The organism is Bacteroides sp. AN502(2024), assembly GCF_041227145.1.
Taxonomy (GTDB): Bacteria; Bacteroidota; Bacteroidia; order Bacteroidales; family Bacteroidaceae; genus Bacteroides.
Genome location: NZ_JBGFSP010000004.1, coordinates 1 through 115,343, shown reverse-complemented (window position 1 = coordinate 115,343; position 115,343 = coordinate 1). Strand labels below are relative to the sequence as shown.

Here is a 115,343-nt window from a genome sequence, read left to right as displayed (position 1 = left end):
TGATATGCTGGCGTTCTACATCCGTCTTTCCCATGTAAACGATACATTCCATATTCATCAATGCACACACGGTGGCTGTTGCCACTCCATGTTGTCCGGCTCCGGTTTCAGCGATGATACGTTTCTTTCCCATGCGGCGTGCCAGCAAGATTTGTCCGATGGTGTTGTTGATTTTATGTGCACCGGTATGATTCAGGTCTTCCCGTTTCAGATACAACTTGCAACCATATTTTTCGGAAAGGCGTTTTGCCGGATAGAGCGGGGAAGGGCGTCCTACGTAGTCGTGTAACAACTGCTCGAATTCCTTTTTAAAATCATCGCTTTCAATGACTTCGAGGTACTTGTTCGTCAATTCCTCGACACATTTGTGGAGGATTTCCGGTACATAAGCACCGCCGAATTCTCCGTAATAACCATCCTGGTCAACTAAAAAAACTTTCATAATCCTATTTGTATTTTTATGTTATTATTTAATCTGTTCGAAAGCGAGGCAAAAAAGAAAGGACCCTGCCGCAAGTTGCGACAGGGCCCTTTCAAATCTGCTATATCTTTAATGAAGTATATACATACGAGCGCTGCTCCCTTACGACTGTCTGAGTTGTAACGGGCGCCACCACCAATATGTATTTACTAACATAGTTTTCATTGTCTTTTGTAATTTTATGGCGGCAAATATAGACACTTCGTTTGAAATAACAAACAAAAAATGACTTTTTTTCTTCATTTTCTAATATGGCATAATTTTTAGCTTGAATAGTTCTTATAAATATTGAATATTTAAACAGAATTCTACAATTGCATTTAGTGAGGGGATTTCGTGGCTCATATTAGCGAGATAGGCGGATTTCAGCCGGGTATTTTTATATTTCAGTAGAAATACTTATATTCGCAAAAGTATTGGAACAGATCCGGTTAAAAAATATAGAATTTATGAAAACAATGAATTATTCCCTTATTCGCATTCTCTTTGCACTTGTAATAGGACTGGTGCTTGTGATTTGGCCAAATGCGGCTGCCGGTTATATTGTTATTACGGTCGGTGTTGCCTTTTTGATTCCCGGTGTTATCAGTCTCTTGAGCTATTTCGGCCGGAAAAGATCGGAAGGTGAAGCCGCTCCCCGTTTTCCGATAGAAGGAATCGGTAGTTTATTATTCGGACTTTGGCTGATTGTGATGCCTGATTTTTTTGCAGATGTCCTGATGTTTTTATTGGGATTTATCCTGATTATGGGAGGAGTGCAACAGATTGCTTCTTTGTCGATGGCCCGTCGGTGGATGCCGGTTCCGGGAGCCTTTTATCTGGTTCCTTCGTTGATTCTTATGGCGGGTATCGTCGCGTTGTTCAATCCGACAGGAGTGCGTAATACTGCATTTATAATTATTGGCGTTAGCAGTCTGGTTCTATTCTCTTTCCGAGTTGATCAATTGGTTCAAGTTTGCCCGTCGTCGTCCGACGGATCCGATTATACATGACGATGCTGACATTGAGGACGCAAAAATCATCGAATAAAGAAAGAAGAGGAGTGCTTCACAGCACTCCTCCCTGCAAACTTAAAACAACCAACAAAAGAAATAGATAATTTTAATAACAGTGAACAGTTAACGGTGAATATACTGCAATGGTCATGCAGTTTGTTCGCCATTTACTGTTGTTCACTATTCTCTTTTTCTATCTCACAAATAACAATTCTCTGTATTTCGGAAGCGTCCACATCTGATTGTCAACAATCAGCTCCAACTTATCGATGTGGTAGCGTATTTCTTCCAGTGCCGGGACGATTGTGTCGTGATAGGCAATGGCTTTTTCCCGTTCATTCTCTATCTTGTTTGCAACCTTACGAGCCTCAATCATTGCATCTACATGCTCCTTGATGAACGCTGTGCGGTCGGCAATCTCTTCAATAAGCTCCAGGTTTTTAGCAGACAATTTCGCGGCCTTTTCTGCAGGGAAAAGAGATTGCATCTTATAGACATTATTAATTAAATCCGTTTGATATCGAGTGGCAACCGGAATGATGTGATTCATTGCCAAGTCGCCTAATACACGTGCCTCGATCTGAATCTTCTTCGTATAAGTTTCCCATTTCACTTCGTTGCGGGCTTCCAGTTCTTTCTTTGTCATTACACCGGTAGCTTCGAACATGGTAATAGTTTCCGGCTTCAGGTAATTGTCGAAGATAACAGGAACACTGGTTTCGCAATCCAGTCCACGACGGGCAGCTTCTTTTTTCCATTCGTCGCTGTAACCGTTGCCGTCGAAATGAATGGCTTTACATTCTTTGATATATCCGCGGATGATTTCAAGAATGGCGGAAACTTTAGGTTCTCCCTTTTCAATCAATGCATCCACGTCTTTCTTGAACTTCACCAATTGATCTGCTACGGCCGAGTTCAATGCAATCATGGCAGAAGCACAGTTTGCTTCGGACCCTACGGCACGGAATTCAAAGCGATTGCCGGTGAAAGCAAATGGAGAAGTACGGTTACGGTCGGTATTGTCGATCAGTAATTCAGGAATCTGCGGAATATCCAACTTCATCCCTTGTTTACCGCTAAGGCTGATCAAATCATCTTTCGTACTGTTCTCGATATGATCCAATACCTGCGACAACTGTTTCCCGAGAAAAGAGGAGATAATTGCAGGAGGTGCCTCATTCGCTCCCAGACGGTGGGCGTTGGTAGCACTGGAGATAGAAGCTTTCAGCAATCCGTTATGATGATAAACAGCCATCAATGTATTGACAACAAAGGTTACAAAACGCAGATTGTCTTCCGGAGTCTTACCCGGTCCCATCAATAAGATACCTGTATCAGTGCCCAAAGACCAGTTGTTGTGTTTCCCCGAACCGTTGACACCTTTGAATGGCTTTTCATGGAGCAGTACGCGGAAACCGTGGCGGCGGCTCACCTTACGCATCAGTGACATAATCAGCAAGTTATGGTCGTTGGCCAAGTTACATTCTTCAAAGATAGGAGCCAGCTCAAACTGGTTTGGAGCAACCTCATTGTGACGAGTCTTGACAGGAATACCCAGTTTCAGAGCTTCAATTTCAAGGTCTTTCATGAAGGCTGCCACGCGGGTGGGAATAGCACCGAAGTAGTGATCTTCCAACTGTTGGTTCTTGGCACTGTCATGTCCCATCAAAGTACGTCCGGTCAGCAATAAGTCCGGACGTGCGGCATATAAACCTTCATCCACCAGAAAATATTCCTGTTCCCAGCCTAGATAAGCAACCACTTTCTTAACTTCCGGATTGAAGTAATGGCATACATCTACGGCAGCTTTATCTACGGCACGTAGTGCTTTCAATAAGGGAGCTTTATAGTCGAGAGCCTCACCGGTATATGCGATAAAGACAGTCGGGACGCAAAGCGTATCATCTACGATGAAAGCAGGTGATGAGGGATCCCAAGCACTGTAACCACGCGCTTCGAATGTATTGCGGATGCCGCCATTCGGGAAAGAAGAAGCATCCGGTTCTTGTTGCACAAGCAGTTTGCCTGTAAATTCTTCCATCATGCCACCTTTGCCGTCATGTTCGACGAAAGCATCGTGCTTTTCTGCCGTACCTTCGGTGAGCGGTGCAAACCAGTGTGTGTAGTGAGTGGCCCCCATTTCGATGGCCCATTTCTTCATGCCGGCAGCTACTTCGTCAGCAATACTGCGATCTAGCGGAGCACCATTATCAATTGCGTCAATCAGCGCATTGTATACCTTGCTGGGAAGATATTTGAACATCTTTTCCTTGTTGAATACATATTTGCCGAAGTATTCCGAAGGACGTTCGGCAGGTGTCGCTACTTCAACTGCTTTCTTCTTGAAAGCTGTCTCTACTACTCTGAATCTAAGTTTTGACATAATACCTGATTTGATTTGTTGTTAAATATGTTAGAGTTGATAATCTGTTTCATTTACTTGTAAGCGTACAGGGGGGCAGCCATAGCAGGTTACCATACAACAAACCGATAAAATCTAAACTCTAACTACCTTACCCCCTATACGCTCTTTGATATTCTAAATTCTCTTTTAAAAACTTAATCCGAATGTGAAGTAAGCTCCTTCTGTTCGTGGATTCGCTGTAATTTTCGCAAATGCCGGGAGTGAGAAGGAATCTGTTATTTTGATTTCTTTGGAAGCTCCGATACTTATGTCTGATACGCAAAATCCACTTGTATAGTCATTGTAAAAAGTAGTCTCCCAGGGAACTATACCTACATCTACTGTCCAGTCGAGGCCACCCCATTTGAATGGTGCACTAAGTGCAAGATAAGAAGAATAGGCTCTTTTGCCGTTTCCTTTCACACCATCAGCACCTGCAAAGTTGGTATACCAGTTGACTGCCAGTGGTCCGAAGTCATATCCGACTTGTGCTTCAAATACATGAGCCGTTGAATGAGCTCCGTATTGAAAATACTTGTTAGTTGCTGCTTGGGTATTAAACCAATAATCCGTCACTGAAACGCTAAAACCACCCGTCGAATAACCGAGAGTTAAATCGAGCTCTTTCGCGTCTGTCGATTCGAATCCTACCGATCCCCATGCTTCAAGTGAGAAACCCTTGTAAGTGATTCCCAATGAAGGCTGAACGCTAACTCCACCTAAATCCTGGCCGCGCCAGATATAACCACTTACCAGCTCTGCTCCAACGGAAGCTTCCACTTTATCTTGTGCCATCATTGTAGACGGGACAAGTCCTGACAGTAATAATGCTGCTGTTATTACTCCCCATTTTTTGTTAATCGCTGTTTTCATCGTCTTTTTACCTTTACTAGTTAGAAAAATGTGGATGTACGGTCCATGTGTTATATAGTAGCGCGCAAAAATACTATAGCCAGTTTTTTATTCTTCTCATCGCTTCGATACAGTCGTTGCGTTCACCGAACGCAGTCAGGCGGATATATCCTTCACCGCTTGGTCCGAAGCCTACACCGGGAGTACCGACCACATTGGCTTCATATAACATCTGTTCAAAGAATCGCCATGAAGAAAGTCCATTGGGGGTCTTCACCCATAAGTAGGGGGCGTTGACTCCTCCATATACTTTCAGCCCTGTGGCTTCCAGTCCCTCCTTCATGATCTTTGCATTCGTCATATAATAGTCGATTGTTTTTTTGATTTGTACTTTGCCTTCTGCACTGTAAACAGCTTCTGCCGCCCGTTGGGTAATGTAAGAAGTGCCGTTGAACTTGGTGCATTGGCGACGGTTCCACAATCTGTTGAGTGGTATGCGATCGCCTTCTAAAGTGGCGGCAGTGAGCTCTTTCGGAACCACGGTATATCCGCAACGTACTCCGGTAAATCCGGCCGTTTTTGAAAAACTCCGGAATTCAATCGCACATTTTTTAGCCCCCTTAATTTCATAGATAGAGTGGGGGATATTCTCTTCTTGGATGTATGCTTCGTAAGCGGCATCGAACAAAATCAGTGTATCGTTTGCCAAGGCATAGTCCACCCACTTTTTTAGCTCCGGTTTGGTTAAGGTTGTCCCCGTTGGGTTGTTCGGATAACAGAGATAGACGATGTCTATCCGTTTGTTCGGGATTTCCGGAATAAAATTATTCTCACTTGTGCAAGGCATATAAGTAACGTTGCTCCATTTGCCGGTTTTTTCTTCCAGTACTCCGGCGCGTCCGCACATAACGTTACTGTCTATGTAAACCGGATAGATCGGGTCTGTAACACCTATACTATTGTCATGGCGCAAAATATCGCCTATGTTTCCTGTGTCGCTTTTTGCCCCGTCACTGACAAATATCTCGGATGCCGAGAAATGAATCCCGTGTGAAGCAAAGTCGTTCTTTATGATTGCTTCAATCAAAAAATCATATCCCTGTTCAGGACCATATCCGCGGAATGTATCCTTGTTGGCCAGTTCTTCTACTGCTTTGTGCATGGCTTCTATACAGGCTGGAGGAAGTGGCTGCGTAACGTCCCCGATACCTAGCCGGATGATGTCCTGTTTGGGATGTGTTATCCTGAAAGTATTTACCTTTTTCGCTATATCCGAGAATAAATAGCTTCCCGGTAATTTCAAAAAATGTTCGTTTACTAATGCCATTTTGTTATTGTTTTAAGTTCTGCAAAATCTAATGCTCAAAATCTACTATCTATCCTCAATTTCCCCATCGAAAACCTTGGTTGCCGGCCCGGTCATTAAGATATGTCCGGAGATTTCATCCCATTCAATGGTGACTGTTCCTCCATCCATAATCACATCGCTTTTTCTTCCTGTGAGTCCGTTGATAAAGGCTGCTACTGCTGTGGCACAAGCACCTGTTCCGCAAGCTTGAGTGATTCCCGATCCTCTTTCCCATACCCTCATCCGTATAGTGTCTTTGCCTACAATCTGTGCAAATTCCACATTGGTTCTGTCGGGAAAAAGAGGATGATTCTCCAGTTCGGGACCGATTTCCGGCAAATCAATTTGTGTGATGTCATCAACAAATGTGACGAGATGAGGATTACCCATTGATACTTTCATTGACCGGAAAGGATACTTCTTTTCCCACTGAATAGCTGCTGTTTCCAATGGACTACCCATATCTACGGTGACTGCATCGACCGTTTTCCCCTCTACATGGAGTTTCAGAATCTTAATCCCTGATAGCGTATCCAACGTAATTTCTGTTTTGTCGGTCAAACCGTATTCATATACATATTTACCTACACAGCGGCTCCCGTTACCACACATCATAGCCTCCGAACCATCTGCATTGAAAATACGCATACTGAAATCCGCTTTATCAGAGGCACCAATCAATATAAGTCCATCACTTCCGATTCCTGTATGAAACTTGCTCCATTCGGTTGCTTTCTTTTCAGGGTCGGCTATCGGGTATCGGGTTGTATCTACATATATGTAGTCATTTCCTGCTCCATGCATTTTTGTGAACTTTATTATTGATGTCATTTTGATTAGTATTTATTGATTGTTATATCTTTTTGTTTTATTACGATGCAAAGGTATAACTTTTTGCTTTATATTATACTAAAAAGTATATCTAATATCCATTTATTTCTTTCGAACTTATAATTATATTGCATAGGGCTTTATTTAGTTATAATCTGAAATTATACCTATTTATATATCAATAAACTGTTATTTGAGAGAATCGCTCTGCATATTCTTTCATAATATATGAAGAATATTTAGTCTTGATAATTGGTGAAATCAGCTATAAAAGCAAGAAATATATCCTTTTTATTTTTGACGAAATGAAAGTAAAGAAAAAGTTTTTCTATCATATTGCTCTATGTAGACAGAACGGGTTGGTGGTTGAAAAAAGGAATGGACGGTTTCTTGAAAGACGGATATGAAACAGTTTACTTTGTAATGATTTTGTCTTATTGATGCATTTTAAGTTCTTCTTGTAAGATGACTGGTTCATTCGTGGTAATGAAATCCACTTTCTGTTCGATCAGTGATTTCATGTTTTCCACTTCATCCACGGTCCATACGTTTACTTTCAAGCCGAGCTCATGAGCTTCTTTGATCCATTCGGGATGTTTCTTAATCACTCCCATGTGATAGTCAAGACCGGCAGCACCGAGTTCCTTTAATTCTTTGGGAGACAGTTCCCCGTTCAGGTAAAATACCGGAGTACCGGCAGGAGCCAGGCGGATAAACTCTTTCATGGCATGCAGGGAGAACGTGATATATTCCATGCGGTTTTCCAGTCCCATTTTCTTCACCATGCCAAGGATTCCCTGTACGGCTTTGGTTTCACGTTTCTTATTGCTATGTGCCTTCAGTTCGAGAATGAGTCGGGTATTACAGTTTTTCCCGGCTTCTAGATATTGTTCCAGGCTAGGCAAGTTTTCTCCGTTGGATAATTTAAGTCCGGTCAGTGCGTCACCTTTGGAATACTCCATGGGCCTCATCTTGTATACTGGATCATGGTTGACTACCAGCTTGTTATCCTTAGCGATCCATACGTCAAATTCTGAACCGTAACAACCGATGGAATCTGCTTTTAGAAGTGATGAGATGCTGTTCTGTGATGCTCCCGGAGTTTTCCAGAATCCACGGTGGGCTATCACTTTTGTCTGTGCCTGCATACAGCAAGCAACCATTAGAAGGGCGGAAGCCATCATTATTTTTTTTAAATTCATTTGTTTGGTCTTTTAAAAGTTTGATAAATTTAATTGGGTTTGGCCTCAAAATTATAAAAAAGAAAACGCAAATCAGACAATAATATGCTAATCTGCGTTAATCCTTGGGATTTTAAAATAGAAATGCTACAAAAGAATAACAGAATCTGCTTTTTCCGTTATTTTTATCAGTTAAGTATAGGCCTCTTCGTGTATTCCTCTCACCGCACGTCCGCTAGGTTCGTTCAGATTTCTAAAAGAAATATCCCATGCCAGCGCTTCTGCTGTGGAGCAGGCTACACTGGGAACACTGGGTACGGTGCGTGCTGCGCTTTCACTGGGGAAATGCTCTTCAAAGATACTACGATAATAGTACTCTTCCTTGTTTTGTGGCGTATGGATGGGGAAGCGTTCGGCAGCATGTTCCATCTGCTCATCGCTCACGGCAGCCGCTGTGATTTCTCTCAAAGTATCGATCCATGAATATCCCACACCGTCACTGAACTGTTCTTTTTGTCTCCACGCCACACTTTCCGGTAACATATCGGCGAAGGCTTCGCGGACAATCCGTTTTTCAATATCCTTTCCGGGACACATTTTAGCTTTCGGGTTCAGGTTCATGGCTACGTCGAGGAATTCTTTGTCAAGGAAAGGAACGCGTCCTTCTACGCCCCATGCTGACAGACTTTTATTGGCACGGAGGCAATCGTACATGTGCAACTTTGAAAGTTTACGTACCGTTTCTTCGTGGAATGCCTGTGGAGTGGGGGCCTTGTGAAAGTATAGATACCCTCCGAAAACTTCATCGGCACCTTCACCGCTCAACACCATTTTGATACCCATTGATTTAATGACACGCGCCAATAAATACATGGGAGTGGAAGCGCGCACTGTAGTTACATCGTATGTCTCGATGAAATAAATGACATCACGCAGGGCATCCAGACCTTCCTGAACAGTGTAGTTGATCTCATGATGGACGGTACCGATATATTCGGCTACTTCACGCGCTTTAATCAAGTCGGGGGCACCCTTTAGACCGATGGCGAAGGAGTGGAGTTGAGGCCACCATGCATCACTCGCACCGTCTGTCTCTATACGCTTTGCCGCATATTTTTTGGCAATAGCGGAGATGACGGAACTATCCAACCCGCCCGAAAGAAGCACTCCATAAGGTACGTCACTCATTAACTGGCGGTGTACAGCCTCTTCTAATGCTATTTTCACATCACCGGTTTGTGCACCATTCTCTTTGACGATCTCATATTCTGTCCAGTCGCGCGAATACCAACGTTTCATTTTTCCCTCTTTGCTATAGAAATAATGTCCGGGGAGGAATACTTCATATTCGTCGCAAAATCCTTCAAGGGCTTTCAGCTCGCTGCCGAAATAGATTTTTCCCTCTTTATCTTTTCCTATATATAAAGGGATAACCCCTATCGGATCACGGGCAATCAGAAATTCATCCTTTTCCTCATCATAAAGAACGAAAGCAAAGATGCCGCTTATCTCTTCCAGAAAATGGATGCCTTTATTTTGGTAAAGAGCAAGAATGACCTCACAGTCACTTCCTGTCTGAAAGTTGTATTTTCCCGCATATTTAGTGCGGATATCCCGGTGATTGTAAATCTCACCGTTGACAGCGAGCACCTGTTTACGATTGGGAGAGTATAACGGCTGTCCGCCACTCTGCGGGTCGACAATGGAAAGGCGCTCGTGTGCCAGGATGGCACTTCCGCCTACATAGATTCCGCTCCAGTCCGGTCCGCGATGACGGATCTTCTGGGCCATTTTCAGTGCTTTATCTCTTACTTCTTTGGTTTGAACCTTTATGTTGAGTATACCTGCTATTCCACACATAAGCTTTAATTTTTAGAGGGTAATGTAATCTGTTGAAATCTGTTGATTGTTTATTCGCTATTGCTAAGAAGCTGACTAGCTATTCTTAATTCGTTCCACAGTTGTTATCGTTTCGTTCCACAACTGTTTCCCTTTAGTTCCACATCTGTTATCCTTTCGTTCCACAGATATGGAACGAACCGATAATAGTAGTCAGCCCTCTTAGTATTCCTTACTTCGGAGATTCTTTCGTCAAATAAGTGTCTATTTCTGCAGCCGCTTTTCTTCCTCCTGCCATGGCACGTACAACGAGGCTGGCTCCTGTATTCGCATCTCCGGCAAGGAATACATTTTCGGCAAACTTCGGCTGTTCCGGTTTCAGGAATCCCATTGCCAGCAATACCATGTCCGCTTCGATGACTTCCTTTTTTCCTGTCGGTTTCATCGTGGGACGTCCGCCATCTGCTGCCGGAATCCATTCCACCTCTTCCACTTCTACGCCTGTCACTTTTCCATTCTTTCCGAGAAACTGATTGGAGGTCAGACACCAACGGCGTGTACAACCTTCTTCATGGCTGGAAGTCGTCTTGAAGACTACCGGCCATTGAGGCCAAGGAGTAGCCGGATTGTCTCCGACAGGAGGTTTCGGCATGATTTCTATTTGAGTGATGCTGACAGCTCCCTGTCTCACACTGGTCCCGATGCAGTCGGAACCGGTATCACCGCCACCTATCACAAGTACCTTCTTGCCTTTGGCATTCACCAATTTATCTTTCGGGAAAGTCTGTCCTGCCAAAACCCTGTTCTGCTGTGCCAGCATTTCAAGTGCGAAATGGATGCCTTTCAGTTCGCGTCCCGGAATACTCAAATCACGTGCTGCCGGTGTTCCGGTACAGATGCAGTAGGCGTCGAATCCTTCCGGTAAATGATTGATGTCTATCTCTACTCCCATTTCAAACCGGATTCCTTCTGCGGCCAATATCTTCATCCGCCGGTCAATTACATTCTTATCCAGTTTGAAATTAGGAATGCCGAATCGTAATAATCCCCCGGGAGCTTCATTCTTATCGAATAGAGTAACGCTATATCCTTTTAAATTCAGCTGATTAGCCGCCACCAATCCGGCAGGACCTGCACCAATCACCGCCACTTTCTGCCCGTTTCTTTTCGGATTCTTTATCTGTATGTATCCTTCGCGAAAAGCCGCTTCTACGATAGCCGCTTCATTCTCACGAATAGTTACCGGCTGGTCGCAGGAAAGTTTCAGCACACACGATTTCTCACAAAGAGCAGGACAGATGCGTCCTGTAAATTCCGGAAAATCGCAAGTAGACGACAATACTTCGTATGCCTCCTTCCATTTTCCCCTGTATAATGCATCCTGCCATTCCGGTTGTTTATTTCCCATCGGACATGCCCAGTGACAGAAAGGTACACCGCAATCCATGCAGCGTGACGCCTGCAATTTACGGCTGTTTGTATTCAGAGTCTGTTCTACCTGACTATAGTCAGTGATTCGCTCGTTTACAGGGCGGTATCCCGCCTCTTGTCGAGGTATATTTAGAAATGCTTTAGGATCTCCCATATTATTATTCAGTTTTAAGTTCGACTTATATCCGCATGGAGACTTGGCTCCGGCATTTTGCCGGTCAATAGTCTCTTTGCATGTCTGCAATTTTTTGTTGCAATTTTCTCATCTGTTCTTCCTGCAATACCTTTTTGTATTCGATGGGTACTACTTGGATGAACTGGTCTGCATAATGATTCCAGTTGTCAAGCATGGTACGGGCCAGTTTTGAGCCTGTGTACAGATAATGTTGGCGGATTAGTTCGTGTAGCTCTTTCCGGTAACCGGCTTCTTCGATGAGAGACAGTTCCACCATTTCCATGTTGCAGAAATAATCGAAGTTGCCATCTTTGTTCCATACGTACGCCACACCACCACTCATACCGGCTGCAAAATTGCGTCCGGTTTGTCCGAGGACTACGACACGACCTCCGGTCATGTATTCGCAACAATGGTCGCCCACACCTTCTACTACGGCAACTGCACCGGAGTTACGGACTGCGAAGCGTTCTCCTACACGACCGTTGATATACACTTCACCGCTTGTTGCTCCATAAAGTAAGGTATTACCGGCAATTGTATTCTTTTCGGCTTCGAAGTTGCTGCGGATAGGAGGTAATACGGCGATGCGTCCGCCACTCAATCCTTTACCCAGATAATCATTCGCTTCACCTTCCAGTTTAAAGTTTACTCCCGGTACGAGGAAAGTCCCGAAGGACTGACCTGCCGAGCCTTTGAACTTCACATTCAGCGTATGTTCCGGCAATCCTTCGGCACCATATTTTTGGGCAATCACTCCGGAGAGCATAGCACCTATCGCACGATCTGTATTGGCAATCGTATATTCTAAAGAAATTTCTTTCTCATGTTCGATAGCTTCCTGTGCGGCATCGATAAGGGCTACATCCTTTACAGTAGCAATACCGTGATCCTGATCGATAACATGACGGATAGCCGCGTTGTTATCAATGCGTGCCAGCAATTTGGTAAAGTCGATTAATGCATGTTTCGGATTCGGGTCGTTGGCAATGGACTTGCGTTCGATCAAATCTGTACGCCCGATAATATCATCCATCCGGGTGAATCCCATTTCGGCCAAATGCTCGCGGACTTCCTGTGCCAGAAATGTGAAAAAGTTTATTAAGTATTCACTACGTCCGTGAAAGCGTTTACGTAACTCTTCATTCTGTGTGGCAACTCCTACCGGGCAAGTATTCTGATGGCATTTACGCATCATCACACAACCTAGTACGATTAATGCTGAAGTGGCGAAACCATATTCTTCGGCTCCCATCAGTGCCATCAAAATGACGTCACGTCCGGTTTTCAGTTGTCCGTCGGCTTGCAGGATTACTTGACCGCGAAGTCCGTTCAAAACCAATGTTTGCTGTGTCTCGCTCAATCCCAATTCCGGTGAGATACCTGCATAGCGGATAGAAGAAGCGGGAGAAGCCCCTGTTCCCCCTTCGGCGCCGGAGATGACAATCAGGTCTGCCTTTGCTTTTGCCACACCGGCGGCAATGGTACCGACACCGCTTTCTGCTACCAGTTTCACACTGATTTTGGCCTGTGGATTTACATTTTTCAAATCGAAGATTAGTTGTGCTAAATCCTCAATCGAATAGATATCATGGTGGGGTGGAGGAGAAATCAGCGAAATTCCCGGAATGGAATGACGTGTTTTGGCAATCACATCGTTCACTTTAAATCCCGGAAGTTGTCCCCCTTCACCCGGTTTTGCTCCCTGTGCTATCTTAATTTGAATTTCGTCTGCATTCACCAGATACTCTGCCGTTACACCGAATCGACCGGATGCCACCTGCTTGATTGCACTCCGTAAAGAACTGCCATCCGGCAGCGGTTGGAAACGGGTGGCATCTTCACCACCTTCACCGGTATTACTGCGTCCGTGGATTTTATTCATGGCCATAGCCATTGCCTCATGAGCCTCTTTACTGATGGAGCCGAAAGACATAGCTCCTGTAACGAAACGATGCAGGATGTTTTCCACCGGTTCTACCTGGTCGATAGCAATCGGATTGCGACGGAATCCCAGGAAGTCTCGGAGGAAAATGGGTTTCTCCTTTTCGTCTACCAGATGAGTGTATTCTTTAAATTTTTTATAACTCCCCAGTCGTGTCGCCAATTGCAGCGTGCTGATTGTTTCCGGATTCCATGCATGTTTCTCTCCATCTTTCCGGAAAGCATACAAACCGTTATTTTTTAATAATCCTTCATTTTCCACGCCTTCAAATCCTTCTTCGTGGAAGGCAATGGCATCTCTGGCTATTTCTTCCAAGCGGATACCTCCAATGGGCGAACCGAGTCCTCCGAAATAAGTTTTGCTTAATTCTTCGCTCAAACCGACAGCTTCGAAAATCTTCGCGCCGCGATAGGAGCGGATTGTGGAGATACCCATCTTACTCATGATTTTAAACAAGCCTTTACAGATGGATTTGATATAGTTCTTTTCAGCAGTGGCATAATCTAACTGAATATCCTTGTCTTTCACCAGTCGGTCGAGAACGGCGAAAGCCATGTAAGGATTCAGGGCACTTGCTCCGAATCCCAACAATAACGCAGCGTGCATCACTTCACGTATTTCACCGCTTTCTACGATCAATGCCGTTTGCACGCGCTTGCCGACTGAAATCAGGTGGTGATGAACAGCACTTACTGCCAGCAGTGAAGGAATGGCCGCGTGGGTAACATCCACGTCACGGTCGGTAAGGACAAGGTAGTTTACCCCTTCCGTCACGGATTCTTCCGCCATTTTGCAAAGGTTGTTCAGGGCTTCCTGTAACCCGGCTTTCCCTTTTGCTACTTCAAATAACAGGGGGAGTTTGACCGTTTTGAAGCCTTTATACCGGATATTGCAGAGAATATCCAGTTGTGTGTTGCTCAAAATCGGGTGGTTCAGGCGTACCATTTTACAATGACTTTCACTGGGGGTTAGAATATTCATGCCGACAGCTCCGATATATTCCGTCAATGACATCACCAGTTCTTCGCGGAGCGGGTCAATAGGCGGATTGGTTACCTGTGCAAATTGCTGGCGGAAATAGTTGTAAAGCAACTGCGGCTTATCTGAAAGTACGGCTATCGGAGTGTCATTGCCCATTGAGTTGATCGGTTCTGTTCCCGTGCTTGCCATTGGCATAATCAGTTTTTCTATGTCCTCTTTGGAGTAGCCGAAAGTACGAAGCATACGGTTGTAGTTTTCCACCTGATGGGGAACTTTGCGTCCGCTTTTCAGTTCATCCAGTTCGATCCGGTTGGTGGACAGCCAAGTACGGTAAGGTTTGGCTTCAGCCAACTGCTTTTTCAGTTCACTGTCATAGTAAATTTCACCTTTTTCCGTATCTACCAGTAGAATTTTGCCAGGCTGTAAGCGACCTTTTTCCTTGATATCTCCGGGTTCGAAATCCATAACACCGACTTCCGAAGCCACCACCATCATATCGTTTTTAGTAATCAGGTAGCGTGCCGGACGCAGACCATTGCGGTCAAGCATACCTCCGGCAAATCGTCCGTCGCTGAATAGTAGTGCAGCCGGTCCGTCCCATGGTTCCATCAGGATGGAGTGGTATTCGTAAAATGCTTTCAGATCTTCACTGATCGGATTCTTTTCGTTGAAAGATTCCGGTACGAGCATAGCCATAGCATGAGGCAGGCTCAATCCTGACATCACGAGGAATTCCAGTACATTGTCCAGTGAAGCACTGTCACTCATGCCCGGTTGTATAATCGGACGGATTCCTTTTATATCGCCTAAGGTGGGAGTGGAAAGTACACTTTCACGGGCTTCCATCCATCCTCTGTTACCACGGATAGTATTGATTTCACCGTTGTGTGCCAACAGGCGGAACGGCTGTGCCAATCCCCATGTGGGGAATGTATTGGTGCTGAAACGAGAGTGTACCAATGCCAGTCCGCTGGTAAAATAGCTATTTGTCAGGTCCGGATAGTAGTTGCGCAGTTGTAAGGATGAAAGCATACCTTTATATATAATGCTTTTGGTAGAGAGCGACACAATATAAAAATCGTCTTTTGTCGGAATAGCTGACAATCTGACTTTATTTTCGATTCTTTTCCGGATCAGGTATAATTTCCGGTCGGCAGTTTCCGTTTCCGTAAATCCGGTGATGAATATTTGTTTGATGTCCGGTTCGCTTGCCAGAGCTGATTCTCCCAAGATTTCGGGGCAAGTGGGCACGTTACGCAAATGCATCAATGTGAGTCCTTCTTTTTCGATTTCTTCAATAATAATACTTAGAATAGCAGCCTGGTCTTTTTCGTTTTTCGGCAAAAACAACAACCCTGTGCCATACCGTCCTTTTTCGGGGACAGGAATACCTTGTAATAAAATAAACTCATGCGGAATTTGAAGCATGATACCTGCACCGTCACCGGTCTTGTTATCTGCGCCTTCGGCACCGCGATGACGCATGTTCTCTAATACCTTTAAAGCCGACTCAACAATGTCGTGTGACTTTTCTCCATGAATGTTAACCAGCATACCAACACCGCAAGCATCGTGTTCGTATGCCGCATCGTACAAGCCCATCTGTTTGGGCTGTCGTTGGTAAGGAGATCTTTCTGTTACGTTGTTAAAAAGTTCTTTCTTTCTCATTCTTTCTAGCTTTATTGTATGATAATACCTATTTGATGTGTCAAATTGTTTGGCAAAGTTATTGTTTTAATTTCAAAATGATATCTAAATATGGTTTTGTGTGACGTGAAATAAAAATAGGAATCCTTCTTCTTTTAATCTGTAACTAAAAGTAGGAAATTTGCTTTTAATTTGTTAGTTTATCCAGCTCTATTCGGTTTTGATTGTAATCTGTTTCTTTTTGAAGTAAAAATAATATATTATTTAACTTTTTGATGTGTTTGTGATTTTTTTGTGCATTTCTGTCAAATAAATATGCTTTTTGTTGTCTTTATGTTATTTGTAATGTGTATATTTGCAGGCGAAATAAAAATATCATAATATGTGTGGAATAGTAGGCTATATGGGTCAACGAAAAGCCTATCCTATCCTTATAAAAGGGCTGAAGCGACTGGAGTATCGTGGATATGACAGTGCGGGGGTGGCATTAATCAATGATGACCGACAATTAAATGTGTATAAGATGAAAGGAATTGCCCATACCCGTTGGGCTACTCACGGGGAACCTTGTTCTGCTAACGCCCATCCTCATTATTCTTCTTCCGAAAAGCTCGCCCTCATTCATAACGGTATTATTGAAAACTACGCCGTTCTCAAAGAAAAACTTCAAGCCAAAGGTTCTATTTTTAAAAGCAGTACCGATACAGAAGTCCTCGTTCAATTAATAGAATACATGAAAGTCGCTAATCAGGTCAGTCTGCTGACAGCCGTACGATTGGCGTTGGGAGAAGTGATTGGTGCTTATGCGATTCATGAGGTAGTGGTGATTGCATCTGTGACGAAAGGAGATACGGTAATTAGTAAGATTGCTGATTATAATATCGAACTTCCTGAAACAATCGAATGTCTACCACCGTTAATAACTACGGTACTTCTCCAGCTTCTTGCTTACCACATTGCGGTGTGCAAAGAAATGGATGTGGATCAGCCGAGGAATTTGGCGAAGTCAGTAACAGTAGAGTAACTTTAAATAGTAACTAGTATATAGAGAGATGGAACAATTGAAACATGAATGTGGCGTTGCCATGATACGCTTGCTTAAACCGTTAGAGTATTACGAGAAAAAGTACGGGACATGGATGTATGGTCTTAACAAGCTCTACCTGTTGATGGAGAAACAGCATAATCGCGGACAGGAAGGTGCGGGACTGGCATGTGTGAAACTGAAAGCAAATCCGGGTGAAGAATATATGTTTCGTGAACGTGCTTTAGGCTCCGGAGCCATCACAGAAATCTTTGAAAACGTTCAGAACAATTTTAAGGATCTCACTTCCGAACAGTTGCACGATACGGCATATGCCAAACGAGCCTTGCCCTTTGCCGGTGAAGTATATATGGGGCATCTTCGTTATTCCACTACGGGAAAATCCGGAATCTCTTATGTACATCCATTCTTAAGAAGGAATAACTGGCGCGCCAAGAATCTGGCTCTTTGCGGAAACTTCAACATGACGAATGTAGACGAAATATTTGCCCGTATTACTGCCATCGGTCAGCATCCGCGCCAATATGCCGATACCTATATCATGTTGGAGCAGGTGGGGCACCGTCTGGACCGTGAAGTGGAGCGCGTATTCAATCTTGCCGAAGCCGAAGGGCTTACGGGCATGGAGATCACTCATTATATAGAAGAACATATTGATTTGGCAAACGTGTTGCGTACTTCCAGCCGCGAATGGGATGGGGGATACGTGATTTGCGGACTGACCGGAAGCGGTGAGTCTTTCGCCATCCGTGATCCGTGGGGAATCCGGCCTGCATTCTGGTACCAGGATGATGAAATAGCTGTTCTTGCTTCCGAACGTCCCGTGATTCAGACTGTTTTGAATGTCCCATTGGAGGGAATTAAAGAATTGCAACCGGGACAGGCATTGCTCATCAGCAAAGAGGGTAACATACGTACTTCGCAGATAAACAAGCCGCGCAAAAACCAAGCATGTTCTTTCGAACGCATTTATTTCTCCCGTGGCAGCGATGCCGAGATTTATAAAGAGAGAAAACGGCTGGGCGAGAAGCTGGTTCCGAAAATTCTGAAAGCAATCAATCATGATATAGATCATACGGTTTTCTCTTTTATCCCCAACACTGCGGAGGTTGCTTTCTATGGAATGTTGCAGGGATTGGACGATTACTTGAACGAGGAGAAAGTGCAGCAGATCGCCGCATTGGGTCATCATCCTAACATGGATGAGCTGGAAATTATTCTTTCCCGTCGTATTCGTAGCGAAAAGGTGGCAATCAAGGACATCAAACTCCGCACGTTCATCGCTGAGGGAAACAGCCGGAATGATTTGGCTGCCCATGTGTATGATATCACCTACGGAAGTCTGGTACCCGGTGTCGATAATCTGGTGATTATCGACGACAGCATTGTGCGGGGTACTACACTGAAGCAAAGCATTATCGGTATCCTCGATCGGCTGGGTCCGAAGAAGATTGTGATCGTGTCTTCTTCTCCGCAAGTGCGTTATCCTGACTATTACGGTATAGATATGGCAAAGATGAGCGAGTTTATCGCTTTCAGAGCTGCTGTCGAGCTATTAAAAGAGCGGGATATGAAAGACGTGATTGCAGCTGCATACCGTAAATCGAAAGATCAGGTGGGGCTGCCGAAGGAACAGATGGTCAACTATGTGAAAGACATTTACGCTCCATTCACCGATGAGGAAATCTCAGCCAAGATGGTGGAACTGCTGACGCCCAAGGGGACAAAAGCGAAAGTGGAAATCGTCTATCAACCGTTGGAAGGACTGCACGAGGCTTGTCCGCATCATCAGGGCGACTGGTATTTTAGCGGCAATTACCCTACCCCTGGAGGGGTGAGAATGGTGAACCGCGCATTCATCAATTACATAGAACAAATGTATCAATTCTAACAACCATACAACGATTCAATACTAAGAATGAGAAATGTGACATTAATCCTTGACGACGGGAGCCGGTTTTCCGGTAAGTCGTTTGGCTACGAGAAGCCGGTGGCGGGCGAAGTAGTTTTTAATACTGCCATGACCGGATATCCGGAGAGCCTTACCGATCCCTCCTATGCCGGACAGTTGATGACGCTTACCTATCCTTTGGTAGGCAATTACGGTGTTCCTCCTTTTACCATCGAACCGAATGGACTTCCTACGTTCATGGAAAGTGAGAAAATCCATGCGGAAGCGATTATCGTAAGTGACTATTCTTATGAATACAGCCATTGGAACGCAGTGGAAAGTCTCGGTGACTGGCTGAAACGCGAGCAAGTTCCCGGCATTACAGGCATCGATACCCGCGAGCTGACCAAGGTGCTTCGTGAGCATGGGGTGATGATGGGGAAAATCGTTTTCGATCCTGAAAATGAAGAAGTAAGTATGGACAAGGACGAATTTCCGTCTTATAGTGATATCAACTATGTAGACCGAGTTTCCTGTAAAGAAATCATTCATTATTTCCCCGATGGAACGAGTCGCTGTAGCACAGCTGATTCTTCATTCTCCATTCCTCATTCTTCATTACAGAAAGTAGTTTTGGTGGATTGCGGTGTGAAGGCGAATATTATTCGTTGTCTGTTGAAACGGGGAGTAGAAGTGATCCGTGTTCCTTGGGATTATGATTACAACGGACTCGAATTTGACGGGTTATTTATCTCCAACGGACCGGGCGATCCGGATACTTGTGATGCTGCAGTGCAGCATATTCGCAAGGCGATGGCAAACGAGAAATTGCCTATCTTCGGTATCTGCATGGGAAACCAGTTGCTTTCAAAAGCAGGCGGAGCTAAGATTTATAAATTGAAATACGGACATCGTAGCCACAACCAGCCGGTGCGTATGGTAGGTACGGAGCGTTGTTTTATCACTTCACAAAATCACGGTTACGCTGTAGATAATAATACGTTGAGTGCAGACTGGGAGCCGTTGTTCATCAATATGAACGATGGATCCAATGAGGGAATCAGACATAAAAAGAATCCTTGGTTTTCTGCACAATTCCATCCGGAAGCGGCGAGCGGACCTACGGATACGGAATTCCTGTTCGATGAATTTGTAAACCTGCTAAAATAACCGACAATCATGAAAGAAAATATAAAGAAAGTATTGCTGCTGGGTTCCGGTGCCCTGAAAATCGGTGAGGCCGGTGAGTTCGACTATTCTGGTTCGCAGGCACTCAAAGCCCTGAAAGAAGAAGGTATTGAGACCATTCTTATTAATCCCAATATTGCTACGGTACAGACGTCTGAAGGAGTGGCGGATCAGATTTACTTCCTTCCGGTGACTCCCTATTTCGTAGAGAAAGTGATTCAAAAAGAGAAGCCGGAAGGTATCATGCTGGCATTCGGTGGACAGACGGCTTTGAATTGTGGAGTGGCTTTATATAAGGAAGGCATCCTGGAGAAATATAATGTACAGGTGCTCGGTACTCCGGTACAAGCTATTATGGATACCGAAGACCGTGAACTGTTCGTTCAGAAATTGAATGAGATCAATGTAAAGACCATTCAGAGTGAGGCCGTGGAAAATGCGGAAGATGCCCGTTGGGCGGCGAAAGAGCTGGGCTATCCGGTCATTGTTCGTGCAGCTTATGCATTGGGTGGCTTGGGTTCGGGTTTTTGTGATAACGAAGAGCAACTGAATATTTTGGTAGAAAAAGCATTCTCTTTCTCTCCGCAGGTATTGGTGGAAAAATCACTGCGTGGCTGGAAGGAAGTGGAATATGAAGTGGTGCGTGACCGCTTCGACAACTGTATCACCGTTTGTAATATGGAGAACTTCGATCCGTTGGGTATTCATACCGGTGAATCTATTGTCATCGCTCCGTCGCAAACGCTTACGAATAAAGAATACCATAAACTTCGCGAGTTGGCCATACGTATCATCCGCCATGTGGGTATTGTGGGGGAATGTAACGTACAATATGCCTTCGATCCCGAATCCGAAGATTATCGGGTGATTGAAGTGAACGCCCGTCTTTCCCGTTCTTCTGCTTTGGCATCCAAGGCAACCGGTTATCCGCTGGCTTTTGTTGCTGCCAAGTTGGGACTGGGTTACGGATTATTCGACTTGAAAAACTCTGTAACGAAAACGACTTCTGCCTTCTTTGAACCTGCACTGGATTATGTGGTTTGTAAAATACCGCGTTGGGATCTGGGGAAATTCCATGGGGTTGATAAAGAATTGGGCTCTTCGATGAAATCTGTAGGTGAGGTAATGGCCATCGGACGCACTTTTGAAGAGGTGATTCAGAAAGGGCTTCGTATGATCGGACAGGGAATGCATGGATTTGTAGAAAACAAGGAATTGGTTATTCCGGATATTGATAAGGCATTACGTGAACCGACTGACAAACGTATTTTTGTCATTTCGAAAGCGTTCCGTGCCGGATATACCATCGACCAGGTGCATGAACTTACGAAGATTGATAAATGGTTCCTCCGGAAGTTGATGAATATCATGAACACTTCCGAGGAGTTGCATAGTTGGGGAAATAACCACAAACAGATTGCCGATTTGCCGGACGAATTGCTTCGTAAAGCTAAAGTTCAGGGTTTTTCTGATTTCCAGATTGCCCGTGCTGTCGGCTACGAGGGAGACATGGAAGAGGGAATTCTTTATATCCGTAATCATCGTAAGCGTGTGGGGATCCTTCCGGTTGTGAAACAGATTGATACGCTGGCTGCAGAATATCCGGCCCAAACCAATTATCTGTACCTTACTTATAGTGGTGTAGCGAATGATGTACATTATCTGGGCGATCATAAGTCTATTGTCGTATTGGGTTCCGGTGCTTACCGTATCGGCTCTTCGGTAGAATTTGACTGGTGTGGTGTTCAGGCTTTGAATACGATTCGCAAGGAAGGATGGCGCAGCGTGATGATTAACTATAATCCTGAAACCGTGTCTACGGACTACGATATGTGCGACCGTCTATACTTCGACGAACTGAGTTTTGAGCGTGTGATGGATATTCTGGAACTTGAGAATCCACATGGCGTGATTGTATCTACCGGTGGTCAGATTCCGAATAATCTTGCTTTACGCCTGGATGCACAGCATATCCATATTCTTGGTACAAGTGCCAAGAGCATTGACAATGCCGAGGACCGTGAGAAGTTCTCTGCCATGCTCGACCGTATCGGTGTGGATCAGCCTCGTTGGCGTGAGTTGACTTCGATGGATGACATTCAGGAGTTTGTTGAAGAAGTCGGTTTTCCCGTACTTGTCCGTCCGTCTTACGTGCTTTCGGGGGCTGCAATGAATGTCTGTTCCAATCAGGAAGAATTGGAACGTTTCCTTAAACTGGCAGCCAATGTATCGAAGAAACATCCGGTGGTGGTAAGCCAATTCATCGAACACGCCAAGGAGGTGGAAATGGATGCTGTGGCGCAGAATGGAGAAATCGTGGCATACGCTATTAGTGAACATATTGAGTTTGCGGGAGTGCACTCCGGTGACGCTACGATTCAGTTTCCACCACAGAAGTTGTATGTAGAAACAGTTCGCCGTATCAAGCGTATCAGTCGTGAGATTGCCAAGGCTTTGAATATCTCCGGTCCGTTCAATATTCAATATCTGGCGAAAGACAACGATATCAAGGTCATCGAATGTAATCTTCGTGCCAGCCGTTCTTTTCCGTTTGTCAGCAAGGTGTTGAAGATCAACTTTATCGAGCTGGCAACGAAAGTGATGCTTGGTCTGCCTGTGGAGAAACCGGAGAAGAATCTCTTCGAACTGGATTATGTCGGAATCAAGGCTTCCCAGTTCTCCTTCAACCGTCTGCAGAAAGCCGATCCGGTATTGGGGGTAGATATGGCTTCTACCGGTGAAGTGGGCTGTATCGGTACGGATACTTCTTGTGCCATACTTAAAGCGATGCTTTCCGTGGGCTATCGTATTCCGAAGAAGAATATCCTGCTTTCTACGGGTACGATGAAGCAGAAAGCTGATATGATGGATGCAGCCCGTATGTTGGTAAATAAGGGATATAAACTCTTTGCAACGGGTGGTACACACAAAACACTTGCAGAGAATGGAATTGAAAGTACTCATGTTTATTGGCCGAGTGAGGAGGGACATCCACAGGCATTGGAGATGCTTCATAGCAAGGAAATCGATATGGTGGTCAATATACCAAAGAACCTGACAGCCGGAGAATTGGATAATGGATATAAAATTCGTCGTGCCGCCATCGACTTGAATATTCCGTTGATTACGAATGCCCGGTTGGCCAGCGCATTTATCAATGCTTTCTGTACGATGAGTGTGGACGATGTGGCTATCAGGAGTTGGGCAGAGTATAAATAAGCAGAATGTCATCCTTTTGAAGAGGCTGTCTAACAGGTCTCAAAAATTAGAAGTCACCCCTGTCAAAGCATATTCCGGCAGGGGTGAAATCGTTAAAATAGGACTTGTCAGACAGCCTCTTATTGATTCTTCGGCATAACGAAAAGCTTTATGCCGAAAGTTGCATAAACCTTGGATAATAACAAAGCCGGGGCTTGTTTTTATGATTACATTTGTTGATAATCCTTGGCTAATCCTCCTTCGCTTGTTTCTTTGTAAAGCGATGGAAGGTCGTGTCCGGTCTGCTTCATTACTTGCACTACTTTGTCGAAAGAGACACGGTGCATACCATCGGTGAAAGCTGAATAAAGATTAGCATCCAGCGCACGTGCGGCAGCGTATGCATTTCGTTCGATGCAGGGAATTTGCACCAATCCACATACCGGGTCGCACGTCATTCCCAGATGGTGTTCCAATCCCATTTCTGCTGCATATTCGATTTGTGCGGGACTACCTCCGAATAATTGATTGGCGGCAGCCGAAGCCATTGCGCAGGCTACGCCTACTTCTCCCTGACAACCTACTTCTGCTCCGGAAATGGATGCATTGAATTTGACAATGTTGCCAAACAATCCGGCAGTGGCCAACGCGCGTAGAATGCGCATATCACTGAAATCACGGCTTTGCTGGAGATGATATAGTACGGCAGGCATCACTCCGCAGGAACCGCAGGTAGGAGCTGTCACAATTTTTCCACCGGAAGCATTCTCTTCACTTACTGCCAGAGCATAAGAAAAGACGAGTCCTCTGGATTGCAGGGATTGTTTGTATCCGGTAGCACGTATGTAATAGGTGGAGGCTTTTCGTCTGAGATTCAGTGGGCCGGGAAGTACTCCTTCCTCTTCCAGTCCACGGTGAATGGCATCTTTCATGGTGGCCCAGACTTCAGCCAGATAATCCCATATATCTTCTTCCTCACATTCTTTCACATATTCCCAATAACTTTTTCCGGTATCTTCGCACCATTGGAGTATCTCGGTCATGTTTTCCATACCGTACACATCCGGACTTTCGATGGTCGGATGGCTGCTTTCTGCCAGTGCACCGCCGCCGATACTATAGACAGTCCAGTTTTCCTGCACTTTATTATTGTTGTCCAAAGCTGTAAATGTCATTCCATTGGGATGGAACGGTAGGAAGACTTTGGGTTGCCACACAATTTCTATCGGAGCGATGGGCCGTAAAGTGTCTATAATGGCTATATCTGTCATGTGCCCTTTGCCAGTAGCTGCCAAACTGCCGTATAGGGTTACTTTAAAGGATGCTGCGTCCGGATGACGTTCCAAAAACATTTCGGCGGCCTTGCGTGGTCCCATTGTGTGGCTGCTGGAAGGGCCTGTACCTATTCTATATAGCTCTTTAATTGATTTCATGACTCATGATGGATTTTGTTAATACCATTTTTTTCTGAAGTGCAAATATACAACAATACCGATAATTGTCGTTATAATCCAGGCAAATAAATGCCCGTACAGCCTTCCGCTTCCGGCATCCGTTTGTAATTCATCATTGGAAATAGAAAGATCGACTCGTCTAAATGCGAACAAGCTCCTTGGATTCCTTTTGTTTACACGTTAGTCGAAATCGACTACTGTGATTCCGGCACCGCCGAACTGTACATGTTCGTCGGCATAATGACTGACTCCCGGTACGGTGGCCAGATATTGGCGGATCAGTGTACGAAGTATTCCTGTTCCTGTGCCGTGAAGGATACGCACTCGATTCATGCCGACCAATATGGCATCATCAATAAAATAGGTGACCGCCTGTAAGGCTTCGTCTCCACGCATTCCGCGCACATCAATATCCTGTTTGAAGCTAAGTTTCTTTTCGTACATCTGATCGTGTGTTTGGCTACTGACAAAGGTGCTTTTGGCAATCCCTTCCGTCTTGGGTGCATGACTGACATGTTCCAGCCGGTCTGTTTTGACGGTCGTTTTGATACTTCCAAAGGCAACAGTCGCATTCTTGCCATTGATTTCCATCACTTGTCCGACGCTTGTCTGTCCTTTGATCTTTACATTTTCTCCTACCGCAATCGGCACTACTTTCGGGACACTCAATGGAGAAGATGTTACAGCTTTCGGTTCACTTTTTTTGTTTCTCTTCCGCTCTTGCTTCTCCTTTAGTTTCTCCATTTTCCGGGCGATTTTCTCTTCCTGCTCCTTAGATGCCGATGCATCCAAAGAGGTTCGGAAATCGGCCAGTTCCTGACGTGCCTGGCGTGTCTTCTCCTTTTCGGCTTGCGCTTCCTTTATCTTGCGAATCGTATTTTCAATGCGGGCATTTGATTCCTGAAGCATGCGTTGGGCTTCTTCTTTTGCTTGCCGGATAATCTCTTTCCGGGATTTTTGCAATTCTTCCATCTCTGCCTGGTAACGGGCGATGGTCTCTTCCATGTGCTTTTCCCGTTGACGGATGGTTTGACGTTTTCCTTCCCAGTAACGCTTGTCGCGCACAATGTCCTGAAGGTATTTGTCTGCGTTGATATATTCGCTTCCTACGATCTCCGAAGCATCTGCGATGACATCTTCCGGTAGTCCGATTTTTCGTGCGATTTCTACGGCAAACGAACTTCCCGGATTTCCGATTTGCAATTGGAAAAGTGCTTGCATGAGATGACGGTCGTAAAGCATGGCGCCGTTCACTACTCCTTCATGCTCTTCGGCAAAGTGTTTCAGATTCTGGTAGTGGGTGGTAATGACTCCGAATGTTCCTTTCTGATTGAAACGTTTCAGCACGGCTTCGGCAATGGCACCTCCGATTTGTGGCTCCGTGCCTCCGCCGAACTCGTCAATCAGGATGAGACTCCGTTTGTTGCAGCTCTTCATCATGATTTTCATATTGGTCAGGTGAGAAGAGTAGGTGCTCAAATCGTCTTCAATAGATTGCTCATCACCGATATCGATAAAGATGCTACTGAATATTCCGGTGCGACTACGTTCGTGCAAGGGAATCAGCATACCGCATTGCAGCATATATTGCAGCAAACCGACTGTTTTCAAACAGACGGACTTTCCCCCGGCGTTCGGTCCGGATATAATAAGGATGCGTTGTTTGGGGTCGAGCTGTATATCCAGTGGTACGACTTTCTTTCCATGTTTGGCTAGTGAAAGTTGTAATAAAGGATGCACGGCCATCGTCCAATCCAGTAGTTGCTCATTCTCCACGGTGGGTTTCAGGCTATGGGTCTGTATGGCAAAGTAGCTTTTCGCACGGATAAAATCGATCTCTGCCAGAAATTCGTATGATTGGAGTATTTCCGGGATAGATGGACGGAGCATGTTTGAGAACTCGGTAAGGATGCGAATGATTTCACGCCGTTCGTCGCTTTCGAGTTCACGGATGCGATTGTTGGCTTCCACTACTTCCGCAGGCTCTATAAACACTGTTTTTCCGCTGGCGGATTCATCATGTACGATACCTTTGATTTTTCGTTTGACTCCGGAGGCAACCGGAATCACCAGACGTCCGTCACGCATGGTGGGTGTTACGTCTTTGTCCACGTATCCTTCGGATTGTGCGCTGCGCAGGATACTATTTAATGAACGGGAAATATTTCCCATCGTACTGGTAAGTTCGTGACGTATGCGGGCCAATTCGGTAGAGGCATTATCCTTGATTTTTCCATATTTGTCAAGGATGCCGTCTATTTTCCTTATCAGTTGGGGGAAAACGGCAATATCTCCTGACAGTCGTTTCAGGCTGGGGTAGGGGGCGTTGTTTTCTTCTTCATCTTCGTTCCGATGCAAGAAGCGTACAATGTCATGGATGGTTTCTAATGAACGGCGTAGATCGAATAGCTCTTGTTCGTCCAAATACATTCGTTCTATCCGCACACGCTTGAGTGAAGGACGGACGTCAAAGAAAAACTGATCGGGAAATCCGTCCTCTTCCTGGATAATGCGGACAAACTCTGTTACTTGATTTAATCTCTCCTCAATCTCTTCATATTGTTCGGAAAAATTCATGCCTGCAACTCTTTCTTTGCCTAAAGTACTGAGACACTTATCTTTTAGTAACTGTCTTATCTGGTCGAATCCTATCTTTTGCTCAAAGTTGTGAGGGTATATCATATTTTTCTTCTTACTAATGAGCTGCAAAAATACGATTAATTCCAATATTGTCCTAAATAAATTGGGGGGAACAAATAAAAAGGAAGTAGAACTAAGGTAAAATGACTACCTTAGTAGCAAGCTACCAACTCATCTACTTCCTATGGCAAATATAACACTTTTCGCACAGGTAATATCACATCTCCCGAAAGAAAATATCAGGAAAATCATAAAATCTTCGGGGTCAGACAAGCATTGCAAGGGCTACAATACATGGAGTCAGTTTGTTAGCATGATTTTCAGCCAATTCTCAGGATGTGATTCAGTCAGAGATATCTCAAACGGGCTGAAATCAGCCACCGGCAACCTCAATCATTTGGGAATCAACCGTGCACCATCCAAGTCAACGGTAGCATATCAGAACGCCAACCGAGACAGTTCGGTTTTTCGCGGCATATTCTACTCGTTGTTTCAGTATTTCGGACAGCAAGCCCTATGGCAACGAAGAAAGTTCCGTTTCAAGATGCCGATAAAACTGCTCGACTCCACATTGGTGTCATTGACTCTGTCAATATATGACTGGGCACATTACACTACCACCAAGGGGGCGGTCAAGATGCACACGCTATTGGACTATGACAGTCTTTTGCCGGAGTTCGTGAATATCACCGATGGCAAAACCACCGACAACAAAGCTGCTTTTGATATTGAGTTACATCCGTATAGTATTGTAGTAGCCGACCGAGGCTACTGTGACTACTCATTGCTGAATAATTGGGACAGCAGCAACGTGTTCTTTGTAGTGCGTCATAAAGACAATATCCGGTACAAAGCCATAGAGGAGTTGCCTTTGCCTGAAAAACACGCTCAGAATGTACTTATTGACGAAATAATCGAGTTCGAACTCTCGGCGGCCAAATCCAAATATCCCAAACGTTTACGTCGCATCGCAGTATGGAACGATGAACACGGTTTTGAAATTGAGTTACTCACAAACAACTTCACATTGGCAGCATCAAGCATAGCGGCTCTGTACAAGGCTCGGTGGAACATAGAAATCTTCTTTCGCAACCTCAAGCAACTGCTACGCATCAAGAGCTTTATCGGCACATCCCGCAATGCCGTAGAGACCCAAATATGGACTGCTATGACTACAATGCTGATTCTGACATGGCTAAAGCACATCGCAAGATACAAATGGGCATTGGCTAACCTTGTGGTCACGCTCCGGCTGAACACATTTACCAAAATCGACCTCCAAAAATGGCTTGATCAACCATTTACACCACCTCCCGAAACCATCGAAAACGATTAGGGGGGATTGATTTTGAACTCTCGAGGCTATACTTAACAGTATAGTCAGTTAGCTCATGCTCAAAATTTATTTAGGACAATATTGGATTAATTCGCGAAAAAAATATCAGAATATTTGCAGAATTAAAAATGATTCGTACCTTTGCACCGCTTCCAACGGAAAGCACTTCTGAAAGGGAATTTTGGAGAGGTGGCAGAGTGGTCGATTGCGGCGGTCTTGAAAACCGTTGAAGGTAACACTTCCCGGGGTTCGAATCCCTGTCTCTCCGCAAATGGGCTTCAAATAGGCTTCAAAAAGGTAGTCAATTTAGCCTTCAAAAATTTGCTAATCGTTGTAAAATCAAGGTTTTACAACGATTTTTCTTTGTATATACCTCTATAGCTTGACGGCATAAGCCCATGTTTCGATAGTCATCATTCGGTCATATTCTGCTACACTTACTGCTACACAAAAATTCAGCATACAAAAAATGTAGCAGTGACGGCATTCCGAATAGCATATTGACGGCAATAACTCTTTCTTTATCAGTATGCTAAATATTAACTTTGCAGCCGAGTGCTACAACAAAAGAATGTTGCGTTATGAAAATGAATTTCAAGGTCTCCTTCTACCTGCGTTCCAACTATGAGAACAAAGAAGGCAAGTCGCCCGTCATGCTCCGAGTGTTTCTTAACGGTGAGATGGCAAATTTCGGTTCCACGAAGATATTCGTGAACAAGTCCTTGTGGAACAATACAACCAGCCGGATGAAAGGACGAACGGCTGAGGTGTTGTCTGTAAACTCCTCTTTGGACAGTATTTCCACCACACTTCATGCCATTTTCCGCAAACTGGAAGATGATGAGAACCTGTCTTTGGATAAGATTCGCTCGTATTATTCCGGCAAGAGTCGTGAATACAGCACCTTCCTTCCGATTTTCGATAGATTCATAGAGAATGTCCGGCAGCGTGTCGGAGTAAACCTAAGCAAGGCAAGTCTGCAAAAATACAGTGTGCTGCGCCGTCATTTTTCCGAATTTCTTTCTTTCAAGTACGGCAGAAAGGATATAGGTCTGACCGAGCTTACCCCATCCGTAATTGAGGAATTCGAGCTTTATCTCCGTACCATCGGCGGATGTGCGTTCAATACATCTGTAAAGAAAATGAAAACCTTAAAGACCGTTACTCTCTATGCTTTCAGACACGGTTTTCTCCTCCATGACCCTTTTGTCAACCATCGTTTTCACTTAGAGCCTGTCGATCGTGGTTTCCTCACAGACGAGGAAATTCTTCGAATCGCCAACAAGGATTTGAGCATCGAGCGATTGGCTTTGGTACGGGATATTTTCATATTCTCCTGCTTCACGGGGTTGGCATATATCGATGTGTCCAATCTCACTCCCGACAATATCGTGACGCTCGATGACAAGCAGTGGATTATGACCAAGCGGCAAAAAACGAATGTGGAGACCAATGTGCTCTTGTTGGACATTCCCAAGAGCCTCATTGCCAAATACAATCACAAGACTTATCGTGACGGCCGACTTTTCCCTGTTCTTACCAATCAAAAGATGAATTCTTACCTCAAGGAGATTGGCGATCTTTGCGGCATCACGAAGAACTTGACTTTCCATGTTGCGAGGCACAGCTTCGCCTCGTTGATTACGCTTGAAGCGGGCGTGCCGATTGAGACCATCAGCCGGATGCTGGGACACTCCGATATTTCCACCACTCAAGTATATGCCCGCGTCAGCCCGAAAAAACTCTTTGAGGACATGGACAAGTTCATCGAAGCGACCCAAGATTTCAAACTGACCCTTTAATACAGAAAACGATATGCGAAGCACATTTTCATTATTGCCCTATATCAATCGCAGCAAGATAAAGGCTGACGGTACGACCGCCGTTCTCTGCCGTATAAGCATTGACGGTAAACAGACCGCCATCAGTACAGGCATCTATTGCCGCCCCGAAGATTGGAACGGCAGGAAAAACGAGATAAAGACCGTAAGGGAGAACAACCGTTTACGGGAATACATGCGGTTAACAAAAGAAGCCTACGATGAGATACTGAAATCGCAAGGCGTGGTCAGTGCCGAGATGCTGAAGAATTACCTTGCCGGACAAAACCTTCATCCCGTTACCCTTCTTCAAATGGGAGAATGGGAACGGGAGCGGTTGAAGAGACATTCCGAAGAAATAGATTCCACTTCCTCCTATCGGGCTTCAATGTACTACCAGAAGTACCTGACGGATTACCTCGCGTCTTCCGGGAAGAAAGACATTGCCCTTGAAGAAGTGACGGAGGATTTCGGTAAGTCCTACAAAGCCTATCTGAAGAAATGCAAGAACTTCAGCGCAACCCAAACCAACAAATGTATGTGCTGGCTGAACCGCCTGCTGTACTTGGCAGTCGATAAAGAGATTATCCGTGTGAATCCCTGTGAGGACTTGGAGTATGAGCCAAAGCCGGAGGCAAGGCACAAGTATATCAGCCGAGAGGAGTTCAAGAAGATACTTTCCACCCCGATGTATGACAAGCGGATGGAACTGGCAAGACGGGCTTTCATCTTTTCGACCCTGACCGGATTGGCGTATGTGGATATAATGCTTTTGCATCCGCACCACATCGGGACGAATGCGGAGGGCAGACGGTACATCCGCATCAACCGCAAGAAGACAAAGGTGGAGGCGTTCATCCCCCTGCATCCCATAGCGGAACGGATATTGTCGCTGTACAATACGACCGATGACGAGCAGCCTGTATTTCCTCTTCCCAGCCGTGATGCCCTCTGGTTTGATGTTCATGAGATGGGCGTTATCATAGGGAAAGAGGATAAATTGAGCTATCATCAAAGTCGTCATAGCTTTGGAACTTTCTTAATTTCAGCGGACATACCCATTGAGAGTATAGCCAAGATGATGGGGCATTCCAATATCCGGACGACACAGGGGTATGCACGGATAACCGATGATAAAATTTCAAAGGATATGGATAAGCTGATGGAGCGCAGAAAAATGGAATCTACCGACGAAAAGAAAAAGAAGAACAGCAAATAGACAATGGCAAATATGTGTATTATGGAAAGAGGTACAATAACAATCAGTGAAACGGGTATGTTCACAATACAGACCGCACCCGTATGGATGACCCAATTTGAAATAGCCGAACCTGTTCGGGGTGTTCTCGTGTGACATCCGAAAAGCTATTCATGCTATCTACAAGAACAAGGTATTGAACGCAGCTGAAACGATGAAGTATGTCAAGCAATCGGACGGCATCAGCTATGATGTTTACAGCCTTGAAGTGGTTATAGCCGTTGCATTCAGGATATGCAGTAAGGAGAGTATGGCGTTCAGACGGTTCGTTATGGATAGAATCTGTGCAAGGATAAAAGGAACACAAGCGATGCTGTTCGTTTCTTGTGGCAAAGGCGGCAACCTATGGTATTGTTGAGCTACATCCCGTCAGTCTCCCGTTTCCGATGCACGGATGCAAAGGTAGTGCGTAACTTGGGTGTCAGCCGCAAGGTCGGGCGGCAGAGCCGTTTCGGGCAGAATCTTCCTCAAACAGGTTTGAGCGTATTCAGCCCGAAAACCTTGCCGCTGCCCTGCCACGCACTGAGAAGGCATCCGGCAGCGGAAACAAGCGACTGACGGGAAATCAGAAGAAACGAAAAGAAGGAACGGCTTACAGACGAAGCGGGATTTTGATGCTTCATCCGTAAGCCGTTCTTTCTTTTTTCGTTGAATGGACTATTGCTGCCGCAAATTGTGGGCAGACGGCAAACTTCGCTCCTTCAAGAAAATCAGGTGCCCGTCAATCGGTATGCAGGGCGGTAGCTGTCCGACAGCATCCGCTCGATGTCGGATTCCCGGTAAAGGATTTTGCCGCCCAACTGGATGTAGGGTATCCGTCCTTCGTTGCGGTAGTCCTGAAGCGTCCGGCGGCTCACTTTCAAGCGTGCCGACACCTCCTTGTCGGTAAAGAACCGTTCTCCGCCCAAAGTCGGGCGGTAGTTGGCTGTCAGGTGCTCGAAGCCGTCCAACAGGCGGTCGAGGTTGCTCATGAAGTGGATTATCCACTCACTGTTTTTGGTAATCAATTCGTTCATATTACTTCGGATTTAGCGGTTATTGTCATTATATTCTGTTTACTCTATTCATATTGTCCTGCCTTTGAACTTCGCTTCCTTCCGCCTGTCCTCGACAACCGCTACAATCCGCTGCACGTCTTCGGGGCGGTAATACGTCTTGTGGTTTATCTGCGAGTAAGCCAGCGTGCCGTTGTCGCGCAGTGTCTGCAACGTGCGCGGGCTGATATTGAGCATTTGGCACACGTCTTGATTGTCCATCCACTCACTCATTCTTTTCTCTCCGTGCCGATGGCAGATGGCATCCATGCGGCGGACGAAACGGTCGAACTTGGCGACCAGCTCCTCAAAGGTTTTTTTTTCGATTGAAACGATTTCCATATACATTAATATTTTGTTGTTATTTCTCTTTCGCTGCAAAGAAATGGGCAAAATTCTATAAAACAATGGCTTTTTCGGAACTGGCAGCGTTTGGCACCGGTATGGTAGCGGTTGTCCGAGTTGTTGCTTGCCGGTTACCTATGGGCAAGCCAATGTGCCATGATTTCTTCACCACCTTTTTTAGCTGTCATTATTCCTTTTGACGCAAAGAAAAACAGAATCCGTCACCTGACAATGGTCTTTACTATTACTGGTAGCATGTGGCACAGGGTGGTAGAGGTTGGCATCGGTTGGAGGTAGCGTTTATCTTCTTAACTCCGCAAATTAGGAAAGCGGCAAGAGCGGGAATAAGGGTTTAATTCAATTTCGTCCGTAATCAAGCCTTTGTTCTTTCAGCTATTCATCTCCGGCAAATCAAAGAAGTCCTCACCGTTATCCGGACGGTATTAAAGCAAAGTCATACAAAATTGCCTAACAAAACCCGAATGCTTGACCGGCTGCATTATAGCCACTTACTTTGCTTGCGATAATCGGTTGAGGCACCTGCCAAGACCACAGTCAATAACTTAATAATTTTGTTTTTACAATGAAAAGAGAACCAAACATCAGTGAGCAGGAAGCTCGTGAAATCGTGGAAAGAATGGGACGCAGGGAATCCTACAGCCTTAAGTCGATGGATGACTTCTACAGGAACATCGGTCTGGATCCGGCTGAACTGGAGCAGCCCGGCAAGGCCGTCAAGGAAGAAGCGGAGACCGCTATGGCGAATAAACCGTCAGATGGGGTGACAGAGGAAGCGGCAGTGCCGCAGAAACGCATCAGCGGCAAACAGCGCAGACTGTCGTTAGAGGAGTACCGCACCACTTACCTTCAAGTTCCGAAGATTGTCAACCGCAAGCCCGTGTTCGTTAGTGAGACAGTACGTGACGAGCTGGACAGGGTTGTCCGCTACCTCGGAGGAAAGGGCATGAGCGCATCGGGGCTGATTGAAAACCTTGTCCGCTTGCACCTCAACGCCTACCGGAATGACATTGAGCAGTGGCGCAAACTCTGACGAAATTACGGAAAGTCGGTTAGGCTGGTGAATACACTTCATCGGCTTAACCGATACCCAAGTGATTTATTACACTCGGAAACCAATCCGACAAGCGGAGGATTCTTGTGTCCTCAAAGACACAGCAAGATATATTTTCAGTTACCCGAATAATTCTAAGTAACTGAAAATCCTTGCACCGCCGTGGGCAGAATTATCCTCCGCAGTCGGATAATTTCGATGTTTTTTAATCGGAGATTAGACAATGAATGAACCGTTAAATTGAAATAACAAGCAGCATGAACAAGAAGAGCAAGTACGGGAGAAATCCCAAGTTGAACCCGAAGACGCACTGCGTGATGGTGCGCTTCGATGATGTGGAATGGAACAGGTTTCTCACGATGTACGAGGAATCACAGGTGTATGCGAAAGCCGTCTTTCTCAAGGCGCATTTCTTCGGTCAGAAGTTCCGGGTATTGAAAGTGGATAAGACGTTGGTGGATTATTACACCAAGTTGTCCGACTTCCATGCCCAGTTCCGAGCCATCGGCACCAACTACAATCAGGTCGTCAAAGAGCTTCGCATCCACTTTTCCGAGAAGAAGGCGATGATGCTTCTCTACAAATTGGAGAAATGTACCATCGACCTTGTGAGGGTAAGCCGAGAAATCGTGGAACTTTCAAGGGAGATGCAGATTAAATGGGAACAAGAGGGAGAATAAGTATTCTATTTTTGAGAAATTTGGGGCAGCAGATAAGGTGTGAAAAAGTTATATTTGGATTTGCGTGATGTCAATGATGCGTTTTTTTGTGAGAGCGTAAATATTACAAATAACGGATTGCTTACCTATGCCGAACTGCTGATGTTCGGCAAATTACCTTACGTTTTGCGCTATGTACCAATATTTTTCTCATCTATACTATAACACACATAATAGATTAGGGCTTCGCAGGTAAGCAACGCCTGATGCCGTTCTTCAACCGCTCCAACAATGAAGACCTTATCCTCGCAATCCAATCCGCAGGGTTGTTGCGTGGGCGCAACGGCTTCCGCAAGGACAAGTCCGGCGAAAAGTTCGCCGAGTCCGAGGAAGACCTGCTCGAACACCGCACCGACAGCTCCGACGCTTTCGATACCCTCTACATCGGTTGTGAAAATTTCCCATTCAGGGATTCTTTTGACCTCTCGGTATCAGGAGTGTCATAAATTATTGCTAACTTTGCCGTTGGATAGGTTACGACCTCTCCACGACATTTTGGAAAAATAAGAAGCGTTATGCGTATCTTGAACTTGAAAACGTAGGAAATTTTCAAATCGCACAAAGATAGCATAGTGGTTCTCACGCATATAGCGTGGGCTGCTATTGTTACATCTGTGCAAATGGTTTCCTACGACCTTCAAGTTAAGACGTGGCATAGTTGGCTCACGTTTTCTTTTCGTATAATTACCGTAGAGCTACCGGTAAAATAATATGTAAATATGGGATTTTTAGATTTCTTATTTGGCAAGAAGGAAGAGGAAGAACAAAAGTCTCAACAAATGGTTGCGGCTAATACTTCTTCCCAGTCGGTTCAGAAGCCCACTAATCTGGGGCAATCGCAGCCCCAGTCGATACCAGTTGCGCCTAATCCGTCAACAATAGAACCTTTCGTTTTCAAATCTGATTGCCATCTAAGATTTGAAAACGGCTCTGAGGTTATGGGTTTACAACAATGTATCCGTACTGTTAGTGTTGAGAAAAACACAAATGGTTGCCGTGGCTATAAACTCAATCCCGGCGACGGCTACATCGTTAAAGTTTTTAATGATGATCTCGGCAAACCGAATATGTCGGATAAGCCTATGCGTATTGTCAGCAAAACAGCAGATAAGGTTGAACTCCGAGGTTTCCCTATCGAAGCACAAACTCCTTTCGGTTGGCAAGAGGTTGACTATCGCGACTACGGCTTTACGGTGTATTACTCTAATGGTAAAGTTTCCAAATGCGTTCTTCATATGTTCGACCGTAATATTGACTTAGAATATCGCAAAACTGACAATTCTGCGTCTAATCTTAATGTCGTTGCAGAAGCGACTGCTAAACCAAAGAGTAAACCACACTTTGAAGAATTAGCTCAACAAGCTATGTCTTGCCTTCAAAGCGGCAACGATGGAGATGCAGTTTATCATCCTATGTTTAAGGCGTGGAGGGAAATTCAACAAAATCCCTCACTGCTAAAAGATGTTCAGGATAAAGCATTGTTAGGAAATGGATTGTTCGTATTTATTTCCTACGGTACTGTTGAAGACATCGATGATAGACAACAAATCATTAGTCTTGCATACCTTCTTTTAAGTGACGCTATCAAGAAAAATCCCACAGACCTGAATTTAATAAGAAACCGCATACTCGTTATGCTTAATAATCGCGAGGCTTTTCAGTATACTGTTTCTTCCGCAACAAATACCAGTTCAGGGTTTGACTTCATGGGACTATCTCAATTTGAAAGTCGTGATGCACTATATACAATGATATATAGTGACCTCTCCAAATCTCCTGTCTTCCGGAACATACCTATGTTAAATGCTACGCTTGCTGACCTCGAAAGAAAAATTGACAATAATTTCTTTGGGCATAACAAAAGCAGAGCAACCATCGCCTCGGACGGAGAAAAAAATCATGCCAAGGTATTATCCTTTTTGCATGAAAAGGTATATGATAATGCTGATGTTGATTTTTAATAATGGCAAAGAAGCAAGAAGATAGATTCGTTACTCTTGATAATGGAGAAGTGGCTAAAGCCACCTTTCCCATTGTGGTATTTGCAAGCCGAAGCACGGATATACCGGCTTTCTACGCCGATTGGTTTTTTAATAGGCTAAAAAAAGGTTACTCCGCATGGACAAATCCTTTCAATGGCGTAAAAAGCTATGTTGGGTATGCTGATACTAAGTTCATAGTATTTTGGTCTAAAAATCCCCGACCACTTCTAAGGCATCTGGATTATTTGAAAGAGCGCGGTATCGGCTGCTACATTCAATACACTCTCAATGACTACGAGGAAGAAGGTCTTGAACGTGGTGTGCCTCCGATCGCAGAGCGTATCGAAACATTTAAGCTGCTTGTTGACAAACTCGGTAAAGGCGCTGTCGTTTGGCGCTTTGACCCGCTTATCCTTACTGACAAAATCAATATGGATAAGTTGTTACAAAAAATTGAAAATATCGGTAACCACCTCCGTGACTATACGGAGAAACTCGTTTTCAGCTTTGCTGACATTATCTCCTATCGTAAAGTCAAAACTAATCTTGAACGAAGCAATATTGCCTATCAAGATTGGACACAAGTGCAGATGATTGAGTTTGCTCAACGGTTAGTCGAACTCAATCAAAATACAGGATGGAACTTTACTCTTGCAACTTGTGGAGAATCAGCAAATCTGCATGGTGTAGAGCATAATCATTGTGTGGATGACCGTCTCATGGTGCGTTTCGGTTATCATTCGTCAGAACTTATGCAATTCCTCGGAGCAAAAATTATAGACTCCACAAATTCAGGTAGCCTTTTTGCCGAATTAGAACCTGTCGAAATACCATGCGATGCAATTTTACTTAGCGACGAAAGATTTGCTATTATTGAAAAGAATAATAGAGATAAGGGGCAACGCACCGCATGTGGCTGCATGAAAAGCAAGGATATAGGCGAATATAATACTTGCCCTCATCTTTGTGAATACTGCTATGCAAATTCAAGTAAGGAAGTTGCAGTAAACAATTGGAATCAACATAAGTTGAACCCACTACAAGACACAATAACAGGACGATAATGTATCGGGACGAAATTAAAAAATATTCGCCTCTTACAATTGAGGATATAATCAAGACGTGCCAGAATCTTGTGCCGTCAGATTATAACAAAGCACCGTGGCTGCATCCGGAAGTAAATCATGGAGTCAACATCCTACAAACCGATGACGGTCTTAATTGCTACATGGCTGGATATGGTGAATCCCATGCCGCGAAAGCATTTAAAGCAATAATGTCATTGCTTTCCCAGTCTTTTTCCAATCCATTTGAGGTCTTCGATTGGGGATGTGGTCAAGGTATTGGAAGTGTATGTTTGATTCAATATCTCAAACAGATAAAGCGTCTCGGAAATCTTAAAAAGATTACATTAGTCGAGCCTTCATCGGCAGCGTTGTCAAGGGCAGAATTGAATATTCGCTCTTGTTTCCCTGACATAAAAATCACAAAAATAAATAAAGGATTACCTGCTTCCTGTAAATTGCAGTTTGAATGTGTTGATGAAATAACCATCCAATATAACACAGTAATTCATCTGTTTTCAAATATTCTTGATATTGAAACTATTAACCTAAAGACTTTGGCCGAGGTTATTGCTTCAAATGGACATGAACATGTGGTGGCATGTTTTGGTCCAGCTAATCATCGAGAAGATAGAATAAACTCCTTTTGTCGTTATTTTGACGAAAAATCCACGACATTCTACCAACCTTTCAGGGACACGGAGTTCTTCCATCGCAAATCGTATGGTGGATACACATTCGGTTGTTTTATCCGGAACTTTACATTCTCATTAGATTCAGGAACGCCCATACTTATACCATATAAGTTCTTTGCTCCCAAGCAATTCAGAGCCGCTTACAAATCTGACTTACTTGATGCGATTCCGGAGATGACAATTACTGCGGAAGAAACTGCCTTTGATGTCTTGGCTCCTTTTGACTTGGGCGCGAGTGTATATGACGATGTCAATCCAATTCTTGCCGTGGTCAATAATATGGTTGTCAGGGGACTACCCACGAGAACCAGCCCTTATTTGGAGAATCTGTTCGTGGAGTTTATGCGCTTTTCCGCAATCGATGAGAATGCCAAAAGGTTTGGAGCCATAGCATACAAACCGACAATCGAAAATATTGATGCCAAGATAAAATATTTGATAAAGTCAGTCCCGTTAGCAGTTGCTCGCATACAAAAAACAGTGATAGAGGCAATTCTGACTGGCCATATCTCATTAGAATCAAATTTATGGAAAGTCCTTGTTAAAGAATCAGATGTGCCATGTGCCGCAATAGCATTCAAGGAACTTTCAATGATGTTTGATCATATTGCATCCGCAAGTCGTGATTATGATAATCTTAAATTCCCGGAGGTTGAACTTACTATTATCAATCCGGAATATCAAGATTCACCTCTCCATTTGGGCAATGATGTATATACAGTGGCGAATGCCGGACTTAGTAATGTAGAGTACGACATGGTGATAGACGTCTCTCTAACAGAGAAATCAAAGCCGATGGATGTGGAATTTTCTGAATTTAAGGCAAAAAATCAGTGCTACTTCAATGTTCGTTCTATTGAGGAGTTAATCTCTGAAAACTATATCTATACAACCGACAGGATTGTATATAAACCTCTTACAACGCTAAATGCGCAGGGCATACACGATTCCATTGAGGAGAATGTAGAGCATATTCGCTATTTTGTGCAACTTCTTTTTAGGAAGCAAGATTTCAGAGAAGGACAGTTGCCAATTATTTCTCGCGCATTACAATTGAAAAGTGTTATTGGACTATTGCCGACCGGTGGAGGTAAGTCCCTGACATATCAGATTTCAGCGATGCTCCAACCCGGAGTTACAATTGTGGTTGACCCTCTTGTCTCATTGATGAAAGACCAGTATGACGGTCTTATGAAATGTGGTATAGATATATGCACCTACATCAATTCTACAGTTTCGGACAAGGCTGCAAGAGAAAGAGAGATGAAGGAGTCAAAGAAACTATTCGTCTTAATGTCTCCTGAACGGTTGGCAATATATCGTTTCAGAGAATCCTTGCGTGCTATGAGAGATAACCATGTTTATTTCTCATACGGTGTAATAGATGAGGTTCATTGTGTCTCAGAATGGGGACATGATTTCAGATTTGCTTATCTCCACCTTGGGCGCAATATGTATCAGTATGTATCGCCCAAACAGACTGATAATCCTGACCTCAATCACATAACTATGATAGGATTGACAGCTACTGCATCGTTTGATGTGCTTGCTGATGTTGAACGCGAGTTGTCGGGAGATTCCGCATTTCCCCTTGACCCACAATCAACTGTAAGATATGAGAATACAAACAGGCTTGAACTTCAATATCGCGTTATTCCAGTAGATGACCCGGAGGCTCATTCTAAATGGGATATATATGCGGCGAAAAATAAGAAGGTAGCGGATGTAGTTCGAGATGTTTTCTATTCTTCAATGACTGAACTTTTGAAGCCGGAAAACATAGCCACAATAAAGCAGCGCTTTCTTGACAGAGAAAACATTGATGAGAATAGTGATTATGGTAAATTCATCAAATCGTTCGACTTGTCAACCGAGGTGGACCGCAACTGGTTTTTGCGCAAAGACAATCCATCATCTGCCATTGTTTTCTGCCCCCATCGTGTAGGATCAATTGGGGTCAATGACTCTATGAATAACCCCGGTATTGCTCGCCAAATTTCTGATGGATTAGGCGTTGATGCAGTTAGTCGATATTGTGGAGGCGATGTCCTGACAGCGCAAGACGAATTTATTCAAGGTGACACAAATATAATGGTTGCAACCAAAGCATTCGGCATGGGAATAGACAAACCGAATGTGCGGTTTACGTTAAACGTCAATCATTCCGGCTCTCTTGAAGCATACGTCCAAGAAGCCGGTCGTGCTGGTCGAGACCGCAAAATGGCACTTTCTGTTATCTTGTATAATGACAGAGTCTTTAGCGAGCAAGACCCGAACACTCGTTTGTATGAGCAGATTCCCGTTGATTTCGGGGTACACAAGTTCTTCTATGATGGTAATTTCATCGGTCCGCAGTTTGAGAAGTGGGTAATGTATTACTTGATGACGCAACAAGAAGCTTCATTGAATGAGGTGGATGAAACGTCACAAACAAACAAAACCGTCAGTGGATTCCTATCCAGAATGAACAATGCTGACATCGGAGACACAATCGTTGCATACATCTCTTACAAATATCCGTCTAAAGATTCTGAAACACTTGATGGACACTTGTTAAAGGCCGGACTTCGTCCAATCGGTGGGAATCATCATAAACTGGAAGATAAAAAGCAACGGTATTATGAAGCTTTGATGAAAGCTATCTATCGTATGTGCTGCATTGGGTTGATAGAGGATTATACTCAAGATTACATACGCGAGGAGTTTCGTATCGTTACGAAGAAACTTGCACCCGGTTCCTATTTCAAGAATCTTCAGACATTCCTTGAACGATATTTCTCGGAAGAACGTGCAGCGAATGAAATAGAGAAGGCAAAACTATACAAAGGAGCGAATGAGATGCAACAGTGCCTCGGTTATCTGACGGATTTCATATATAGCAATATTGCCACTAAACGAAAAAGAGCCATTCAAGATATTGATGACTTTTGCAAACGAGCTATCTCCAGCGATGAAAGTTGGCTGCAAGTAAATGAAGAATTGAAGGATGACATTTATTTTTACTTCAATTCAAAATACGCACGTCCGGAGTTTGAAGCTCCCAATGGTGAGCCTTTCTCATTGGTAAAAGACACTGACAGCGGTAGAAATTTTGACTTTGAGCATATTTTCAAATATATGCGAGTCATCGACGATAACCTCATAGCCCCCGGCGGTACACCTAAAGATAATGTGAAACACCTGTTAGGCGCTGTGAGGTTGGTAAGACGTTCTTTGACTGATAAAAATCCGTCTTTTGACTTCCTCAATGTATTCTGCCTTTTCTATCTTAAGGCCGACGAGGAAGGGACGCCGTCCGGTGAAGACCTTGAAAGAAGCTACATGAATGGTTATCGGGATTTGAAAAACCTTGATGACACCAGTAACTTCTATACCCTACTTAAAAGATTCAAAGATGAACTCGTCACAAGAAACATAATCGGCAACACGGAACTTACGCGATTGGAACGGCTCGAACTGATAGTTGAGTTGCACCGACATGTAGATTGGACAACTGAATTTACCGAAAATTTTACATCCCCATTTTAAAAGAATATGACTACTCAAGAAATACTCGCAAGCCTGTCGCAACTGGAACAGGAATTGCAATCCATCAAATCGGCAAGAGCCTTGGTGGACGATACCGTCGGTGCTTATGCCGAAGTACGAATAGACATAAAAAAACTCTTGAATGAGTTTGAGTCTGTAACGAAAACTCTAAACTCCATATCGTCTGCGCTGGAGTCTGAAAATGAGTCCATCAATTCAGAGATTCAAAAGTCTATTGATATGGTTAAGAGACAGCTTGAAACTCTCAACACATCTTTTGCCAATCAGTGCAACTCTGTCATTATGCGGTTTATAGAGAGTGTCAGCAAGGCAGCTAATGACCTCGCGACTAAGACAGAATCGCTAACGGCAACCTACGAGAAAAATAACAATGATTTCAAGGCAAGCATTAAGGAACTTGCGATTGTTCACGCATCGCTTGTCAAGGCAACTGAGTCGGTTACTTCTCTCAAATCTGACATAGCCACTTTGCAGAATCAACTGAACCAGTCTCAGATGGGACAGGATGCTACTCTTGAAAAGATTGCATCTCAGCTTCAAGCAACCGGAACATCCCATGCTCAGATTCTGACTCAAATCGCTAACGACTTGAAATCGTCTCAAGATGCTCAAGATGCAGACCTTGCAGTGATTAGGAATAATCAAAATAACCAAGCCTCTAAGTTTGAATCCGTTGCTGTCTCTATTTCTGCGAACTCGGACAAACTCGATACTATAATCTCAAATATTAGTAAGGTCTCTGATCTCATTGCAGATAAATCTAAAGTTATCGAAACAAAACTTGATGAAATTGCACAGACCTCCAAGTTCTCCAAGACAATGGTAGTTCTTAATATTGTAATTACCTGTATTGCCGTATTAGTCGCCTTCTTGAAATAGAATTTGGCGCTTTCTTTACTGTCTCAGCTTAATTCGTATCGTTACTATGGATGAAGTAAATATAAAAATATACAACGATTTCACAAACGCATGGAATAATCTCGATGCAGAACTAATAGTCAAGCACCTTGATGATTCATTCAGGTACGATTCTCAATGGGTCTTTGATTTTCTTGACAAAGATGGATACTCTAACTACATAAGGGGCAAGTTTAAAACCATCCGCAAAACAGGCTCAAAGGTAATCGCAGAATTGGGTCAAAACTCTTTGGGTGAAACTCTTATCCGATTAAATCAAGACGGCAACATCGCGTTTTATCGTATCAAGGTTGTAAATGGCAAAGTTGTTAAGGCTGATCTAAATTCATTCTAACAAGAAATCCGGTATAGCCATCGGGCTATCGTGAACGGAGCTTGAAATCTCCGCCAGTCGGTTTCTATCCTTATTTCATACACCTTCTCGGACTCTGCCGAGGGGCATTGTCTTTGTATCCTTGCGATATCGTACAGGGAGAGCGGCAAGGAGCTGTGGGCGGCGATGGATTCCGGATTATAGGTTGTTGCCAGGTTTATGCCCTATTGGTTGTGGGGAGGGTACGGTTACCTGATAGCCTGAAAGCGGTGTGGAATCGGCATGGGAATGTCGGCTGCTCAGCAACTGATGTGCCATGTCTGCGCTTGGGCTTCTATTTTCATATTCTGCTTTGACCGTCAGGGATAACCTCACGGAGTAGATTATTGAGGGCATTGGCTGCGTACCGCTCAATGGCGACGGCATAGTCCTAAGGGTTACGTAGGGATATTCAGTTAATAGCCCTAATATATGTACTGGTTGATGAAATGGAAAAATTGAATTTGTAATGAAGTCATTTCAATCGCTTGAATTGCATGGTATATTGACTTGATGCGTTGTCAACATACATTTCGTATTCGATGAGTCCTTTTCTTACTGCTATTTTATGAAGTTTTGTCTTGTCTTCAGCTTTTATTCTTGCTCCATAATATATTTCTGACGGAATCATTTCCACAGGAGAAATGCTTGACTTTCCACATTGTGATGTTGGCAATGTATGGATTAGTCTCCATTCCTTTTCATAAGACCAATCTGTCGATTTATAAAGTCCAACTTTTATATTCGCTAATTTGTCAATTTCTATCATATGAATGCCAAAAATATTGTATATAGCCCATGCAAAGAGAGAACTTCCATTGTATCTAATACTATCATATATTACAGGAAATAGGCCACAGTGTATAGTATTCATTTTGTTGAATGATAAGGCTTCTTTGGTATAGCCGAGTGCAAACCCAGTATGATTATTGGCATAATGACTCCACATTGTAATAGAATCTACATTTTCACTGAAGCAAGCATAAGAGACCGAATTCCTTATCTGAGTATTCACTTCAGGAGCAATTTCTTTTATAAATAAAATGATGAATGTTGCCATTGATTTCAATTGTGTCTCCATGCTATCAGTATTAGAAGACAAATCGATATTAAGTAAATTCTCTTTCACTTTAACAAACTCTCCTGTCGGAAAAAATTTTGTCAATTCTTTTTGTACAGCGTCTCTTTGTAATACTGTTTGCATTGCGCTCATAAAATCAACATTCGCTGTAGACATAATAATTGAACTAATCTCATCAAGATTATACTGAAACAATGAGTCGTATGGATCATTAAAATTGTCCGCAGTTACTGTATATACAGAATCCGATTTAAGAGCCTCAATATTATTGTCATTTACAGCTCTATATCTGAAGAGCTTTGATGGCATGATTTCTTCAATTGCCTGTCGTATGGGATATACTAATTTGGGAAGTTTATCTGCTTCAACATCTCCGGATATTATTGTTTCTTTGAGAACTTTCGCGAAATTATCTCTGTTCATACACTTTAAGATTATTTTTTCTCGTTAAACTTATATATCGTTTAGTAGTTCTATCACCTTATGAATCTCAGAGTACGCCATCATATCTTCCGGCGATTCTTTGCATAGTTGACACAATTTCTCTGAATTTGACATCGCCCGTTTCAAGTCACCGCTTTTTGTCAAGTATTTATAAAGGTTGGTGCGTATGAAATATCGTTTTGTCTTTTCATATCCCGGCATATATTTCTGTAATTCGGGAAGTAGTTGCTCGTAACTCTCATATCGCCGACAGACAACATTTGGCAAGAAGTGCAGCAGAAACCAAAATTCCGTGCATGGATTCGTTTCCACAAACATCACTCTTCCCTTATACTCCCTTGTGTTGTACTTTTTCTTTGCCTGTTGATACAACTGCATTTCAGAGGGATACTGATATAGTCTATCCATATCAAACAGGCATACGATATAATCATATTGCTTGTTCAAATAGGACTCTACCAGTTTCAGAATATGATTGATGTCGCTATGCTGCGGAAAATCCGGCGCAACCTTGAAAGGATAACGACGGGCAATCCTCAAAGAATCGAAGTAAAACCACTCTGTTTCTCCCTCGCCTATGATGGCGATACTTTTTGTTACTGTCCGCCCCATATCACTACTCGTTTAAATCAATATACTGACTGCCGAGGAACGGCAACTTTACTAATTTCCCCTGCTTGTAGGCGTTATATGGGGAAAGATTCTTATGCAGTCCCAAAGAAGAGAGACGCACTATTTTAGTTTCGCCAAATTCGTCTTTGTCAGTGAACCATATCGTATCACGACGAATGAAATCCTCGTTGAGAAGATTGATATCGTGAGTTGTCAGCAACATCTGGGAAGTCCCAGTGCTATTTGCCAAGAAAACTTTTAGGAAATAAGCAAGCAATTCATAATGGATACTTGTTTCCACTTCATCAATGGGTACAAACCGGTTGGTCTTTAACAGAAAATTCAGAATCACAGCCAGCCCCATAAATCGCATAGTGCCGTTGGATTCGTATTCTTCGGACAAGTCATAGAAACCATCTCCGGCTTTATGCTTGAATGTCAGTTCCGTATTTGTAATCTTACCTTTTCTAAGCATCTCGGCTTTTGCTTCATTACCAATAGGGGCGTTCTGAATCAGTTGCTCCAGTTCCGGAGTGATCAACTCTTCCTCTTCGTGTAAGGCAACATCTTCTATATTGAAATCAGAGGCTTTCAGGAAACTTAGAATAAATTTCTTCAAATCTCCTGTTTCATCCTTGTCCAATCGTGCTTTGATATAACCCGAAAGCAACATACCGGGAGCTAATGTTTCCTTTACTTGTTTGGCAAAATAATCGTACACATCGTTCAGCCTTGTTCGTTCCACGTTGCTTTTACCAAATGCGGCAAGCACACTGCAATTATTGATTGTGTTTCCGGAAATCACACCTTGGCTTTTTTTCGTCATTTTAAGGTTTGCACCAAACTCTATGATTGAAGAATCTGTGGTGGCGTCATAACTGCGGCTATACAATTTGGTAGGGCGAATGGAATCATATACAATCAATGTCTCGGAATAAATACATCTTGCATCCAATTCAAAACTAAGGATATATTTCGATTGATTGATATAGAATACCATCGACATCTTCGTCTTTTCATTCCTTGAAGTGTCATCCAACATGAAAGGAACAACCCCGGTTTTCTCATTCCGGTCTTTGAGCATCCGTAGCACAAGCATCCTGAAAAACTCGACAGCATTCAATATATTGGTTTTACCGGAGGCATTGGCGCCATAAATGATTCCCACTTTCAACAACCTTACACCGTCTTTCACTTCATACGAATACTCATCAGACATAAAAGTGTCTGATGAAGGCTCAAAACTTATTTTTTGAGCCGACTTAATGGAGAAGAAATTCTCAATATTGAACTCTGCTATCATAATCGTTGAATTTATCAGATTATATAGCGCAAAGATACGAATAAAAACCGAAATGACAAATTATAATTCAATATTTCGTATAAATTTTACAGAATAAAGGTGTATGATGATTGGGAGGGGCTTTTAATGGCTGTGTTTGTTATGCTTGTTGTGCCATTCCATACGATTTCCGGCACTGGGAAAAATTTCGATTTAGTTGCTTTTATTGAATAAAAGTCGTACCTTTGCATTCAGGAAAAGCGTTCTTTTGAATTACTGCAAAACGAGGTGAAATATAGAATTTCGCTGGTTTCTAAATCGTTACCTGTTAAGCTGAAATATTTTGTAAGCTATTGTATTTTAGCAAGCAAGAGAATCCACAATGTCTTGCAACATGATAGCACAAGTCATCCTTGATGCCTGCCAATGCCGCCAACGCTTTCATGTGCCTTCGGAGATTTGACCAGTGCAGCAGAGGGAACAGGGTATCCCTTTCCTCACTGTGATACTTCTCAATAAGTGCAATCGCTTCGGGCAACAGCTTCACACTGGCACGAAGTTCGTTTTTCTTCCTGCGGTATTTCAGCCATAATGCCCCGTTGTCATCCGTGTACAGGTTCTCGTCGGTGATGGAGACCACATCGGCATAAGAGACCCCGGTATAACAGGCGAACAGGAAAAGGTCCCTTGCCAGCATATGCGTTTTCCGGTATGGTGGTATTTCCACGTCACGGATTTTCTCAAACGATTCACGGCTCAATGCCCGTGGGGTTCTTTCCGATTGTTTTGGCAGGGCAAAATGTTGGAAATGGTATTTCTCCGAATACCCTTTCTTGTAAGCAAGGCGGCAGACTTTCTTCAGGATGGCGAGATAGTGGCGGACGGTATCTATCGCGTATCCTTTTTCTCCCGTGACGAAGTCCTGATAGTCATGGATGAATTGTTCCGTCAGCTGTCCGAAAGCCAAATCCTTGACCTTGTAGCGATGCTCTATGAACTCCCCAAGCGTCAGGCGCATATAGTGGTAGCCGGGATAAGTTCCTTTCGCACGGTCTATGCCGATACGCGCCTTGATGTCGTCACAGACAGCATCCGTCATTCTCATGAGGGTCATCTGCGTTTCCATACTGCCTTGAAAGAGGTCTTTCACATCGGTGGCATCGAAATCAACCTTACGGCTCACAAGGTTGTCGAAAGCGGCGTTTACCGCCAACAGCAGCTTTTCAATCTTCGCATTGGTTTCTACCGCCTCCTTGCTTTTGCCGTTCAGACGGCTTTCACGGGGATTCGACAGTTCAGGAGTGCAGGAGAGTTTGCAGCCGAACTGCGCCATTGTCCGATTCACGGTGATGCGACCCATGATGGGAGCCTTGCCCGACTTGTCCAATCCGCTTTTTTTAAGGTAGAGCAGCACCTTGAATTTTTCTACTTTCATACGCTTATATTTTTAAGTGCAAATTTACTTGCCATATAAGCGTTCTTTGATATGCAAAATGCTGTGTATGAGTGCAAACAAAACGGTGAAGACTTCTTTTCATTGCCCGCCGTTACCTATTGCCGTTTCGGTAACCGGACGGCTAACGGTTTGGTAACTGAATAACCTCAATATTCCGTTGTCATTTGCATTTTCACCACTTGGCAAAATACTGAAACCTTGCTCATTTCAAACGATTTACGTTTTATCTTCACCTGTTCGCTGTTGCTTGCTTAGCCTATTCTGTTGCACCTTGCAAGGCATACTTTTGCCACCACAACGACTCTTGCGAAGGGGGTCCCGATTGAAACTGTATCGAAAATGTTGGGACATACGAATATTGAAACGACACAAATATATGCTCGCATAACTAATGATAAAATACGGAAAGATATGCAACAGTTGGCTGGGAAATTGGATGATTTGGATCAATGGAAGTAAAATTGTAATATTTGATATATGGAAGAAGGTAAGGTAGTTATAGAGGCAAGAGATTCCGGCAGTGTTCGTATATCTCTTAAGCCTGCCGAGGATGGCAGTATTTGGATGAATATAGCAGAAATTGCGGATATATTTTTTGTTGGCGGTGCTTCTGTGGAGCGTCAGATTAAAAAGATTTTTGTAGAAGGGGATTTACGGGAGTATGCAGTGAAAAAAGAGAAGGCAATCGAATATGCTCCCGGTAAATATGGAAAGTTGGATTATTATAATCTGAATATGATTATAATGCTTGCCTTTCGCATGAGTAGTCCGTTCTGCTCTATGTTCAGGGAATGGATATGTCGGCAACTTACACAGAAAGTCAGTGAACAAAAAATTCCTGTTTTTTTGCAGATTAGTAAGGAACAGAGGGTAAACTGATTGTCACTATAGTTTTAATGCGGCTTAATTTGTTATCGTATGAAGCAGGTTAAGCCGCTTTTTGGTCAATCTCTGTCTGATTGCCATTTCTATATATAAAAGAATATAAAAGAGGATGAATGAATTTTACCTCTGAATGGCAAGTAGCTATCTTTGTGCAAGTTATTGAATTTGAACAAAGAGATTATGGTTGAGGCTTTTGATATGCTTGTCGAATATGATTCGGGAATGGTATTTGAGGATTATAAGGTTCCAATGGGGGATGACCTAAGGAGCTTTGAGGAGTTCTTCTATTTGAAGCGGCAACCATTGGGGGAGTTTGTGATTGTGCTAAAGGAAGGTGGCTTGTTTTATTTCCTTTCAGATCACTTCTGTGATTTTACAGAGGTTTGTAAAAAATATGACTGGTATGTCATTTCACATCAACCATTCAATAAGCAACTTGAAATCGGTATCGGAATGATGAATACCGGAGGATCGGCTGGATGGATCGGACGGGCGGAATCTTCCGAACGGTTGAGTATGTATAAGGATATTCTGGTATTCTCTTATGACTGTGGCGTAGAAACAGATTTTTATCCGTACGATACGACTTTCAATGGGGATTGCGAGATTGACGGAAGTCTCTGTTATTATGTACATGACTATTATCCTACGCGTGTTCAGAAGATAGATGGGCATCAGAAACGTATCAGTAACCTGATATTCAGATTTAAGGAGGGCGGACATTGCGGCATGTTAGTTGCTAAGATAATCTCTCTTTGCATGAAAAATATTTCTTATTGTGATTCTCCTCAACAGACGATTTTAATTCCTATTCCGGCTTCGACACGGGAGCGGCAACGAAAGAGGTTTCCGGTTCTGTGTTATCATTTATCTAAATGGCTGAATGTACGGGATGGATTTCAGACGATATGGATTGAGCAGGAACGGGAACAGATGAAAGGAATATCTCACAAAGAGGTTGTTTCGAGTTTGCGTATCAAAAAGCGGGACGTTCAGGGAATGAATGTGATTTTGTTCGATGATGTGCTGACAAGTGGGCAGAGTTTCCGGCAACTACGACGGAAAATGATGGAACTGGGAGCTAAATCCGTTATTGGGATATTTCTTGGTAAAACGGTTAATCTCTAATGAATATCTACTTGATATGATACAATGAAAAGCTATGGTTTTAAAAACTAATTTTAAAGAGTTATGAATGATTTGAATGACGATTTCAATATTGATAAAATGAGTGAAATACTATTCACTTTTCATAAGGCAATATCTACTTTTAAACAAGCAAATTCTTTATTAAGTAATGATTCACTCAATGAAATAAGGAAAGTAGAAGTACATGCTTTATTATTGGCTACTCGAATTGATGTAACTATATGTTTTAAAAATATTAAGCTGGGAATAAACAAATATGAAGGTTGCTTTTATCTGAATATTGCATTCATGAAAATGTACGAGATTATGGAATCTTTACTCAAAATTATAACTAAAAAAGAGAATCCGTTATATTATAACCCTCATCAAGAATCAAAGGCAGAAATATTGAAGATAGTAAACCGATGGAAAAAGCTATATGGAGATTGGGCTAGGGCTAAACGTAATTATTCAACAGCCCATTATGAACCTGATTTCTTTAGATATATTAATACAGGCTATATGGAAATTAATCCAGCTAAGAACCAAGAATGCTTTCTGTCTTTTTATAAAGCAATGGAGCAAATTCTTGAAAGCATGAATAAATATGATCCTATGGATTCTAAATATGTTCAAATGGATATTGAAAAATATAGAGAACGAGATAATACTATAGTTTAGAAAAAAATGTTATATATCAATATCCTTTGATGTGAAAGATGATGATTTTTTTTGTTTCTTACGTTCATACTTCAAATGATTCATTTCTTTCTTGGTATATTCAATATACTTGCCTTCTTCTATCTTGTACCTTTCAAAAACCTTTTTCATGTGTAGATTTTCATCTACAATAGGGAATCTGCCACCTCTGACTTTTTCTGCCCCATATTCATTGAAATACTTCTCGACAATGGGATTGAGTTCGTCAATAATCTCCAAATAATCTTTGGGGCATATAACGGGAATAACCTCTAATAATCTTATGGGAGTATGGAGTTTACACCATTCGCAACATTTTCCTCTCTCGTACTTTTGCATAAGCGCAGACAAATCACTACTATAACTCACATGGAAGTAGCCATCTTCTAATGCCAGAACATAAACAACCATGACTCTCTCGTTTTCTTTAAGTGGTAAATTATAATCGATTATGGAATTCTTTTCTTCATATTCTTCTATGAGTTTACTGCGCATACTAAAGCCAACAATGGGCTTATAGTCTCTTTTTTTACGCAAGAAGGATTGGATGAGTCCCAGATGGCGTTCTGAATCCCAAAGTGTAAAACTCCCTCCGCGAACATTTTCGTAGCCATGTTCAGCTCCACATTGAAGTACCCATTCATTAATCATGTCTATATTAGGAATGCCGTTTTCAAACACGACTTCCTGATACTTTAATAACCGTATAGGTCTGTTTATCCGAGTCCAGTATGAGGCAGTACCTTTTTCATGCTTTTTGAGGGCGATTTGTAGAGAACGTGAATAACCAACATAATATTTATCATTCTCCAATTCAAGAAGATAAATGAATTGCTCTCTTTTATTAAATGAAATATCCTCAATATCTATATCTGAAAAATATCCATGATGTTGTAGGTTCTTTATAGTTTCGATTTCACCCACATTACACCAAAAACCACCCCTGACCTTCTGCCAACCTTTGGCTTTCATCATTTTTATGGTCTGGTGGTTTTCCCAACGTTCTTCTTCTTCGGGTGACGATACAAGAAAGGATTCTTTTTCAATAACACTGATAGGAGGGTGTAATTTAGTCCATACGGCTCCATTATCATTGAAATGCTCATTGAATCTTCTGTCGGGATCAATAGTTTTCCCTACATAGTAAAAACCATCATCCAGTGCTAATGTATAAATGTATATTAGATAGCTCATTGGTTTTAAGTATAGTCTTTGGCTTCATTTGTATTGCTCTTTTCTTGTATTTTCCGAATAAACAAGAGTGCCTGAATACACATTGATTGCAAATATAGGCAAAGAATTAATATGACCTTGTAATTCTGTACAACAGATTTTTAGTTGAAAGAATCTGATACGGCTATAATACAGAAAAATCTTCCATAGGTCGTTACCTACCTGTGGATGTCCCCCCTTTTCTTTTCTCAATTTTGCGCCATAATCAAAAAAGCGTAAAAGTATGGAAATAATAACATTAGACCATCAGGTATATCAGAATTTGGTAGAAAAGATTAATCGGATTTCCGATTATGTGTTCAAAAAAGAAGTTGCCCCCTTACAAGAGCCGGAAATATGGTTGACAAGTGAAGAACTGGCAGACTTACTTAAAATAAGTACGCGTACTCTTCAACGTATGCGGAAAGAACGGTCGATTCCTTTTTGTATGATACGGAGTAAATGTTTGTATCGACTGTCGGATGTGGAAAAATGTATTGCTCAACGTATTGTAACCTGTAATCCAAAGACGTTGAATGAGTTTAGAAAAGGTTATTGGGCCATACATGAATCTCCTTCTCTATGAGCGCGCTGGATCTGGAAACCTTCGAGGGTTGGATGAAGCGTATCATGGAACGCTTCGACCGGAACGAACAACTGATAGCATCGCTTACGGGCAAGGAGTACAAGGAAGTGAAGTATCTGGACGGTGAACGGTTGCTGGACAATCAGGACTTGTGCGGGCTGCTCAACACGAGCAAACGCTCCATCCAGCGTTACCGGAGTTCGGGCACACTGAAATATCAAATGTTGTGGCACAAGGTGTATTATAAAGAATCGGACGTGGAGGAGTTCCTGAAAACCCATTTCAAGGAGTTCGGGAAGAAAAAGCAAGCGGAGGGAAACGAGGGTTGAAGCCACAAACTTCCATACGGGAGCCACAAGCTGCCACGTGTCCCGCTATCCATTGCCGGATGGCTGATAGCCGCTACTTTCGCCCCGAAATAATTTCATATTCATTAAAAAACAATCAAAAGTATGGCACAAAAAAAGAAAGAGAAGGATGTGCTTGTCGTCCGTGACGAGAAGACAGGCGAGATTGGTGTCGTGTCCGGGCTGAACGGGGACGGCACACCGAAAACGACTCCCGCCACGGGAGCGAACCAACAGAAATTCCTGTCATTCGACAAGAACAGCAACATGCTGGAAAGTTTCTTTGAGAATTTCTACCGCCAGTGCAAGGAACCGAAACGGTTCGGGTTCTACCGTGTAGCCGCCGATAATATCGGTGAGGTGATAGACGTGTTCAAGGATATGCTCAAGGACCAGGTCGCCAACAGGGACTTGTTAGAACCGCACCGCATCGACACGTCAAAGTATGAACAGCAGCCGGAGAAACAGGAGCAGGTGCAGCCGGAAAACTCACCGAAACCGGAGGACGGACAACAGCCGCAAACTGTATCGGAAGAAGTCAAGCCTACCCCCAACGGGCCTGATGACCTCAACCCTTTCTGGCAGGCGGTGGAAGACCATTGGTCTTCTGACGGAAAGGAGACCGAAAAACAAGGGCAGACACAGGAACAGGAGCAAACAAACGGGCGGGCGGATGAACGGAAAAACGAACCGCTGCAGGAAGCGGAGCGGTCATCCGTTCAGAATCATGCCAATACCGAAACGGAACAGACACAAAAGAAGCCCGACGGAAAAACATACCTGATAGATGAAAGCCGTATCAATTGGTCGGAGTTTAAAGTCTTGTACGGCATCAGCCGTCAAGAATTGGAAGCGTCGGGCAATCTAGAAAAAATGCTTAACGGCGGCAAGTCCTCCCTTATGACCGTCTCCCCGATTATTGCCGGGGGACGCTTTGAGATGGAAGCCCGGATTTCGTTCAAGGAAATGTCGGACGGTACGATGGGGCTTGTCCCCCATACCATCCGTAAAGAGCCGAAGCTCGATGAGGAATTTATGGGGGTTATATTTACTCCCGGAGATAAAGAGAACCTGAAAAACAGCGGCAATCTGGGACGTGTCGCCGAGGTCGTGGATAAGGAAACGGGCGAGATTATCCCATCGTACATCAGTATCGACCGGTTGACGAATGAGATAGAAGCCATCCCGGTGAAGGACGTGCCAATCACATCAAGAATCGGGAGGACGGAGTTTTCGGACCATGAAATGAGCGAACTGCGTGCCGGACGTGCCATTCCCAATAAAGAAATCGTCCTGTCGGATACCCGGAAGTTCAAAACCACCTTGCAGGTGAATGTGGAACGCGGCGGCGTGGAGTTCGTGCCCCGCCAAGCGAAACCGAACCAAAGCCAGAACAGAAAGCAGCGTGCCTCCGGACAGAATACCCGGCAGAATGGACAACCTCAACAGCAGCAACAGAACACCCCTCCGCCTGCCACGCAAAATGCACGGCAAAATACACAATCTGCCTCCCAAGCGGACGGGGAGCAGAAACCGAAGGTGTATAATTACAAATGGGTGGACGAGAACGGAAATATCCGTGCGCCAAAGACGATGGGCGGCGTTCCCCTGACACCGGAGCAGCAGAAAATATTTTCGGAAGGGAAAGCCATCCTTGTCAAAGATATGACAAGGGACGGCAAAGGTGAACCCTATACCGCATACGTGAAGTACAACTTTGAAGCGGGCAAACCCAAATATTTCCGTAACAACCCCGATGTATCACAGGCAAGGGAGGTTACACCCGCTTCGGAAAGCCGCACGCAAGTAGCGGTCAATACCGACGGCAAGACCAACGAGGCGACCCAACACCTGCAAAAGCCCCTGCAACAGGGACAGGCGGCTCCGGTTAATGCCGTACAGCAGGAGCAGCAGCAAAAGAAGACTTTAATCAAGCCTAAAGGTGTAAAAATGTAGCGGTATGGCAGACCTGATTTTATATGCCGTACCGGTAGCGGTCATCCTGTGGTTACTGATAAAGGCACTTGCCAAACTGCATGACAGTTTAATCAGGAGGTTACCACCGGCTGACCCGGACAGTGACTACCTCGATGCGGACGGCAACCATATCTATTATGACCGCAAGTTCATAACCCGGCTTGAAAAAGAACGGCAGGAAGCAACCGATAATAATAAGGTATAAAGAAAAACAGAATAATAACAACCGGGGCACAACGCCCCGACCACTAAAATCCAAAGTAAAATTAGTATGAAAACAATTATTGCAGAAAAGCCCAGCGTGGCACGGGAAATTGCCCGTATCGTGGGAGCAACGGAAAAAGAAGACGGTTATCTGAAAGGTAACGGGTATTATGTGACATGGGCTTTCGGGCATCTGGTGATGCCCGCCCTGCCCGAAGGGTACGGCGTGAAAGGTTTCCACCGGGACAACCTGCCGATTATCCCTCCCGTCTTTACACTTGTCCCCCGTCAGGTCAAAGGGGAGAAAGGATACAAACCCGATAGCGGCGTGGTGGCACAAATCAAGGTTATTTCCAAGCTGTTCCGTGAAAGCGACGGCATTATCGTAGCCACCGATGCGGGGCGCGAGGGAGAATTAATCTTCAGATATTTGTACGAATACATCGGATGCGCCACCCCTTTCGACCGCCTCTGGATAAGTTCACTGACCGACAAGGCTATCCGCGAGGGACTGGAAAACCTGAAATGTGGCGCGGAGTACGACAACCTCTATTATGCCGCCAAAGCCCGGAGCGAGGCGGACTGGCTCGTGGGCATTAACGCCACGCAAGCCATCACCGTTGCCGCCGGAAGGGGAACGTATTCCCTCGGACGGGTGCAGACACCCACGCTGGCGATGGTGTGCGAACGCTACCTCGAAAACAAACGCTTTGTCCCCGAACCCGTGTTCCAGATTCATCTATCGACCAATGGAACAACGGGAAATGAAATCGTGAAACTCTCTTCTGCTGAAAAGTGGAAAGACAAGCAGGCAGCCGAAACTGTTTATAACACAGTGAAAGCATGCGAGGCGTTTGCCGTTACGGGTGTTGAGAGAAAGGAAACCATACAGGAAACACCGCTTTTGTTCGATTTGACCGCCCTTCAAAAAGAAGCGAATACCAAGCACGGATTCTCTGCGGAGCAAACATTATCCGTTGCACAAAAGCTCTATGAGGCGAAGTGCATCACGTATCCCCGCACCGGGAGCCGCCATATTCCCGAAGACGTGTTTGCCGAGATACCTGCTTTGCTGTTCACACTGAAATATCATCCCACGTTCGGCAAGTACGCGGCGGCAATGGACACATTGTTCCGCCGGAGCGTGGACGACACGAAGATTACCGACCACCACGCCCTGCTCATCACGGAAGTGAAGCCCAAAAACATCGGGTCGGACGAGCGTATCATCTACGATATGATAGCCGGGCGTATGCTGGAAGCCTTTTCCGGAAAGTGTATCAAAGATGTAACCACCGTTTCGGTAGAGTGTGGCGGCGTGCCGTTCACCGTCAAAGGCTCCGTTATCAGGCAAGCCGGCTGGCGTGCCGTGTATCAGGAGAAAGAAGAAGGAACGGAAGAAATTACACTGCCCGTCTGGAACGAGGGTGATACGCTGCCCGTCAAGGGAAGTTCGCTGACCGAAGGCAAGACAAAGCCGAAACCGTTGCACACGGAGGCGACCTTGCTCTCCGCCATGCAGACCTGCGGTAAGGAAGTGGAGGATGAAGCCCAGCGCGAAGCGATGAAGGATTGCGGTATCGGTACTCCGGCAACACGCGCCTCCATCATCGAAACGCTATTCAAGCGTGAGTATATGGTACGGCAAAAAAAGTTGCTCGTGCCGACGGAAAAAGGGCTTGCACTCTATTCCGTTGTCAAGGAAATGCAGATAGCCAACGTCAGAATGACGGGAGAATGGGAGAATGCGTTGGCACAAATAGAAAACGGCATTTTCCCGTGTGAGAAATTCTGGGAAAAGATAGAGCGGTTCACCGTAGAAATTACAACAGAACTGCTTGCCTCGGATAAACTCTTCTCCCACAAAGAAACGGGGTGTACGTGTCCCAAATGTCAAAAGGGCGTGATGCAGTTCTACGGAAAAGTTGTCCGATGCAGTAACCCGGATTGCGGTCTGCCCGTTTTCCGGCAGAAAGCGGGAAAGACGCTCACAGATGCGGAGATAACAGAGTTGCTGACGAACGGGAAAACGGATGTAATCAAGGGGTTCAACAGCAAGGCGGGCAAGCCGTTCAGCGCCGTTGTCACCTTTGATGCGGATTTCAATACCATATTCGTATTCCCCGACAAGAAAAATAGCGGGAACACCAGGCGAAAAAAGAAATAATGCGTATATTCGCCACTGAGTTCACAGACAAAGGTCATTCATACTACCAGATAGGTGATACTGATTTTACTGTGGATTTTAGTGGTGGCACTCGGCGGGGACGTCGAGTGCCTTTTCCGTTATTTCGATGCCAAAAGTTCTTTAAACTTAGCTAAAATCATTGATAACATCCCAATAATTACAGATTCATAGTCCCAATATCGACTTGAATATCTTTCCTTGATAGATTTAATCTCAAATAATGAAGGATAGTTAGGATCATATTGATATAATAATAATTCAGTATCCATTATTAACTCTTCAATTGAAAGACAGTCATTTGAATATTTTACTTCTGAATACTTTTTCAGAAGTTCAAGGGTGGTATCTGCTTTAGCAATATAATCTTTGGTTTCCATAATTTTTCTGTTTTTGCAAAATTAATAATAAACCCACTAAAATCCATAGAAATATGAACAAGAAAAATCAATCGACCGAGTTTTCTTACTACGGTCTGTACTTACTCAAATACCTCAAAGAAAACCATCCCGACAAGGCGACCGATACCGATTTCATAACTGGGCGTGCCGACCATGCCGCCGACGTGTACGAACAGTCCCGCTTGTCAGGAGCTACGCCCGAAGGGGCGCAGGAGCTGGCAATGGCGGCACTCACCGGAGGGCTTCATTTCTCCAAGTACAACACGATTATCGAAGTGTTGTGGAACGAGTTCGCCGAGGAAGTACCGCCGGGTGAAGCCGCAAAGTTCGCTTTGAAGTTGCAACCGGAACTGGAAGAGGTGTTTGCCCGATACCCGCTTGCGGACGGCTTCGCCTATACATCTGAATACGAACACCTTTATACGGAACTGACGGGAGCCGTCGTAACCTATCTCGAAGCACATGGCGTTTAACCGTAAAGCGAAGCTGCGGGACAACATCGAGGCATTGCGGACGGTATTCACATTGGAAAAAGAGCGCAGGACGGCTACTCCCCAAGAGAGGGAGATGCTCAGCCGTTACTGCGGGTTCGGCGGGTTGAAGTTCATTCTCAACCCTGCCGGTTCCATCATGGATTCCGTACATTGGGCGAAGTCAGACCGCGAGTTGTTCCCCATGACGGTGGAGTTGCACAAGCTTGTCCGTGACAACTCCACCGATGAGAAAGAGTACAAACGCTATATGGACAGTATCAAAAGCTCCGTACTGACAGCGTTTTATACTCCCCCCGAAATCGTATCGGCAATTGCCGATACGCTCCATGAACAAGGTATTATCCCCAATCGCCTGCTTGACCCGTCGGCGGGACAGGGCGTGTTTATCTCCGCTTTCGGCGCCAACGCTCCGCAGGCGGAGGTGATGGCGTTTGACAAGGACCTGCTTACGGGCAAGCTGCTTTCGCACCTCTATCCCGGACACAAGATACGTGCGGAAGGGTTTGAACGGATAGAACGGCCGTTTACCAATTATTTCGATGTGGCTACGTCGAATATTCCGTTCGGCGATATGTCGGTGTTCGACGCGGAATACTCGCGAAGCAAAGAGTACGGGCGGCGTTCCGCCACCAAAGCCATACATAATTATTTCTTCCTGAAAGGGCTGGATGCGGTGCGCGACGGTGGAATTGTGGCGTTTATCACCTCACAAGGGGTGCTGGACGGGCGGGATAACTTCGCCATGCGTGTCCAGATGCTGAAACAAGCCGACCTTGTTTCGGCTGTTCGCCTGCCAAGCAACCTGTTTACCGACAGTGCAAATACGGAAGTGGGGAGTGACTTGATCGTATTGCAGAAGAACATGAAGAAGCAAGGACTTACACCGGAAGACCATCTGCTTGCCTCGACACAGGAATGGCAGGATAGCGGCATCGTCACCAACAGTTATATAAGTTCGCATCCGGAGCGGATTATCCGTACCCGAGAAGCGGTAGATACCAATCTGTATGGAAAGCCTGCCCTTGTCTATACACACGAGGGCGGTGTGCCGGGCATTGCCGCTGATATACGGAAAATCCTCTCCGAAGATTTTGCCAGACGGCTGAATCCGGAATTGTACAACGAAACGGAAGTACAAGATGTACGGCAAAGCGTGCAACAAGCCACACGGCTATCGGTTCAGGAACCTGTAAAGAGTGTTCTTACTCCACAACCGGAACCGATAGCTGAAGCCCCGCGTGAGCAACCCGTACCTGAAGCGACATCGGAACCTCAATCCGTGAAAAAGGAAGAGAAAAAAGAGAAGCCGGAGATTACACCTCCCGTGACGGATTTGTACGACCTGTTCAACTTCACGCAGGAAGAACGGCGGTTAGCCCAGTCCGGTATGGCGAAAAAGCAGCCAGCCAGAACGGACAAGAAAAACAAGCGCAAGCCCTCCATCGGGAAAAAACGGTTCAACCAACCGAATCCGGCAAAAGAAGAAATAAAGCCGCAGGAGCCTGCGGTGCAGGCAGAGCCGGAGATGCCAAGTACAAATCCGGAAGAGGTCTATGCCGCCATCAACTGGGAAACGAACCCGCCCATCAACGGATTCTATGAGGCGATGATGCGTCTCACACCGGATGAGAGGGAACAACTGAGACAGGGAAAAGACATCAGGCGGCAACCAACAGCGGAAACCATTCCCGAACACCACCGGGAAGAACCGGAACGGGAAGAGCAGCAACGGATAGAGGAAGAACTGATAAAACCCCGTCCGCTTATGGGGAAGTTGGAACCGCACCACAAAGAGGGTATGCTGGTTTCCGATGGCAATCAGGTTGGTTATCTGAAAGGTCTTACCCGTTATGGAGCTACCTTCCACCCGTTGGATATGGATAAGGCACAGCAGGAGAAGGCGGAACTTTACATTGCCATGCGTGACAGTTACCAACGCCTGTACACCTTTGAGGCGGAAATGCACCAAGAGAACAAGCCGGAGCGTGAAACCCTGAACACCGCTTACGACACGTTTACGGAGCGGTTCGGCTGCCTGAATGCCAAAGCGAACGTAAAGTTCCTGCTTATGGACACTTCGGGGCGTGATATGCTATCATTGGAGCGTGTGGAAAACGGGCAGTTTATCAAGGCTGATATCTTTGACCATCCGGTGGCCTTCGCGCTGAATGAGGTGACACACGTCGATACACCCGAAGAAGCCTTGTCCGCCTCGCTGAACCGGTACGGGAGGGTGAACCTCGACTACATGGAAACACTTTGCGACAACAGCAGGGAGGAACTCGTCACTCAACTCAAAGGGCGCATCTACTTTAATCCGCTGGCGGACAATTATGAGATTAAAGACCGCTTCATCGCCGGGAACGTGGTGGAAAAGGCGGAACAGATAGAGGTGTGGGCAGCCAATCACCTGCGAGACGAGCGGGTGGACGAGGCACTCGCCGCACTGAAAGAAGCGTTGCCCCGACCGATTACGTTCGACGAGCTGGATTTTAATTTCGGTGAACGCTGGATTCCCACGGGTATCTATACCGCCTATATCAAGCATCTGTTTGAAACGGATGTGAGGATAGCCTACTCGGAGAGTATCGACGAATATTCGGTGAAGTGTGCCGACAAGAATGCAAAAATAAACGACCAGTACGCCGTGCAGGGATATTACCGGAAGTATCGGCAAGGACGAACATGGCAAGGACATCAAGGTAAGGGACAGCGAGGCGATACAGCTTGCCAACGCGAAGATTGACGAGATACGAAACGGTTTCACGGACTGGCTGAACGAGCAGTCGCCCGAATTCCAGCAGCGGTTGGCGGACAGGTACAACCGCAAGTTCAACTGTTTCGTGCGCCCCTCTTACGATGGCTCGCACCAGAACTTTCCGGGCTTGGACTTGAAAGCGCTGGAAAAGAAGTACGAAATCAAGGAGGTTTACCAGAGCCAGAAAGATTGTGTCTGGATGCTCAAACAGAACGGAGGCGGGATATGCGACCATGAAGTAGGAACGGGTAAAACGCTGATAATGAGCCTTGCGGCGCAAGAAATGAAACGTCTGGGACTGGCACATAAACCGATGATAATCGGATTGAAAGCGAATGTTGCCGAGATTGCCGAGTGTTACCGCACGGCATATCCCAACGCCAAAGTCCTCTATGCCACGGAAAAGGATTTCTCACCGCAAAACCGGGTGAGGTTCTTTAACAATATCAAGAACAATGATTGGGATTGTGTCATCATGTCGCACGACCAGTTCGGCAATATACCGCAGCCGACCGATGTGCAGCAGGAGATTTTACAGAAAGAACTGGATTCGGTGGAAGAGAATCTCGATGTTTTGAGGGCGCAGGGCAAGGAAGTATCGAGAGGTATGCTGAAAGGGTTGGAAAAGCGGAAAATAAACCTGAAAGCCAAGTTGGAAAAGGTGGAGCATGCCCTTAAAACCCGCAGGGATGATGTGGTGGATTTCAAGCAGATGGGTATCGATCATCTGTTCATAGACGAGAGCCATGCGTTTAAAAATTTGACCTTCAACACCCGCCATGACCGGGTGGCTGGGTTGGGAAACAGCGAAGGGAGCCAAAAGGCAATAAATATGCTTTTCGCTCTGCGCACCATTCAGGAACGTACCGGCAAGGATTTGGGGGCTACGTTCCTGTCGGGCACTACGATTTCCAATTCGCTGACGGAACTGTATTTATTGTTTAAATATCTCCGTCCGAAAGAGCTGGAACGGCAGAATATCAACTGTTTCGACGCATGGGCGGCGATTTTCGCCAAGAAAACCACCGACTTCGAGTTCTCCGTCACTAATCAGGTGATACAGAAAGAACGTTTCCGCTACTTTATCAAAGTGCCGGAGCTGGCGGCATTCTACAACGAGATTACCGACTACCGCACGGCGGAGGATGTGGGTGTGGACCGACCGGAAAAGAACGAGATACTCCACAACATTCCACCCACACCTATACAGGAAGAGTTTATTGAGAAGCTGATGCGGTTCGCGCAGTCGGGCGATGCCACGGTACTCGGACGATTACCATTGTCGGAAACAGAAGAGAAGGCAAAGATGCTGATTGCCACCGATTATGCCCGTAAGATGGCACTGGATATGCGTATGATAGACCGGGACAAGTATGAAGACCACCCGGATAACAAAGCCTCGCATTGTGCCGCCAAGATTGCGGAATATTATAAAAAGTATGACGCACAGAAAGGGACGCAATTCGTCTTTTCGGATCTGGGGACTTACCAGCCGGGAAAATGGAGCGTGTACAGCGAGATAAAACGCAAACTGGTGGAGGATTACGGTATTCCGGCAAGCGAGGTACGTTTTATTCAGGAGTGCAAGACGGATAAAGCCCGGAAAGCGGTGATTGATGCGATGAATGAAGGGAAAGTGCGAGTGCTGTTCGGTTCCACTTCCATGCTCGGTACGGGCGTGAACGCGCAGAAAAGGGCGGTGGCACTCCATCACCTCGATACACCGTGGCGACCGTCCGACCTCTCCCAACGGGACGGGCGGGCGGTACGTAAAGGTAATGAAGTAGCCAAATTTTTCGCCGGTAACAAGGTGGACGTGATTATCTATGCCGTTGAAAAGTCGCTGGACAGCTACAAGTTCAACCTGCTGCACTGCAAGCAGACCTTTATCAGTCAGTTGAAAAGCGGTGCTATGGGGGCGAGAACGATTGATGAGGGGGCGATGGATGAGAAATCAGGCATGAATTTTTCGGAGTACATGGCTATCCTCTCCGGTAACACCGATCTGTTGGACAAGGCACGCTTGGACAAGAAAGTGGCGGCATTGGAAAGCGAGCGCAAGACGTTCCACAAGGCGAAAAACGGTTCCGCCTTCAAGTTGGAGGGACATACCAAAACGCTGGAAGAGAACAACGAACACATCGCCAAACTGACAGCCGACTACGAGAAATTCACTTCACGGGTGCAGACGGACGAGGACGGCTATTACCGGAATCCGGTACGGCTGGACGGACTGACGGCTACCGATGTAAAAAGTGTCGGGACACGGTTGCAGGAGATTGCCAAGAACGCCACGACAGGCGGCGAATACACCCGTATCGGCGAGCTGTACGGCTTTCCCATTCTGGTAAAGACCGAAAGCTCTATCCGTGAAGGGATGGAAGCGAAACAAAACCGTTTTTTTGTCGGAGGTGAATACAAGTACACTTACAACAACGGGCTGATAGCGATGGCAGACCACAAGGCGGCGGCTACCAATTTCCTCAATGCCTTGGACCGCATACCCAAGCTCATGGAGCAATACAAGTCACAGAATGCGGCGATAGAAAAAGACCTGCCCACGTTGTGGGAGATTGTAGGCGACACGTGGAAGAAGGAAGAAGAACTGAAAGGACTGAAATCGGAGGTGGCGGCGTTGGAACGGAAGATACAGCAGATACTTACACCTCCTGAACAAGCCGCCTCAAAAGAGGTGAAAGAAGAAAGAGAAGATATTGCTTGTCCGCAGATACAAACATTGGTTTCCAAATTAAGAAAAAGTTTTAGTATTTAAAAATAGCGGCTGCATCCATACCAAAATGCAGCCGCTGTATATTTGTATGAAAATATGTCGTTTTATCAAATAAGTCCGTATTTTTTGCCTATTTCATGGAAGGCGTTTATCAACCTGTCACAGTCTTCAAGCGTATGTGACGACATAACGCCAATTCTAATTCGGCACATATTAGGAGGTACAACCGGAGGAAATATGGCATTGGTAAATATATCCCTGTCATAAAGTTCCTTTGTTATCTGAGTCAATATGTATTCATCTCCCACAATCACAGGTATAATAGGAGTAATTGAATTTAATGTATTGAAGCCCAATGCTTTCAATCCATTTCTTACATATTCGGCATTCCGCTTCAGTGCATTCTGAATGTCCGTATTACGCATCTCTTTGATTACTTCAAGGGATGCCGCACAAATACTCTGGGGTAAAGAGGTAGAATACATGTTGCTACGGGCATAAACCCTCAGGTAATTAATAATGTTCTGTTTGGCAGTTATAAAACCTCCTATCGATCCTATTGCTTTACTGAGCGTTCCTGTAACGATTATATTTTCGCGCTCTTTTATATCATAATAGCTTAGCGTTCCGGCTCCGTCTTCTCCAATCACTCCCGTCGCATGGGCATCGTCTATTAAAAGTAATGCATTATATTTCTTCGTAATCTCTAAGATAGCCGGAATATCGGCAATATCCCCATCCATACTAAATACCCCGTCAGTCACCACCATCATACCATCCTTGTATTGCCCAGCATTTTCTTTTAATATTTTTTCAAGTGCTTTAGGATCATTATGCTTATATCTTACCATTTTGGCGCCGGACATTAGAGCCCCGTCAATTAAACTGGCGTGGTTGAGCCTGTCATATACCAGCAAGTTGTTAGGGCGTATCAATCCTACTATCACACCTATATTGGCAGTGAAGCCGGAAGAGAATAATATAGTGTCATCAAAACCGGTCAGCTTGGCTATTTCTTTTTCCAATTCATTTTGGAATATTGTCGTTCCGCTCAATAGTGGAACCCCGCCACTTCCTACTCCATAGTCAGTTGTTACACGAACCGCTTTTTCCACTACTGACGGCATACCGGTAGCATCCAAATAACTATTGGAACCGAACATCAGCATTTTCTTTATTTTATTAGTTTTTCTATCAGCAACCTCGACTTCCCTACCGCAACCGGAAACCATCGGGGATTTGACATAGATGTGTAGCGAGTTCTCTTCGTGTAGTTGGAGCTCTTTTTGGAAATTGGAGACTTTTTCCATAATACTGCCACTGGGGCTGTTCTTACACACTGAATAATCAATTTTAAACCCAGACATAATTTCTTGTATTTTAAATATTGTATATCATGAAATAATTCACAAATGTAGCAATAAAAATAAAATAAGCAAATTAATACGTCTATTATTGAAATGTAGATTTATTGACAGCATAGCTTTTGTTATTTGTCTATTGTCTGTAATGCATAAAATTTGTATATTTGCAACGATCCCCATTGCTCTATATGAAAGCAAATAAAAGGGAATGGGCTGGCTGTATAAATACTCGCAGCCTATTTGGGGATACTATCGCCAATTCAGAAAAGAGAAAGTTTATCGAAAATTAAAATAAGGAGATCTCCTTTTTACTGATTTACGTGAATTTATTTTTATTATTTAATAATAATGAAAGAGGAAAAAAAGAAAGCTCGAAATAGGAGAACAAATGAACAAATAGACAAGGATGTAATATCCGAACTTGAAAAGCTTGTAGCTGAATACGGTTTTGGAAATGTCAATCTGAGTGCATTGCTGAAAGCAGCAAGCATGGAAGCCAATGTGTTTTATAGAAGATACGGCTCAATGGACAATCTTTACGACAAGCTTGCCAAACAGTATGATTTCTGGATTAATAATGCTATCGATGTTTCCAGCCTGAACACATTGGGGCCTAAAAAGTTTTTTGCGGAAACATTCAAGACCCTTTATAGGAACTTGTCTGATAACACTGTAATGCAAAAGCTGTTGCTTTACGAAATATCGGTTATCAATGAAACGACAAAGAGAACAGCAGAAACACGGGATATTATGAATCTAAATTTGATAGCTTTTTATGATAATCTGTTTAAACCGGTGAAAATCAATATTAAAGCTATCGCCGCAAATCTGATTGGAGGAATTTATTATCTGATACTTCATAGGGATTGTGCGAAAATCTGCACAATAGATTTTAGTACTCAGGAAGGGGAGAAGGCCTTTTTCGAATGGATAGACTTTCTAACAGATACCATTTTTGACAAACTGGAAGCGTATGAAAGGAATAGAAAAGCAGTCCAAGAAATGTTATCTGACGGTATAAGTGAATTTAAAATATGCAAATATATGGGCATCAATAAAAATGACTTAAAAATGCTGCTTTCAAAATAACCATAGAAACCCACGAGTGAGCTTTCAAGGGAATCCCCCAGAAGTTTACGCACCTCCCCACCTATTTTATTTAATAGTACATATATAGTTTTAATGGCAATATTCAAACGTAAGAACGAAATGAGTATTGCTATTTTTTTTATTGTGGAAGTAAATATATGCAAACAATATATTTATATATAGTGGTTTTAATATACTCCAATATACTCCAAATAAGTTTAGGTAAATGATATTTTATTGTATATCAGTTGTTTATGATTGTTTAGGGTTTTGGTTTTTTACAATTAAAGACGTTTTAATCTATCTATAAATATATTATATCAAAAATATATATATAATTTTTTAAGCAAAATACTTTTCTTATAATATTTTTGTGCTATATTTGTGCGCAGAGGACTATATAGTAAGTGTTTTCTTGTAATCAAGATGAAGGTATCGCTTACCATACAGTCTGTATTAAACAAATTATTAACATTTAAACTCCTAAAACATGGCATTTAGAGCAACCTTAAGCTTTGCAGGAAAAGAGTTTGACGTGCTGGATTGCACGTACAATCTCAAAAGAGATGTGGATTCCAAAGGACGCCCATCTTCAAACATTTATGGCGGACAAATTCGTCTGCATGTGGAATCGACTGATGATACTTCGATTCTGGAGAACATGACCAATCAGTTTAAACCTCATTCCGGCAGCATCGTTTTCAAAAAAGGAGATGAAGAAGCCAAGATGAAGGAACTTACCTGGGAAAACGGATACATTACCGAATTTACCGAAAATATCGACATTGTCGGTTCGCAGCCGATGACTATCACTTTTGTCGTATCGGCTCAGGTAATCAAGATTGGTGGCGCACAATTTGAACAGAATTGGCCGAAGTAATCATTTAGTATTCATGTGGGTAACAGAAGCCATCTGCTGTTTTTTTAATATGTGGATGGCTTCTGTGGCTTAAAAACAAAAAAGACAAATGGCAATACTTGAATATGGAATTGGTGGTAATGAAGTGAAAGTTGATGCTTCCGAAGCCATCGCGAACATTCCGGAGAATCGCTCCCTCATTGTTGAACAGTTAACTGCTGACGAACCTGTAACTCCTGAAGCGGTCAAAGGTTTAAGTACTATCGAAGAGGTGTTTGCGCACTTCTTGCCCAACATTGATGTTGAATTTGAAAATGAAGAAGGGCAACCGGTAAAAGAAAACTTTAGATTTAGCTCAGTGGCGGACTTCAGTGTGAAGAATATGACACAGAATAGTCCATTCCTCCATAAGTTGGATACGGAGAAAACATTCTACGAGGGGATGGTGACGCAATTGCGCTCTAATAAAGTTCTACAACGGGTGTTGGAGAATCCGGAATCCAAAAAGGCGTTTATCAGCGCACTGGAAGCATTGAGTAACGAATTAAAGACCGAATAAAAGACAATAAGAACTATGGAAGATAATAAAAATAAGTCTGAAGTTCAGGCGCAAGAAACCGTTCAAGTTTCCTATAAAGAGAAAAACGGGGAATCCTCTCTGGCTTCGGCACTGGATGTGTTGTCCAGATTCGGCGGTTTCAATTTTCTGGAATCAACAGTAGATGGTGTTCAGAACCTGAACCCCGAGCGTAAGGCACGCAAAAAGATATTCTTAACCGATGAACAGAAACAAGAAGAACGGGAAGTGCTGAAGAATAAGATAGATATGTGGATCGACCTGCTGAACTCATCATCGGCAGTGACGGAAATGATTGCCACTTCTAAAGCTAAATCGGAAGCTGCCGCATCACATCTTGCCAAAAGCCAATTGGTGGCAGTGCAGAGTGTGAGGGATATGGAACAGGCATACCGTGGAGTGATGTTGTTCTATAAGAATACGGAAGCGGACAAAGTGAACAACGTGACGATAGTCAATGCTTCCAAAGAACAACTGACCGACCTCGACAATCCCCGCTTCATTGATTTCGTTGCCCGCGAACTGAAACAGAACTATGACAAGTTGGATTTACGTCAAAATTACTCACTGTTAGCCATTCCGGGTTATCTTGGTTCGAATAAGGTTCTTGAAAAATGGGCGAAAATCGCTTATGAAAATAAAGTGATGCTCTATACGGACTTTGCCGACCTTGATAAGCCGGAAGATGTGGTGGAACTGTTCTCTTCCTCCAATATGGCAAGTGGGGAGGCCTTCAAAAGCAATACCTGCATGACCTGCAACTGGCTGGTGGGACGTGCCGGATACCGGGAAATCGGTGAAGAGGAAGACCTCCATGTTTCTCCGTCTATTGCTTTGATGGGTAAAGTTTACACCACTCTGATGTCTCAGGTAACTGCCGGTAAGAAGTATGGCGGCATTAATGAAATAGATGCGGTGGTATTCCCGTTGAAGAAAAGCGAAATCTCACAACTGGAGAAAATGGGTTTAATTCCAATGGTCAATGAATATGGTAAAGTGATGGCGTTCTCCGCAAAGACATTGTTCAACGGTGACAATCTGGGATTGCAAACTTATTCTGTGGTACGTGTATTCGACTATATTACCAAGGTATTGTTTGATTTCCTGAACCGCCGTTCGTTCGAGAACTGGAGTTCTAAAACCGAACGTGACCTGAGAGGGCAAATTGTACAGTATCTTGATAGTGTACAGGGAGCCGACCGCCTTATCGAAAAATTCAAGATAATCCGTTTCGAGCAAGACCAAAAGCAGAAAGACCGTATTTATCTGGATATTCACATGACTCCGTTCTTCCCTGCCAAGAGCTTTGTTATCAAGTTGGACGGCACGAAAGGTGATGATGGTACAAACTGGAATACAAATTACGAACAGGCGTAATAAGAATAAAATATGGATTTTTTGAACATCAATGAAACAGTTCAGAGCGTAATCCGAATATCAAAAGGTGTCGCCCGTGAGTATGGCAATGCCAGCTATGCTCCGGCACACCTTTTGTTTGCCTTGATGCACAAAGAGGTAGGTCTGCGTTCGTTTGTCGAATCGTTGGGTAAGGACGCCGATTACTTGCGTGAATGGGCGGAGGTAAGAATAGAGGAGTACCCCAAGGCTGCCGGCGCAGGCGAGATAATGCCCGATCCGAAAGTTAACGAACTGTTTGAGCAAGCCGATAATGTACGAATCAAGTGGGGACTGCTGGAAATCAATCCACTTTGCCTGCTGGCAGCCATTGCTACACCCGAAGCAGGTTTCAGTACGGACGAGTTGCGCTCGTTCCCTATTCGGGAGCGTGAGATACATGACCTCTTCACGAGCGGAATGGGTAATATGAAAAAATCCGTAAGTACGCAGACTGACCTTCCGGGGAGTGAAGCCCCCCTATGGACAGCCGGGGCGGGCAATTTAGATAAGTACTGTACGGATAAGACTGCTCTTGCGGCAGACAAGAAAGTATATCCTATCGTGTGCCGTGACCGTGAGACACGCATGATGATGGAAATTCTGGGGCGGATGGGTAAGCCCAACGTGCTCATCATCGGCGATGCCGGTGTGGGTAAGACTGCTCTGGTAGATGGTTTGGCATGTAGCATCATTGAGGGTACAGTTCCCCAATATCTAAAGGACATGACTATCTATGAGCTTGACACAGGAACACTGATTGCGGGTGCTACCTACAAAGGCGAGATAGAAGAACGGCTGAAAGGAATCATCAAAGAATTGTCGGCTCACGGCAATGCGATTCTCTTCATTGATGAAATACATACGCTGATCGACCCCAAATCGGGCAACAGCGGAGCGGCAAGCATCCTGAAACCGGAGCTTGCCAAAGGAAATATAACGGTAATCGGAGTCACTACGGTGGACGAATACCGTAAACTGATTGAACCGGACCATGCCCTTAACCGGCGTTTTGAAGTATTGCAAGTATCGGAACCTGACCTTGCATCCACCGTAAATATGATACAGGCAGCTTTGGAAAGATATGAAAGCTACCACGGTGTGGGGGTAGATGTAGATTCGTTGCCGGAATGCGTGGCACTCGCCAAGCGTTATGTCAAGGAACGCCGTTTGCCGGATGCCGCTATTGATTTGATAGACCGTACCCTCTCTGCGGTTAAGATGATTAACCAGAGCGGGGAAAAAGATATAAAGGGACTGGCAGAGCAGCTTGCCGCGATTGAAGCGGCGGAAGACCAGCCCGAAGCGGAGCGCACGGAGAAGTTGCGGTTAGTCAACTTCACCATGAAGAACCGGTTAAGCCCTATCCTTCTGGGAATGATCTCCAATGGACAGAATGAACCGGAGTCATCAGACTACGGTGAATGGATGGATTATATTTTAGGTGTACTTGACCGATTGCGTGAATTGACCAAAGAGAAAATCGGGAAAATCACTTCCCATGAAGTGGCAGCCGTTGTTTCTTCTTCTACAGGTATCCCTATCGGCAAGATAGAATCCGGAGAGAAAGAAAAGTTACTCAACATGGAAGATATTCTGCGTCGTAGAGTGGTGGGACAGGATAATGCGCTGAAGGTATTGACAGATGCCATTGTCGAATCACGAAGTGGAATGAACAAACCGGGACAACCGATTGGCTCATTCTTCCTGCTGGGACCTACCGGAACCGGTAAGACTGAATTGGCAAAAGCATTGGCAGAAGCACTTTTCAATGACGAAAAGGCGATGATTCGTTTTGATATGTCAGAGTTTAAGGAAGAACATTCGGCAGCCCTGCTATTGGGAGCGCCTCCGGGATACGTGGGCTACGAAGAAGGTGGCGTACTCGTGAACCGGATACGCCGTCAGCCTTACGCGGTGGTGCTTTTCGATGAGATAGAGAAGGCCCATTCTTCCGTTTATGACATCTTCCTGCAAATCATGGACGAAGGCAAGCTACACGACCGTTTGGGCAAAGAGGGTGATTTTTCCAATTCTATCGTACTGTTTACATCCAATGTAGGTAGCGAATGGCTTAGCAAGCAGATTAATGAGGGCAAGAATCCTTCTACCACTGACCTGATGGAAGTCATGGGCAGTTATTTCCGTCCGGAGTTTCTTGCCCGTTTGTCGGAAATCGTGCCTTTCTCTCCTATTAACGAAACAATGCTGGTTCGTATCTTTGAGATACAGTTAAAGGGAGTTATAGCATTGCTTGAGAAGCAACATATTGACATTGAGATTACGGAGAAGGCAAAGAACCTGCTCGCTACCCGTGGCTTCACTCCGAAATACGGAGCACGTCAGGTGGCGGGTACGATACGTAACTATATCCGCCGTCCTATCTCAAAGATGATTGTTGCAGGAACATTGACGGCAGGGAATACAGTTGTTGTCGATGTGGCGGATAATGGAGATATTGATTGGAATGTGAAATGATAAAATGAAGATACTATGTTTGGACATAAAAGTTTTTTGAGGATAGGTGCTTTGGGCGATTCCAGTATTTCAGGATTGTACAAAGACAGTTATGAACTTGAAAATTGCCATTTCAGTTTTAATCAGGGAACGAACACGGATGGCAAACCGCAAACTGATGTACGAGGTGGAACCTTGTACCTGACTTATGCCGGTTTACCGCAAGATGATATGCTCCACTGGATACTGAACTCTAAAAAATATGAAGACGGTGCAATTGTAATATGCGATGACAGTGATGAACCTTTGGAAAAGATTTTATTTGAGCAGGCAGCCTGTACTGGATTGAATATTGAATATACGCAAAAAGGAAAAGCCTATATACATACTAAAATTATTCTCCAAGTACGAAAAATAAAGGTAGGTGAGACAACGTTTGAAAATCGTTGGACTATTAACGAATGAGTTTTTGACTATTAAAAATAAACGGTATGGAATTATTTAGTTTTCTACAAGTAGACAGTGACTTAACAGCATGGTTTATCCTTGATGGTCAGGAATATGAAATGAGCCATTTCGATATAAATTTCGCTCAATCTGTCGACCATAAAGGGCAACCGCAAGATGAAGTACGTGGTGGTATCATGTCCATTACATTGTCACAAACGCTTCCTGAAAACATTTACAGATGGGGAATGACATCCATTCCCAAAAATGGGTTTGTGATATTTAAATCAAAGACAACAAATCCTCCCTTGAAAATTAATTTTATTAACGCATATTGCATACGATTCAATCGAAGTATAGCCAACGAAGGAGGGTTAGAAAGTCAACTGGTAATATCACCTGATGAGATGTTAATAAACGGAATTAGCTTTGACAATCATTGGGTTAAATAATCTGCAATAAGATGGGTAAGAAAATAGAAATAAAGAAATTGTCTGATTTTGAGGCGATGGTAAATGCCGGTAATACGACCTATACGGGATTGGTAGAAGGCATCGGGTATGTATATTGGACAACGGAAACCCTATATTTTATCCGCACTAATCCGGAACAATTATGGGCGATTCCCAAATATCAGCAAATACCTTTTCCATATTTTCAAAGGAAAGATGCAATCATTGAGACCAAAACATTGCATACGCTCCATGTCTTGTCAAAAGATGAACTGTTGAAATTGGATTACGATGCCTATTATGCATTTTATGGTATCGTGGAGGAGATGCTAAAATTTATTCATCGGGCGGATGCTATTAAAAGTTATTTTGAAATACCTCTTCCCATAATAAAATCCAAAGGAGCACTAAAGGGAAATGACGCAAGAAATGGGATACTATCATTAGGTAGTCAAATAAATGACCAAATCGGAGCTCCCCTTGATGCAGCGAATATGCTAATGGATAATAAACATATAGGCAAAATTGGAGATGGATTGTCGCTTATTTCTATTATAGATGAGGTAGGTAATGGTGAATATTGGTCAGCTGCCGGAGACATTTTACTGTTTGCAGCCGGAAAAGCAAAATTAAGTCCCTATATGACTGTCATAAGTTTAGGCACATGGATGTATGAGACGGACTTGATGCAATGGAGATTAGCATGTATAAATTATAGCGATTACAAAAAAACACTAATAAAATATCGAGAATTACAAAAAAAATTTGAAAGTGGAGACAAATCTGTAGAGGAAAAGATGAATGAATGTCACAAAATACTGAATTCACATTATATAGAGATGCAAAAAAATTTAGGTAATCTAGGAGTTAAATTCTAAAATAATGAATATAAGAAATTTATTTTTTTTAGGTAGTATATTACTTTTATTGAGCTGCAAAAATAGTAAACAGCAGGAAGAATATAATTCTGTTAATATTATTAAATATATTAATATTTATAATGAAAACAACAGGATTCTAACTGCACAGGGTACTGAATATGACTATCTCTATTTTGGAGGCAATAAAGATAAAGGAATTTTGGCAGATGTAAATAATTTTATAAAGATATATAGTTATGATAATGATTCTTCTTGCTATACTGTAGAGGAACCCTTGTCGGAATCATTGCTAAAAACAATGAGTTACACTGAAAATACCATAGAAGAACTTGTATTGGAAAATAATAAAGACACATTTAGTTATACTTTTTCTACCTATTATGATAAGAATAAACCTAAGTATAAAAAAAGTATTATAATATTAGGAGATGGACCCTCTTCTGACTCAAGATATGAGGAATACTACTACTATGATAATAATGGAAATAATACGAAGAAAATCCATCATGATTTAAATACCGGGCAAATAGAAGAAACCTATAAATTTAATGATACAGATTATAAAGAAGCTGTTAATCTTGTCCCCTCTTCCGATTACAAACAAAATATCGAGTGTTCATTGAAACAAACTGTTAATGATACCTTAATCACTCGGATTACCTTAAACGGTGTACTTAATAGAGTGATGAAGGAATACATTGATGGAAAAAAGAAAATTAAGGAAGAATTGGACAATGATATGACTTTAGTCAATAAAGAAACAGAGTATGAAGAAAACGGACTGAAAGTAAATGTCAATCATACTATAAGAAGTACAGGCTACTCAACCGACAGTATCTATTATAAAGGGAACAAAAAAGTTAAGCATATCTACAATTCCGACTACAATGGTACCATAACACTTGAAATCTCAGAATATGATGAGCAAGGAAATATAGTAAAGAAAACCAAAAAACTCAGATGGCCATCAAATAAATAAAAATATTCGTTGGATGCAAACCTATTTATACTTACATAAAGAGAATATCGACCTTCCTCACGGTGTGTATCGGGGGAAATATCCGCTGAAACACTTTGATTACGGATTGAGCCGTAATGTGGGGCGTAAAGGTGAAATCACTTCCGGCGTATGCGGTGGAGAAATACGAATCGTCATTGATGGATTTGCTGACGCTACCCTGCTGGGATGGCTTTTTGACACCTTCCGTAAGGAAGATGGGGCGATTGTTACACTGGATGAACACGAAACGACCTTTGCCAAACTGCAATTTTCGGGCGCATCGGTAAGGAGCTATCGTATGAACTACGATTCGAGGGTTAAAAAAGGTGTGGTGACTATCATTGTGATAGAAGCCAAAGAGATTGTAACGGACAATGACTTATTTTTTAAAAACAAATAACTATGGGCTTTTTCGACAGGCTGTTTAAAGGAAAAGAAGTGTTTGCGGACAGACGCAATCCGGATATGGTATGCGAAATGACGCTTTGCGGAGAGTCGCACATCTTGTCCGAGTTTGATATTGCCTATGAGCCGGATAATTCCTCGAAAGAATATATGGAAGCATACGCTGTGTTCTCGGAGCCGGTAAATGCGGAGGTGGAGAACTGGATAATGCAATCGAACAGAAAAGAGAACGGAGTAGTCCGATTCTACCGCAACAGCGATGCTATGGACGAAGGTGCACTGTTCGAGATAAAATTCAGTGATGCAAGTTGCGTGCATTATCGCAATGTATCGCAGGGAGACGCATCGGTAAAGACCATTGTGATGACTTTTCCGTCTGTCCGGATGGGAGGTGATGAATTTGAACTAAAACGATAATATTATGGCTATATACTCACTACATGAAATGGCAGGACTACTCAAAACGGGTCTTTGGCAAGGCGGTGAAGTCGAGAAGCTCGGATACATCGGGACGGCAGTTCCCCATGCTTCCCCCGCACCGGCTTGCGGGCTTACGGGAGTATATATCAGTTATGATACTATGTTGGAGAGATGCGAAGTCTCGATGCAAGGCGGCGGGTGTGAATTATTCATTTCACAATACCACCCCTATACCGGAACTTATATGACCTATGTTCTGGAAAGCAATCTTTCCGACAGGAGATTACTTTTGGCTAAGTTGGAGGAGATACTGGCAGACCGGAGGAATCCCTACCTATGGTCGCATAACTTGTACAAAAGAAATTCATTCGGCATCGAGCGCCGGTATGACACAGGACATAGCAGTATGTGGGGCGGTAGAATAGCCGTACCACGACAAAGTAAATTCTTTGGAAGATGAAACAGAAATACTATAAACTACCGGTACGTTTGGAAAAGCTCTTCGAAGGAGATATCCGGCAACTGGAAAGATGTTCCGAACTGGAATCCATCGACCAGCACATCGAACTGTTGCTGACCACCTGTCCGGGTGAGCACCGTTTCGACCCCAAATACGGTTGTCGGATTTGGGAGTTGGACTTTGAGCGCATTGTTTCTACCGAACAATGGAAAGAACTGTTTACCGGATACGTGATGCAGGCGATTTCCACTTATGAGAAACGCATTTCCGACATCACTCTCTCGGTAAACCTACAAGAAGTCGTCAGGGAAGAAGTTCTGGATAACCGGATGATACGTAAGCGGGTAGATATTACAGTACTCGCCACATTGAATTCCACCGGTGCTCCCTGCGGTTTCGGTTACAAATTATACATGGGACCTTTATCAAACGAATAATCAGGCAGTTGAAATATAAAATTAAAACGTATGGCAAATCTATTCACAAAAGAAAGCATTAAAGCCCGGATGTTCAAACAGGCGGCAACCCTATATGACATACGAAATATAGATGGCATAGACCCCCTTATCCGACTGCTGATTGAAGCCTTGTCGGGCGAAATTTTCAAGCTGTCCGGTGATATGCACGCCATTGAAAGCCGATTGTTGGAGAAAGTCGCTTCCGCCCTTACTCCACACACGGCATTGGTTGCCAAACCCGCCCATGCTATTGCTGCTGCCCGACCATATACACCGCAAGCTACTGTATCTCCCACAGACCTATTTTCTTATAAAAGCACGGAGATAGTGAAGAAGTATAAGATGAAAAATCTCTTCTTTACTCCGCTGCATGAAACCCGCATAATCAATGCCGAACTGAAGTTTCTCGTGACGGCGGATGAATTTTGCACAATCACTCCCGAAGGAGAACGTGACGCCACTGCCCGCTTTCGTTCCGATGTGCCGGTAATGGGGCGGAAAATCAGTATCGGGATGAAAATAGGCAACAATGTAACTACCCTCAACGACTTGCCGTTATATATAGATATACCGCTTGTAGCGGATAAAAGCAGTTATCTGAAATTACTGCCGTACTGCCATTGCACGATTGCCGGTATTCCTGTAGAAATTAAAGGGGGAATGGAGTACGACTCCACACGTTCGGTCAGTGAGAAATACGATCTTGGCAGGTTGATTACGGAAGAAATAACCAGCAAATATGCTTCCCATTACCTGACATTGAAAGTTCACGGATTAAAAGTCAGAGATTTGTCACGTAGCAGAGTGCCCGAGGAAATCTCTTTCCTGCTGCCAAGTGATTTCATTGCCGAATGTGATGCGGATACTGTTTGGATAGATATAGAATTTCCCACCGCTTTTTCAAAAGAAATACTGGAACAGGTAAAGGTGCAGATGAACACTTTTATCGTAGTAAACAAATATCCGGCAAAGATTACCAGAAAGGTAGATTCCGTCTCGGCCATTCTCCCTTTGGAAAAGACGGAATTTGAATATTTCCTGTTTGTGGATTCGATTACCGATAACCACGGAGACCGACTTAGGGAAATTTCCGGCACACAGGATGAAGGCAGAGCCGGCTGTTATTCGGTCAGAAGGGGCGGTTGCGAACGCTTCAATGCGATGGATGCCAAAGATTTTCTAAACCGCCTGACAGACCTGCTATATGACGAAAGTATGGCTTTCTCTTCGACAGACAAAGACGGAATGAAAGAGGTAATCGAGCAGATAGAAGAACGGGTAAACCAATTGGGAGATAAGAATAAAGACGGAATCGGAGGACAGGAAATGTTGTCGTATGTAGTCATCGACCAACGTTATGACAAGGATACCCGGTTAACTGTGGATTATACTCTTACTAATGGCGAATTTGCCAATGACATCTATGCGGGAGAGCCATTAAATGACTGTGCTAATCCCGATATAGACAAAGATACGCTGCGGTTTGTCACTTCCGCCCATGGAGGAGAGCCCTCCCCATCCGTAAAGCGCCGGATGGATATGTACCGATTCATGCTGTTGTCACACGGCAGTATATACACGAAAGAGGATATACGCAACTTCTGCATGGCAAGGTATGGCGACAGCATTCGCTCTGTGGAGGTAAAGCTAGGGTATGCAGCCGGTAAAAAAGAAAGCGAAGGTTTCATAAGGACGCTGGACGTGTATCTACGGTTATCGGAGGGGATGCAAGGATTAGACCGGGAAGAATTCGTCGTTGATTTAGACAGTGAGCTCAGGCGGTTGTCTCCGGAAACCTATAACTACCGTGTTTTTATTAACTCATAGTATTCACCCATAAAATATATTAACTATGGCATCGACAAACTTGGACGCTGTAAGCGTGGAGATAAAAGTAGCAGGAAAAGTCTGTGATTATGTAACAATGGAACTTTTTCAGTCGGTCAGTACACACCACCGTTTCAAAATCAAAGTAAACTATCGTCCGGACAAGCCAAGTGTCTGGGCTATCGGTCCCGATGTGATATTCAAGCAACTGGGTGAGAAGGTATCCATCATCATGACCCACCATGAGAGTGGAGAGAAAACGGAATTTCACGGACTGATTTCTGATATTCATGTGGAAGGCTTCGACGGTAATCAGGGATTTGTCATACTGGAAGGGGGAAGCCCTACCATCCTGCTGGACAGAGACCCCGCTATGGACTGCTATGTAGAGCAAAACCTGAATACGATAGTCAGTGACATACTTGATAAGAGTGGGGTGAAAATGAATGTGACCAACAATCCCAAACATACGGACATCATCCCTTATGTTGCCCGCTATAAAGAAACAAGCTACGGATTCCTATCCCGTCTGCTGCGCTCCTACGGCGAGTGGTTCTATTACAACGGGGAAACGCTACAGATAGGAGACCCTGAAATAGAGACGGAAAGCCGTGCAGGGTATGATGTAGATCTGACGGGAGTCAGCATCAATGCCACTATCCGTTCGCTGAATCACAGCACCTATGAGTTCGACCCCGTCAATGATAAGTTCTATTACGACTACAGCGGAACGCCTAAAGGCGCTACCCTTGGTTCCCGTTCGGCTGAGAAATGCAGTGAACCTATCTTCCCTACCGAAGCGAAACTCCCCTCGATGAGACCTGCGTATAGCGCAATGGATTTGGAGCACTACGGTGATGCCGGATTTCACCGCAACTATTCCCAATTGTCTCAAATCAAGGCTTCAAGCCGTTACTGTGGCATACGACTGGGAGAATTGGTAGTCACCCGTGTACCTGAAAGTTTCCCGGGAGTTAAGATTACCGATTTGGGACGTTACCGTATTACTGAGATTACGCATACGGTAGATAGTCAGGGACGATATAGCAACACCTTCTGCGGTGTACCGGGTGGTACGCCCGTCATGCCGTGGGGAGATGCCGTGATGCCGGTAGCCTATCCGGAGATGGCAAGAGTGGTGAGCAATGACGATCCTAAAAATCAGGGACGTGTCAAAGTACAGTTCATGTGGCAGGAGGTAGATGGCGGCGAGAGCTACTGGATGCGGGTACAAAGCCCGGATGCAGGCAAGAGCGACCAAGTTGCCAAAAACCGTGGTTTTGTGTTTATCCCCGAACCGGGTGATTTGGTAATGGTAGGTTTCGAGCAAGGCAATCCAGACCGTCCGTATGTAACAGGCAGCCTTTTCTATAAGGCAAATTCCCAGGGAGCGGCAACAGACAATACAGTCAAGAGCATACGCACCCGCAGTGGGCATACGCTGGAGTTCAATGATGATGAGGGGGGCGATTGGGGCATTACAATTAAGGATCGTAACGGATGTATGTTCCATTTTGATACCAAAGGGAAAAATATCGAAATAACTGCACCTGAAACAATGACATTAAATGCCCAAAATATCAATATCAATGCGGGTGAACAACTTAATACGTCCTCGGGAAAAGAAACGGTGATGCAAATAGGTACCGATTTTCAACAAGATGTTGGAGGAAATGCTGAAATTGCTATTGGAGAATCCCTAACGGAAAGTATCGCCAAAGATAGTACAAACAGTATAGCAGGAAATTTATCTGTAACAGTAGATGAGAATCTGATGTACGATGCTCAGGATATGACCTTAACAGCTCAGGGAGGTATGAAGTTACTGGCTAACGCAAAAATAGGATTGAAGAGTTCCGAAGGAGTGGATATTGCCCAATAATAAAGATGTATATGTATAAATTTCGCAACCTAAAAGGACAATACAGTATAAATGTGTCCACGACTTTTCCCGGCTCGCAAGCAAGTCTGTACAGTGCAATTATAGAAGTAATTGCATCTTATCAGAATGTAGATGATTATTTCATTTTTGAATTGCGTTCCCGGCAGGATGTAAAGTTGAATGGTAATCCACCTTCTCAAATGGTGGATCTATTTATGCTTCGTCTTTCTAATACGTATTATCCAATGAAGTTGAAAGTTTCTACGTCGGGAAAGATTATGGAAGTTATTAATTTTACTGATATAAAGGAAAGATGGGAAGCGGAATGTGCGAAAATCGTGGAGGAAATACCTTGTATAGCCTATGAGCAATATATTGAATTGTCAAAGTCAAATATGGATACTGAAAATGTTTTTTTACAGGCTTTGCGCAAAGACTCCTTTATCCAGTTCTATTTTAAGGAATACTTGGATGATATGGATATTGTTTGTTATAATTTTCCACGACGTGGTGAAAGTACTTTTTATGATTTGGCTATTGATAGCGATGGCTCATTTCATAAGGATATCAAGACATTTCACGTCAAAGAGTATAACAGTAAACGATATTCAGGTAAATTAATCTGTGAGTATTCCGAAGAAAATGATATATTTTCTTTGATTGCGGAATTTTATTATAATACTTTGGATGGACAGTGTAAAAAGAAAGTCAGTATTTCAGTAGAAGACCGTTCGGTTCAAAAAGCCAATAAATTAAAGAGTTTTTTGTTTGACTAATACGCAGAAAGTTATGGCAGGAAAAGAATTTGTTGTTGACAAAGCTATGTGTATGTGCAAGTATGGAGCAGCACCCGGAAAACTGATGGTTACGGACAACCAGTTTTTTAGATTAAATGGGACCAAACTCTGTGCCAGTACGATGACATTAGGAAACGTCATCTATCCTCCCGGATTTGGAATTTGCAAAGTAAACCCCATGTTCCCTAAACCATGTGTACCCGCTATCACGCAATGGAACGGGCAGTTTAGTAAGATTACGATGATGGGGGGGAACCCGCTTACGGACAAAAGCAAAGGGACATGTAGTTGTGGAGGCCCCGACTGTATAGAGTTTATGCAAACAGGACAGATTCCTGTGCCAGGAAGCAAACAGATGCAACAGGCAACAGGTGAGCATCAAGGAGAGTTGGATGCAATGGGAGATCCAACTGCTTTGGCAAAGCATTCGATTGACATGAAAGCCTCTCTGCTATTAAAAGAGGAGAATATTCTTGTTAAAACAGTGAAGGGAGAAAAGGAATCTTTCGTCGGACAAACTTTGATTTATGAAGTTGAACACTATAATACGCCAATCGTAAGCGACGAGATCCGCTCCCGTGTCAAATGGAAAGTGACTATAGGTGAAAAGGAAGAAACAGTTGACCAACCGGGGACAGATGTGCTTGAACTGTCGGTAAAAGAAGAATGGCAAGGGAAAAAACTTTGTGTGCAAGCTTATATCAACCAGCCTTCTGACAATGTCAAAGTCAATACCCAAATCAAAAAATGGGAGTTTCCTATCATTATTGACCGGTATAAAATGCCGGGGCTAAATGAAACCGGAACAGACATTGCCGATGACATGGCTTACGGGTATGGGTTCAAATCCGCACGGCCGGTTTATACCACAGAAGAGTTACAAGCATACAAAAAACAGTATGAGAACAACAGTTTTGACGAATCGGTCCACGCTCTTTTTTCCAATGCAAAGGATTTCGAACAGCCGGAACCGGAAACCGATGGAGAACAGCAAAGGGACGTGGTGAAAGATGACTATTCCGTGATGGAGGCTGACAAGACGAGGGTAGATAGGACAAACTATGACCTAAGAACCAAACTGGTTCGGAAAAGAGGAAAAGCTATTTACAGCAAGGAAGATAAGCCCTCTCTAAAATCTCTTACACCAACTTCCACTTTATCTGACTTGGAGCGGCTCAAGACAACAATCAAACCCGGTTTTAATGAGGATGATGCTTTGTTTGAAATATTTCAGAACATGGCATCCGTTTTCTCGATAACCAATGCCGCATTACGGAATAACATCATAAAAATGATTCATAAATTCCGTAGTAACTCCGGAGGTATTTATGAAAATTCAGCACTTACAAGTGCGGTTGAGCAACACCCTTCCACTGAAAGGTATTGCAAAGAATTGGAGGAATATATGCGCAACCAATTGAACAAACATAAGGGGGACGTAGGAATGTTAGAAGATAAAGAGGTCTATTGGAAAGTTGAGGGTAGTACTGCTCGGACAAAGGAACATAGAAAAGCTATTAGGGATGGTAAAGTCTTTAGTCTTACACCTCAGTATGATGGAGGTGTAAAAAGTGGAGAAAAACGAAAAAACCTGTTTGACGGAGTTGGAATAGCTTTAGGGGATATATGGGCAACAGAAATATCAATTTTAGATTATCAACTTCATAATGACGGTAGCTATAAATTAACTTATCAGGTGACTTTATTGGATCACTTTGGATTGAACAAGGAAGATCTTAAATGGTATTTTTCATTGCATTCAGATATTGGTAATGGTTTCGTATCTTGGTTTCTTCTTCAACATTTTCATGGATACAAGCCTTTTATCACTCGTATTGTTTTTAAACGTTCATTTAGAGGAAAAAATAGAAAAGCATGAGATATAAAAAGACAGTCAGATCGATACTGATATTCGTAATCATTGTTGGAGGTTTTGGATTCTTTTATTCCAACGTATCGCAACCTCCATTTATCCACATAACTACGGGTAAAGGTTTGGATACACACCGAACAGACAGCGCCTATTGGTATATCGAGGATATATTAGTGGCACACCCTCCTAAGGATACTTTGGAGCGCATGAAGATGATGATAAACTATCATGATACAGCAGGCTTGTCTTTAGCCGGTTTAAAGAAACGAGGAGACATTACATTCTATTATATAGGATTTGTAAAAAACACTTGTGCTACCCGGAAATTTCATTTGGAGAAACAAATGAATGTAAAATGCAACAGTAATGAAACCTATATAGGAGCTATTTGCATTACTCGCATGGAAGAAAGTCCTGATAAATGGAAGATTGAGATAAGTTATAATCTGGGGACAGAACCCGACGCCGATTATATCGGGCCAAAATTAAAGTACTACATTTTATATGATGAAAGAGATTCTAATTTTTATGAAAAGCATAAGGATGACGAAATCGTACGATACTACCATGAGTTGCAGGAACGAAAACGATGTACAAAGAAGAGTAAGTGACAGCCGAAAGGAGTATTTGTTATATGAAAAATGGAGAAGAAGTATTACCGCAAATTGGGGATATCGTCATATTCGATGGTTATCTCTTCAATCCCTACGGGCACGTAACTATTATATTGGCCGTAAGCACCGGTGAAGTGGGACTGATATGACAGAATTACGGTTATATAAGCGGCTCGCGAAAACATTTGGGACTTTTAGGCTGGAAGACTCAGCATAAACGGATTTTGGGTTGGTTATGCATAGCCGAATAAGAATAGATTCAAAAAAAGGATTATCATGTCAGATGACAAGAGCCAAGCCTTTTATCACTCGTATTTATATTTAAACGTTCATTTAGAGGAAAAATAGAAAAAGCATGAGATATAAAAACAGAGTCAGAACGATACTGATATTCGTAATCATTGCTGGAGGTATTGCATTCTTTTATTCTAACATATCGCAACCTCCGTTTATTCACATAACTCAGGGTAAAGGTTTGGATATATACCGAATAGACAGTACCTATTATTCCGAGAATATATTAGTAGCACATCCTCCTAAGGATACTTTGGAGCGCATGAAGATGATGATAAACTATCATGATACAACAGGCTTGTCTTTAGCAGATTTAAAGAAACGAGGAGATATTACATTCTATTTTATGGGATTTGTAAAAAACACCTGGGCTACCCGGAAGTTTTATTTAGAGAAACAAATGCATGTAAAATGCAACTATAATGAAACCTCTATAGGAGATATTTGCATTGTTCGCATGGAAGAAAGTCCTGATAAATGGAAGATTGTCATAAGTTATAATCTGGGGACAGAACCCGACGCCGATTATATTGGGACAAAATCAAAGGACTACATTTTATATGATGAAAGAGATTCTAATTTTTATGAGAAGTATAAGGATGACGAAATCGTACGATACTACCATGAGTTGCAGGAACGAAAACGATGTACAAAGAAGAGTAAGTGACAGCCGAAAGGAGTATTTGTTATATGAAAAATGGAGAAGAAGTATTACCGCAAATTGGGGATATCGTCATATTCGATGGTTATCTCTTCAATCCCTACGGGCACGTAACTATTATATTGGCCGTAAGCACCGGTGAAGTGGGACTGATATGACAGAATTACGGTTATATAAGCGGCTCGCGAAAACATTTGGGACTTTTAGGCTGGAAGACTCAGCATAAACGGATTTTGGGTTGGTTATGCATAGTCGAATAAGAATAGATTCAAATAAAAAAAAGATTATTATGTCAGATGATAAGAATCAATTAACAATAAACATTGATATGAAGGTCAGCGACCGGCAATATCACGTTGTCGAGAACTCTGTAACCTCTGTTTTATTTCAGCTTACAGATACTGCTACGCGATGAAGGTGTGTCAAAATGCGCACCTTCTTTTTTTGCCCAAAGCCCCGACTTTCACAAGCAGGGGCTTTGTTATTACCTAAAGATTTTGTATCTTTAAGCATAAAATTTACACTATGACAAAGATACATTTTCGTCCTTACATTCCCAACCAAACAGTGCTTTTTCCTGGGAGAATCGATGAGGATATTGCAGAAAACGATCCGGTTCGCATGGTTGACGTTCTGGTTGAAAGCCTGAATCTTGAAGGTTTCAGAAAGTTATACAAGGAATGCGGCCGTAGTGCTTACCATCCCCGAATGATGCTCAAGGTTATTCTGTATGCCTACATGAACAACATCTACTCCTGCCGGAAAATAGAAAAGCTACTCCATCGTGATATCCATTATATATGGCTGGCCGGATACGAGAAACCGGATTTCATTACCATCAACCGATTCCGCAACCGGGTGAAGAAGGAAATCAACGAGGTGTTTACCCAAACCGTACTTCTGCTTTCTTCCAAAGGTTTCATCAGCCTGAATGTGGAATACATTGACGGTACAAAAATCGAATCCAAGGCAAACAAGTACACTTTCGTCTGGAGAAAAACGGTCGAACGGAACCGTGAACGCCTGATGAAGAAAATACATGTACTATTAGGTCAGATAGACGAGTTCATCGCTCAGGAGAAATCATCAGAGACCAATGAGGGGATAGAGTTTACTCCGACTATGCTGACCGAAATGGCGGGAGAATTACGTAATGCACTTGCACAGGCTCCCGATCCTTGCACGAAAGAGGAAAAGACTGCACTGAAAAAGAAACGCAAACAGCTCAAGGAGCTGGAAGAACACAGAGATAAACTGCAGGAATACGACGGTCATCTGGAAAATCTGCAAGCTCGCAACTCCTATTCCAAGACAGACAAGGATGCCACTTTTATGAGGATGAAGGAGGACGCCATGCGTAACGGGCAGACAAAACCCGGCTACAACCTTCAGATCGGTACCGAGAACCAATTCATTACCGACTTCGCTCTTTTCTCCAATCCTACGGATACACTGACCATGATACCTTTCCTGCAATCCTTTTCAGGCAGATACGACAGATTGGCCCATATGGTGGTTGCCGACTCCGGATATGGTTCTGAGGAAAATTACCGTTTCATGTCTGAAAACGATATGGAAGCCTACGTCAAATACAACTACTTCCACATGGAACAGCGACCCGGATTCAAACCGAATCCGTTCAAGGCCGAAAACTTCTATTACAATGAAGAACATGACTATTGCATCTGCCCCATGGGACAAAAGATGCGGAGGACAGGAACCGGGCATGTGAAAACTGCATCCGGATATGTAAGCGAAAATGCCAGGTACAGAGCCGTCAGATGTGAAGGGTGTCCGTTGAGATGTCTATGTTTTAAGGCAAAGGGAAACAGGACAATAGAACTGAATCACAGACTCAGGAAATACAGGCAGAAAGCCAAAGAATTACTATGTTCCGAAGAAGGACTGAAACACAGAGGGCAAAGATGTATAGAACCGGAAGCTGTGTTCGGGCAAATAAAATATAATATGAACTACAAACGTTTCCGCCATTTTGGAAAGGAGAAGGTCTTTATGGACTTCGCATTCTTGGCCATTGCCTTCAATATAAAAAAGATGTGTGCAAAAATGAGAAAAGAAGGTATAGACTGGATGATTAAACTGTTTTATAAACTTGTACCCGCTCTTTTCAGATGGGGGGAACACATTTATCAAACAAATCTTCAAAAGAGCGCAGCTTGAAGAAGGTTTACTGATTCTTTATAGGTGATGAAAAAAAGAAGGCGTATCGTTCATTACGACACACCTTCGAGAGAAATGAAGAAACAATCAGAAACCACTGCAGCAGGTTTGGGCAATCTTGATTTAAAAAAAGAGTGTAACATACCTGTTGATATTCGGATAGATGCAGATCAAGTTTTTAGGCTGAGTAAGAAGTATCAGGGCAATATAATGTTGGTCGAGTTTTTTAAATATGAGGGAATTCCTGTCCTTTGTGCACAATGTGTATTAATAGTGAAACCAGCCAATTTAAAAATAGCCCAAGTCTTTTTTAAAGATTGGGCTAATAAAGAAGTCGGCTGTGGTTCTGTGCAATATGAGGCGAATTTAAAATTTGCTCTCCGTGTGAAATACAATCGTCCATTGCTAAGGGGGGAAAAAGCTCCTAAACTCAAATGTAAAGGTTATTGCACTAATGCCGTCACAGGCGAGTATGAAGAAATATCCAAGTTCAGAGTTGATGAAAATGGAGCATATACCGATACTTTCTATTGTGATGACGGATTGCAGGAAAGCCATGCGGGTGCAGACTATGTATTTAGTTTTGGAATCAATAACCCTAATGGGCCTCCCTTCATGATAGAGGATACGAACGCTCCGGTGCCTTCCATCCAAAAAATACACTTGATAGGACGTAATCTGAAAAAACCGCAGATTACATCAGTAATATGGAGCAGTAAAGAAATGATTAAGTTTGGGGAGGATTCTCCCCTGCGCAAAAGCATTAATTATAACGAAGACGGTTTTCTCCATATTCATACCCGTGGAATGTATGGTCAGAAAGTGCGAGTTGAACTTTTCGAAAAAGATTCTACCGGCATCAAGAAGCTATTGTTGGGTCTCAAAGACGATGTTACTATTTTGGATAACGTAGTTTGTGTTCCGGTAGAGATGAGTGGAGTTTATGCTAAAGCCACCAAAGGAAGACACGCTTTGGCAGAAGGGCTTTCTTTTGAAATTTTGGCAAAAGTCACCCCCTTGGATACCTCTATTGCGGCATTCGAACAGGATGACAAGAGTTTGATAGAACTACAGATATACGGAAAAGCTGATGAGGATAAAGCTGCTAAATCCACTGTCAATGGTACAATGAAGTTTATGATAGCGGATGTGGAAGAGGATGAAAAAGGGGAAGAAGAAAAAGCGATAGAAGAAGGCGTGTGTCCACTTTGTGGGAAGAAGCATATTGATTTGCGAAGCAAGATTGATTATCAAACGCAATTTGATTCTCGATTTGGAACAAAAAAAGAACAAAATGTAGCGTGTTATAAAGCTTGTAAGGTGATATTGACAAATGCTGGGCTTTCCCCTAATTCAGCTCCCAATGATAATACCGTGATTCAAATAGGGGTCGAAAAATCCTCAACTGATAATTCTTCTCACTCATCATCTTTAACGATTGATTTTGTAAAAGCATCGGAGGGTTTGAATTATATCAATCAACAACTTGAAACTGGTTATCCTATTTTAGTTGGAGTTGATTATAAGGCAGGATCCCCTAATAGCGATAAGACAACTGACCATTTTATTGTGATTGTTGGTAGAGGGTGTAAAAACAACGAACTCTATTATCTTTTTTATGAAGTAGGTACGGGGCAACAAGAAAACGGTCAATACAAAGGGGCGCATGAAAATAATAAACTCTATTTAAAAAAGGATAACACTCTACAAGGAACTCCATACCACAATAGTAACAAAAAATATATAGTCGTACAAATCCGAAAAAATATTTTATCATGAAAATAACTATACTCTTATTTGCATTATTTTTATTTACAAGTTGTACAGAAACCGAATCAAGGCCATATGAGGCTATTTGGTTGGCAATCACAGATACTGATAGTGGATATGTAGTATATAATTATCCAAATTTTCAAGATGAAAAAATGATTGCACCAGAATATGTAGCTATTCGGAACGATTCTTTAATTTATGCAACTTGGCATGATTATCCTGAAAAATTCAGTTTGAAATACGCAAAAATAGAGAATGGCAATAATGAACAATATTCCTTTGTGACGGAATATCACTTTTCATTTATGTGGGTTGACAAAGAGAAACATATTGCCCGTTGGACAATATCTGATATTCAGAAGAAAAAAACAATAAGTAATTATTTATATATAGATAGTAGATATAACACATTTCCTTTAATAGACTATCAATGGGACGAGAACGAACCCCAATAGATGTAGAAGCAGAATATAAATTAAAGTATTAACTAAATACAGATGAATATGAATTCATTCTTCCAAACCCTCGCCTTCACCTACCTGCTCTACCCGATACTGGGATTGTTACTGGTAGGCTTAGGGATTTTCATAGCAAAGAAAAACGCTCTGCTGAACAACAAGCGGCTGGTAGGCTATACTATTGGCACAATCGCACTCTTGACACTCCCTGCCTTACTGGGATTCCTTGACTACGATTTCATGCCCTACGGTTACATTTTCCTTGCCATGCTGTATCTCCTTCTGGGCAGTTATAACATCCGAATGATTGCGTGGGTTTTTAAGGACGACTACAAGTACCGCTACGAAATCATACTCACTGGTTTTATACTGGTAGTATCTATGTTGTTCTTCACCCTTGTCTTCAATCTCTTCAATGAACTGAAATACGGTCTGTGGGCATCCACCTGCCTACTTCCATTCGTCATTGTCTCGGTATTTATCCGCACCTACCGTATCTTTATCGCCATTCCGATTCCCGTGTATGAAGTATGGAGATATACAGACGATACCGAGCAGGACGGATATTTTGACCCGGGCAGCCTGCAAGTCCTGCAAATAGAGCTATACAAACAAGAAAGTGACCAGGAACCGGTCAAGCTCAGTGTGAAAGCACCCGACGAAATGCAATTCGGCGCATGGTTTCACCGGATGATTGACGACTATAATCTGAAGTCTCCACAAGCCCCGATAGACGACTATGCAGCAAAAGAGGGAGGATGGATTTTCTACCGGAAACCCACCTTGCTATCTCCCCGACATTACATAGACTTCAACCTTACCGTAAAGGATAACCGCATCCGCAGCCGTGATGTAATTGTTGCTAAACGGGTAATGGAACATAATGAGAACTAAGAATATAAAAATAAAACTACATACTATATGGCAAAGAAAAATTTAGTAAACTGGTCGGACTGTATGCCGCTGTCAGCCGCCATCTTCAACCAACATGACGATTACTTTCTGGACAGCATTCGCGATAGCATAGAAGTACGAACCAACAGTTATAACTACGGGTTGCTGCCCGCCCGACAAAACCGGGATGGGGAGAACGGTATCCGCATCAGCCAGCACGTGACCGGACACATTGAAGTGCGGCTGAAATCCTGTGAAGCAATCACCTCTTCGGGCATCCGCATCCAATTTGATGCCACCGAAACGGGAAGCGAATTAGTGAAGAACTATTCTGTAGAATCGGATACCCGTAAGAATATCACGCAATGGGACATTATCCTCTCCGTGGATCCGTTCCACCGGGTAGGCTCGGGTGACCCCAATCCGGAGGAAGTTCCACCCCGCCATCCGAACGCCTTGCCCTCCTATCGGCTGTTTGTGATGCCCAAAGGAGAAATCAATGTGAGTGAGCTGGGGGCGCATTACCTGACCATCGGACGTATCCGCAAGGATGCCGAACGATTCATGGTAGATGCCGACTTTATCCCGCCCTGTACGACGATGAAAAGCCACCCTGAACTGCAAGAGTATCATGCCAAGTTCGGAAATATGTTCCGCTCACTGGAGAATTACAGCAAAATTATCATAGCCAAAATACATAACAGGGATAATCGCGGCGAACTGGGTGCGTACATCTCTCTGATATGTCGGGAGATGCTCCGCTATCTCGCCACCCTGCAATTCAGTTATACCAATAAAGGGCTGTACAATGCTCCTATTGATGTACTGGATTCCGTATCGAGTCTGGCGCATATTATGTATGTAAGTTTCAGCTACCTATCAGGGACGCAAAAGGAGGAAACGCAGAAATATTTCTACGAGTGGAGCGACGTAACCCCCGGTTCGTTCGACGAGCAGCTCGCCGATACGTTGGAGATGCTGTACGAACATACGGATATCCGGGCTTCGATGGTTCGTGCCTATTCGTTTATGTACACACTTACCGAATTGTGGCAACGGCTCAGTACGCTGGAATATATCGGTCAGCATAAGGAGAATATTGTGGTATCGGAACGCACTACGGGGAACAATACTACGGGACAGAACAAAACATGGAGCATAATGGATTGATATGGAACATCGCTTACCCAAAGAGATAAAGGGGCTTCTTCCGCCCAATACAATGGACACCGACTTCAAGGCAGAGCTATACGGAGCCTTGCTAGCGGAAGCCGGGTTCGACACCGCTCAAATTATGATGGTGCGTGACGGTAATAACCTGAGCAATGTTTCGAAAGATATCCGATCGGTGAAGCATAGGAATCATGTCGGCATAGCGGAGGGGGCATACATAGAACTAAAGACCAACCGCCGGGGGATTTATGATTCGCTGCCGGAGGGATTGTTCCATGAGGCGCTTTTTCCCGGCAAGGTGAAAGATTTGGAACTGATTTTGGAGGAGATGCAGCAGCATCGCAACGAAGAGTTCTTTATCCGCCGCTTTTTCAGCCTGCTGGAGAGTGAAGTGGACAGAGAAGGGATACAGGCACAATTGCTCGAATTGCGGTACGATAAAAAGAACAAATATTCTGATTATGCGAAACTCTTTGCCGCTTGCTGGCCGGTCATTCATATTTTGTCCGGACAGGGGGCGTTGCTGTTCATCAAGTTCATGCCGCATATCCATTCGATCCGGGGCAGACTGGAAGAGGTAAGCGACGCACTGTCGCAGATTCTGGAAGCTCCGGTAAGTGTGCGTCCCAAAATGATGCAACGGACAATAAGGGCGCAAAAACCGAACCGGCTGGGGAACATGAGACTGGGAGCAAACAGTGTGAATGTGGGGGTGCTTAATAGTGCTGAGGCTGATTTGCATATACACATAGGCGACCTGCCAACACGGGAAGTCGAAAGGTTCCTGCCCGGCAACCGCTCCCGCAAAGCCCTTGAAATGCTGGCGGATATTTTTCTTGGCGCGTGGCAGGAGTTCGATGTGACGGTCAGCGTTAGCCCTGACGAACGCAAGACTTATTTAAAACCGACGGGTGACGCCAGTCCGTGTTACCTCGGAATAAACACTTATTTATAAGAATTATGAAAGCAAAGAACAGTGAGAAAATCATCCGTGGATATTTGGAGTTTGCCGGCGGACTGTTAATCAGTACGGCTTTGAGCATGGCACTGCTCACAGGCTTTATCCATACGAATGGAAGCGAATATAAGCTAATGGAATCCAAAACACAAGAATACGATAAGATTTACGCCAGACAGATTGCCCTGGTGGATAAGGTGGATTCGCTGTATAACTACCTGGTGCTGATGAGCACCTTTCTGATGATGGAAAGACGCTTATGGTAATCCTGTGTATATCGGAGTAAAGCACCGTACTCGCTATGGAGCCCATCCCTTTGACTGAGGAGCTTTTCAAGAAGCTTGATCATACGGCGCTTAAGCATTCTTGTCCTTGAAGCTCTCCTCTTTCTTTTCTTGCAGTAGGACAGATAGGATTCCGCCACATTCCTGTATTTGTTGCGCGGACGCCTTATGCCCAGATCCCTGCAATGCCGGCATATATGACTGTAGAGCCATTCGATGCTTTCCCAAAGGAGTTTCATGTCCGTAGGAAAACGCATGTGGCTCTCATAGCATGTGGCATCGGTCATGCAGACGTGAAGGTTATCAAGATAAGGTTTCCAGTGTGAAGCCAGGAGCTCCTGGAAGGAATCAATGTCAAGGCGGGATGCTATCTCATTACGGATGGCACTGATTATCTTGAAGTTGGTTATGGGAAGGGACGGGGGGATCATGATTCCACAGAACATCTGGTAGTGTATGTTCCCGTTCAGATGTTCCACCAGTTTCCTGTCGGAGAATCCGGTGTATGCCTTCAGGACCATAAGGGCGATCTTTGCGGAAGGACTGAATATGTTCCTGCGGCCCAAACGTTGTTCAGACAGGCCTGCGGCTTTTGCCATACGATCAAATGGAAAGACCGAATGAAGCCTGCCAAGCTCACTCTCATGAAAACTCTTGCGGTATTTTTCCAGAATATCAAATTCTGTAAAGCCCAAAGTTGGGTGGATTTCTGAAATTTTTTGTATCTTAGCCCAATATTGTCCTAAATAAATTGGGGGAACAAATAAAAAGGAAGTAGAACTAAGGTAAAATGACTACCTTAGTAGCGAGCCACCAACTCATCTACTTCCTATGGCAAATATAACACTTTTCGCACAGGTAATATCACATCTCCCGAAAGAAAATATCAGGAAAATCATAAAATCTTCGGGGTCAGACAAGCATTGTAAGGGCTACAATACATGGAGTCAGTTTGTTAGCATGATTTTCAGCCAATTCTCAGGATGTGATTCAGTCAGAGATATCTCAAACGGGCTGAAATCAGCCACCGGCAACCTCAATCATTTGGGAATCAACCGTGCACCATCCAAGTCAACGGTAGCATATCAGAACGCCAACCGAGACAGTTCGGTTTTTCGCGGCATATTCTACTCGTTGTTTCAGTATTTCGGACAGCAAGCCCTATGGCAACGAAGAAAGTTCCGTTTCAAGATGCCGATAAAACTGCTCGACTCCACATTGGTGTCATTGACTCTGTCAATATATGACTGGGCACATTACACTACCACCAAGGGGGCGGTCAAGATGCACACGCTATTGGACTATGACAGTCTTTTGCCGGAGTTCGTGAATATCACCGATGGCAAAACCACCGACAACAAAGCTGCTTTTGATATTGAGTTACATCCGTATAGTATTGTAGTAGCCGACCGAGGCTACTGTGACTACTCATTGCTGAATAATTGGGACAGCAGCAACGTGTTCTTTGTAGTGCGTCATAAAGACAATATCCGGTACAAAGCCATAGAGGAGTTGCCTTTGCCTGAAAAACACGCTCAGAATGTACTTATTGACGAAATAATCGAGTTCGAACTCTCGGCGGCCAAATCCAAATATCCCAAACGTTTACGTCGCATCGCAGTATGGAACGATGAACACGGTTTTGAAATTGAGTTACTCACAAACAACTTCACATTGGCAGCATCAAGCATAGCGGCTCTGTACAAGGCTCGGTGGAACATAGAAATCTTCTTTCGCAACCTCAAGCAACTGCTACGCATCAAGAGCTTTATCGGCACATCCCGCAATGCCGTAGAGACCCAAATATGGACTGCTATGACTACAATGCTGATTCTGACATGGCTAAAGCACATCGCAAGATACAAATGGGCATTGGCTAACCTTGTGGTCACGCTCCGGCTGAACACATTTACCAAAATCGACCTCCAAAAATGGCTTGATCAACCATTTACACCACCTCCCGAAACCATCGAAAACGATTAGGGGGGATTGATTTTGAACTCTCGAGGCTATACTTAACAGTATAGTCAGTTAGCTCATGCTCAAAATTTATTTAGGACAATATTGCCTAAAAAGTAAAATTGGGTGTTTTTGCTTTATTTAATACTTTGTTCTTTTATTACTTGTTGGGCTTTGCACTGTCTTTGGTTGCTTAGCTATTATTTATTGTATAATTTACAAAGGGGATATTGTATCGTTGATGACATTGTTATACTAATATTTATTTATATCATTTTATTTCTTTAACATTTTTAGAGTAGGGAATCTCCCGAATAATTCTGTCTTTTATAATAGTAATACATTCCTTTAAAGGTTGATTTTGTGTTATTCTGTTTGTATCTTGGTGCTAAAAGCATTATTTATATTGGATAGGCATTTAGGTTATGAATTGAATATAACTTTTGGCTTTTAAAGTACATTTCATTTTGTCAATGAAATACTAATTAATGGGTATTTTACTGATAAAGAAATTTACATATTTTTGCATAAATACATATCGCAAAGATAAGATGCAAAAACGATTTATTTTATTGTGTTGATAGTGGATTTGTTTACAGCTCTTGTATGTTATACTTTTATTTTCATGCTTTGGGTATAATGATAACAATTAATATGTATAGAAAGGTGATTACATTAATTAATTTTGCAGCATTTGTTTTATTTTGGATCATTATGCTGCTGTTTTACTTTCCTCTTGATGCGTATGGTCAAGAGTCGAGGTGGGGTAATATGAATCCTGTGAGAGAAGGGTATTTGCGTTCTAATAAAGATTTTGCAGTTGATTCGGTAAAATATCCTATTGGGAGATATCGAAATTCTGTTATTTCTACAAATTCCGGTGTTACTTTTCAGTTCAAGAAGGGTGACCCGTTCTTTTATACAGACCAAAGTCCTTTACATAAAGGGGAATATAATGTGTCGGGGGTAATAGGACCATTGTGGAATGGTCACGTTTACGGCATGGGGCGCCAAATGAATTTAATTGGTATTGGTGTTTTTAACTATGCTGCTATTGGATATAACAAATCATTGTCAGATAATTTATTTGCTGATGTTGCATTGCATGCAATGAAGTTAAGTACCCCTCGCCGTGTGGATGAAACATTTGGTATATCGGGTAAACTTTCTTACTCCTTTAATTCCCGAATGAGTTTGCATGTATTTGATGGTTTTTTATTTACTCCTGTTACTTCATTCAGCCGTAATGACTACGGAGGCAGTGTTGCTTTCGATATAACGGATTCTTTTGGAACGGAATTAGGTATAAGGGTTATCGTGAATATCCTTTTGAATGTGGGGGAGTTACTCCTATCTTAATGCCTTACTATAAATTTGAAAAGCATAAAGTGGAAATGGATTTTGGTGGATTGTTACAAGAAATAATATATGGATTGTTTAAATAAAAAGTATCATTTATGAAGAAAATAGTATTTGTATTGTTCGGATGTTTGATTCTCTTTCAGAGTTGTAGTAATGTGTTTTATAACCATGCTAATAAAACAGAAAAGGTTACTGTTAAGGTAAAGCCTTTTAAATAAAATAATTGTTCAGTAAAAATGCGGATCGTTTTCAACATACCCGTTGGAAGGAATGCTATGCCCCGTACAAGACTGAGGCTTTAAATATTCATACAACCAAATATTTGCCATAATGAATACAACAAAATACCTATTGTTATGTATAGCAATAATTTTAATGTTTTCTTGCTCTAATGAAGAGAGAAATAGATTGTCAAGTATTACCCCGAGTCACATAGACCTGTCACCGGAACACCCTGAAGCCTATTTTCAGATAGCATGTGGTGATTACAATATGTATGGATTTATAATTGTGGGACAGGAAGAATATAGGATTACAAAAGGAATAATGTCAAAGGAAGTAACTGTTGTCGAGCTTTCTGACGGAAGTAAGGCCACTTTCCATTGTAGGAATCGCATACTTGTAAAGATAGACTTTGGTTTTATGACCATAAGCAAAATACAAAGAGGCAAATATAAAGTTCAATTGAATAAGAATATTGATATACGACAACCGATTGCCATTTCCTTTGGATTCAGTGTTCCTGGTGGAATATCTACTGTCGTTGTAACCTTGAAACAATAAATACATGAATGGTTATTTGTGATAAAATACCAATTAATTGGTATTTTATTGTACAGGGAAAATTCTTTAATTTACAAAAAAAAACAAACTGTGTTAATATGAAGAAAATATTCATTCTTTTGTTCGTTTCCTTAGCATTATTTTCTTGTGAAAAAGAAGAAAATAATAAAATTTTTAAATATCAGGTGTTACCAAGTGATAACGTATCTAAACCATTTAGTTGCTTGGGGGAGAAACGTACTATTACTTTTACAATTCTTCAAAAGACATTAATAGATGATGTTTTAGATTCAGAGGTTCCGATTATTCCCAAGGATGTTTCGATAGAATTTGATAAAACTCTTTTTTCTGATATAGAGACAAAAGTAAAGGGCGATCAAATTGTATTAAATATAACCTCAAATATTAATAAGGAAGATAAAATTTTGAATGGTGATCTACAGATTTCTTACTCTACTATTAATGGCATAAAAGTAGAAAAAATTCCCCTAATTATAGATAAAGGGAAGTTGACATTTGTGTATAAAATCTATTCGGAACAGAATCCTTTTGTTCTACCAGCTGAAGGTGGGAAATTTGAATTGCCTTTTATTTGTAAAAAACAAACATATTTGAATGATCAGTTTATAGAGGAAACTTATTCATCATTAAATGGATTGAGATTTAAAACGATAAGTACTGGTAATGTCTGGTTTCTTACGGTCAGAAAAGACGGGGAAAAAATCGGTTTTTACAAATTCACTTTTGTGGGAGAAGGACCATATAACCAAAAAACAGATCCAGAATGTTATTTTAACATATATACCCATGATGCAAATTTGATTACAGATAATCCTATGGAAATATTCAGACAAGATTTTATACAACCCCAGACCCCGGGTGAGGATTATTATATATCTCCTCGTTCTTCTTATAAGCATGGTACTTTTGATTTTTAAGGTGTTTTTATTAACTTAATCATGTTGAAATAGTGCGTATATTTGTCGATTTTGCCAATTACCACTTCAAGGTAATGAGGCATATTTAGGTTTAATTCTTCAAGGAGAGAATATTAGAAAGTATAGTTTTATACCTGTTTTTTTGTTTTATTAACTTATTAGTCGTAGGGAATATTTCCAATAATTCTGTCTTGTTACTATCATAATAACGAAAAAAAGAATAATAAAATTTTTATTTGTGTCGTTTCTTGAAAATTGTATTATAATGAATTTATGAATAAGTTTATTTTTTATTTTATTATACACTAAATTATTATTTTATGAAAAAACCAATTGTAACCTGTTTTTTAGGAAGTTTATTCCTATTATTTGTATCGTCTTGCACCGATGATTCAGAGTTGTCAAATGATTTACCTACTCCTTTGCGGTCAACATCTTCTTTCTTGGCATTTTCAAATAAGGAAGAACTTAAAGGTATAATAGAGAATGGCCAACCTCTAACAAGAAGTGTAAATGCAGAATTTATTTCTTTAATGGATGTAGTAAATGAGGACGATTCAATTTTATCTCAATTTTCTATTGAAGAGAGAAATTATATAAAAGAGAATGCTCTTTCGTATTATGATGTATTAGAATATGAAGATATTGTTCCTAATGAGAATTTTGCTCGTTTGTTGAATTCTAAGGGGGAAATTCAGGTGAATGATTCTGTTTATAGAATAACACACTTTGGAACTCTTTGTACTAACTTACGGAATGTTGGAGAGTTAGAGGTAGCATATAGGCAATTGCAAGAAGATGCGGTTAAATTTACAGTTGACAGTCATGTGATACCAATAACTCCAAATGTCAATTTAATTAATTCATACGATTCTGCTTCTGGTTATGAAGAATCAGGTGAAAGCGATAACAATGATATTTCTGTAATGACACGAACCGTGACGGAAGCCATACCTTATCATACTTTTCCACACTTCTCCAGCGAGAGCCATACCGCTGTTGGTAAAGTTTTAGGTAAGATTTTTGGAGATAGGTCTGTTAAACATCATAATTTTATGAAAGGATTTAGAGTAAAAGGCTCTTTATATGATTATGATTATGGAGTATATTCTGAAGTAGGTACTTATGTTGCGATGAGAAAAAAGAGAGGAGGGTTTTTAAGAAAATTGAATGGTTGGAAGGGAGTACGTGCAGAAGAACTTAGCATAACATATAGAGGTATTGTTTTAGAGATGAAAACTAAACTTCCCAATACTCTTCAAATACCTAAAAAGCCCACTCTTTTACGTGAAAATGTTCGGTTAACGATGAATGGAATAGGTAAACAACTATTCTGTTTAGATATATGTGGTTTAGAATTTACGGATAAAGATATAATGAAGTTTGCAGGTATGGGTTTGAAAGCTGCTATCCCCGAACTTAAAAAACTTTTAGGGGTAAGTGTTAGTAATAAAACGCAGGCCATACGTATTTTAACGCAATCTAAAGTATATGTTGTTATTTTTGATAATCAAGTGAATGAATATAACACAGAGCAAGTCAGAAAAGTTTTTAGTTCGGGAGTTAAATTTTATGTTTCAAGTGATATTATTAAAAATCCATTTTCATTAAAATCGGCTATTGATTTTATGAATGGATTGCGGGAGCTTCCAGTGAAGCGTATGGTAGCTGGTGAGGTTATCCTTGCTGGAAAAATTAATAATAGGTGGGGTGGTATGATTATTAAGAAAAAATAAATTGGTTATGAAAAAAGTATATATGTTACTTCTTTTGTTATTTATATGCAATATTGGGCTGGTGTTAGCACAAGGAAAGAAATTTAGATTTGAATTAGGCGCCAACTATCCAATTGGGCTACAAAAGAATGGATATAAGGAAAATCATGTTGGGTTTTATTTAAATGGAATATATAGGTTTTCCACCAATCCGTTAAGTGTAAATCTAAAATTAGGTTATGAAAGTTACACAATTGTACTGAATAATACTTCTAATTCTCCTTTTAATGGACGATCTTTATCTCTTATGCCGACAGCTAATTATCATTTTTTACGGAATGAATCTGTTGATTCCTATGTTGGTTTAGGGACTGGTGTTTCAATTGATAATATAGATGTGGGAGTTTTCAATGAAGGTCATAAGTTTCACTTTGCAGTGGCTCCACAAGTCGGTATTAGATTTATAAACCATATAAATGTATATTTACAGTATTATGTGACACATAAAGATTTTTCCAGGTTGGTATTGGGAGTTGGTTATGTTTTCTGATATTGTCCGAGTGAAGAATAGATTTCTCTAAATTTGTTAGATTTAGAGTGTCAATTTGCATTTAACAGGTGCCAGTAAAAGTATATTCTTTTACTGGCACTAATAATTTGGAATATTCAGTAAATGTTCCCCCCAAATACCATGGCATATGAAGATGATAGAGTATAATCACTTCATATGCCATTATTATTGTCATTTTTCTGTATATTCTCATATACTCTTATCTGACAATACATGAAGTTCCGGAAGAAGTCTTCTGACCTCTTCTGATTCTTTCAGTAAACTCATATCATGCAGCTTTCCCCGTTCTGTTCCTGATCTTGTCAATCACCAGTATGGCATTTGCTGTATGTATTCCGAAGAAAATCCACAGGATTTCCGTCTTCTTGTTCCTTGCCTTTATCCTTGCGAGCGAGTAATGTTGCTTTTGAGTGCCGAAGCTTCCTTCAAGCCGTGTGGCCCTTTCTTTTGAGAGTTCGCTTCTAAGCAGCTTCCTCAAAGGCTCATCTTTGCCCTCCCTTCCCTTGCGCACAAAGGATGTGGATATCCCATATTTAGTACAGAACTTTCTGTTGGCATTATTGGCATATATGGAATCGGCAGCCACACATCTTACCCTTACATTCATCAGCTTCTGCTGCATACGGATACAGTCCTTCAAGCGTATCCCCTCATTGAAAGCCTTGAACGAGAGGTGTTCGATGAACGATATGCCGTCTATCTGTATATTATTGACCTTTGCACCGAACTCGACGGACTTGGTTTCCTTGCCTCTGACGATGGGACGTACATAATGACGGTCGATGCTGATGATGCGGTCACTGACTTTTCGCCCTTCAAACATTTCCTTTTCCTGTACAAGCACCTTTCTGATGATGGAAAGACGCTTATGGTAATCCTGCGTATATCGGAGTAAAGCACCGTACTCGCTATGGAGCCCATCCCTTTGACTGAGGAGCTTTTCAAGAAGCTTGATCATACGGCGCTTAAGCATTCTTGTCCTTGAAGCTCTCCTCTTTCTTTTCTTGCAGTAGGACAGATAGGATTCCGCCACATTCCTGTATTTGTTGCGCGGACGCCTTATGCCCAGATCCCTGCAATGCCGGCATATATGCCTGTAGAGCCATTCGATGCTTTCCCAAAGGAGTTTCATGTCCGTAGGAAAACGCATGTGGCTCTCATAGCATGTGGCATCGGTCATGCAGACGTGAAGGTTATCAAGATAAGGTTTCCAGTGTGAAGCCAGGATCTCCTGGAAAGAATCAATGTCAAGGCGGGATGCTATCTCATTACGGATGGCACTGACTATCTTGAAGTTGGTTATGGGAAGGGACGGGGGGATCATGATTCCACAGAACATCTGGTAGTGTATGTTCCCGTTCAGATGTTCCACCAGTTTCCTGTCGGAGAATCCGGTGTATGCCTTCAGGACCATAAGGGCGATCTTTGCGGAAGGACTGAATATGTTCCTGCGGCCCAAACGTTGTTCAGACAGGCCTGCGGCTTTTGCCATACGATCAAATGGAAAGACCGAATGAAGCCTGCCAAGCTCACTCTCATGAAAACTCTTGCGGTATTTTTCCAGAATATCAAATTCTGTAAAGCCCAAAGTTGGGTGGATTTCTGAAATTTTTTGTATCTTAGCCATATCTTAGTTGGGGAATTTCCCCCGTTTGGGCCGTCAAACCTTGTTTTCGGGGGAATACCTAAAGATACTAAAAAGCCAACTAATTCGCAATAATTTGTGTATGAATTAGTTGGCTCATTTTATAATATTTAATGAATGTCCCTAATTTATAGCCTCTCGTTATTAAGTAGTTATATTTTCAATCCTTTTCGTTGCTTGTTTTCAACAGGTGTGTTTAGCCCTAACTTTTCTTTAATTTCCTGAAATTTCTTCCTGAACCAATCGAGTATGGGTATTCCGTCAATGCACAGCCTGAATTTTCCTTTCTCCTGCGGGTTCCTCTCCACTGTTGCCGTTGAGTGCTCCGTCCTGAACTTCTCCTTGTACTCCTTTGAATAGAGCCTTCCCTTGAACTCCACGGGTTGCAGTCTGACAATTCGTCTTGTCAGTTCTTCGGTGAAGCCCACTTCCCGACATTGTTCTGCTATGGGCATCAGTTCCTTTACGATAGGGAAGTAGGTGTCTATCAGTTCCAGCCGATTGTCGTATTCTGCGATTTTCTGCCGGTAGCTCCGGTCAACTCTGTTTATCTCGCTGCTGTGACGGTTTTCCATTTTTGTCTGCTCCCTCTGTTCGGCTTGCACCTGCTTTTGCAGATTCACAATGTTCCGTTTCAAATTTTCATTCTCCGCTTCCAGCCTCTTAACCTTGCTGCCTCCGAAAAGTGTAAGCATTCGGTAAACCACGTATTTTCGTCTCCACCTTCCATCATTAACTTTACGTCCAAAAAGCCAAGTTATGATGACACGAGAAGAAGTAGTAGAAATAATGAACTACTGCAAAGAGCACAAAGTGACTTATAAGTCAAGATTAGAGGAACTCAATATCCCTGTATGGCGGTTTTATGACAGCAAATCCCGTTATGCCGCCGAGCAATCATCTGGTAAAACGGCTCAAGGTGAGTTTATCGAGCTTCCGCATAGCGGATCTTTTGTTCCGGTTCCTTCATTTGCCGGTACAACCGGACGGAAACAGAAAAGTACACCGACCACGCCAAGCGGATTGAAAGAGATAGAAATACGTACACCGGCCGGTAGTGCCATACGCATTTGTGGTGAGCTAAATGAAAAGGAACTGTTTTCAATCATCCGGTCCTGCAGCCATGTTCAGCCTTAATGACAGTATGCGCTATCTGTTGTATAACCGCCCGACTGATATGCGCAAAAGCTTCCATACCCTCAGCGGTATCATCACCGACGCCATGGGTCAGGACCCCTGTAACGGCAACGTGTATATCTTCATAAACCGTGCCCGTGACCGTATAAAACTCCTGCATTGGGAGCCTGGCGGCATGGTGTTATATTCCAAACTTCTGGAAGCCGGTACCTTAGGTAAACCTGATTCTGCCAACGACAATGAGGTCTGTACAAATATAGAATGGCGGGAACTTGTCATGATAGTGGAGGGTATCATGGAAGCCCGTGACTCCCGTCGCACGAGACTTGAAAACCTGCAGAAACTTCGAAAATAGTATCGGATTTTTTACTCTGTTTGCTTTTGTATGTCATTGGATTTTAGTATATTTACATTGTGAAAAAATGAGATGCAGATGCTTACGGAGGAACAGGAAAAAGCCTTATTGGAAGAATTAGAGCAGCTCCGTCAGGATAAAGCGGCGCTTATCAGCAGGGTTTCCTCACTGGAACAGTCGCTGTACTGGCTTCGGAAAAAAGTCTTTGGCCGGATGAGCGAGAAGAATCTTCCGCTTGATCCCAACCAACTGTTCCTGTTCTCAAAAGCTGAAATGTCCTCCATGGAAATATCCCGGATGGAGGAGGAAGTCCGCAAAAGCGATGAAGAAATCACCAGAACCATAAAAGTCAAGGAGAAGCCGGCCCGCAAGCCCTTGGATACATCTTCTCTTGCGGTAGAGGTTGTTGATCTTTACCCCGAAGGGACAACAGACGAGGAAGGCAGGCTTAAGGATGATTTCATTGAAATCGGAAAGGAAGAGAGTTCACGCCTGGAACGTGTTCCGGCAAAATTGTATATCCTGAAGACTGTCCGTCACAAAGTGATAAGTAAGTCCGATATGGAGAAATACCCCGAGGAAAGACAGATCCTGATTCACCCTCTACCTCTTGTTCCGGTCAGTAAATGTATGGCAGGCGCCTCGGTCCTGACAGACATTATCATCGGCAAGTTCATGTATCATCTCCCGTTCTATCGTCTGATACAGCAGTATCGCGAATCAGGAATCAGCATAAGCGAATCTACCATGTGCGGATGGTATGAAATGGCGGTGGAGAAACTCAGGTTGCTGTACAACCTGCTCAAACAGAAGATACTCTCCAGTGAGTATATACAAGTGGACGAGAGTGTCATTCCTGTGCTGGACAATGAGAAACATAAGGCGAAAAAGGGGTATGAGTGGTGCGTACGCGACGGCATCACGGGGGACGTCATGTTCCATTATGACCGTGGCAGCCGTTCGGGGACTGTAGCCCGTGAACTGCTGGGATGTTACCATGGCATTGTGCAATGTGACGGCTATGCAGCTTACGAACAGTTTGAGCAGGTGAAAGGAATCACTATGGTCGGCTGTTGGGCACATGTCAGAAGGAAGTACGTGGATGCCCTGGAAGAGAACAGGACCCTGGCCACACAGGCAATACACTACATCGGCAAGTTGTACAAGATAGAATCTGAAGCCAATGATGCAGGGCTCACAGCTGAAGAGCGTAAGGAAAAACGTATCAGTGAGGCCTATCCGCTGATACTTGAATTTGAAAAGTGGCTGCAGGACACCTATCTTAGAGTGCTTCCTAAAAGCCGTATGGGTAAAGCCATCGAATATACGTACACGCTCCTTCCAAGACTTTCCAGATACGTAAACGACGGAAGAATCGAAATTGATGACAACCGTATAGAAAATGCCATAAGACCTTTGGCTTTGGGAAGAAAGAACTATCTGTTCTGCGGAAACGATGCATCAGCATACAGGGCTGCCATCGTATACTCACTGATTTCAACCTGCAAATCAGCAGAAGTAGACCCCAGAATCTGGATGGAAGATGTCCTGAGCAAAATTCCATATTATGAAAGGGATGAGAAGAATATGGAAGAACTTCTACCACGTAATTGGGTAAAATCCAATCAAACTTGTTCCGAATAGATACTATTAGTTCCGAATCGACTACGAATAGCACCGATTCGGAACTAATTTCACAAAAATTGCAACGTGGTTTACCGAATGCTTACCGAAAAGTGAGCTCACCCCGTCCGCTATGGCTGTGGTGGCGTTCACCGCCGCCCCTTCATTTTCTGCACGTTGATTTCCCCCTTTACCTGCTTCAGCTTTTTCATTGCTTCCTCTTCCAGCCCCAGCAGGTTTTCTATGTTCTCTTGCAGGCTGTCCTGCTGCTCCACCAGCTGCTTGTAGTATTGCATGGTGGAAATATGCCTTGCCAATGAGCCGTCCACGCCTCTCTGCAAGCCGTACTTGTTCATGGCTTGGGCATAAGTGTCCTGATAGTGTTTTAGCCTGTGCCTTGCCATTACATCATCTGCGCAGAGCCTCACGTCCTGCGGGTTCTTCTTTCTGTACTTTTTCTTCCCGTTCTGTTCTTCCTGTCCGGCTTTCCTTCGCTCTCCGGTCACTATCGGTATGCCTGTGGCGTGTATGTGCGGTGTCTTCTCGTCCATGTGCAGTACTGCCGATACGAGGTTCTGCACCCCGTATGTTTCCCGGATCCATTTCAGACTGTCGTTACACCAGTCTTCAATCCGTCCTTCCGCTTCCATTTGCTTCATCTCCTTGTTGCTTCCGGTAAGGAGTATCCGGATTGCCTTCACCTGATTGGCGCTCACCTTGCGTCTGATGCCTGCCGTTTCTATCCGGGGTGCTATCGCCTGCGTGCGGTTTCTCACCCCTTCGGGAAACTGTACGAGCTCCCGGTTCAGGTGCGTGCGTGTTCTGTCCGCATTCTTCGGGTGAACGGTGCGCTCTATGTGTGCGGACATCCTGCTGTCCGTCCCTTTTGCCTTTTCCAGATGCAAAACTGCATATCCCATAACTGTCAATAATTTCAGGTTAATACTTCCCTTGCCTTGCCTTTATGCCGCATGGCAGACGGGGTTTCCAAAGGGGCGGCGCCCCTATGGCTCGTTGGGGCTTTTTAGCAATGTGTGCATTGCGTTAAGAAAAAGCCCTAATGAGCTATGACTTTTTTAAAAGTCATCCGGTGGCTGTGCGGCTACATCCTGATCCCTTTGCCTTTCTTCTTCGGCTGCTCTGTCTGCCGTTGCCTTTTTCCCGCTTCCGGTTTCTCTTGCTGCCGTTGCGCCTGTCCTGACCTTTTACCCCGCAGGAAGTCGTTCAGATCGTTGTACCCTTCGTATATGTGCGATGCGTCCCGTATGCGCAGCCCGTACTCTTTTTGCAACTCCTGGACGGCCTCCATTCCCGCCTTGTCGTTGTCAAGGAAACAATGGATGCTTTCATAACCGCCCAACGGTCGGATTGCTTTGGAAAGGTCGGAAGTCGAGTTCAGTACGATGTAGTCCTGCCCGTCAAGTTCGGGACGGTCGGGACACCTTTCCAGCCGCAGGGTGAGGAAAGAGAGGTAGTCCATGAATCCCTCGAAAATGTAGCATGCCTCCTTCGGCTCCGATTGCCGTATATGGGTGATGTCCTTCGGTGCTATGCATCCCTTGAAATGCTTGTTGCGTATCTCGTATCCTCCCGAACGGTTGGGGAAGCCTATAGCATAGTATGGGGTTTCCCCGGTCAGATAGCGGACCTCCCTGCATTCTCTTTTTGCCAGTTCCGTATTTATTCCCCTTTGCCGCAGGTAGGCATACAGGGCGGGAGAGGAGAGCGGTACTACCTCCAACTGCCGGAAACTCGGCTTTGATAAGGGTTGCTTGCCAAAAGAGAAAGAGACCGGGCGCACGTTTTGTGCCTGCTCCCTTATCCTTTCCAAGAGGTAGGGCAGACTGTCGGATGCGTATAGCTCCTGTGCCAGTGCGATGATATTACCACCTTTGCCTGTGCCAAAATCATACCATAGGTTGCGTTCGGTGTTCACCTTGAAGGAGGGTTCCTGTTCGTCCCTGAACGGTGAGTTGTACCATAGACTACCACCCTGTTGCCTTACCGGACTGTATCTAAGACTGTGCAGATATTCCTCTATGCGTATCTGCTTCGCTTCATTCATATTCATCATATTTCTGTTTTAAGTAGATATTGTTTTTGGGTTTTTCGCCCGTACCCTTTCATGTGTTACGGGCTGCATCCGCTTTACTTTACTTTGCTATATATATGCCCCTGGCTAAAGTAAAGCGGTTTCCGGTCTGTGCCGTCATGGTGGAGGTCGGGTATGAGACCATACCCTTTTCCGTACTGTCATACCGTTGTTCTTGTCAAGTGTGAATATTATTTTTTTCGCCCGTATCTTTTTGTATATTACGGGCTATATCTACTTTACTTTACTTCCGTATATATATGGTACGGGACTAAAGTAAAGTGGTTCCCATACAATACCGCTAATAGTGAAAATCGGGTTTGAAGGTGTATTTCCTGCCGTTCTCCTGTACTATCATCCGTTTGTTTTTCAGTACTGTAATGAGGTCTGTCAGCCTGTTTCCCCCAAGCATGACACCGACAGAGGCGTAGGTTTTCCTCAATTCTTCCGCAAGCTCCTTGTAGCCGTATTCATCTTTGAGTGTGAATGCCGCTTCCAGTGCGATGCGGTGCTGCTTCTCTGTGATGTCCTTGTAGGGGTCGAACTTCTCCCTTTTCCCTTTTCCCGGATCCTTGTGTTTGAACAGGTATTCGTCCAGCAGTTCGGGCAATGCCTCCCCGTTGATGCGGAATGCGAACGGTTCGAAGTTCATCGCCCTGATATGTGCTGCCTTGACCGTACTGATGTCGGGGGCCTTCTCGTCCTTCTCCACTTGCAGCACTGTTTCGGCCTTGTTGCTAAGCTCCGTTCCGATGTGTCCCCTTGCGTTCTCGTCCCCCTTGTTCTGATGCAGTATGGTGTGTATGTGTATGTGTCTTTCCCCCGTCCATGTCATCAGCAGGGAGATTACCTTCGTGGACTCGCTGGGGCTGTTGATGTCGTACACCATATCCCGTATTCCGTCAATGACTACCAGCCCTACATTTTCGGTGCGGTAAATAGCCTCCCTCACGATTGCTATTCGTTCCTCGGGCGTGTACTTCCTTAGGACAAGGAATTCAAGGTCTTTATGGTTCCTGCCTGTCGGCAGTCCCGCCATACGCAATATTCTTTTTGCCACTTTCGCACAGTGGTAGGAACTTTGTTCGGTATCCACATAGAGTATTTTCCTCCTGTTTTCGGGCAGTTCCGCCGTGTAGCTTAGCACTGTCCCGTTTTTCAGTGCAGCCGCCACGATTGCGTAAACATTGAACGTTTTCTTGCTCTTTGCTTTTCCGATTGATGCGCTGAAGTTCCCCAGCGTGCCTATGACGGAACCGTGTACTTTCAGTATTTCGGGTGCCCTCTCGTAGTCTTCCGAAAGGTCGAGCCGTGAGGCTTACCACAGTATCACCGCCGCTTCGGGTGTGACTTCTTTTCTTTCTCTGTACTCCATGTCCGTACCTCCTTATCTGCGTCCCCCGCTTTTGTGTCCTGCCAGTTCGAGTGCCATGTCCGCATCTACGATGATTTTGCGTCCTATCTGCGTAATGGCTCTGTCTATCTTCCCGCTTTTCTTGATGCGGTTTGCTGTGGGCATACTGCACCCGAACAGGCGTGCTATGCCGCCTATCCCGTACACGTATTTCTTTTCCGTATCGGCTGCGGGCTGTGCTGCTCTCGCTTCCCTTTCCTGAAGGGCGTGTCGGTTCAGTAATATGAATTCCTCTCCCGTCATCTGCCATACGGGCTTTGATAAAAGTTCTCTGATTTCCATGTTGGAATGAATTTAACGTTTGTACTGTAAGCCCTGCGCACGGGCTTTTTTGTTTCGTTCGAACAGTGCAAAGTTAATCCCGGATACGGGTGGTAAGGATGTGGATAGCGTGAATGGAGTATCACGCTATCTCACTAAATATCAGAAGATAATAAAGAGTGGTGAAAAATATTTCGGGTGGTAATATAATCGCGAAAACGAAACGTACAATTTTCTAAAACGAAACGTACAATTTTCACTATTTTTTCAGCCCATCAAAGCAAAGGCATTTAATCACCATTCAAGCGGTAATTAAATGCCTTTTGAACATATGCAAAAAGCGCGAAAAACGTTGTTTTTCATCTGCATTTTGTCTGCACTTTATTTGTTCAATTCGTAGAAAACCACTATCTTTGCTTAGTAATTAAGAGATCGTTTTGCATAGGTTTGCCCCGTTAGCAAGCCTTTTATGTAACCAGCTTATCAAGCAGGCGAACAATGTTTGCCTTTATCTTGTGCCTGTCTCTTTGCCACTCTATTTGTTCCATCCCTTTGTCATATTCGGGATAAGGCTTTTCTTTCATCTTAAACTGAAAATGCTTGCACAAAGGATAAATGTAACGGTAGGTTTTCACCACGAACACATCCAGGTCACCAAGCAAGAAGGCTACATTTGAACGCACGTAGCCGGATGGTGATGTCGTATTTGTGAGTATTTGGTTATGGATAAACTCGCCCGTTCGCCTATTGCGCAGAAAACGCGTGTAATGAAAGCCGTAATATTTGAAGTTGGCCGCCTTGTAAATTGTTCCGCAGCCTAAACGACCATCGGCGAAACTTTGTATAGCCACGATATTCTCATCCATTTTGCGGATCAACTTGATGCTGGCGGCAATTAGCACGGTTTCCGCATTCTTCCCGAGGCAGTCGCCAATCCACAAACGGTTTAATTCGCATATCCACGCTTTCGGACTCGGGTGATGGAATAATCTTACTTTGGGATTCTTCATGTAACCGTAAACCGCAACACCGAGGCATTTGTCCGGTTCATCGGCGCGGAAGATACTGAAGTTAAACACTCCAAAGCCGCCAAAGTTCCATTTATGGGAATAATGGTGTTCAAGCACCATTTGGCGGGCAAGTTCCTTTGTCACGGGTTTGATAAGCAGGTCGCCGAGCGATGAGGTTTGTTTCAGGACAAACAGATTTTCTTTAATCATTCAGCATATTGATAGCGTTTTAATGTTTCATGAATATTTCCCTCACGATCCTTTTGCCGGGTGGCGCACGATGAGTGGTTCCTGCGGGTTGTCGGGTGGAGCCGTGATAGCGACGAACGATCGCAAGAGATACGGTGACTGTTCCGGCGCATGGCATCGGGCCACACTCCGCACGTTGAACGAGCGGATGATACCGTTTTTTCTTTCTTCATCCCCCGTCGCCATGTGGACATGGAGCGCAAAACCGCGCAGCATGGCGGAATCATCACGGACTGTCCGCGGTGATGCGCCAATTGAGAATGTACGGATGATCGGTTTCATTGCTTACTGTTTACGGGCTATTATTTTAAATTGGCAATAACGGTCGTTCATCACACTCTTGCACAGTTTTTCGGCGTATCCGCCATCGCTTTGAGGCTGATAGGAGCGGTTGTTACCCGAGGAGACGGGGATGCCGTCATCATCATACTGTACCACGCCGCCGGACTTGCAGACAAAGTAGTCGCCGAAGAGTTGTGCGGGTATCCACGGCTGTGCGGGCACCCGTGTGTCGTCGAACATGATGGCGATGCGGTATTCGGGATCATCGGCGGGCGGTATGAATGTGTCGGTATCGTTGGCCGCCACGAAACTCTCGTCGGGCACAACGGTCCGTCCGCGGTATCGGATGGGGCTCTCACCCGTGTTGAGATAGACACCACCGCTTTGCAGGGAGTCTGCCGCCTGCAGCGTGGAGAATATGACGGGGGTCGAGCGCAGGTAGCACACGTTTTCGATGTTGGGGTCTTCGAGTGTGTGAAGTGTACCCGTATCCGTGCCGTTAAGCCCGGATACGAACGTGGTACCCTCCTCGTCAACCGCCAGCACGTTTCCCGTGACATAAACGGCGTTGCGGTATGCCACGTTTCCATCTACTACGTACCGGCCTTGCGGCAGGAGGTCTCCGGGGGCGAATGTGCGGTCGGTCACGGGGCGGTCGTTGAGTACGATGCCGTGCGAACCGAACAGGGAGGTGAACGATGCGAGTATACCGGTAACGGATGCCCGTGCGGTGTCGAGTCTGATGATTTTACTGAGCACTTCGCCCACCGTGTCGCTGCTTGTCTCATCCAGACAGATGGCTCCGCCTACAATGGTGAGTATGCCGGCCGCACTCTGCTCGTCCCATGTGCCGGCTATACCTATACTGTTATCCATGATGGGTATGGAGAGTGCGGGAGGCAAGGCACCCAGATAGGAATCGGTAATGCCCGGCAGGAATCCGGCGGGATTGGCGGCCGGGCTGTCGGCTCGAAGTGTCAGATCACCTGCTCCGGGATTGTTAAAAAGTTCTTCCGCCGTTTGCGCTGTGAAGATGCAGCGGGTGAACACGGGCATGAGTTCCTCTCTCACACCCCGTCCGCGGCATTGCCCGAGCAGACTGTCACGTCGCGCTTCTCCCCCGGATGCTTCGGTAATGAGTTCCTCACCGTCGAGGAACCAGCGGCAATCGGCAGTGAACAGGCACTCCTCGAAACGCAACGGTTCGTCGGCGTAGAAATCGCACCGGGCAAGAATGCTTGTACGGATAATTTCGATGCCGTACGATTCCCGCCTACGGTGTCCGATGGGGACGTTATGGACAGTGAAGTGAGACACTTCTCCATTACCCGCATAGCATATTTTCCTATCTCCGCAGATCTTGGGGCTGTCTATCACCACATGGTGTATGCCTCTTTTCCCGCCGATGCACCCCATGTATAAGGGTGAGTTGCGTATGATAACGCTATGGTCGCCCACACCCCATGAGTGCTGCGTCCACCCGAAATATCCTCCCCAGGCACGTCCCACCCCGGCATATCCCCATGCGCCGTATCGTATCATGGCGGTGTAGGTGGCCGGCGCGCAATTCTCCACGATGATGTCATTCAGCGTGAAGCCATGAATGAGATAGGTGTCTTGCCCGTCGAATGTGGCCGCTCCCATGTAGTCTCCTTGTATGCGGGTATCGTGGTCTCCATCGGACATGTCCTCGCAGAATCGTCCTCGGCAGATGATTTCTTTCGCCGCGGTTCCGTGTCCCCTATACGCCTTTCCCAGTGTCTGATAGGGATTATCCGGGGTTCCTGTGCCGATGAGGTCGTTTCCCGCGTATGAGTCCACATAGACACACCGGGCGTTTCGTGTCCGCCACAAATAAGGTCTCATTCCTCACCTCCTTTCACCGTTTCCACATTGATGACATCCCCGCGTCGTCCCCATGTGGGTTGTTGCGGGTCGATATACTCGCGGCGGATGGTTACACGCCACGCCTTATTTTCAATCACCCACCTTATGGGGCGCCCGAACCGGTCGGTTTGAGGCATGACCTTTCCCGTTTCTTCGGTATTCATGGCCAGAAGAGGATAGATTTCTTCGTATATCCACCTCATGGCGGATTCGGTTTGCGAAGTGTGGGGGTCTGTCTGCCACGTCACTCCTTCTTTTATTTTGATTTCCATTCGATATTGGTTTAGAGATTATACATCAGAGGCACGCCGGTGAGGCCGGCTCATCACACATCTTATTCCGACGGCCGCCGCGGCTTCGTTGACGCGTTGGATTTCCCATGTGGCGAGTTGTCCCGGTTCAATCAGTATCGCCTGCGGGTTTTCGGGATCGACCTCCCGGCGTACCGTGTTCCCGGCGGTTATCCACAGGTGTGCCACGTTGAACAGACGCACCTCTTTCATCGTCACCGCATACGCCTCCATGTTGACATCCTGAATGGCGACTCCCGTCTGCCCGAAGTCGAGCGTGTAGCTGCGGTCGGCAAGCGAGTCGCGCAGGTTCTCGAGGGTCTTTCTCAAGCCTTCCTCGGCATCGGTGGCACGTTTTGTCTCATCGCTTATTTCTTCGTGACAAGCGGTCGCGATGGTTTTCCGTAGTTCTTCCAGCATGCCGGTCAGCGTCTCCGCATCGGTCACCCCTTGGAGAAACGCTTCCATCTCCCGCCATCGGTTGATCGTACTGTCGGCCGTGTCCTTTGCTTCCAAAAAGGTCTTAATTGTATTCGCCAAAGCCCATAACGTGCTGTAATTCGCGCCCAAAGCGGAAAACGTGCTTTCCAGAGAAGCGCAGGGATCCGTGGGGTGCAGACACCCTCGCAGGCTTTCCGCATCGGCGTTGGCCGTGTCGATCTCCGCCTGCTGTCGTATGTCCGTGGCTTGCAAGTCGTCCATGTCGTCCGAAACGCGCCTGAACTCTTTCTCGGCCACGGCTGTATGTTGGTCGAACTCCGTGCGCAGCATACTGTGTCTTTTTTCCAAAGCCACACCGGAGGAGTGGTCGTATTTCGCATTTAGCTGTTCAGGGAGATCCTCCACGTTGGCAAGGGGCAGTTTGTCTTCCGTCTTATGCAGAAAACTGTCTATCCAGTCCGCGAACTGTTCTTCAATCGGGTATTTTCCGCGTTTGAACCATTGTTTTAATGTTGAACGTAATCTGATAGCCATTGTGATATTATTTATTTAAGTCGCATGATATAAGCCAGAACATAATACGGGGGACGGTTTTCATGTTGCGCACCACCGCCCTTGCCTTCCGTGTCATGCCTGTAATAGAACAGATGCTTGTTGTCATAATCCGTATCATTTGACCCGATATTGTTGTTCGTCACGATGGTGTCGTAGTTCTGGCCGTCGTGGGCTTCCGGATAATAATAATCCTTGAACGTATGCGCATGGTTCGGCATTTCATTGATGGTAAGGGCATGTTTTTTCTCACCGCCTGCCGTGCCTTTCGTCTTGTAGTCATTATCACTGTCGTGGTAGCCCACGACAAAACGGCCGCGCAGATCGGGAAGACGGAAAAAGCCGCTGGTCGTAGTGTACCGTGTACCGTTGGCACTGTAAGCATTGTTAAAGGTCGTACCCAAAGCCTTGTACAGGTCGGGATAGTCCTTTGTGCTTAATTGCCGCCCGTCACAAAGGGCGTAACCGTCAGGCTCGGTTTTTCCCGCCCATAGCAGCACGATACCCAAAGGTGCGGGGGTGAATTTTGCCGCCTCCTCTTGCAGGTCTTCTTTCAGGTCGGCAATAGCCTGATTAAGTGCGTCAGAAGTCTGCACATTCTTGAAGTCCTCCCATCTGAAATTTTCATAGCCCACACCCGCGGCAAGCGTCCGTTTCGTGTAGGCTTTCGGATAATCGTATCCTTGCGCCGTCACGGGTATATCCTCTTGTTTCACATACATGCCGCTGCCGACCGCACCGCCCTCGAAACGCAAAACTTCACCGGCGGGAAAAGCCGCCGTCCGTACAAATACATAACCCTCGGAACGCTTTGTGCCGTCCTGTGAAAGGTCGCAGCCGCGCAGGATTACTTTGTCGCCGGCGATGTTGCCCAATATAGCGACAAGCGCGATATTGGTCTGCAAGGCGTCCAGCGTCTCACAGTCCAGCGGAAAATCCTTGTTTCCCTGTGTCAGGTAATTACCTGTGATTTTATCCATTATCTTTTTTATTTGTAGTTTATAGTCCAACGTTTTGAAGCAAGTTTGTAAGTGTCCACGATTGCGTTCATACGATTTTCATCCACCCGGTCGCGCAGGCTTATCGGTACCGTGACCCAAAAATCGTAACCATTCACACCACCGAAGCCGCGGCGGTTAAGGATAAAAGCAGTTCCCATGATATGCGAAGGTAGCAGTATGAACCGCTCCTGCTCGCGTTGGAAAATGCGTTGTCCCTGCAATGACACGCTCCATTCGTCCTCCACCAGAATACGGCGTTCCACAGGGTCGAACGTGTCATTCAGGACGGCACGCAGGTGGCACACCTGCCCGTTATGCGACAGCCTGTATTGCTTATCCTGACGCCAGCGCATGAAATTTCCGTAAACGATGTTCACACCCTGCACCATGCTTTGCGCAAAGGCGGCAATCAGAGGCCTGCGGTAGTGCGTGGGCAGCAACAGCAACGCCAGACGTTTTATTTTAAGGTCATAGAGGCTCATTTGTAAGGTGTCATGTTAAGTTTGATATTTCCAGCTTTGAAATAACCCGACGCAGGTGTGTAACGGGCGTTTATCTTCGTGGGCGTACCCTCGCCGCTTACCATCGTTTCAGACCCGCGCAACTCGACAATGCGCACCCCGTCGATGGCTTGCAGACAATCCACAAGTGCCATGTTGGTGTATTCACCGTTGAAAGGCAGGTTTTCGATATAGGCGATAATGGCTTCACGGCAGGCCGTCTCGACATTTTCGGACAGCAGCATCGCGTCAAAATATACGTCCGCCTCGCAATTGAATGCGTCAGGAGGCCGGTTTACGAGGTTCACACGCACGCCGGCGTCTTTTATTTCCGCAATGTAGGCCGCAAGCTGCCCCTCCGTATCGGTATCGAGCGGCTGCCGCTTTCCCCGGCATCACCCGCCACCTTGATGGTAAGGATGGAGGCATCGGCATTTTCTGTGGCCGCGGCATATTTTACCACGTGGGCGGTCTCGATGTCACCGTCACTCATGCCCTCCGTGTCGTAGTGATCCGTATCGGGAACGAGGGTTTTGTCTTTTATGAAACCCAGCACCTTGTCCCTGTACCATTTGGGGCGGTGAGGCATGATAGCCTCGATGCGTTCCTCCACGTCCTTTTTATGCCTGTCAAAAAGGTTTTCAAGTACCCATGTGGCACAAGCCACGATATAGAACAGCAGGCTCTCAACGCTTACCTTGCTGAAATGCGAGGAAAAAGCCGTCCCCGTCTCAAAACCATAGGCGCGCGCAACATCCGAATTGCGCATGAAGTCGGTCGTCATACTGTCTTTTATGTCCGAGATTGTTCTTGCCATATCCCAATTATTTAGCTTACAATAAAATCTATTTCTATTCCCATGAAGTTGATGCCCTCCTGTGCGAGTGCGGCCATTTCGTCCGCACTCAATGCCGTGGCGGGTTGCAGGTTCTGCACACTGTAACGGCGCACCGTGTCGGCATTTTCGACGGCAACCGTATCAAGAACCTGCCCGTCCTGCAAGGTATCTGTCAGGCTTATGCCGTTTGCTTCGGAAAGCCTGAAAGCGGCTTCCATGCTGCCCGAAGTCTCCACGGCCATGTCGAGCAGGCTCTGTCTGTCCTTTACTGTTACTTCCATCATTCCACTGTTATAATGTTATCTTCCGTTATGCTCACTTTCCGGACGTCAAGCCCGCAGGCCTCCAGCATT

94 protein-coding genes, 1 tRNA gene and 10 pseudogenes (1 of these 105 running past the window's edge) are annotated in these 115,343 nt (G+C 44.0%); 67 read left to right on the top strand and 38 right to left on the bottom strand.

Translation table 11 applies throughout. The features are described 5' to 3' along the window. Positions 1–442, bottom strand: partial view of a tryptophan synthase subunit beta gene (gene trpB, locus AB9N12_RS15315; RefSeq protein WP_369892970.1) — the start only. It extends 746 nt beyond the left edge of the window; 442 of the gene's 1,188 nt are visible here — the first part of the coding sequence; the start codon lies at positions 440–442; the stop codon falls past the left edge of the window. Between the two features lie 488 nt (positions 443–930). Between trpB and AB9N12_RS15310 the strand changes: the two are divergent. Further along, positions 931–1,510, top strand: a pseudogene (locus AB9N12_RS15310) (HdeD family acid-resistance protein). 159 nt (positions 1,511–1,669) lie between these two features. Here the strand turns inward: AB9N12_RS15310 and AB9N12_RS15305 are convergent. From AB9N12_RS15305 to gltB, 8 genes are all read right to left on the bottom strand, one after another. Beyond that, positions 1,670–3,859, bottom strand: coding sequence for a glutamine synthetase III (locus tag AB9N12_RS15305; RefSeq protein WP_369892969.1), 2,190 nt, complete (start codon positions 3,857–3,859; stop codon positions 1,670–1,672). A 168-nt stretch (positions 3,860–4,027) separates the two neighbouring features. Further along, entirely contained in the window at positions 4,028–4,753 is a 726-nt protein-coding gene (locus AB9N12_RS15300; protein ID WP_369892968.1) for a hypothetical protein, read from the bottom strand. Positions 4,754–4,826: 73 nt separating this feature from the next. Further along, positions 4,827–6,059 (bottom strand): LL-diaminopimelate aminotransferase, encoded by a 1,233-nt coding sequence (locus AB9N12_RS15295; RefSeq protein WP_369892967.1) that lies wholly within the window; start codon positions 6,057–6,059, stop codon positions 4,827–4,829. A 45-nt stretch (positions 6,060–6,104) separates the two neighbouring features. Beyond that, positions 6,105–6,911: a diaminopimelate epimerase gene (gene dapF / locus AB9N12_RS15290; RefSeq protein ID WP_369892966.1), complete on the bottom strand. Its 807-nt coding sequence runs from the start codon at positions 6,909–6,911 to the stop codon at positions 6,105–6,107. Positions 6,912–7,345: 434 nt separating this feature from the next. Continuing rightward, positions 7,346–8,113 carry a glycerophosphodiester phosphodiesterase family protein gene (locus AB9N12_RS15285; protein ID WP_369892965.1) on the bottom strand — a complete coding sequence of 256 codons (768 nt, stop codon included), beginning with the start codon at positions 8,111–8,113 and terminating at the stop codon, positions 7,346–7,348. A 171-nt stretch (positions 8,114–8,284) separates the two neighbouring features. Continuing rightward, positions 8,285–9,952, bottom strand: a complete 1,668-nt coding sequence (gene asnB, locus AB9N12_RS15280) for an asparagine synthase B (protein ID WP_369892964.1) — start codon at positions 9,950–9,952, stop codon at positions 8,285–8,287. Between the two features lie 211 nt (positions 9,953–10,163). Then, positions 10,164–11,516 (bottom strand): glutamate synthase subunit beta, encoded by a 1,353-nt coding sequence (locus tag AB9N12_RS15275; RefSeq protein ID WP_369892963.1) that lies wholly within the window; start codon positions 11,514–11,516, stop codon positions 10,164–10,166. A gap of 64 nt (positions 11,517–11,580) precedes the next feature. Continuing rightward, positions 11,581–16,131 (bottom strand): glutamate synthase large subunit, encoded by a 4,551-nt coding sequence (gene gltB, locus AB9N12_RS15270; RefSeq protein ID WP_369892962.1) that lies wholly within the window; start codon positions 16,129–16,131, stop codon positions 11,581–11,583. 361 nt (positions 16,132–16,492) lie between these two features. On the opposite strand from gltB, the pseudogene AB9N12_RS15265 reads away from it, so the two are divergent. The 4 genes and pseudogenes from AB9N12_RS15265 to carB form a co-directional block, all read left to right on the top strand. Continuing rightward, positions 16,493–16,921 (top strand): annotated as a pseudogene (locus AB9N12_RS15265) (glutamine--fructose-6-phosphate aminotransferase); the annotation flags it as partial. Positions 16,922–17,162: 241 nt separating this feature from the next. Continuing rightward, positions 17,163–19,046 (top strand): amidophosphoribosyltransferase, encoded by a 1,884-nt coding sequence (locus AB9N12_RS15260; protein WP_369892961.1) that lies wholly within the window; start codon positions 17,163–17,165, stop codon positions 19,044–19,046. Positions 19,047–19,073: 27 nt separating this feature from the next. After that, a complete protein-coding gene (carA, locus tag AB9N12_RS15255; protein ID WP_369892960.1) occupies positions 19,074–20,216 on the top strand; it encodes a glutamine-hydrolyzing carbamoyl-phosphate synthase small subunit in 1,143 nt (380 codons plus the stop codon). A gap of 9 nt (positions 20,217–20,225) precedes the next feature. Beyond that, positions 20,226–23,453, top strand: a complete 3,228-nt coding sequence (gene carB / locus AB9N12_RS15250; RefSeq protein ID WP_369892959.1) for a carbamoyl-phosphate synthase (glutamine-hydrolyzing) large subunit — start codon at positions 20,226–20,228, stop codon at positions 23,451–23,453. A 206-nt stretch (positions 23,454–23,659) separates the two neighbouring features. Here the strand turns inward: carB and AB9N12_RS15245 are convergent, their stop codons facing one another. Both AB9N12_RS15245 and AB9N12_RS15240 read right to left on the bottom strand, forming a co-directional pair. Beyond that, positions 23,660–24,865, bottom strand: coding sequence for an L-serine ammonia-lyase (locus tag AB9N12_RS15245; RefSeq protein WP_369892958.1), 1,206 nt, complete (start codon positions 24,863–24,865; stop codon positions 23,660–23,662). 201 nt (positions 24,866–25,066) lie between these two features. Continuing rightward, positions 25,067–27,568, bottom strand: a complete 2,502-nt coding sequence (locus AB9N12_RS15240) for an endonuclease MutS2 (protein ID WP_369892957.1) — start codon at positions 27,566–27,568, stop codon at positions 25,067–25,069. A 142-nt stretch (positions 27,569–27,710) separates the two neighbouring features. Between AB9N12_RS15240 and AB9N12_RS15235 the strand changes: the two genes are divergently transcribed. From AB9N12_RS15235 to AB9N12_RS15210, 6 genes and pseudogenes are all read left to right on the top strand, one after another. Continuing rightward, positions 27,711–28,862 (top strand): IS4 family transposase, encoded by a 1,152-nt coding sequence (locus AB9N12_RS15235; RefSeq protein WP_369888970.1) that lies wholly within the window; start codon positions 27,711–27,713, stop codon positions 28,860–28,862. A 183-nt stretch (positions 28,863–29,045) separates the two neighbouring features. Beyond that, a tRNA-Ser gene (locus tag AB9N12_RS15230) sits at positions 29,046–29,130 on the top strand. Positions 29,131–29,443: 313 nt separating this feature from the next. Beyond that, on the top strand, positions 29,444–30,664 hold the full coding sequence (locus tag AB9N12_RS15225) for a site-specific integrase (protein WP_369892956.1): 1,221 nt from the start codon (positions 29,444–29,446) through the stop codon (positions 30,662–30,664). A gap of 13 nt (positions 30,665–30,677) precedes the next feature. Beyond that, positions 30,678–31,901, top strand: coding sequence for a site-specific integrase (locus AB9N12_RS15220; protein ID WP_369892955.1), 1,224 nt, complete (start codon positions 30,678–30,680; stop codon positions 31,899–31,901). A 21-nt stretch (positions 31,902–31,922) separates the two neighbouring features. After that, positions 31,923–32,298: pseudogene (locus tag AB9N12_RS15215) on the top strand (hypothetical protein). After that, positions 32,286–32,498, top strand: a complete 213-nt coding sequence (locus AB9N12_RS15210; protein ID WP_369892954.1) for a hypothetical protein — start codon at positions 32,286–32,288, stop codon at positions 32,496–32,498. The pseudogene AB9N12_RS15215 and the gene AB9N12_RS15210 overlap by 13 nt, the downstream one beginning before the upstream one ends. Positions 32,499–32,650: 152 nt before the next feature. On the opposite strand, the gene AB9N12_RS15205 is transcribed toward AB9N12_RS15210, so the two are convergent. After that, positions 32,651–32,956, bottom strand: a complete 306-nt coding sequence (locus AB9N12_RS15205) for a helix-turn-helix domain-containing protein (RefSeq protein WP_117815081.1) — start codon at positions 32,954–32,956, stop codon at positions 32,651–32,653. Positions 32,957–33,004: 48 nt separating this feature from the next. After that, the gene (locus AB9N12_RS15200; protein ID WP_369893273.1) at positions 33,005–33,316 is read right to left on the bottom strand and encodes a helix-turn-helix domain-containing protein; all 312 of its coding nucleotides are present in this window, start codon (positions 33,314–33,316) and stop codon (positions 33,005–33,007) included. Positions 33,317–33,902: 586 nt separating this feature from the next. Here AB9N12_RS15200 and AB9N12_RS15195 point away from each other — a divergent pair. The 9 genes from AB9N12_RS15195 to AB9N12_RS15155 all read left to right on the top strand — a co-directional run bounded on the left by AB9N12_RS15195 (position 33,903) and on the right by AB9N12_RS15155 (position 43,987). After that, entirely contained in the window at positions 33,903–34,370 is a 468-nt protein-coding gene (locus AB9N12_RS15195; protein WP_369892953.1) for a DUF3408 domain-containing protein, read from the top strand. Positions 34,371–34,648: 278 nt separating this feature from the next. Next, positions 34,649–35,071 carry a conjugal transfer protein MobA gene (gene mobA / locus AB9N12_RS15190; RefSeq protein ID WP_369892952.1) on the top strand — a complete coding sequence of 141 codons (423 nt, stop codon included), beginning with the start codon at positions 34,649–34,651 and terminating at the stop codon, positions 35,069–35,071. Positions 35,072–35,316: 245 nt separating this feature from the next. Then, the gene (locus AB9N12_RS15185) at positions 35,317–35,556 is read left to right on the top strand and encodes a hypothetical protein (RefSeq protein ID WP_369892951.1); all 240 of its coding nucleotides are present in this window, start codon (positions 35,317–35,319) and stop codon (positions 35,554–35,556) included. 273 nt (positions 35,557–35,829) lie between these two features. After that, a complete protein-coding gene (locus tag AB9N12_RS15180; protein ID WP_369892950.1) occupies positions 35,830–37,071 on the top strand; it encodes a hypothetical protein in 1,242 nt (413 codons plus the stop codon). 2 nt (positions 37,072–37,073) lie between these two features. Next, positions 37,074–38,156 carry a DUF1848 domain-containing protein gene (locus AB9N12_RS15175; protein ID WP_369892949.1) on the top strand — a complete coding sequence of 361 codons (1,083 nt, stop codon included), beginning with the start codon at positions 37,074–37,076 and terminating at the stop codon, positions 38,154–38,156. Continuing rightward, the gene (locus AB9N12_RS15170) at positions 38,156–42,379 is read left to right on the top strand and encodes a DEAD/DEAH box helicase (protein ID WP_369892948.1); all 4,224 of its coding nucleotides are present in this window, start codon (positions 38,156–38,158) and stop codon (positions 42,377–42,379) included. Before AB9N12_RS15175 ends, AB9N12_RS15170 begins: the two co-directional genes overlap by 1 nt. Before the next feature lie 6 nt (positions 42,380–42,385). Continuing rightward, complete coding sequence (locus tag AB9N12_RS15165; protein ID WP_369892947.1) at positions 42,386–43,279, top strand: hypothetical protein; 894 nt, start codon at positions 42,386–42,388, stop codon at positions 43,277–43,279. A 46-nt stretch (positions 43,280–43,325) separates the two neighbouring features. Continuing rightward, positions 43,326–43,652: a hypothetical protein gene (locus tag AB9N12_RS15160; RefSeq protein ID WP_369892946.1), complete on the top strand. Its 327-nt coding sequence runs from the start codon at positions 43,326–43,328 to the stop codon at positions 43,650–43,652. A gap of 41 nt (positions 43,653–43,693) precedes the next feature. Next, a complete protein-coding gene (locus tag AB9N12_RS15155; RefSeq protein ID WP_369892945.1) occupies positions 43,694–43,987 on the top strand; it encodes a hypothetical protein in 294 nt (97 codons plus the stop codon). Between the two features lie 158 nt (positions 43,988–44,145). Here the strand turns inward: AB9N12_RS15155 and AB9N12_RS15150 are convergent, their stop codons facing one another. The 4 genes and pseudogenes from AB9N12_RS15150 to AB9N12_RS15135 all read right to left on the bottom strand — a co-directional run. After that, positions 44,146–45,174, bottom strand: coding sequence for a DUF2971 domain-containing protein (locus AB9N12_RS15150; protein ID WP_369892944.1), 1,029 nt, complete (start codon positions 45,172–45,174; stop codon positions 44,146–44,148). 30 nt (positions 45,175–45,204) lie between these two features. Further along, entirely contained in the window at positions 45,205–45,807 is a 603-nt protein-coding gene (locus AB9N12_RS15145) for an RloB family protein (RefSeq protein WP_369892943.1), read from the bottom strand. A gap of 4 nt (positions 45,808–45,811) precedes the next feature. After that, a complete protein-coding gene (locus AB9N12_RS15140; RefSeq protein WP_369892942.1) occupies positions 45,812–47,110 on the bottom strand; it encodes an ATP/GTP-binding protein in 1,299 nt (432 codons plus the stop codon). Between the two features lie 361 nt (positions 47,111–47,471). Next, a pseudogene (locus AB9N12_RS15135) lies at positions 47,472–48,524 on the bottom strand (phage integrase SAM-like domain-containing protein); the annotation flags it as partial. A 279-nt stretch (positions 48,525–48,803) separates the two neighbouring features. Here AB9N12_RS15135 and AB9N12_RS15130 point away from each other — a divergent pair. From AB9N12_RS15130 to AB9N12_RS15115, 4 genes and pseudogenes are all read left to right on the top strand, one after another. Beyond that, a pseudogene (locus tag AB9N12_RS15130) lies at positions 48,804–49,004 on the top strand (tyrosine-type recombinase/integrase); the annotation flags it as partial. An 18-nt stretch (positions 49,005–49,022) separates the two neighbouring features. Then, positions 49,023–49,424, top strand: a complete 402-nt coding sequence (locus AB9N12_RS15125) for a hypothetical protein (RefSeq protein ID WP_369892941.1) — start codon at positions 49,023–49,025, stop codon at positions 49,422–49,424. A gap of 171 nt (positions 49,425–49,595) precedes the next feature. After that, a complete protein-coding gene (locus AB9N12_RS15120; protein WP_369892940.1) occupies positions 49,596–50,558 on the top strand; it encodes a ComF family protein in 963 nt (320 codons plus the stop codon). 63 nt (positions 50,559–50,621) lie between these two features. Then, positions 50,622–51,239 carry a hypothetical protein gene (locus AB9N12_RS15115; RefSeq protein WP_369892939.1) on the top strand — a complete coding sequence of 206 codons (618 nt, stop codon included), beginning with the start codon at positions 50,622–50,624 and terminating at the stop codon, positions 51,237–51,239. Between the two features lie 9 nt (positions 51,240–51,248). On the opposite strand, the gene AB9N12_RS15110 is transcribed toward AB9N12_RS15115, so the two are convergent. Beyond that, positions 51,249–52,451, bottom strand: coding sequence for a GIY-YIG nuclease family protein (locus AB9N12_RS15110; RefSeq protein WP_369892938.1), 1,203 nt, complete (start codon positions 52,449–52,451; stop codon positions 51,249–51,251). Positions 52,452–52,713: 262 nt separating this feature from the next. Between AB9N12_RS15110 and AB9N12_RS15105 the strand changes: the two genes are divergently transcribed. The 5 genes from AB9N12_RS15105 to AB9N12_RS15085 all read left to right on the top strand — a co-directional run bounded on the left by AB9N12_RS15105 (position 52,714) and on the right by AB9N12_RS15085 (position 57,750). Further along, positions 52,714–53,055: a helix-turn-helix domain-containing protein gene (locus AB9N12_RS15105; RefSeq protein ID WP_122296726.1), complete on the top strand. Its 342-nt coding sequence runs from the start codon at positions 52,714–52,716 to the stop codon at positions 53,053–53,055. Next, the gene (locus AB9N12_RS15100) at positions 53,052–53,384 is read left to right on the top strand and encodes a helix-turn-helix domain-containing protein (RefSeq protein WP_369892937.1); all 333 of its coding nucleotides are present in this window, start codon (positions 53,052–53,054) and stop codon (positions 53,382–53,384) included. The genes AB9N12_RS15105 and AB9N12_RS15100 overlap by 4 nt, the downstream gene beginning before the upstream one ends. Positions 53,385–53,507: 123 nt before the next feature. Continuing rightward, positions 53,508–55,358, top strand: a complete 1,851-nt coding sequence (locus AB9N12_RS15095; RefSeq protein ID WP_369892936.1) for a DUF4099 domain-containing protein — start codon at positions 53,508–53,510, stop codon at positions 55,356–55,358. A gap of 4 nt (positions 55,359–55,362) precedes the next feature. Next, on the top strand, positions 55,363–55,584 hold the full coding sequence (locus tag AB9N12_RS15090) for a hypothetical protein (RefSeq protein WP_369892935.1): 222 nt from the start codon (positions 55,363–55,365) through the stop codon (positions 55,582–55,584). A gap of 66 nt (positions 55,585–55,650) precedes the next feature. Further along, a complete protein-coding gene (locus AB9N12_RS15085; protein ID WP_369892934.1) occupies positions 55,651–57,750 on the top strand; it encodes a DNA topoisomerase in 2,100 nt (699 codons plus the stop codon). 119 nt (positions 57,751–57,869) lie between these two features. On the opposite strand, the gene AB9N12_RS15080 is transcribed toward AB9N12_RS15085, so the two are convergent. After that, complete coding sequence (locus AB9N12_RS15080) at positions 57,870–58,148, bottom strand: hypothetical protein (protein WP_195649891.1); 279 nt, start codon at positions 58,146–58,148, stop codon at positions 57,870–57,872. A 53-nt stretch (positions 58,149–58,201) separates the two neighbouring features. Between AB9N12_RS15080 and AB9N12_RS15075 the strand changes: the two genes are divergently transcribed. Both AB9N12_RS15075 and AB9N12_RS15070 read left to right on the top strand, forming a co-directional pair. After that, on the top strand, positions 58,202–58,642 hold the full coding sequence (locus AB9N12_RS15075; RefSeq protein ID WP_369892933.1) for a DUF1896 family protein: 441 nt from the start codon (positions 58,202–58,204) through the stop codon (positions 58,640–58,642). Next, positions 58,632–64,194, top strand: a pseudogene (locus AB9N12_RS15070) (helicase-related protein). The gene AB9N12_RS15075 and the pseudogene AB9N12_RS15070 overlap by 11 nt, the downstream one beginning before the upstream one ends. Before the next feature lie 65 nt (positions 64,195–64,259). Here AB9N12_RS15070 and AB9N12_RS15065 read toward each other — a convergent pair. Then, complete coding sequence (locus AB9N12_RS15065; RefSeq protein ID WP_369892932.1) at positions 64,260–65,519, bottom strand: aminotransferase class I/II-fold pyridoxal phosphate-dependent enzyme; 1,260 nt, start codon at positions 65,517–65,519, stop codon at positions 64,260–64,262. A gap of 345 nt (positions 65,520–65,864) precedes the next feature. On the opposite strand from AB9N12_RS15065, the gene AB9N12_RS15060 reads away from it, so the two are divergent. The 18 genes from AB9N12_RS15060 (at position 65,865) to AB9N12_RS14975 (ending at position 83,406) form a co-directional block, all read left to right on the top strand. After that, positions 65,865–66,605 carry a TetR/AcrR family transcriptional regulator gene (locus AB9N12_RS15060; RefSeq protein WP_369892931.1) on the top strand — a complete coding sequence of 247 codons (741 nt, stop codon included), beginning with the start codon at positions 65,865–65,867 and terminating at the stop codon, positions 66,603–66,605. Positions 66,606–67,095: 490 nt separating this feature from the next. After that, complete coding sequence (gene tssD, locus AB9N12_RS15055; protein ID WP_032564752.1) at positions 67,096–67,485, top strand: type VI secretion system tube protein TssD; 390 nt, start codon at positions 67,096–67,098, stop codon at positions 67,483–67,485. A gap of 88 nt (positions 67,486–67,573) precedes the next feature. Next, positions 67,574–68,023, top strand: coding sequence for a hypothetical protein (locus AB9N12_RS15050; protein WP_369892930.1), 450 nt, complete (start codon positions 67,574–67,576; stop codon positions 68,021–68,023). Between the two features lie 15 nt (positions 68,024–68,038). Then, complete coding sequence (locus tag AB9N12_RS15045; RefSeq protein WP_005787102.1) at positions 68,039–69,418, top strand: DUF5458 family protein; 1,380 nt, start codon at positions 68,039–68,041, stop codon at positions 69,416–69,418. A gap of 12 nt (positions 69,419–69,430) precedes the next feature. Next, entirely contained in the window at positions 69,431–71,914 is a 2,484-nt protein-coding gene (locus AB9N12_RS15040; RefSeq protein ID WP_369892928.1) for an ATP-dependent Clp protease ATP-binding subunit, read from the top strand. A 15-nt stretch (positions 71,915–71,929) separates the two neighbouring features. Continuing rightward, positions 71,930–72,358 carry a type VI secretion system tube protein TssD gene (gene tssD, locus AB9N12_RS15035; protein WP_122143034.1) on the top strand — a complete coding sequence of 143 codons (429 nt, stop codon included), beginning with the start codon at positions 71,930–71,932 and terminating at the stop codon, positions 72,356–72,358. Positions 72,359–72,384: 26 nt separating this feature from the next. Then, positions 72,385–72,792: a type VI secretion system tube protein TssD gene (tssD, locus tag AB9N12_RS15030; RefSeq protein WP_369892927.1), complete on the top strand. Its 408-nt coding sequence runs from the start codon at positions 72,385–72,387 to the stop codon at positions 72,790–72,792. An 11-nt stretch (positions 72,793–72,803) separates the two neighbouring features. Beyond that, a complete protein-coding gene (locus AB9N12_RS15025; protein WP_369892926.1) occupies positions 72,804–73,670 on the top strand; it encodes a hypothetical protein in 867 nt (288 codons plus the stop codon). A 4-nt stretch (positions 73,671–73,674) separates the two neighbouring features. Next, positions 73,675–74,652: a hypothetical protein gene (locus tag AB9N12_RS15020; protein WP_369892925.1), complete on the top strand. Its 978-nt coding sequence runs from the start codon at positions 73,675–73,677 to the stop codon at positions 74,650–74,652. A 13-nt stretch (positions 74,653–74,665) separates the two neighbouring features. Continuing rightward, complete coding sequence (tssD, locus tag AB9N12_RS15015) at positions 74,666–75,073, top strand: type VI secretion system tube protein TssD (protein ID WP_005787089.1); 408 nt, start codon at positions 74,666–74,668, stop codon at positions 75,071–75,073. A 2-nt stretch (positions 75,074–75,075) separates the two neighbouring features. Beyond that, a complete protein-coding gene (gene tssD, locus AB9N12_RS15010; RefSeq protein ID WP_005794665.1) occupies positions 75,076–75,495 on the top strand; it encodes a type VI secretion system tube protein TssD in 420 nt (139 codons plus the stop codon). A gap of 4 nt (positions 75,496–75,499) precedes the next feature. Beyond that, positions 75,500–75,958, top strand: coding sequence for a DUF5456 family protein (locus AB9N12_RS15005; RefSeq protein ID WP_005787085.1), 459 nt, complete (start codon positions 75,500–75,502; stop codon positions 75,956–75,958). Next, a complete protein-coding gene (locus AB9N12_RS15000; protein ID WP_005787083.1) occupies positions 75,955–76,395 on the top strand; it encodes a GPW/gp25 family protein in 441 nt (146 codons plus the stop codon). Before AB9N12_RS15005 ends, AB9N12_RS15000 begins: the two co-directional genes overlap by 4 nt. Positions 76,396–76,425: 30 nt before the next feature. Beyond that, positions 76,426–78,243 carry a type VI secretion system membrane-associated complex protein TssF gene (locus AB9N12_RS14995; protein WP_369892924.1) on the top strand — a complete coding sequence of 606 codons (1,818 nt, stop codon included), beginning with the start codon at positions 76,426–76,428 and terminating at the stop codon, positions 78,241–78,243. A 25-nt stretch (positions 78,244–78,268) separates the two neighbouring features. Next, positions 78,269–80,125, top strand: a complete 1,857-nt coding sequence (locus tag AB9N12_RS14990; RefSeq protein ID WP_369892923.1) for a type VI secretion system Vgr family protein — start codon at positions 78,269–78,271, stop codon at positions 80,123–80,125. 278 nt (positions 80,126–80,403) lie between these two features. Continuing rightward, complete coding sequence (locus AB9N12_RS14985; RefSeq protein ID WP_288776374.1) at positions 80,404–80,901, top strand: hypothetical protein; 498 nt, start codon at positions 80,404–80,406, stop codon at positions 80,899–80,901. A gap of 13 nt (positions 80,902–80,914) precedes the next feature. After that, positions 80,915–82,801 carry a DUF3289 family protein gene (locus AB9N12_RS14980; protein WP_369892921.1) on the top strand — a complete coding sequence of 629 codons (1,887 nt, stop codon included), beginning with the start codon at positions 80,915–80,917 and terminating at the stop codon, positions 82,799–82,801. Next, entirely contained in the window at positions 82,798–83,406 is a 609-nt protein-coding gene (locus AB9N12_RS14975; protein WP_369892920.1) for a hypothetical protein, read from the top strand. The genes AB9N12_RS14980 and AB9N12_RS14975 overlap by 4 nt, the downstream gene beginning before the upstream one ends. 44 nt (positions 83,407–83,450) lie before the next feature. On the opposite strand, the gene AB9N12_RS14970 is transcribed toward AB9N12_RS14975, so the two are convergent. Beyond that, entirely contained in the window at positions 83,451–83,594 is a 144-nt protein-coding gene (locus AB9N12_RS14970; RefSeq protein ID WP_369892918.1) for a hypothetical protein, read from the bottom strand. 170 nt (positions 83,595–83,764) lie between these two features. Here AB9N12_RS14970 and AB9N12_RS14965 point away from each other — a divergent pair, with 170 nt between their 5' ends. Next, positions 83,765–84,370, top strand: a complete 606-nt coding sequence (locus AB9N12_RS14965; protein WP_369892919.1) for a hypothetical protein — start codon at positions 83,765–83,767, stop codon at positions 84,368–84,370. A 44-nt stretch (positions 84,371–84,414) separates the two neighbouring features. Here AB9N12_RS14965 and AB9N12_RS14960 read toward each other — a convergent pair whose 3' ends face one another. Then, positions 84,415–84,558, bottom strand: coding sequence for a hypothetical protein (locus tag AB9N12_RS14960; protein WP_369892918.1), 144 nt, complete (start codon positions 84,556–84,558; stop codon positions 84,415–84,417). Positions 84,559–84,889: 331 nt separating this feature from the next. Here AB9N12_RS14960 and AB9N12_RS14955 point away from each other — a divergent pair, with 331 nt between their 5' ends. The 7 genes from AB9N12_RS14955 to AB9N12_RS14925 are packed head-to-tail and all read left to right on the top strand — an operon-like array spanning position 84,890 to position 92,067. Then, on the top strand, positions 84,890–86,545 hold the full coding sequence (locus AB9N12_RS14955) for an IS1182 family transposase (protein WP_369889341.1): 1,656 nt from the start codon (positions 84,890–84,892) through the stop codon (positions 86,543–86,545). 27 nt (positions 86,546–86,572) lie between these two features. Beyond that, complete coding sequence (locus AB9N12_RS14950; protein WP_369892917.1) at positions 86,573–88,324, top strand: hypothetical protein; 1,752 nt, start codon at positions 86,573–86,575, stop codon at positions 88,322–88,324. Next, complete coding sequence (locus AB9N12_RS14945; protein ID WP_008659747.1) at positions 88,321–88,773, top strand: hypothetical protein; 453 nt, start codon at positions 88,321–88,323, stop codon at positions 88,771–88,773. Before AB9N12_RS14950 ends, AB9N12_RS14945 begins: the two co-directional genes overlap by 4 nt. Positions 88,774–88,821: 48 nt before the next feature. After that, the gene (locus tag AB9N12_RS14940) at positions 88,822–89,670 is read left to right on the top strand and encodes a TssN family type VI secretion system protein (protein WP_369893272.1); all 849 of its coding nucleotides are present in this window, start codon (positions 88,822–88,824) and stop codon (positions 89,668–89,670) included. A 27-nt stretch (positions 89,671–89,697) separates the two neighbouring features. Next, positions 89,698–90,840, top strand: coding sequence for a type VI secretion system membrane-associated complex protein TssK (locus AB9N12_RS14935; RefSeq protein ID WP_369892916.1), 1,143 nt, complete (start codon positions 89,698–89,700; stop codon positions 90,838–90,840). 1 nt (position 90,841) lies between these two features. Next, positions 90,842–91,798, top strand: a complete 957-nt coding sequence (locus AB9N12_RS14930) for a type VI secretion system baseplate subunit TssG (protein WP_369892915.1) — start codon at positions 90,842–90,844, stop codon at positions 91,796–91,798. Between the two features lie 5 nt (positions 91,799–91,803). Next, the gene (locus AB9N12_RS14925; RefSeq protein WP_369892914.1) at positions 91,804–92,067 is read left to right on the top strand and encodes a hypothetical protein; all 264 of its coding nucleotides are present in this window, start codon (positions 91,804–91,806) and stop codon (positions 92,065–92,067) included. On the opposite strand, the pseudogene AB9N12_RS14920 reads toward AB9N12_RS14925, so the two are convergent. Further along, positions 92,019–92,837: pseudogene (locus AB9N12_RS14920) on the bottom strand (transposase); the annotation flags it as partial. The gene AB9N12_RS14925 and the pseudogene AB9N12_RS14920 sit on opposite strands and share 49 nt — an antisense overlap. A gap of 79 nt (positions 92,838–92,916) precedes the next feature. On the opposite strand from AB9N12_RS14920, the gene AB9N12_RS14915 reads away from it, so the two are divergent. The 6 genes from AB9N12_RS14915 to AB9N12_RS14890 all read left to right on the top strand — a co-directional run bounded on the left by AB9N12_RS14915 (position 92,917) and on the right by AB9N12_RS14890 (position 99,392). Continuing rightward, a complete protein-coding gene (locus tag AB9N12_RS14915) occupies positions 92,917–94,068 on the top strand; it encodes an IS4 family transposase (RefSeq protein WP_369888970.1) in 1,152 nt (383 codons plus the stop codon). Between the two features lie 642 nt (positions 94,069–94,710). After that, positions 94,711–95,403 carry a hypothetical protein gene (locus tag AB9N12_RS14910; protein WP_369892913.1) on the top strand — a complete coding sequence of 231 codons (693 nt, stop codon included), beginning with the start codon at positions 94,711–94,713 and terminating at the stop codon, positions 95,401–95,403. A gap of 333 nt (positions 95,404–95,736) precedes the next feature. After that, a complete protein-coding gene (locus AB9N12_RS14905) occupies positions 95,737–96,189 on the top strand; it encodes a hypothetical protein (RefSeq protein WP_369892912.1) in 453 nt (150 codons plus the stop codon). 98 nt (positions 96,190–96,287) lie between these two features. Continuing rightward, on the top strand, positions 96,288–97,127 hold the full coding sequence (locus AB9N12_RS14900; RefSeq protein WP_369892911.1) for a hypothetical protein: 840 nt from the start codon (positions 96,288–96,290) through the stop codon (positions 97,125–97,127). Between the two features lie 320 nt (positions 97,128–97,447). Further along, positions 97,448–98,863, top strand: coding sequence for a hypothetical protein (locus AB9N12_RS14895; protein ID WP_369892910.1), 1,416 nt, complete (start codon positions 97,448–97,450; stop codon positions 98,861–98,863). Between the two features lie 7 nt (positions 98,864–98,870). Beyond that, a complete protein-coding gene (locus AB9N12_RS14890; RefSeq protein ID WP_369892909.1) occupies positions 98,871–99,392 on the top strand; it encodes a porin family protein in 522 nt (173 codons plus the stop codon). A 289-nt stretch (positions 99,393–99,681) separates the two neighbouring features. Here AB9N12_RS14890 and AB9N12_RS14885 read toward each other — a convergent pair whose 3' ends face one another. Together AB9N12_RS14885 and AB9N12_RS14880 are read right to left on the bottom strand one after the other, a co-directional pair. Continuing rightward, positions 99,682–101,040 (bottom strand): transposase, encoded by a 1,359-nt coding sequence (locus AB9N12_RS14885; protein WP_369892536.1) that lies wholly within the window; start codon positions 101,038–101,040, stop codon positions 99,682–99,684. Between the two features lie 170 nt (positions 101,041–101,210). Then, positions 101,211–101,747, bottom strand: a pseudogene (locus AB9N12_RS14880) (mobilization protein); the annotation flags it as partial. 70 nt (positions 101,748–101,817) lie between these two features. On the opposite strand from AB9N12_RS14880, the gene AB9N12_RS14875 reads away from it, so the two are divergent. The 3 genes from AB9N12_RS14875 to AB9N12_RS14865 all read left to right on the top strand — a co-directional run bounded on the left by AB9N12_RS14875 (position 101,818) and on the right by AB9N12_RS14865 (position 104,194). After that, positions 101,818–102,195: a hypothetical protein gene (locus AB9N12_RS14875; RefSeq protein WP_369892908.1), complete on the top strand. Its 378-nt coding sequence runs from the start codon at positions 101,818–101,820 to the stop codon at positions 102,193–102,195. Beyond that, on the top strand, positions 102,182–102,550 hold the full coding sequence (tnpB, locus tag AB9N12_RS14870) for an IS66 family insertion sequence element accessory protein TnpB (protein ID WP_072542649.1): 369 nt from the start codon (positions 102,182–102,184) through the stop codon (positions 102,548–102,550). Before AB9N12_RS14875 ends, tnpB begins: the two co-directional genes overlap by 14 nt. 78 nt (positions 102,551–102,628) lie before the next feature. Beyond that, on the top strand, positions 102,629–104,194 hold the full coding sequence (locus tag AB9N12_RS14865) for an IS66 family transposase (RefSeq protein WP_369892453.1): 1,566 nt from the start codon (positions 102,629–102,631) through the stop codon (positions 104,192–104,194). 63 nt (positions 104,195–104,257) lie between these two features. Here the strand turns inward: AB9N12_RS14865 and mobV are convergent. The 5 genes and pseudogenes from mobV to AB9N12_RS14840 form a co-directional block, all read right to left on the bottom strand. Further along, positions 104,258–105,093 (bottom strand): annotated as a pseudogene (gene mobV, locus AB9N12_RS14860) (MobV family relaxase); the annotation flags it as partial. A 182-nt stretch (positions 105,094–105,275) separates the two neighbouring features. Further along, on the bottom strand, positions 105,276–106,244 hold the full coding sequence (locus AB9N12_RS14855; protein ID WP_369893271.1) for a toprim domain-containing protein: 969 nt from the start codon (positions 106,242–106,244) through the stop codon (positions 105,276–105,278). 322 nt (positions 106,245–106,566) lie between these two features. Then, a pseudogene (locus AB9N12_RS14850) lies at positions 106,567–107,640 on the bottom strand (AAA family ATPase). A gap of 12 nt (positions 107,641–107,652) precedes the next feature. Then, positions 107,653–107,961: a DUF3853 family protein gene (locus AB9N12_RS14845; protein WP_005809723.1), complete on the bottom strand. Its 309-nt coding sequence runs from the start codon at positions 107,959–107,961 to the stop codon at positions 107,653–107,655. A 446-nt stretch (positions 107,962–108,407) separates the two neighbouring features. After that, positions 108,408–109,160, bottom strand: a complete 753-nt coding sequence (locus AB9N12_RS14840; RefSeq protein ID WP_369892748.1) for a hypothetical protein — start codon at positions 109,158–109,160, stop codon at positions 108,408–108,410. 22 nt (positions 109,161–109,182) lie between these two features. Between AB9N12_RS14840 and AB9N12_RS14835 the strand changes: the two genes are divergently transcribed. Continuing rightward, entirely contained in the window at positions 109,183–109,521 is a 339-nt protein-coding gene (locus AB9N12_RS14835; protein ID WP_369892749.1) for a hypothetical protein, read from the top strand. Here AB9N12_RS14835 and AB9N12_RS14830 read toward each other — a convergent pair. From AB9N12_RS14830 to AB9N12_RS14795, 8 genes are read right to left on the bottom strand one after another with little or no spacing between them, the layout of a single operon-like run. After that, positions 109,485–111,347 (bottom strand): hypothetical protein, encoded by a 1,863-nt coding sequence (locus AB9N12_RS14830; RefSeq protein WP_369892750.1) that lies wholly within the window; start codon positions 111,345–111,347, stop codon positions 109,485–109,487. The two genes, AB9N12_RS14835 and AB9N12_RS14830, sit on opposite strands and share 37 nt — an antisense overlap. Continuing rightward, positions 111,344–111,640 (bottom strand): hypothetical protein, encoded by a 297-nt coding sequence (locus AB9N12_RS14825; protein ID WP_369892751.1) that lies wholly within the window; start codon positions 111,638–111,640, stop codon positions 111,344–111,346. Before AB9N12_RS14825 ends, AB9N12_RS14830 begins: the two co-directional genes overlap by 4 nt. Positions 111,641–111,658: 18 nt before the next feature. Then, positions 111,659–112,633, bottom strand: a complete 975-nt coding sequence (locus AB9N12_RS14820) for a hypothetical protein (RefSeq protein ID WP_369892752.1) — start codon at positions 112,631–112,633, stop codon at positions 111,659–111,661. An 11-nt stretch (positions 112,634–112,644) separates the two neighbouring features. Further along, on the bottom strand, positions 112,645–113,631 hold the full coding sequence (locus AB9N12_RS14815) for a tail fiber protein (RefSeq protein WP_369892753.1): 987 nt from the start codon (positions 113,629–113,631) through the stop codon (positions 112,645–112,647). Between the two features lie 8 nt (positions 113,632–113,639). Next, the gene (locus AB9N12_RS14810; RefSeq protein WP_369892754.1) at positions 113,640–114,134 is read right to left on the bottom strand and encodes a hypothetical protein; all 495 of its coding nucleotides are present in this window, start codon (positions 114,132–114,134) and stop codon (positions 113,640–113,642) included. Then, positions 114,131–114,466 carry a hypothetical protein gene (locus AB9N12_RS14805; protein ID WP_369892755.1) on the bottom strand — a complete coding sequence of 112 codons (336 nt, stop codon included), beginning with the start codon at positions 114,464–114,466 and terminating at the stop codon, positions 114,131–114,133. The genes AB9N12_RS14810 and AB9N12_RS14805 overlap by 4 nt, the downstream gene beginning before the upstream one ends. An 11-nt stretch (positions 114,467–114,477) precedes the next feature. Beyond that, positions 114,478–114,969 (bottom strand): hypothetical protein, encoded by a 492-nt coding sequence (locus tag AB9N12_RS14800; RefSeq protein WP_369892756.1) that lies wholly within the window; start codon positions 114,967–114,969, stop codon positions 114,478–114,480. 11 nt (positions 114,970–114,980) lie between these two features. Continuing rightward, the gene (locus tag AB9N12_RS14795; protein ID WP_369892757.1) at positions 114,981–115,274 is read right to left on the bottom strand and encodes a hypothetical protein; all 294 of its coding nucleotides are present in this window, start codon (positions 115,272–115,274) and stop codon (positions 114,981–114,983) included. Between the last annotated feature and the right edge of the window lie 69 nt (positions 115,275–115,343).

Excerpts from the sequence above, each read along its gene's own strand:
- AB9N12_RS14865 (WP_369892453.1), top strand. The coding sequence starts at position 102,629 with ATGCTTACGGAGGAACAGGAAAAAGCCTTATTGGAAGAATTAGAGCAG.
- AB9N12_RS15235 (WP_369888970.1), top strand. The coding sequence starts at position 27,711 with ATGGCAAATATAACACTTTTCGCACAGGTAATATCACATCTCCCGAAA.
- AB9N12_RS15165 (WP_369892947.1), top strand. The coding sequence starts at position 42,386 with ATGACTACTCAAGAAATACTCGCAAGCCTGTCGCAACTGGAACAGGAA.
- AB9N12_RS15305 (WP_369892969.1), bottom strand. The coding sequence starts at position 3,859 with ATGTCAAAACTTAGATTCAGAGTAGTAGAGACAGCTTTCAAGAAGAAA.
- tssD (WP_005794665.1), top strand. The coding sequence starts at position 75,076 with ATGGGCTTTTTCGACAGGCTGTTTAAAGGAAAAGAAGTGTTTGCGGAC.
- AB9N12_RS15240 (WP_369892957.1), bottom strand. The coding sequence starts at position 27,568 with ATGATATACCCTCACAACTTTGAGCAAAAGATAGGATTCGACCAGATA.
- AB9N12_RS14955 (WP_369889341.1), top strand. The coding sequence starts at position 84,890 with ATGACAAAGATACATTTTCGTCCTTACATTCCCAACCAAACAGTGCTT.
- carB (WP_369892959.1), top strand. The coding sequence starts at position 20,226 with ATGAAAGAAAATATAAAGAAAGTATTGCTGCTGGGTTCCGGTGCCCTG.
- AB9N12_RS15000 (WP_005787083.1), top strand. The coding sequence starts at position 75,955 with ATGAAACAGAAATACTATAAACTACCGGTACGTTTGGAAAAGCTCTTC.
- AB9N12_RS15060 (WP_369892931.1), top strand. The coding sequence starts at position 65,865 with ATGAAAGAGGAAAAAAAGAAAGCTCGAAATAGGAGAACAAATGAACAA.
- AB9N12_RS14800 (WP_369892756.1), bottom strand. The coding sequence starts at position 114,969 with ATGGCAAGAACAATCTCGGACATAAAAGACAGTATGACGACCGACTTC.
- tnpB (WP_072542649.1), top strand. The coding sequence starts at position 102,182 with ATGTTCAGCCTTAATGACAGTATGCGCTATCTGTTGTATAACCGCCCG.
- AB9N12_RS14970 (WP_369892918.1), bottom strand. The coding sequence starts at position 83,594 with ATGTTTTCGCGAGCCGCTTATATAACCGTAATTCTGTCATATCAGTCC.
- asnB (WP_369892964.1), bottom strand. The coding sequence starts at position 9,952 with ATGTGTGGAATAGCAGGTATACTCAACATAAAGGTTCAAACCAAAGAA.
- AB9N12_RS15140 (WP_369892942.1), bottom strand. The coding sequence starts at position 47,110 with ATGATAGCAGAGTTCAATATTGAGAATTTCTTCTCCATTAAGTCGGCT.
- AB9N12_RS15220 (WP_369892955.1), top strand. The coding sequence starts at position 30,678 with ATGCGAAGCACATTTTCATTATTGCCCTATATCAATCGCAGCAAGATA.
- AB9N12_RS14835 (WP_369892749.1), top strand. The coding sequence starts at position 109,183 with ATGTTTCATGAATATTTCCCTCACGATCCTTTTGCCGGGTGGCGCACG.
- AB9N12_RS15050 (WP_369892930.1), top strand. The coding sequence starts at position 67,574 with ATGGCAATACTTGAATATGGAATTGGTGGTAATGAAGTGAAAGTTGAT.
- AB9N12_RS15295 (WP_369892967.1), bottom strand. The coding sequence starts at position 6,059 with ATGGCATTAGTAAACGAACATTTTTTGAAATTACCGGGAAGCTATTTA.
- AB9N12_RS15100 (WP_369892937.1), top strand. The coding sequence starts at position 53,052 with ATGAGCGCGCTGGATCTGGAAACCTTCGAGGGTTGGATGAAGCGTATC.
- AB9N12_RS15040 (WP_369892928.1), top strand. The coding sequence starts at position 69,431 with ATGGATTTTTTGAACATCAATGAAACAGTTCAGAGCGTAATCCGAATA.
- AB9N12_RS14925 (WP_369892914.1), top strand. The coding sequence starts at position 91,804 with ATGAAAGCAAAGAACAGTGAGAAAATCATCCGTGGATATTTGGAGTTT.
- AB9N12_RS15090 (WP_369892935.1), top strand. The coding sequence starts at position 55,363 with ATGGCAGACCTGATTTTATATGCCGTACCGGTAGCGGTCATCCTGTGG.
- AB9N12_RS15200 (WP_369893273.1), bottom strand. The coding sequence starts at position 33,316 with ATGGAAATCGTTTCAATCGAAAAAAAAACCTTTGAGGAGCTGGTCGCC.
- AB9N12_RS15075 (WP_369892933.1), top strand. The coding sequence starts at position 58,202 with ATGAACAAGAAAAATCAATCGACCGAGTTTTCTTACTACGGTCTGTAC.
- AB9N12_RS15125 (WP_369892941.1), top strand. The coding sequence starts at position 49,023 with ATGGAAGAAGGTAAGGTAGTTATAGAGGCAAGAGATTCCGGCAGTGTT.
- AB9N12_RS14985 (WP_288776374.1), top strand. The coding sequence starts at position 80,404 with ATGGAAGTTATTAATTTTACTGATATAAAGGAAAGATGGGAAGCGGAA.
- AB9N12_RS14895 (WP_369892910.1), top strand. The coding sequence starts at position 97,448 with ATGAAAAAACCAATTGTAACCTGTTTTTTAGGAAGTTTATTCCTATTA.
- AB9N12_RS14855 (WP_369893271.1), bottom strand. The coding sequence starts at position 106,244 with ATGAATATGAATGAAGCGAAGCAGATACGCATAGAGGAATATCTGCAC.
- tssD (WP_369892927.1), top strand. The coding sequence starts at position 72,385 with ATGGAATTATTTAGTTTTCTACAAGTAGACAGTGACTTAACAGCATGG.
- dapF (WP_369892966.1), bottom strand. The coding sequence starts at position 6,911 with ATGACATCAATAATAAAGTTCACAAAAATGCATGGAGCAGGAAATGAC.
- AB9N12_RS14890 (WP_369892909.1), top strand. The coding sequence starts at position 98,871 with ATGAAAAAAGTATATATGTTACTTCTTTTGTTATTTATATGCAATATT.
- AB9N12_RS14935 (WP_369892916.1), top strand. The coding sequence starts at position 89,698 with ATGGCAAAGAAAAATTTAGTAAACTGGTCGGACTGTATGCCGCTGTCA.
- AB9N12_RS15085 (WP_369892934.1), top strand. The coding sequence starts at position 55,651 with ATGAAAACAATTATTGCAGAAAAGCCCAGCGTGGCACGGGAAATTGCC.
- AB9N12_RS14820 (WP_369892752.1), bottom strand. The coding sequence starts at position 112,633 with ATGGCTATCAGATTACGTTCAACATTAAAACAATGGTTCAAACGCGGA.
- AB9N12_RS14965 (WP_369892919.1), top strand. The coding sequence starts at position 83,765 with ATGAGATATAAAAACAGAGTCAGAACGATACTGATATTCGTAATCATT.
- AB9N12_RS14960 (WP_369892918.1), bottom strand. The coding sequence starts at position 84,558 with ATGTTTTCGCGAGCCGCTTATATAACCGTAATTCTGTCATATCAGTCC.
- AB9N12_RS14975 (WP_369892920.1), top strand. The coding sequence starts at position 82,798 with ATGAGATATAAAAAGACAGTCAGATCGATACTGATATTCGTAATCATT.
- AB9N12_RS15005 (WP_005787085.1), top strand. The coding sequence starts at position 75,500 with ATGGCTATATACTCACTACATGAAATGGCAGGACTACTCAAAACGGGT.
- AB9N12_RS15195 (WP_369892953.1), top strand. The coding sequence starts at position 33,903 with ATGAAAAGAGAACCAAACATCAGTGAGCAGGAAGCTCGTGAAATCGTG.
- AB9N12_RS14930 (WP_369892915.1), top strand. The coding sequence starts at position 90,842 with ATGGAACATCGCTTACCCAAAGAGATAAAGGGGCTTCTTCCGCCCAAT.
- AB9N12_RS15285 (WP_369892965.1), bottom strand. The coding sequence starts at position 8,113 with ATGAATTTAAAAAAAATAATGATGGCTTCCGCCCTTCTAATGGTTGCT.
- AB9N12_RS14815 (WP_369892753.1), bottom strand. The coding sequence starts at position 113,631 with ATGGATAAAATCACAGGTAATTACCTGACACAGGGAAACAAGGATTTT.
- AB9N12_RS14990 (WP_369892923.1), top strand. The coding sequence starts at position 78,269 with ATGGCATCGACAAACTTGGACGCTGTAAGCGTGGAGATAAAAGTAGCA.
- AB9N12_RS15225 (WP_369892956.1), top strand. The coding sequence starts at position 29,444 with ATGAAAATGAATTTCAAGGTCTCCTTCTACCTGCGTTCCAACTATGAG.
- AB9N12_RS15205 (WP_117815081.1), bottom strand. The coding sequence starts at position 32,956 with ATGAACGAATTGATTACCAAAAACAGTGAGTGGATAATCCACTTCATG.
- AB9N12_RS15145 (WP_369892943.1), bottom strand. The coding sequence starts at position 45,807 with ATGGGGCGGACAGTAACAAAAAGTATCGCCATCATAGGCGAGGGAGAA.
- AB9N12_RS15275 (WP_369892963.1), bottom strand. The coding sequence starts at position 11,516 with ATGGGAGATCCTAAAGCATTTCTAAATATACCTCGACAAGAGGCGGGA.
- carA (WP_369892960.1), top strand. The coding sequence starts at position 19,074 with ATGAGAAATGTGACATTAATCCTTGACGACGGGAGCCGGTTTTCCGGT.
- AB9N12_RS15080 (WP_195649891.1), bottom strand. The coding sequence starts at position 58,148 with ATGGAAACCAAAGATTATATTGCTAAAGCAGATACCACCCTTGAACTT.
- AB9N12_RS15045 (WP_005787102.1), top strand. The coding sequence starts at position 68,039 with ATGGAAGATAATAAAAATAAGTCTGAAGTTCAGGCGCAAGAAACCGTT.
- AB9N12_RS14945 (WP_008659747.1), top strand. The coding sequence starts at position 88,321 with ATGAAAATAACTATACTCTTATTTGCATTATTTTTATTTACAAGTTGT.
- AB9N12_RS15160 (WP_369892946.1), top strand. The coding sequence starts at position 43,326 with ATGGATGAAGTAAATATAAAAATATACAACGATTTCACAAACGCATGG.
- mobA (WP_369892952.1), top strand. The coding sequence starts at position 34,649 with ATGAACAAGAAGAGCAAGTACGGGAGAAATCCCAAGTTGAACCCGAAG.
- tssD (WP_032564752.1), top strand. The coding sequence starts at position 67,096 with ATGGCATTTAGAGCAACCTTAAGCTTTGCAGGAAAAGAGTTTGACGTG.
- AB9N12_RS15020 (WP_369892925.1), top strand. The coding sequence starts at position 73,675 with ATGAATATAAGAAATTTATTTTTTTTAGGTAGTATATTACTTTTATTG.
- AB9N12_RS14940 (WP_369893272.1), top strand. The coding sequence starts at position 88,822 with ATGAATTCATTCTTCCAAACCCTCGCCTTCACCTACCTGCTCTACCCG.
- AB9N12_RS15105 (WP_122296726.1), top strand. The coding sequence starts at position 52,714 with ATGGAAATAATAACATTAGACCATCAGGTATATCAGAATTTGGTAGAA.
- AB9N12_RS14885 (WP_369892536.1), bottom strand. The coding sequence starts at position 101,040 with ATGGCTAAGATACAAAAAATTTCAGAAATCCACCCAACTTTGGGCTTT.
- AB9N12_RS15245 (WP_369892958.1), bottom strand. The coding sequence starts at position 24,865 with ATGAAATCAATTAAAGAGCTATATAGAATAGGTACAGGCCCTTCCAGC.
- AB9N12_RS14795 (WP_369892757.1), bottom strand. The coding sequence starts at position 115,274 with ATGATGGAAGTAACAGTAAAGGACAGACAGAGCCTGCTCGACATGGCC.
- AB9N12_RS15095 (WP_369892936.1), top strand. The coding sequence starts at position 53,508 with ATGGCACAAAAAAAGAAAGAGAAGGATGTGCTTGTCGTCCGTGACGAG.
- AB9N12_RS15065 (WP_369892932.1), bottom strand. The coding sequence starts at position 65,519 with ATGTCTGGGTTTAAAATTGATTATTCAGTGTGTAAGAACAGCCCCAGT.
- AB9N12_RS15025 (WP_369892926.1), top strand. The coding sequence starts at position 72,804 with ATGGGTAAGAAAATAGAAATAAAGAAATTGTCTGATTTTGAGGCGATG.
- AB9N12_RS14995 (WP_369892924.1), top strand. The coding sequence starts at position 76,426 with ATGGCAAATCTATTCACAAAAGAAAGCATTAAAGCCCGGATGTTCAAA.
- AB9N12_RS14915 (WP_369888970.1), top strand. The coding sequence starts at position 92,917 with ATGGCAAATATAACACTTTTCGCACAGGTAATATCACATCTCCCGAAA.
- AB9N12_RS15115 (WP_369892939.1), top strand. The coding sequence starts at position 50,622 with ATGAATGATTTGAATGACGATTTCAATATTGATAAAATGAGTGAAATA.
- AB9N12_RS14905 (WP_369892912.1), top strand. The coding sequence starts at position 95,737 with ATGAATACAACAAAATACCTATTGTTATGTATAGCAATAATTTTAATG.
- AB9N12_RS15185 (WP_369892951.1), top strand. The coding sequence starts at position 35,317 with ATGCCGTTCTTCAACCGCTCCAACAATGAAGACCTTATCCTCGCAATC.
- AB9N12_RS14830 (WP_369892750.1), bottom strand. The coding sequence starts at position 111,347 with ATGAGACCTTATTTGTGGCGGACACGAAACGCCCGGTGTGTCTATGTG.
- AB9N12_RS14845 (WP_005809723.1), bottom strand. The coding sequence starts at position 107,961 with ATGGAAATCAGAGAACTTTTATCAAAGCCCGTATGGCAGATGACGGGA.
- tssD (WP_122143034.1), top strand. The coding sequence starts at position 71,930 with ATGTTTGGACATAAAAGTTTTTTGAGGATAGGTGCTTTGGGCGATTCC.
- AB9N12_RS14810 (WP_369892754.1), bottom strand. The coding sequence starts at position 114,134 with ATGAGCCTCTATGACCTTAAAATAAAACGTCTGGCGTTGCTGTTGCTG.
- AB9N12_RS15180 (WP_369892950.1), top strand. The coding sequence starts at position 35,830 with ATGGGATTTTTAGATTTCTTATTTGGCAAGAAGGAAGAGGAAGAACAA.
- AB9N12_RS14950 (WP_369892917.1), top strand. The coding sequence starts at position 86,573 with ATGAAAAAAAGAAGGCGTATCGTTCATTACGACACACCTTCGAGAGAA.
- AB9N12_RS14900 (WP_369892911.1), top strand. The coding sequence starts at position 96,288 with ATGAAGAAAATATTCATTCTTTTGTTCGTTTCCTTAGCATTATTTTCT.
- gltB (WP_369892962.1), bottom strand. The coding sequence starts at position 16,131 with ATGAGAAAGAAAGAACTTTTTAACAACGTAACAGAAAGATCTCCTTAC.
- AB9N12_RS15175 (WP_369892949.1), top strand. The coding sequence starts at position 37,074 with ATGGCAAAGAAGCAAGAAGATAGATTCGTTACTCTTGATAATGGAGAA.
- AB9N12_RS14840 (WP_369892748.1), bottom strand. The coding sequence starts at position 109,160 with ATGATTAAAGAAAATCTGTTTGTCCTGAAACAAACCTCATCGCTCGGC.
- AB9N12_RS15260 (WP_369892961.1), top strand. The coding sequence starts at position 17,163 with ATGGAACAATTGAAACATGAATGTGGCGTTGCCATGATACGCTTGCTT.
- AB9N12_RS15210 (WP_369892954.1), top strand. The coding sequence starts at position 32,286 with ATGGTATTGTTGAGCTACATCCCGTCAGTCTCCCGTTTCCGATGCACG.
- AB9N12_RS15110 (WP_369892938.1), bottom strand. The coding sequence starts at position 52,451 with ATGAGCTATCTAATATACATTTATACATTAGCACTGGATGATGGTTTT.
- tssD (WP_005787089.1), top strand. The coding sequence starts at position 74,666 with ATGCAAACCTATTTATACTTACATAAAGAGAATATCGACCTTCCTCAC.
- AB9N12_RS15300 (WP_369892968.1), bottom strand. The coding sequence starts at position 4,753 with ATGAAAACAGCGATTAACAAAAAATGGGGAGTAATAACAGCAGCATTA.
- AB9N12_RS14980 (WP_369892921.1), top strand. The coding sequence starts at position 80,915 with ATGGCAGGAAAAGAATTTGTTGTTGACAAAGCTATGTGTATGTGCAAG.
- AB9N12_RS14875 (WP_369892908.1), top strand. The coding sequence starts at position 101,818 with ATGATGACACGAGAAGAAGTAGTAGAAATAATGAACTACTGCAAAGAG.
- AB9N12_RS15150 (WP_369892944.1), bottom strand. The coding sequence starts at position 45,174 with ATGAACAGAGATAATTTCGCGAAAGTTCTCAAAGAAACAATAATATCC.
- AB9N12_RS14825 (WP_369892751.1), bottom strand. The coding sequence starts at position 111,640 with ATGGAAATCAAAATAAAAGAAGGAGTGACGTGGCAGACAGACCCCCAC.
- AB9N12_RS15170 (WP_369892948.1), top strand. The coding sequence starts at position 38,156 with ATGTATCGGGACGAAATTAAAAAATATTCGCCTCTTACAATTGAGGAT.